106 protein-coding genes and 6 tRNA genes (2 of these 112 only partly in view) are annotated in these 115,343 nt (G+C 51.3%); 40 read left to right on the top strand and 72 right to left on the bottom strand.

Translation table 11 applies throughout. The features are described 5' to 3' along the window. The 6 genes from DRI82_RS01310 to fusA form a co-directional block, all read right to left on the bottom strand. A protein-coding gene (locus DRI82_RS01310; protein ID WP_170138656.1) for an FKBP-type peptidyl-prolyl cis-trans isomerase N-terminal domain-containing protein crosses the window boundary here: on the bottom strand, positions 1 to 1,918 show its 5' portion. The gene continues 1,769 nt to the left of window position 1, outside the view; the window shows 1,918 of its 3,687 coding nt (coding positions 1–1,918); the start codon lies at positions 1,916 to 1,918; its stop codon lies beyond the left edge, outside the window. A 43-nt stretch (positions 1,919 to 1,961) separates the two neighbouring features. After that, positions 1,962 to 2,636: an RAD23 family protein gene (locus DRI82_RS01315; protein ID WP_114191700.1), complete on the bottom strand. Its 675-nt coding sequence runs from the start codon at positions 2,634 to 2,636 to the stop codon at positions 1,962 to 1,964. Between the two features lie 509 nt (positions 2,637 to 3,145). After that, positions 3,146 to 4,186 (bottom strand): CobW family GTP-binding protein, encoded by a 1,041-nt coding sequence (locus DRI82_RS01320; RefSeq protein ID WP_114191701.1) that lies wholly within the window; start codon positions 4,184 to 4,186, stop codon positions 3,146 to 3,148. A 48-nt stretch (positions 4,187 to 4,234) separates the two neighbouring features. Continuing rightward, complete coding sequence (locus DRI82_RS01325) at positions 4,235 to 4,432, bottom strand: YbdD/YjiX family protein (protein WP_114191999.1); 198 nt, start codon at positions 4,430 to 4,432, stop codon at positions 4,235 to 4,237. A gap of 76 nt (positions 4,433 to 4,508) precedes the next feature. Then, on the bottom strand, positions 4,509 to 6,611 hold the full coding sequence (gene cstA / locus DRI82_RS01330) for a pyruvate/proton symporter CstA (protein WP_114191702.1): 2,103 nt from the start codon (positions 6,609 to 6,611) through the stop codon (positions 4,509 to 4,511). A gap of 376 nt (positions 6,612 to 6,987) precedes the next feature. Then, the gene (fusA, locus tag DRI82_RS01335) at positions 6,988 to 9,087 is read right to left on the bottom strand and encodes an elongation factor G (RefSeq protein ID WP_114191703.1); all 2,100 of its coding nucleotides are present in this window, start codon (positions 9,085 to 9,087) and stop codon (positions 6,988 to 6,990) included. A 307-nt stretch (positions 9,088 to 9,394) separates the two neighbouring features. On the opposite strand from fusA, the gene DRI82_RS01340 reads away from it, so the two are divergent. From DRI82_RS01340 to DRI82_RS01365, 6 genes are all read left to right on the top strand, one after another. Beyond that, the gene (locus DRI82_RS01340; protein WP_114191704.1) at positions 9,395 to 9,751 is read left to right on the top strand and encodes an ArsR/SmtB family transcription factor; all 357 of its coding nucleotides are present in this window, start codon (positions 9,395 to 9,397) and stop codon (positions 9,749 to 9,751) included. Between the two features lie 663 nt (positions 9,752 to 10,414). Next, complete coding sequence (locus tag DRI82_RS01345) at positions 10,415 to 10,984, top strand: fimbrial protein (protein ID WP_114191705.1); 570 nt, start codon at positions 10,415 to 10,417, stop codon at positions 10,982 to 10,984. Between the two features lie 208 nt (positions 10,985 to 11,192). Beyond that, positions 11,193 to 13,667, top strand: a complete 2,475-nt coding sequence (locus tag DRI82_RS01350) for a fimbria/pilus outer membrane usher protein (protein ID WP_245956746.1) — start codon at positions 11,193 to 11,195, stop codon at positions 13,665 to 13,667. A gap of 44 nt (positions 13,668 to 13,711) precedes the next feature. Continuing rightward, positions 13,712 to 14,452, top strand: a complete 741-nt coding sequence (locus DRI82_RS01355; RefSeq protein WP_114191707.1) for a fimbrial biogenesis chaperone — start codon at positions 13,712 to 13,714, stop codon at positions 14,450 to 14,452. Between the two features lie 81 nt (positions 14,453 to 14,533). Beyond that, positions 14,534 to 15,508 carry a fimbrial protein gene (locus tag DRI82_RS01360; RefSeq protein WP_114191708.1) on the top strand — a complete coding sequence of 325 codons (975 nt, stop codon included), beginning with the start codon at positions 14,534 to 14,536 and terminating at the stop codon, positions 15,506 to 15,508. Between the two features lie 116 nt (positions 15,509 to 15,624). Further along, positions 15,625 to 15,903 (top strand): helix-turn-helix domain-containing protein, encoded by a 279-nt coding sequence (locus DRI82_RS01365; protein ID WP_245956747.1) that lies wholly within the window; start codon positions 15,625 to 15,627, stop codon positions 15,901 to 15,903. A gap of 22 nt (positions 15,904 to 15,925) precedes the next feature. On the opposite strand, the gene DRI82_RS01370 is transcribed toward DRI82_RS01365, so the two are convergent. The 3 genes from DRI82_RS01370 to ompC form a co-directional block, all read right to left on the bottom strand. Beyond that, positions 15,926 to 16,471 carry a FidL-like protein gene (locus DRI82_RS01370; RefSeq protein ID WP_114191709.1) on the bottom strand — a complete coding sequence of 182 codons (546 nt, stop codon included), beginning with the start codon at positions 16,469 to 16,471 and terminating at the stop codon, positions 15,926 to 15,928. Then, a complete protein-coding gene (locus DRI82_RS01375; protein WP_114191710.1) occupies positions 16,464 to 17,300 on the bottom strand; it encodes a winged helix-turn-helix domain-containing protein in 837 nt (278 codons plus the stop codon). Before DRI82_RS01375 ends, DRI82_RS01370 begins: the two co-directional genes overlap by 8 nt. Before the next feature lie 531 nt (positions 17,301 to 17,831). Next, on the bottom strand, positions 17,832 to 18,941 hold the full coding sequence (gene ompC, locus DRI82_RS01380) for a porin OmpC (protein ID WP_114191711.1): 1,110 nt from the start codon (positions 18,939 to 18,941) through the stop codon (positions 17,832 to 17,834). 943 nt (positions 18,942 to 19,884) lie between these two features. Between ompC and DRI82_RS01385 the strand changes: the two genes are divergently transcribed. After that, a complete protein-coding gene (locus DRI82_RS01385; RefSeq protein ID WP_114191712.1) occupies positions 19,885 to 20,133 on the top strand; it encodes a hypothetical protein in 249 nt (82 codons plus the stop codon). Positions 20,134 to 20,340: 207 nt separating this feature from the next. Beyond that, the gene (gene iraP, locus DRI82_RS01390; RefSeq protein ID WP_114191713.1) at positions 20,341 to 20,622 is read left to right on the top strand and encodes an anti-adapter protein IraP; all 282 of its coding nucleotides are present in this window, start codon (positions 20,341 to 20,343) and stop codon (positions 20,620 to 20,622) included. 101 nt (positions 20,623 to 20,723) lie between these two features. On the opposite strand, the gene DRI82_RS23730 is transcribed toward iraP, so the two are convergent. The 15 genes from DRI82_RS23730 to hycA all read right to left on the bottom strand — a co-directional run bounded on the left by DRI82_RS23730 (position 20,724) and on the right by hycA (position 34,298). After that, positions 20,724 to 20,906, bottom strand: a complete 183-nt coding sequence (locus DRI82_RS23730) for a hypothetical protein (protein ID WP_157967994.1) — start codon at positions 20,904 to 20,906, stop codon at positions 20,724 to 20,726. Between the two features lie 134 nt (positions 20,907 to 21,040). Next, positions 21,041 to 21,589, bottom strand: a complete 549-nt coding sequence (locus DRI82_RS01395; protein WP_114191714.1) for a GNAT family N-acetyltransferase — start codon at positions 21,587 to 21,589, stop codon at positions 21,041 to 21,043. A gap of 558 nt (positions 21,590 to 22,147) precedes the next feature. Continuing rightward, positions 22,148 to 24,316, bottom strand: coding sequence for a formate dehydrogenase subunit alpha (gene fdhF, locus DRI82_RS01400; RefSeq protein WP_114191715.1), 2,169 nt, complete (start codon positions 24,314 to 24,316; stop codon positions 22,148 to 22,150). Between the two features lie 39 nt (positions 24,317 to 24,355). Next, positions 24,356 to 24,901, bottom strand: a complete 546-nt coding sequence (hydN, locus tag DRI82_RS01405; RefSeq protein WP_114191716.1) for an electron transport protein HydN — start codon at positions 24,899 to 24,901, stop codon at positions 24,356 to 24,358. 330 nt (positions 24,902 to 25,231) lie between these two features. Next, on the bottom strand, positions 25,232 to 25,513 hold the full coding sequence (locus DRI82_RS01410) for a helix-turn-helix domain-containing protein (RefSeq protein ID WP_114191717.1): 282 nt from the start codon (positions 25,511 to 25,513) through the stop codon (positions 25,232 to 25,234). Then, positions 25,510 to 25,824, bottom strand: a complete 315-nt coding sequence (locus DRI82_RS01415) for a type II toxin-antitoxin system RelE/ParE family toxin (protein ID WP_114191718.1) — start codon at positions 25,822 to 25,824, stop codon at positions 25,510 to 25,512. The genes DRI82_RS01410 and DRI82_RS01415 overlap by 4 nt, the downstream gene beginning before the upstream one ends. A 156-nt stretch (positions 25,825 to 25,980) precedes the next feature. Beyond that, positions 25,981 to 26,490 (bottom strand): hydrogenase maturation peptidase HycI, encoded by a 510-nt coding sequence (gene hycI / locus DRI82_RS01420; RefSeq protein ID WP_114192001.1) that lies wholly within the window; start codon positions 26,488 to 26,490, stop codon positions 25,981 to 25,983. A gap of 37 nt (positions 26,491 to 26,527) precedes the next feature. Beyond that, a complete protein-coding gene (locus tag DRI82_RS01425) occupies positions 26,528 to 26,980 on the bottom strand; it encodes a formate hydrogenlyase maturation HycH family protein (protein WP_114191719.1) in 453 nt (150 codons plus the stop codon). Then, positions 26,977 to 27,774: an NADH-quinone oxidoreductase subunit B family protein gene (locus DRI82_RS01430; protein WP_114191720.1), complete on the bottom strand. Its 798-nt coding sequence runs from the start codon at positions 27,772 to 27,774 to the stop codon at positions 26,977 to 26,979. Before DRI82_RS01430 ends, DRI82_RS01425 begins: the two co-directional genes overlap by 4 nt. Continuing rightward, the gene (locus DRI82_RS01435) at positions 27,774 to 28,328 is read right to left on the bottom strand and encodes a formate hydrogenlyase complex iron-sulfur subunit (protein ID WP_114191721.1); all 555 of its coding nucleotides are present in this window, start codon (positions 28,326 to 28,328) and stop codon (positions 27,774 to 27,776) included. The genes DRI82_RS01430 and DRI82_RS01435 overlap by 1 nt, the downstream gene beginning before the upstream one ends. A gap of 75 nt (positions 28,329 to 28,403) precedes the next feature. Next, positions 28,404 to 30,107, bottom strand: a complete 1,704-nt coding sequence (locus DRI82_RS01440) for a hydrogenase large subunit (RefSeq protein WP_114192002.1) — start codon at positions 30,105 to 30,107, stop codon at positions 28,404 to 28,406. An 88-nt stretch (positions 30,108 to 30,195) separates the two neighbouring features. Next, positions 30,196 to 31,119 carry a respiratory chain complex I subunit 1 family protein gene (locus DRI82_RS01445; RefSeq protein ID WP_114192003.1) on the bottom strand — a complete coding sequence of 308 codons (924 nt, stop codon included), beginning with the start codon at positions 31,117 to 31,119 and terminating at the stop codon, positions 30,196 to 30,198. Positions 31,120 to 31,190: 71 nt separating this feature from the next. Further along, positions 31,191 to 33,101, bottom strand: coding sequence for a proton-conducting transporter transmembrane domain-containing protein (locus DRI82_RS01450; RefSeq protein ID WP_114191722.1), 1,911 nt, complete (start codon positions 33,099 to 33,101; stop codon positions 31,191 to 31,193). Continuing rightward, positions 33,098 to 33,718, bottom strand: coding sequence for a 4Fe-4S dicluster domain-containing protein (locus tag DRI82_RS01455; protein WP_114191723.1), 621 nt, complete (start codon positions 33,716 to 33,718; stop codon positions 33,098 to 33,100). Before DRI82_RS01455 ends, DRI82_RS01450 begins: the two co-directional genes overlap by 4 nt. Before the next feature lie 91 nt (positions 33,719 to 33,809). After that, entirely contained in the window at positions 33,810 to 34,298 is a 489-nt protein-coding gene (gene hycA / locus DRI82_RS01460; RefSeq protein ID WP_342768526.1) for a formate hydrogenlyase regulator HycA, read from the bottom strand. Between the two features lie 461 nt (positions 34,299 to 34,759). Here hycA and hypA point away from each other — a divergent pair, with 461 nt between their 5' ends. From hypA to cspE, 4 genes are all read left to right on the top strand, one after another. Continuing rightward, positions 34,760 to 35,104, top strand: coding sequence for a hydrogenase maturation nickel metallochaperone HypA (gene hypA / locus DRI82_RS01465; RefSeq protein ID WP_114191725.1), 345 nt, complete (start codon positions 34,760 to 34,762; stop codon positions 35,102 to 35,104). 17 nt (positions 35,105 to 35,121) lie between these two features. After that, the gene (hypC, locus tag DRI82_RS01470; RefSeq protein WP_114191726.1) at positions 35,122 to 35,403 is read left to right on the top strand and encodes a HypC/HybG/HupF family hydrogenase formation chaperone; all 282 of its coding nucleotides are present in this window, start codon (positions 35,122 to 35,124) and stop codon (positions 35,401 to 35,403) included. 162 nt (positions 35,404 to 35,565) lie between these two features. Beyond that, positions 35,566 to 37,662: a formate hydrogenlyase transcriptional activator FlhA gene (gene flhA / locus DRI82_RS01475; RefSeq protein ID WP_114191727.1), complete on the top strand. Its 2,097-nt coding sequence runs from the start codon at positions 35,566 to 35,568 to the stop codon at positions 37,660 to 37,662. 940 nt (positions 37,663 to 38,602) lie between these two features. Next, entirely contained in the window at positions 38,603 to 38,812 is a 210-nt protein-coding gene (gene cspE / locus DRI82_RS01480) for a transcription antiterminator/RNA stability regulator CspE (protein ID WP_114191728.1), read from the top strand. A gap of 426 nt (positions 38,813 to 39,238) precedes the next feature. Here the strand turns inward: cspE and crcB are convergent, their stop codons facing one another. Continuing rightward, the gene (gene crcB, locus DRI82_RS01485; RefSeq protein ID WP_114191729.1) at positions 39,239 to 39,622 is read right to left on the bottom strand and encodes a fluoride efflux transporter CrcB; all 384 of its coding nucleotides are present in this window, start codon (positions 39,620 to 39,622) and stop codon (positions 39,239 to 39,241) included. Between the two features lie 137 nt (positions 39,623 to 39,759). Then, positions 39,760 to 41,088 carry an aminotransferase class I/II-fold pyridoxal phosphate-dependent enzyme gene (locus DRI82_RS01490; protein WP_114191730.1) on the bottom strand — a complete coding sequence of 443 codons (1,329 nt, stop codon included), beginning with the start codon at positions 41,086 to 41,088 and terminating at the stop codon, positions 39,760 to 39,762. A 130-nt stretch (positions 41,089 to 41,218) separates the two neighbouring features. On the opposite strand from DRI82_RS01490, the gene DRI82_RS01495 reads away from it, so the two are divergent. The 6 genes from DRI82_RS01495 (at position 41,219) to tatE (ending at position 46,181) form a co-directional block, all read left to right on the top strand. Next, entirely contained in the window at positions 41,219 to 42,196 is a 978-nt protein-coding gene (locus DRI82_RS01495; protein WP_245956748.1) for a substrate-binding domain-containing protein, read from the top strand. A gap of 38 nt (positions 42,197 to 42,234) precedes the next feature. Further along, on the top strand, positions 42,235 to 43,032 hold the full coding sequence (locus DRI82_RS01500; protein WP_114192004.1) for a deaminated glutathione amidase: 798 nt from the start codon (positions 42,235 to 42,237) through the stop codon (positions 43,030 to 43,032). A gap of 144 nt (positions 43,033 to 43,176) precedes the next feature. Further along, positions 43,177 to 44,076, top strand: coding sequence for an ABC transporter substrate-binding protein (locus DRI82_RS01505; protein WP_114191732.1), 900 nt, complete (start codon positions 43,177 to 43,179; stop codon positions 44,074 to 44,076). Further along, positions 44,073 to 45,056: an amino acid ABC transporter permease gene (locus DRI82_RS01510; RefSeq protein ID WP_114191733.1), complete on the top strand. Its 984-nt coding sequence runs from the start codon at positions 44,073 to 44,075 to the stop codon at positions 45,054 to 45,056. The genes DRI82_RS01505 and DRI82_RS01510 overlap by 4 nt, the downstream gene beginning before the upstream one ends. Beyond that, positions 45,053 to 45,850 (top strand): amino acid ABC transporter ATP-binding protein, encoded by a 798-nt coding sequence (locus tag DRI82_RS01515; protein WP_211317621.1) that lies wholly within the window; start codon positions 45,053 to 45,055, stop codon positions 45,848 to 45,850. Before DRI82_RS01510 ends, DRI82_RS01515 begins: the two co-directional genes overlap by 4 nt. A gap of 130 nt (positions 45,851 to 45,980) precedes the next feature. Further along, positions 45,981 to 46,181 (top strand): twin-arginine translocase subunit TatE, encoded by a 201-nt coding sequence (gene tatE / locus DRI82_RS01520; protein ID WP_114191734.1) that lies wholly within the window; start codon positions 45,981 to 45,983, stop codon positions 46,179 to 46,181. A 127-nt stretch (positions 46,182 to 46,308) separates the two neighbouring features. On the opposite strand, the gene lipA is transcribed toward tatE, so the two are convergent. The 14 genes from lipA to leuS all read right to left on the bottom strand — a co-directional run bounded on the left by lipA (position 46,309) and on the right by leuS (position 61,338). Further along, positions 46,309 to 47,274, bottom strand: coding sequence for a lipoyl synthase (gene lipA, locus DRI82_RS01525; RefSeq protein ID WP_114191735.1), 966 nt, complete (start codon positions 47,272 to 47,274; stop codon positions 46,309 to 46,311). 381 nt (positions 47,275 to 47,655) lie between these two features. Then, the gene (locus DRI82_RS01530; protein ID WP_114191736.1) at positions 47,656 to 48,594 is read right to left on the bottom strand and encodes a YbeF family transcriptional regulator; all 939 of its coding nucleotides are present in this window, start codon (positions 48,592 to 48,594) and stop codon (positions 47,656 to 47,658) included. 170 nt (positions 48,595 to 48,764) lie between these two features. Beyond that, positions 48,765 to 49,436, bottom strand: a complete 672-nt coding sequence (gene lipB, locus DRI82_RS01535) for a lipoyl(octanoyl) transferase LipB (protein ID WP_114191737.1) — start codon at positions 49,434 to 49,436, stop codon at positions 48,765 to 48,767. A 74-nt stretch (positions 49,437 to 49,510) separates the two neighbouring features. Further along, positions 49,511 to 49,774 carry a DUF493 family protein YbeD gene (gene ybeD / locus DRI82_RS01540; protein ID WP_114191738.1) on the bottom strand — a complete coding sequence of 88 codons (264 nt, stop codon included), beginning with the start codon at positions 49,772 to 49,774 and terminating at the stop codon, positions 49,511 to 49,513. A 105-nt stretch (positions 49,775 to 49,879) separates the two neighbouring features. Next, complete coding sequence (gene dacA / locus DRI82_RS01545; protein WP_114191739.1) at positions 49,880 to 51,091, bottom strand: D-alanyl-D-alanine carboxypeptidase DacA; 1,212 nt, start codon at positions 51,089 to 51,091, stop codon at positions 49,880 to 49,882. Positions 51,092 to 51,276: 185 nt separating this feature from the next. Next, on the bottom strand, positions 51,277 to 52,374 hold the full coding sequence (gene rlpA, locus DRI82_RS01550; protein ID WP_114191740.1) for an endolytic peptidoglycan transglycosylase RlpA: 1,098 nt from the start codon (positions 52,372 to 52,374) through the stop codon (positions 51,277 to 51,279). Positions 52,375 to 52,383: 9 nt separating this feature from the next. Continuing rightward, entirely contained in the window at positions 52,384 to 53,496 is a 1,113-nt protein-coding gene (gene mrdB / locus DRI82_RS01555) for a peptidoglycan glycosyltransferase MrdB (protein ID WP_114191741.1), read from the bottom strand. Positions 53,497 to 53,504: 8 nt separating this feature from the next. Then, the gene (gene mrdA, locus DRI82_RS01560; RefSeq protein ID WP_114191742.1) at positions 53,505 to 55,409 is read right to left on the bottom strand and encodes a peptidoglycan DD-transpeptidase MrdA; all 1,905 of its coding nucleotides are present in this window, start codon (positions 55,407 to 55,409) and stop codon (positions 53,505 to 53,507) included. A gap of 41 nt (positions 55,410 to 55,450) precedes the next feature. Beyond that, entirely contained in the window at positions 55,451 to 55,921 is a 471-nt protein-coding gene (gene rlmH, locus DRI82_RS01565; RefSeq protein ID WP_114191743.1) for a 23S rRNA (pseudouridine(1915)-N(3))-methyltransferase RlmH, read from the bottom strand. Between the two features lie 3 nt (positions 55,922 to 55,924). Continuing rightward, positions 55,925 to 56,242: a ribosome silencing factor gene (gene rsfS, locus DRI82_RS01570; RefSeq protein WP_114192006.1), complete on the bottom strand. Its 318-nt coding sequence runs from the start codon at positions 56,240 to 56,242 to the stop codon at positions 55,925 to 55,927. Positions 56,243 to 56,461: 219 nt separating this feature from the next. Beyond that, a complete protein-coding gene (nadD, locus tag DRI82_RS01575; protein ID WP_114191744.1) occupies positions 56,462 to 57,133 on the bottom strand; it encodes a nicotinate-nucleotide adenylyltransferase in 672 nt (223 codons plus the stop codon). 16 nt (positions 57,134 to 57,149) lie between these two features. Next, positions 57,150 to 58,175 carry a DNA polymerase III subunit delta gene (gene holA, locus DRI82_RS01580; protein WP_114191745.1) on the bottom strand — a complete coding sequence of 342 codons (1,026 nt, stop codon included), beginning with the start codon at positions 58,173 to 58,175 and terminating at the stop codon, positions 57,150 to 57,152. Beyond that, positions 58,172 to 58,741: an LPS assembly lipoprotein LptE gene (gene lptE, locus DRI82_RS01585; protein ID WP_114191746.1), complete on the bottom strand. Its 570-nt coding sequence runs from the start codon at positions 58,739 to 58,741 to the stop codon at positions 58,172 to 58,174. Before lptE ends, holA begins: the two co-directional genes overlap by 4 nt. A gap of 14 nt (positions 58,742 to 58,755) precedes the next feature. Further along, positions 58,756 to 61,338 carry a leucine--tRNA ligase gene (gene leuS, locus DRI82_RS01590; protein WP_114191747.1) on the bottom strand — a complete coding sequence of 861 codons (2,583 nt, stop codon included), beginning with the start codon at positions 61,336 to 61,338 and terminating at the stop codon, positions 58,756 to 58,758. Between the two features lie 302 nt (positions 61,339 to 61,640). On the opposite strand from leuS, the gene DRI82_RS01595 reads away from it, so the two are divergent. Next, entirely contained in the window at positions 61,641 to 62,123 is a 483-nt protein-coding gene (locus DRI82_RS01595; RefSeq protein ID WP_114191748.1) for a zinc ribbon-containing protein, read from the top strand. A gap of 150 nt (positions 62,124 to 62,273) precedes the next feature. Here DRI82_RS01595 and DRI82_RS01600 read toward each other — a convergent pair whose 3' ends face one another. The 9 genes from DRI82_RS01600 to miaB all read right to left on the bottom strand — a co-directional run bounded on the left by DRI82_RS01600 (position 62,274) and on the right by miaB (position 71,602). Then, positions 62,274 to 62,999 (bottom strand): amino acid ABC transporter ATP-binding protein, encoded by a 726-nt coding sequence (locus tag DRI82_RS01600; RefSeq protein ID WP_114191749.1) that lies wholly within the window; start codon positions 62,997 to 62,999, stop codon positions 62,274 to 62,276. Next, positions 62,996 to 63,673: a glutamate/aspartate ABC transporter permease GltK gene (gltK, locus tag DRI82_RS01605; protein ID WP_114191750.1), complete on the bottom strand. Its 678-nt coding sequence runs from the start codon at positions 63,671 to 63,673 to the stop codon at positions 62,996 to 62,998. Before gltK ends, DRI82_RS01600 begins: the two co-directional genes overlap by 4 nt. After that, positions 63,673 to 64,413 carry an amino acid ABC transporter permease gene (locus DRI82_RS01610; RefSeq protein ID WP_114191751.1) on the bottom strand — a complete coding sequence of 247 codons (741 nt, stop codon included), beginning with the start codon at positions 64,411 to 64,413 and terminating at the stop codon, positions 63,673 to 63,675. Before DRI82_RS01610 ends, gltK begins: the two co-directional genes overlap by 1 nt. Before the next feature lie 135 nt (positions 64,414 to 64,548). Beyond that, entirely contained in the window at positions 64,549 to 65,481 is a 933-nt protein-coding gene (locus DRI82_RS01615; RefSeq protein WP_114191752.1) for an amino acid ABC transporter substrate-binding protein, read from the bottom strand. A 349-nt stretch (positions 65,482 to 65,830) separates the two neighbouring features. Then, complete coding sequence (gene lnt, locus DRI82_RS01620; protein ID WP_114191753.1) at positions 65,831 to 67,363, bottom strand: apolipoprotein N-acyltransferase; 1,533 nt, start codon at positions 67,361 to 67,363, stop codon at positions 65,831 to 65,833. A gap of 7 nt (positions 67,364 to 67,370) precedes the next feature. Continuing rightward, positions 67,371 to 68,249 (bottom strand): CNNM family magnesium/cobalt transport protein CorC, encoded by an 879-nt coding sequence (corC, locus tag DRI82_RS01625; RefSeq protein ID WP_114191754.1) that lies wholly within the window; start codon positions 68,247 to 68,249, stop codon positions 67,371 to 67,373. 129 nt (positions 68,250 to 68,378) lie between these two features. Further along, positions 68,379 to 68,852: an rRNA maturation RNase YbeY gene (gene ybeY, locus DRI82_RS01630; protein ID WP_114191755.1), complete on the bottom strand. Its 474-nt coding sequence runs from the start codon at positions 68,850 to 68,852 to the stop codon at positions 68,379 to 68,381. After that, the gene (locus DRI82_RS01635) at positions 68,849 to 69,904 is read right to left on the bottom strand and encodes a PhoH family protein (RefSeq protein WP_114191756.1); all 1,056 of its coding nucleotides are present in this window, start codon (positions 69,902 to 69,904) and stop codon (positions 68,849 to 68,851) included. The genes ybeY and DRI82_RS01635 overlap by 4 nt, the downstream gene beginning before the upstream one ends. A gap of 273 nt (positions 69,905 to 70,177) precedes the next feature. After that, a complete protein-coding gene (gene miaB, locus DRI82_RS01640) occupies positions 70,178 to 71,602 on the bottom strand; it encodes a tRNA (N6-isopentenyl adenosine(37)-C2)-methylthiotransferase MiaB (protein ID WP_114191757.1) in 1,425 nt (474 codons plus the stop codon). Positions 71,603 to 71,777: 175 nt separating this feature from the next. Between miaB and ubiF the strand changes: the two genes are divergently transcribed. Further along, positions 71,778 to 72,959, top strand: a complete 1,182-nt coding sequence (ubiF, locus tag DRI82_RS01645) for a 3-demethoxyubiquinol 3-hydroxylase (protein WP_114191758.1) — start codon at positions 71,778 to 71,780, stop codon at positions 72,957 to 72,959. Positions 72,960 to 73,131: 172 nt separating this feature from the next. On the opposite strand, the gene DRI82_RS01650 is transcribed toward ubiF, so the two are convergent. From DRI82_RS01650 to nagB, 11 genes are all read right to left on the bottom strand, one after another. Then, positions 73,132 to 73,205 (bottom strand) — tRNA-Gln (locus DRI82_RS01650). A gap of 5 nt (positions 73,206 to 73,210) precedes the next feature. Next, positions 73,211 to 73,287: transfer RNA gene (locus DRI82_RS01655), tRNA-Met, on the bottom strand. A 38-nt stretch (positions 73,288 to 73,325) separates the two neighbouring features. Beyond that, positions 73,326 to 73,400, bottom strand: a tRNA-Gln gene (locus tag DRI82_RS01660). Between the two features lie 48 nt (positions 73,401 to 73,448). After that, positions 73,449 to 73,523: transfer RNA gene (locus DRI82_RS01665), tRNA-Gln, on the bottom strand. Positions 73,524 to 73,548: 25 nt separating this feature from the next. Next, positions 73,549 to 73,633: transfer RNA gene (locus tag DRI82_RS01670), tRNA-Leu, on the bottom strand. A 7-nt stretch (positions 73,634 to 73,640) separates the two neighbouring features. Beyond that, positions 73,641 to 73,717 (bottom strand) — tRNA-Met (locus tag DRI82_RS01675). A 218-nt stretch (positions 73,718 to 73,935) separates the two neighbouring features. Continuing rightward, positions 73,936 to 75,600: an asparagine synthase B gene (gene asnB, locus DRI82_RS01680; RefSeq protein ID WP_114191759.1), complete on the bottom strand. Its 1,665-nt coding sequence runs from the start codon at positions 75,598 to 75,600 to the stop codon at positions 73,936 to 73,938. Between the two features lie 383 nt (positions 75,601 to 75,983). Next, positions 75,984 to 76,736, bottom strand: coding sequence for an HAD-IIA family hydrolase (locus DRI82_RS01685; protein WP_114191760.1), 753 nt, complete (start codon positions 76,734 to 76,736; stop codon positions 75,984 to 75,986). 17 nt (positions 76,737 to 76,753) lie between these two features. Next, positions 76,754 to 77,974, bottom strand: a complete 1,221-nt coding sequence (nagC, locus tag DRI82_RS01690) for a DNA-binding transcriptional regulator NagC (protein WP_114191761.1) — start codon at positions 77,972 to 77,974, stop codon at positions 76,754 to 76,756. A 22-nt stretch (positions 77,975 to 77,996) separates the two neighbouring features. After that, the gene (gene nagA / locus DRI82_RS01695; protein WP_114191762.1) at positions 77,997 to 79,136 is read right to left on the bottom strand and encodes an N-acetylglucosamine-6-phosphate deacetylase; all 1,140 of its coding nucleotides are present in this window, start codon (positions 79,134 to 79,136) and stop codon (positions 77,997 to 77,999) included. Between the two features lie 27 nt (positions 79,137 to 79,163). Beyond that, a complete protein-coding gene (gene nagB / locus DRI82_RS01700; RefSeq protein WP_114191763.1) occupies positions 79,164 to 79,964 on the bottom strand; it encodes a glucosamine-6-phosphate deaminase in 801 nt (266 codons plus the stop codon). 452 nt (positions 79,965 to 80,416) lie between these two features. Here nagB and nagE point away from each other — a divergent pair, with 452 nt between their 5' ends. Together nagE and glnS are read left to right on the top strand one after the other, a co-directional pair. Next, positions 80,417 to 82,474: an N-acetylglucosamine-specific PTS transporter subunit IIBC gene (gene nagE / locus DRI82_RS01705; RefSeq protein ID WP_114192007.1), complete on the top strand. Its 2,058-nt coding sequence runs from the start codon at positions 80,417 to 80,419 to the stop codon at positions 82,472 to 82,474. 169 nt (positions 82,475 to 82,643) lie between these two features. Further along, positions 82,644 to 84,314 (top strand): glutamine--tRNA ligase, encoded by a 1,671-nt coding sequence (glnS, locus tag DRI82_RS01710; RefSeq protein ID WP_114191764.1) that lies wholly within the window; start codon positions 82,644 to 82,646, stop codon positions 84,312 to 84,314. A 167-nt stretch (positions 84,315 to 84,481) separates the two neighbouring features. On the opposite strand, the gene fur is transcribed toward glnS, so the two are convergent. The 4 genes from fur to ybfF form a co-directional block, all read right to left on the bottom strand. Then, the gene (gene fur, locus DRI82_RS01715) at positions 84,482 to 84,928 is read right to left on the bottom strand and encodes a ferric iron uptake transcriptional regulator (protein WP_114191765.1); all 447 of its coding nucleotides are present in this window, start codon (positions 84,926 to 84,928) and stop codon (positions 84,482 to 84,484) included. Between the two features lie 311 nt (positions 84,929 to 85,239). Continuing rightward, positions 85,240 to 85,767, bottom strand: coding sequence for a flavodoxin FldA (gene fldA / locus DRI82_RS01720; protein WP_114191766.1), 528 nt, complete (start codon positions 85,765 to 85,767; stop codon positions 85,240 to 85,242). Between the two features lie 406 nt (positions 85,768 to 86,173). After that, positions 86,174 to 86,461 carry a LexA regulated protein gene (gene ybfE, locus DRI82_RS01725; RefSeq protein ID WP_114191767.1) on the bottom strand — a complete coding sequence of 96 codons (288 nt, stop codon included), beginning with the start codon at positions 86,459 to 86,461 and terminating at the stop codon, positions 86,174 to 86,176. A 291-nt stretch (positions 86,462 to 86,752) separates the two neighbouring features. Beyond that, entirely contained in the window at positions 86,753 to 87,532 is a 780-nt protein-coding gene (gene ybfF / locus DRI82_RS01730) for an esterase (RefSeq protein WP_170138661.1), read from the bottom strand. Positions 87,533 to 87,739: 207 nt separating this feature from the next. Between ybfF and seqA the strand changes: the two genes are divergently transcribed. The 3 genes from seqA to DRI82_RS01745 all read left to right on the top strand — a co-directional run bounded on the left by seqA (position 87,740) and on the right by DRI82_RS01745 (position 90,801). Next, positions 87,740 to 88,285 (top strand): replication initiation negative regulator SeqA, encoded by a 546-nt coding sequence (gene seqA / locus DRI82_RS01735; RefSeq protein ID WP_114191768.1) that lies wholly within the window; start codon positions 87,740 to 87,742, stop codon positions 88,283 to 88,285. A gap of 22 nt (positions 88,286 to 88,307) precedes the next feature. Further along, on the top strand, positions 88,308 to 89,951 hold the full coding sequence (gene pgm, locus DRI82_RS01740; protein ID WP_114191769.1) for a phosphoglucomutase (alpha-D-glucose-1,6-bisphosphate-dependent): 1,644 nt from the start codon (positions 88,308 to 88,310) through the stop codon (positions 89,949 to 89,951). Between the two features lie 157 nt (positions 89,952 to 90,108). Next, entirely contained in the window at positions 90,109 to 90,801 is a 693-nt protein-coding gene (locus DRI82_RS01745; protein ID WP_114191770.1) for a PadR family transcriptional regulator, read from the top strand. A 13-nt stretch (positions 90,802 to 90,814) separates the two neighbouring features. On the opposite strand, the gene kdpE is transcribed toward DRI82_RS01745, so the two are convergent. From kdpE to kdpF, 6 genes are read right to left on the bottom strand one after another with little or no spacing between them, the layout of a single operon-like run. Further along, a complete protein-coding gene (kdpE, locus tag DRI82_RS01750; protein ID WP_114191771.1) occupies positions 90,815 to 91,504 on the bottom strand; it encodes a two-component system response regulator KdpE in 690 nt (229 codons plus the stop codon). After that, positions 91,501 to 94,194, bottom strand: a complete 2,694-nt coding sequence (gene kdpD, locus DRI82_RS01755; RefSeq protein WP_114191772.1) for a two-component system sensor histidine kinase KdpD — start codon at positions 94,192 to 94,194, stop codon at positions 91,501 to 91,503. The genes kdpE and kdpD overlap by 4 nt, the downstream gene beginning before the upstream one ends. Positions 94,195 to 94,212: 18 nt before the next feature. Beyond that, positions 94,213 to 94,785, bottom strand: a complete 573-nt coding sequence (gene kdpC / locus DRI82_RS01760) for a potassium-transporting ATPase subunit KdpC (protein ID WP_114191773.1) — start codon at positions 94,783 to 94,785, stop codon at positions 94,213 to 94,215. A 17-nt stretch (positions 94,786 to 94,802) separates the two neighbouring features. After that, positions 94,803 to 96,869: a potassium-transporting ATPase subunit KdpB gene (gene kdpB, locus DRI82_RS01765; RefSeq protein ID WP_114191774.1), complete on the bottom strand. Its 2,067-nt coding sequence runs from the start codon at positions 96,867 to 96,869 to the stop codon at positions 94,803 to 94,805. Between the two features lie 23 nt (positions 96,870 to 96,892). Beyond that, complete coding sequence (kdpA, locus tag DRI82_RS01770; RefSeq protein WP_114191775.1) at positions 96,893 to 98,581, bottom strand: potassium-transporting ATPase subunit KdpA; 1,689 nt, start codon at positions 98,579 to 98,581, stop codon at positions 96,893 to 96,895. After that, positions 98,582 to 98,671 carry a K(+)-transporting ATPase subunit F gene (gene kdpF, locus DRI82_RS01775; RefSeq protein ID WP_114191776.1) on the bottom strand — a complete coding sequence of 30 codons (90 nt, stop codon included), beginning with the start codon at positions 98,669 to 98,671 and terminating at the stop codon, positions 98,582 to 98,584. It lies immediately after the preceding gene. Positions 98,672 to 98,997: 326 nt separating this feature from the next. Between kdpF and DRI82_RS01780 the strand changes: the two genes are divergently transcribed. From DRI82_RS01780 to DRI82_RS01800, 5 genes are all read left to right on the top strand, one after another. After that, complete coding sequence (locus DRI82_RS01780) at positions 98,998 to 99,204, top strand: YbfA family protein (RefSeq protein ID WP_114191777.1); 207 nt, start codon at positions 98,998 to 99,000, stop codon at positions 99,202 to 99,204. A gap of 156 nt (positions 99,205 to 99,360) precedes the next feature. Next, positions 99,361 to 100,314 (top strand): YbgA family protein, encoded by a 954-nt coding sequence (locus tag DRI82_RS01785; RefSeq protein ID WP_114191778.1) that lies wholly within the window; start codon positions 99,361 to 99,363, stop codon positions 100,312 to 100,314. A gap of 55 nt (positions 100,315 to 100,369) precedes the next feature. Continuing rightward, positions 100,370 to 101,815: a deoxyribodipyrimidine photo-lyase gene (phrB, locus tag DRI82_RS01790; RefSeq protein ID WP_114191779.1), complete on the top strand. Its 1,446-nt coding sequence runs from the start codon at positions 100,370 to 100,372 to the stop codon at positions 101,813 to 101,815. Between the two features lie 26 nt (positions 101,816 to 101,841). Beyond that, entirely contained in the window at positions 101,842 to 102,822 is a 981-nt protein-coding gene (locus DRI82_RS01795; protein ID WP_114191780.1) for an MBL fold metallo-hydrolase, read from the top strand. A 55-nt stretch (positions 102,823 to 102,877) separates the two neighbouring features. Then, positions 102,878 to 103,621, top strand: a complete 744-nt coding sequence (locus tag DRI82_RS01800; RefSeq protein ID WP_114191781.1) for a type 2 GTP cyclohydrolase I — start codon at positions 102,878 to 102,880, stop codon at positions 103,619 to 103,621. A gap of 6 nt (positions 103,622 to 103,627) precedes the next feature. Here DRI82_RS01800 and DRI82_RS01805 read toward each other — a convergent pair whose 3' ends face one another. Then, positions 103,628 to 105,088: an MFS transporter gene (locus DRI82_RS01805; protein WP_114191782.1), complete on the bottom strand. Its 1,461-nt coding sequence runs from the start codon at positions 105,086 to 105,088 to the stop codon at positions 103,628 to 103,630. 294 nt (positions 105,089 to 105,382) lie between these two features. On the opposite strand from DRI82_RS01805, the gene pxpB reads away from it, so the two are divergent. The 5 genes from pxpB to nei are packed head-to-tail and all read left to right on the top strand — an operon-like array spanning position 105,383 to position 109,234. Continuing rightward, positions 105,383 to 106,039, top strand: coding sequence for a 5-oxoprolinase subunit PxpB (pxpB, locus tag DRI82_RS01810; protein WP_114191783.1), 657 nt, complete (start codon positions 105,383 to 105,385; stop codon positions 106,037 to 106,039). Beyond that, a complete protein-coding gene (gene pxpC, locus DRI82_RS01815) occupies positions 106,033 to 106,962 on the top strand; it encodes a 5-oxoprolinase subunit PxpC (RefSeq protein ID WP_114191784.1) in 930 nt (309 codons plus the stop codon). Before pxpB ends, pxpC begins: the two co-directional genes overlap by 7 nt. After that, positions 106,952 to 107,689 (top strand): 5-oxoprolinase subunit PxpA, encoded by a 738-nt coding sequence (gene pxpA, locus DRI82_RS01820; protein WP_114191785.1) that lies wholly within the window; start codon positions 106,952 to 106,954, stop codon positions 107,687 to 107,689. The genes pxpC and pxpA overlap by 11 nt, the downstream gene beginning before the upstream one ends. Before the next feature lie 54 nt (positions 107,690 to 107,743). Continuing rightward, positions 107,744 to 108,394, top strand: a complete 651-nt coding sequence (pcp, locus tag DRI82_RS01825; RefSeq protein ID WP_114191786.1) for a pyroglutamyl-peptidase I — start codon at positions 107,744 to 107,746, stop codon at positions 108,392 to 108,394. 48 nt (positions 108,395 to 108,442) lie between these two features. Then, complete coding sequence (gene nei, locus DRI82_RS01830) at positions 108,443 to 109,234, top strand: endonuclease VIII (RefSeq protein WP_114191787.1); 792 nt, start codon at positions 108,443 to 108,445, stop codon at positions 109,232 to 109,234. A gap of 55 nt (positions 109,235 to 109,289) precedes the next feature. Here the strand turns inward: nei and DRI82_RS01835 are convergent, their stop codons facing one another. Further along, the gene (locus DRI82_RS01835) at positions 109,290 to 110,576 is read right to left on the bottom strand and encodes a citrate synthase (protein WP_114191788.1); all 1,287 of its coding nucleotides are present in this window, start codon (positions 110,574 to 110,576) and stop codon (positions 109,290 to 109,292) included. Positions 110,577 to 111,244: 668 nt separating this feature from the next. On the opposite strand from DRI82_RS01835, the gene sdhC reads away from it, so the two are divergent. From sdhC to sucA, 5 genes are all read left to right on the top strand, one after another. Further along, positions 111,245 to 111,622, top strand: coding sequence for a succinate dehydrogenase cytochrome b556 subunit (sdhC, locus tag DRI82_RS01840; protein WP_114191789.1), 378 nt, complete (start codon positions 111,245 to 111,247; stop codon positions 111,620 to 111,622). Beyond that, the gene (sdhD, locus tag DRI82_RS01845) at positions 111,616 to 111,963 is read left to right on the top strand and encodes a succinate dehydrogenase membrane anchor subunit (protein ID WP_114191790.1); all 348 of its coding nucleotides are present in this window, start codon (positions 111,616 to 111,618) and stop codon (positions 111,961 to 111,963) included. Before sdhC ends, sdhD begins: the two co-directional genes overlap by 7 nt. Beyond that, complete coding sequence (gene sdhA, locus DRI82_RS01850) at positions 111,964 to 113,730, top strand: succinate dehydrogenase flavoprotein subunit (RefSeq protein ID WP_114191791.1); 1,767 nt, start codon at positions 111,964 to 111,966, stop codon at positions 113,728 to 113,730. A 62-nt stretch (positions 113,731 to 113,792) separates the two neighbouring features. Next, positions 113,793 to 114,509 carry a succinate dehydrogenase iron-sulfur subunit gene (locus tag DRI82_RS01855; protein ID WP_114191792.1) on the top strand — a complete coding sequence of 239 codons (717 nt, stop codon included), beginning with the start codon at positions 113,793 to 113,795 and terminating at the stop codon, positions 114,507 to 114,509. 273 nt (positions 114,510 to 114,782) lie between these two features. Next, a protein-coding gene (sucA, locus tag DRI82_RS01860; RefSeq protein WP_114191793.1) for a 2-oxoglutarate dehydrogenase E1 component crosses the window boundary here: on the top strand, positions 114,783 to 115,343 show its beginning. Its footprint extends 2,247 nt past the window's final position; the window shows 561 of its 2,808 coding nt (coding positions 1–561); it begins with the start codon at positions 114,783 to 114,785; its stop codon lies beyond the right edge, outside the window.

The raw sequence follows: 115,343 nt of genomic DNA on the forward strand, positions 1-115,343 counted from the left end.
CGGCCTGCGCCTGCATGGCTTTGGCGTTCTTCTCTGCATCAGAGAGCTTTTGCTGCAAGTCAGTGATTTGTGCGGTCAGTGTCTGCTTTTCAGCGTCTTTGGCTTTGACGGCGCTATCGGTCTTGGCTTGCAGCTCGGCACTGGCTTTCTCGGCGATAGCGAGTTGCAGTTTCAGCGCATCGAGCTGCTTCGCCATCTCTTTGCTGCCGCTGTCGGCGTCTTTCATCAGCGCGGCGATCTGGGTCGCAGCCTCTTTGCTCTTGCCGTCGGCCTGCGCCTGTATGGTTTTGGCATTCTTCTCAGCCTCGCTGAGCTTCTGCTTGAGTTCGGTGATCTGCGCGGTCAGCGTCTGCTTTTCAGTATTGTTGGCTTTGGCGGTGGCATCGGTTTTAGCTTGCAGCTCGGTGCTGGCTTTTTCGGCGGTGACGAGTTGCGATTTCAGCGCATCGAGCTGCTTCGCCATCTCTTTGCTGCCGCTGTCGGCATCTTCCATCAGCGCGGCGATCTGGGTCGCAGCCTCTTTGCTCTTGCCGTCAGCCTGCGCCTGCATGGCTTTGGCGTTCTTGTCAGCCTCGGAGAGCTTTTGCTGCAAGTCGGTGATTTGTGCGGTCAGCGTCTGCTTTTCAGTATTGTTGGCTTTGGCGGTGGCATCGGTTTTAGCTTGCAGCTCGGTGCTGGCTTTTTCGGCGGTGACGAGTTGCGATTTCAGCGCATCGAGCTGCTTCGCCATCTCTTTGCTGCCGGCGTCGGCATCTTTCATCAGCGCGGCGATCTGAGCCGCGGCCTCTTTGCTCTTGCCGTCGGCCTGCGCCTGCATGGCTTTGGCGTTCTTCTCTGCATCAGAGAGCTTTTGCTGCAAGTCGGTGATCTGTGCGGTCAGCGTCTGCTTCTCAGCGTCGTTGGCTTTGACGGTGGCATCGGTCTTGGCTTGCTGATCGGCACTGGCTTTCTCGGCAGCCGCCAGTTGCAGTTTCAGCGCATCGAGCTGTTTTGCCATTTCTTTGCTGCCGCTGTCGGCATCTTTCATCAGCGCGGCGATCTGGGTTGCGGCCTCTTTGCTCTTGCCGTCGGCCTGCGCCTGCATGGCTTTGGCGTTCTTCTCTGCATCAGAGAGCTTTTGCTGCAAGTCGGTGATCTGTGCGGTCAGCGTCTGCTTCTCAGCGTCGTTGGCTTTGACGGTGGCATCGGTCTTGGCTTGCTGATCGGCACTGGCTTTCTCGGCGGTGACGAGTTGCAGTTTCAGTTCATCGAGTTGCTTCAGCAACTGATCGCTTTCGCCAGTGGCATTGGCAGTCAGTGCGTTAATATCTGCTTGCCGCTGCTCGTTGAGCTTATTAGCCTCAGCAAGTTGCTGCGTTAAATTATTAATCTGCGCGGTTAGTTGAGTTTGAATATCGGTTGATGTTTTATCAACACCAGAAGGTTTCTTAATATTTTCCCAAGCGGAGCGAACTCCTTCACTTATTTGCTCACCCGCCTGGCGCAAATTACCTGACGCCTGACGCTTTTGCGCTTCGGAAAGTTCCTGCTTTAATTTTGTAATTTGTGTAGATAATTGCTGAAGAGATTCTTGATAGGATTTAGCCTGAGCTTCTGCGCTACTCTTTTGCTGCTGTGCCGCTCTCTGTGCTTTTGCCAGTTGCTCTTTAAGTTGAGTCGTATCACTTGAAGAACGTACATTACTCCGCGCGGATGATTGCGGTGGCTGAGAAGATTCTGAGTTACGTCGGATCTCATAATTAGCCGCAGGAATATCTAATTGACCAATAGTTCCAAAAAGGGCATCGTGCCTTTGCTGTAGAATATCGGAGAGTCCCGATAGGGACTCCGATTCATTATTTGAAATGGTTTCAGCGGATAAAACGCTGTTACCGAATAGCAGCATAGCAATAGCTAAGGCCAATGTCCCTCGGTTCATACCTGATCTCCTGCGGCTCAACATCAACATCCCTGTTTAAAAATCAACTTTTCTCAATACGTTCCAAGAGCGAGCGAGTCAGGTCTACTCTGATATCATTACAGGTTCTGGCAATTCGATACTGGAACGCAGAGTCGAGGATATTTGTCATCTCGCTATTCATGTTGCCCCGTACCTTTATGTAATTTTTCGCTTCTACCAGTAAATGGTTCAGCTCTGCGTTGCGAGTTACAAATTTGGCTTCTTTGATCTGCTGCAAGGCTTTCAACTCTTTGAGGCAGGGCCCCAACGTTGCGTCATATTCTTCAGGGGTACCAGGAGTATTTGAATTCATCAACGCGGGAGAAGGCACGGCTTGGCTGCTGACTGTCTGGGCTTGCTGCGCATCGGGAGACGATGACTGCGTCATTGGGGCTGGTTGTGTAACCGAAGCCGGTCTCGTTGCCGATTTTTGCGCGGCAGACTGTTGATTAGCGTTCTGACATCCCATTAAGGACAGGGATAGAGTAACAAGCACTATACTTTTTTTCATTGTTGCAACACTCCAGAAACACTCGTCTTGAATATTTTTTGAATTTTCTAAAGGAAAAAATACGTTAAGAGAGAGGTTACCGGTTGACGCAACTTTAATGGCTTTCACCATAGTGTGATTGATATCACGGCCTTTCCGGACTACACAATCCCTATGTAAACTAAACGGCCGCAATAATTGTTTCATTTTGCTGGAATCATTGTTACGGACGCTATTAATCTAAATGAAATCTCAGCCACAACCTCCTAAAATTACTCACTTTTCAGTAAATAAAATTTTAAGAGTGCCTGGTGAGAGCCCAGTAGAACGCTTATGTTACTGTTTTTTTAGTTAAAAGGTAAGAGTAATGCCGGATTTTCAACTAAAAATAATCTTAATTAAAGTCATCGAATGCAGGCGTTTATGGCTGGGACTTCATTTTATGGAGCGAAAGGGAAAGTCAAATAAGAACCCATGAGAGGCAATGTAAGGTATATCTGAGTATCAATCGTTATTTAATAGACTTTTCTTTAAGAATTACCTGATATAACGAGAAATATCTTACCTCAATTGAGTGGCAAATTCATTATCAGCTCAGCAGACGTGGAGAGGAAATATCTTAAGCGGTTGTGGAAAGCGCTTTTCTAATAATGCTGAACCTGAATGGGCTGGCGCAATGACAACCCATTGGTGACGTAACGCTTATGCGCTAAGGATTAACTTACGGGATCTGCGGATGCGGCGATAAATCCTTCCCGTAATGACGCGATCGGCAAGTAACGGCCAATGATCACCAGACGTGACTGGGCCGGTTTATTCTCCTCCCATTCTGAGCCGTAATCGAAACCCACCACTTTATGGATGCCCTGAACGATCAGGCGCTGCGGATTGCCTTCGATAGCCAGCACGCCTTTATATCGGAGCATATCGTTGCCGTACTGTTCGACAATGCTCTCCATAAACGCGCCAATTTTTTTCAAGTCCAGTTTACCTGCCTCAAAAACATGGGCCTGGATGTCATCATTCCAGGATTGTGTCGCTTGTTGTGGTGCCAGACGGAAAGCCTGAAACTTCATCGGCTGAGGTTCGGCAGCGCGAATCACATGGAATCCCTGGGTGACGCCAATGTCGTCATTGAGTTCGAACGCATGAATATCTAGCCACAGCGAAGGCGGGCATTCCCCCTGCACGATCTCAAAAATTTCGGCCTTGTTGTTGATTTGATGGATGCGTTGAATGGCTTGCTCTTTCAGCGAATCATCGACCCGATCCGTTTTGGTCAGCAGTATTCGGTCGGCAAAGCCGATTTGTGCAGCGGCCACGCGGTGTTCATCGAGCTGACGTTGAATATGCTCGCAGTCCGCGAGGATGATGACGGCATCAAGGTGCATCGCGTCACGCAGTCGTTCATCGACAAAAAAGGTTTGAATAATCGGTGAGGGATCGGCCAGACCGGTGGTCTCAACGATCAGTCGATCAAATTTCAAGACACCCTGTTCGCGTTTATCGAGCATTTCATGCAGCGCTGCGGTGAATTCCCCACGCACGCTACAGCAAACGCAACCATTACTTAACTCCACAACATTGACGTTTTCCCCACCCCGCAGCAAATCTCCGTCAATGCTGACAGCACCAAATTCATTTTCCAAAATGGCAATAGGCTGGTTGTCGTTATGGGCGAGAAGGTAATTAATCAACGTCGTTTTGCCTGAGCCCAAAAATCCACTCAGGATTGTAACCGGTACAGCATCATTCATTGTGCATTCTCAAAGGTTAAGGGCGCCCATTCAGGTATTGCCCGCGCGTTAGCAGCAGCGCGCACCGCCTTTGCCGCCGTAGCGCGCATCCTGGCGTTCGCGGAAGAATTCTTCATACGTCATCGGTGTTTGCTCAGGGTGCGTCAACCGCACGTGCTGAACATAATTATCATAATCAGGCACACCGACCATCAATTTGGCGGTCTGCCCAAGGTATTTACCTGCTTTGGCAAGAGCATCAAACATTTTACCACCCCATTGAATGTGAAAGACTGATGGGCTGGAACCCATCAGTCTCCTTATTCTTAGTATAACGCCAGAATCAATGCGCTGTTTTGGTGTTGCTTACAATTTCCTGATAATTTTCCGGCATCAGCTCATACGGTGTTTCATTGGCCGTTGGTTTGTCGGTTTTCAGTGACGCAAGCGCGGTTTTTATTGAGAAGAACGCAATAACCACCACAACCACCATAAAGAACATGGTCAGACCCGCATCAAGCCGATTGTTGAATACCAACTGTGCCAACTGGGATTCAGTGTACTGAGGAGGAATATTACCACTGTCAATCATTGCCTGGAACCTATTGGCAACGGCCAGGAAGCCCACTCTGGCATCTTCGCTGAACGATTTTTGCCAGCCGGCAGTCAAGGTACACACCAGCAACCACGAGGTAGGTACCAAGGCTACCCATGCGTAACGCTGTCTTTTCATCTTGAACAGAACAACGGCACACAGTGACAACGCCATCGCTGCCAGCATCTGGTTGGCGATACCAAACAGTGGCCACAGGGTATTAATTCCACCCAACGGATCCACCACGCCCTGATGCAGGAAATATCCCCACGCCATTACGCATAGCGCAGTTGCAATGAGGTTGGCTGGCAAAGAGTCAGTTTTCTTCATCGACGGTGCGAACACACCCAGCAGATCCTGCAGCATAAAGCGTGCTGCTCGGGTACCCGCATCAACGGCGGTCAGGATAAACAGTGCTTCAAACAGGATTGCAAAGTGATACCAGAAAGAGATCTCCATCAGGCCACCCAGCGCCCCGTGCAGAATATAGGCCATCCCTACAGCCAGCGTAGGTGCACCGCCCGCACGTGAGATAATGCTCTGCTCGCCGACCTCATTGGCGATCGTTTGCAGGGTTTCAGGTGTTACCTGGAAGCCCCAGCCGCTGACTACGGAAGCTGCGGAAGCCACCACATCAACGGTGCCTGCCGGTGCCAGAACTGCCAGCGGACTGTTCATGGCAAAGTATACGCCTGGATCAATTACGCAGGCCGCAACCAGCGCCATGATGGCAACGAAAGATTCCATCAGCATGCCGCCATAACCGATAAAGCGAGCCTGATTTTCGTTGGCCAGCATTTTCGGCGTCGTCCCGGAGGCGATCAGCGCGTGGAAACCAGAGACGGCACCACAGGCGATGGTGATGAACAGGAACGGGAACAGATTACCAGTCCAGACAGGACCAGTACCGTCAACGAACTTGGTCAGCGCAGGCATTTCCAGCATAGGCCGAACGACCAGAATACCGATTGCCAGACCGACTATCGTGCCGATTTTCAGGAAGGTAGAGAGATAATCACGCGGTGCCAACAGCAGCCATACAGGCAACACGGCAGCGACAAAACCATAGCCGACCAGGATCCAGGTCAACTGCACACCGGTGAAATCAAAATAAGGTGCCATGGCTGGATTTTCGGCCACCCATCCGCCAGAGATGATGGCGAAAATCAGGAAGACCAGCCCGATAATGGACACCTCACCGATGCGACCAGGACGGATATAGCGGGTATAGATTCCCATAAACAGCGCCAGCGGAATGGTAAAGGCGACGGTATAGGTTCCCCATGGGCTATGGGTGAGGGCTTTTACGACGATCATTGCCAGAACGGCCAGAATGATCACCATAATCATAAAGCAGGCAATCAGGGCAATGACCCCAGCGGTATTTCCCATCTCATCTTTGACCAGCTCACCCAGTGAACGGCCATCGCGACGGGTCGAGACGAACAGCACCATAAAGTCCTGCACAGCCCCTGCAAATACTACCCCTGCCAACAACCACAGCATGCCAGGCAGATAACCCATTTGCGCGGCCAGTACCGGCCCGACGAGCGGCCCCGCCCCAGCAATTGCCGCAAAGTGGTGACCAAAGAGGACTTTCTTGTCGGTAGGGACGTAGTCGAGGCCATCGTTATGACGTATTGCGGGTGTCATACGCGTGGAGTCGACGGAAAGAACGCGTTCCGCAATAAAGAGAGCGTAATAGCGATAGGCGATCAGATAGACGCAGACCGCAGCAACGACTATCCACAATGCGTTGATTCGTTCACCACGGTTTAGCGCAATGTACCCGAGGGCAAATGCACCCACGATTGCCAGTACTATCCATATTGCGTGTTTTTTTATATTCATGAGTATGAGTCCAACATTATTATTACAACCAGAGGTGTTTTACGTTTCACGTTAAAAACATATCAACTCTATATTGGTAATGTTGCTTATGCAGAGTCCTCATGGCATCTAATTGTTCAGATTGATACGTGGATCACTCGAATTGTAATAAATCATGTATTTCCTGCGCTTTTCCTGTGCGCTTTCTACGGCTTATCCGCCATTGCGTAAGGTTATTGAAAGCCGTTGTCGCTGTGAAAAAGGGTACATTTCCGTTATATCATATTACGGATTATTCTTAGGGTCAGAGCAATTCCGTTTGGCAAGAACAGTGCTGATTGAGATAAGAATGCGGTCAGGCGAAATTGCCTGACCGCACTGTTTTCAGGAGAGTTTACTAACCGCGGGATGCAACAATGGCATCAGCCACATTGCGCGGAGCCTCGGCATAATGCTTGAACTCCATGGTATACGTGGCTCGGCCCTGCGACATCGATCGCAACGTGGTGGAATAGCCGAACATTTCTGATAACGGCACTTCCGCCCTGATGGCCTTGCCGCCACCGATCATTTCTTCCATGCCCTGCACCATACCGCGGCGCGAAGAGAGATCGCCCATCACATTACCGGCATACTCTTCCGGCGTTTCAACTTCAACGCTCATCACCGGTTCAAGGATGACAGGACTGGCTTTTCTCGCGGCTTCTTTGAAACCAAAAATTGCCGCCATTTTAAACGCCAGTTCGGACGAATCGACTTCATGGTACGAGCCAAACGTCAGCGTAACTTTGACATCGACCACCGGATAACCGGCCAGGACACCGTTGTTTTGCGCCTCGATGACCCCTTTCTCTACCGCGCCGATAAATTCACGTGGTACAACCCCGCCTTTGGTGGCGTCAACAAAAGAGCAACCGGTGCCTGCGGGCTGCGGTTCCAGAGTAAAGACGACGTGGCCATATTGGCCTTTCCCTCCAGACTGACGGACAAATTTGCCCTCAACATCCGTGACTTTTTGTCGCACCGTTTCCCGATAGGTGACCTGCGGTTTACCAATATTGGCTTCTACACCGAACTCGCGTTTCATACGATCCACGATAATTTCCAGATGCAGTTCCCCCATCCCGGAGATGATCGTTTGTCCCGATTCTTCATCCGTGTGGATACGGAACGAAGGATCTTCAGAGGCCAGACGTTGCAGGGCGATGCCCATTTTCTCCTGATCGGCCTGAGTCTTGGGTTCGATCGCCTGAGAGATAACCGGTTCCGGAAACTCCATTTTAACCAGTGTCAGCACGGCGTTAGGGTCGCACAGGGTTTCACCGGTGGTCACTTCCTTAAGGCCGACACAGGCCGCGATATCACCTGCACGAATCTCATCAACCTCGATGCGCGTATTGGCGTGCATCTGCACAATACGCCCAATGCGCTCTTTCTTGCCGCGAATCGGGTTATACACGCTGTCACCTTTACTCAAAACACCCGAGTACACGCGAACAAACGTCAGTTGCCCCACATAGGGATCCGTCATCAGTTTGAACGCCAGCGCGGAAAACTTCTCGCTGTCGTCAGCGTGGCGAACCACTTCATTGCCTTTCTCATCTGTACCGATCACCGGCGGAATATCCAGCGGGGATGGCATGAGTTCGATGACGGCGTCCAGCATGCGCTGTACCCCTTTGTTTTTAAAGGCACTGCCACATAGCATGGGCTGGATCTCGCCAGCAATGGTGCGGATGCGCAAGCCGAGGGTAATTTCGTCTTCGCTGAGCTCGCTGCCTTCAAGGTACTTGTTCATCAACTCTTCATTGGCTTCCGCAGCGGCGGAAATCATTTTCTCGCGCCATTCATTGGCTTGCGTGAGCAGATCCGCTGGGACAGCTTCATAGGAAAACTTCATCCCCTGGGATTCCTCATCCCACAGGATGGCTCTCATTTTCCGTAAATCCACGACGCCAACAAAATGATCTTCACTGCCAATCGGGATAACGATCGGGACTGGATTGGCCTTGAGGCGATCGATCATCATCTGGCGAACGCGGAAAAAGTCAGCGCCGGGGCGATCCATCTTATTGACGAAAGCCAGACGCGGAACACCGTATTTATTGGCTTGACGCCAGACCGTCTCGGATTGTGGCTGTACGCCACCGACCGAGTCATACACCATGACTGCGCCGTCAAGTACCCGCATGGAACGTTCGACTTCGATAGTAAAATCGACGTGCCCTGGGGTATCGATAATATTGATCCGATGCTGGGGATAGGTGTGATCCATACCGCGCCAGAAACAGGTCACCGCAGCAGACGTAATGGTAATGCCACGCTCCTGTTCCTGAGCCATCCAATCGGTCGTCGTCGCACCGTCATGCACCTCACCTAGCTTGTGACTCACGCCGGTATAAAAGAGGATGCGCTCGGTGGTCGTGGTTTTACCGGCGTCGATGTGTGCGGAGATACCGATATTTCGATAGCGTTCAATGGGAGTTTTGCGTGCCATATAACGTCCTTACAAGATGATGGCTACTTCATGATCCTCCCATGGAAATATGACTTCTATTTTTTCCACGGAAGGTTGTTGTTCGCGACCAGTATAGTACAATTGTACGAGTATACACGAACAATTTTTGTTTAAGGAAAAATGCAATCCTGGGCCTGTGGTCGAGTCAAGGTTCTGCGGCACGTTCAGCGTTGCATCAGAATTGGAGTTTAGGCTATATTTCTGCGCCGGAATGTGTCCGGTCAATGTGGCACAAGGAAAAGCGCTACCTTGGATTCGCGTCAACTATCAAAAAAACAGGAGCGTTATGGCAGCCCATCACCCTGAAAGAGAACAGATTCGTCTGGAACATGTGCTGACAGCACTGGGGAATCCTTTGCGTCTGGCAGTTGTGCGCAAGTTGGCCAGGGGAGGAGAACACGCCAGTGGAACACTGGTTCATGGGCTCTCGAAATCGACATTAACCCATCATTGGCGGGTATTGCGGGAAAGTGGCGTAATCTGGCAACGACCTGATGGACGTGAAAATTTATTGTCGTTACGCCGTGACGATATTGACGCGCGCTTTCCTGGGTTGTTGGAGGTTTTACTTAATGCCGTTGAGAATGACACCACCACCAGCGAAGCGACGGCAAAGCATTTGCCCGAACAGAGGGATCAATAAAACAAGGTAACGACTGAACGTTTTCTCATGTTTATTTTGGGGCAGTTTTATCTGCCCAGCGCGCCTGCTTAATGAAAAGCTTCACATCAATACGCCTCACGCCAATAATCCCTCAAATTCTTGCGATGATTAACTCGCCTATCAAAATAAACAAAAGATTCAATAAAAAATAATTATCCTGCGTAACTGAGGATTATTCACTCCTGATTTCCCGGCATTTTGGCAGCAGAAAATACTGTCTGTTTGCAGGAAGAGTGTTGCCTGTTTTCATTATTTCTTGTGTTCTGCCATAAAATCACCTTGTATTTATCACTTTATGTTTTAACTTAGGGTAAGTTATGTTTATTTTATGTTAAAAAAATCTTAACTCATTGATGAGTATGGATCTTAAAGTTAGAAGACTATGAAATTTAATATTAATAGTATTCACGTAGACGTTAATAATCCTTGTTAAAGGGCGTTAATGGTAATAATTTTAGAATTTAGTTCTTAATATTATCATTTCTCAATTTATTATTCCGTATAAAGACAAATATCAGTATATTGATCTGACAAGAGAGGTGGGCTCTCTTCGGCAATACACACAATTGATCGCAACTGCATTGGTCGAAAATGCATTAGTTGAAAATGAATGTATGACCGCAACTATTTCAAGGACTAACCATGTTTAATACCAAGAAGAATGTTCTTATTATCGCTATGTCAGCATTTATGTCTGCTTCAGCGTTTGCCGATACACCAGTAGGTGCTGACCAGGGTTCAGGCCGAATTCATTTCACCGGAACTATCATTAATGCCCCTTGTTCCGTGGCACCTGGGGATGAAGATATCAACGTCGATATGGGTCAGATAGCGAATAAGGTCCTTGAGACCGGCAATAAATATTCTCAAAACGTAAATTATACCATTCATCTGCAAGATTGTGATTTGGCCTCACAGACCGCGGGTGATGTGGAATATCCGGCAATGTCGAAAGTGGCCGTGACTTTTGGCGGTACAGCAGACAGCAGTGTCTCTGAATTGGTCGCTAACACCGGCAGTGCAAGAGGTGCTGCTATTCGTTTGATCGATGCCAATGGTGATTTACTGAAAGTGGGTGACTCATCCAAAGATATCAATCTGGTTACGGGTAATAATGAGCTGGTTTTTGCCGCTCGCGTTGAAGCCAATAACCAGGCGGTTTCTACCGGTACTATCGTTTCCCAAGCTACTTACGCACTGAACTATAAATAAATTTTCAGATTCAATGCTATTTAATACCCCTGATAATCACTGTTAACGCCAATGTGGCTTCATATATGAAGGGTATTGGGGGAGGAAACTCCCCTTACTCTGGCATGCTCAATAACACTCCCAGGCATTATTCAAAGCTGAGTTCTGGATTACTTTTAAAAAATAAAAAAGTGATTTTACCATGTATTTTACATTGAATGGGATCTCAATGATTTTTAAGCTGGCACGGTTGGTTATCTTAGCAGCTGCTGGAGTTGTTATCTCTCCGGGGAGTCAGGCAATCGAATTCAACGTGAATATCATCGATGCCAACGATCGCGAAAACATTGATCTTTCACGATTTGAAGTGGCGAACTATATTCTGCCCGGAGAGTATCTTCTGGACGTCGTGGTGAATGGCCATGTGCTACCTGAACAGAGTCTAATAAAATTCTTAGCCACGGAAAATGAAAAGAACAGTAGGGTGTGCCTTACGCCTTTATTAGTCGATCAGTTCGATTTGATTGAGGAATTTCGTTCATCGTTGACTGCGTGGCACGGCAACGAATGTCTCTCGCTGGATCAAGAGCCTGAGATTACTGCGCGATACGATCAGGAGAAACAAACCCTGACGATGACGATACCTCAGGCGTGGCTTAATTACCGCGACCAGAATTGGGTTCCACCTTCACAATGGGACGACGGTGTACCCGGTTTTTTATTGGATTATAATTTGCTAGGCAGCAAATTTGTTCCGGAGCAGGGCGCACGCTCAACCAATTTCAGCAGCTACGGAACCACCGGTATCAATATAGGCGCGTGGCGAGTACGCGGGGATTACCAATATACCAACAGCCATTCGTCGGAAGGGCCAGTGAGTGACCAGTTTACCTGGTCGCAATTCTACCTTTATCGAGCGTTGCCCGCATTGGGTGCAAAGTTAAGTGGTGGGCAAACCTACTTTAACTCGGACATTTTTGATTCATTCCGCTTTGTCGGGGTGTCGCTTAACAGCGATCAGCGCATGTTGCCGCCGTCACTGCGTGGTTACGCGCCACAGGTTACCGGGATAGCGAGAACCAATGCGCGAATCATTATCAGTCAAAACAGCCGGATTATTTATCAGGCCAACGTGCCGCCGGGGCCGTTTGTTATCCAGGATCTGAGCGAGGCTGTACAGGGCGCACTCGATGTTCGTATTGAAGAGGAAAATGGCAGCGTGACCTCTTTTCAGGTCAGTACGGCGACAATTCCTTTCCTGACGCGAAAAGGTGCTATTCGGTTTAAAACCGCGATGGGCAAACCGACGATTGGGCGAAATAATCACGCAATCGATCCTGCTTTCTACAGCGGGGAGCTTTCCTGGGGTGTGCTGAATAACCTGTCGCTATACGGCGGTGCGATCGCGACCAATGGTGACTATCAGGCGCAAGCGCTGGGTTTGGGGCAAAACTTGCAGGATTTTGGTGCCATATCTTTCGACGTTACGCGCTCTGCTGCGACGTTGCTGCACCAAAACAGACAGACGGGATATAGCTATCGCGCAAATTACGCCAAACGTTTTGATTCCACAGGGAGTCAGATTACCTTCGCTGGATACCGTTTTTCAGAGAGAACGTTTATGTCGTTGAATCAGTTTCTCGACAAAACCAGCGGGAATACCTACTCAAGAGATGATAAGCAAACTTACACCATCACGGCGAATCAGTACTTACCCTGGCCGGATATTACGCTCTACCTGTCAGCCACACACAAAGTGTATTGGAATGACACATCGACAAATAATTACAGCATGTCGGTAAGCAAGATATTTGATATCGGCCAATTAAGAGGGATCGCGGCAACATTGTCTGCCAGCAAACTGAAATACCGCTATCAGGATGAGAATCAGATGTTTCTCTCCTTCAGTTTACCCCTCTCTACGGGGCAGCAGATCAGTTATGACGCACAGAATAATTCAACCGGTGGTTTCAGCCAGACAGTCTCTTATTACAATAGCCAGGACATGAATAACAGTTGGCGGGTAAGTGCGGGAGGCAGTAGCCCGGATATACAGCAAGGGAATGGGGTATTTCGCGGTAATTATCAGCATAACTCGCCGTATGGGCAATTGGGCCTGAATGGCAGCGTCAAGAATAATGACTATCGCTCAACCAGCGCCAACTGGTACGGCTCATTTACTGCAACGCCTTATGGGGCAGCATTACACCAGAGCAGTGTCGGTAATGAACCAAGAATGATGTTGGCTGCGGGGGTGAAAGGAATACCGGTGAATAACGGTTCAGGAATCACCAACGATTACGGTATTACCGTCGTTAATGGCGTGTCCAGTTATCAGACGTCGGACGTTCGGATTGATGTCAATAATCTCCCTGAGGATGTCGAGGTTTACAGCTCGGTTGTCAGTAAAACCCTGACCGAAGGTGCGATTGGTTACCGCAAGATTCGCGCTATAAAGGGCCAGCAATTGATGGCGATTATCCGGTTAACGGATGGGAGCTATCCACCACTTGGGGCTGCCGTAATGGATGACAGTACGGGAGTTGAAGCCGGATTAATTGGCGACGGTGGATTGACCTATCTGGCAGGTATTTCAGCAGAGAAAAATCTGACAGTACGCTGGGGAGATAATACGCAATGCCATATTAGCGTACCCGATAACCATTCGCTTTTATCCGGTCAGGTTCTATTGCCATGCCAATAATATCAGGCGTCATAAGTACAAAGTTTTATTATGGGAAAGAAAAAATGAAACAGGGAAACCCCTCTTTACTCTTTGCAATACTGATTTTTACCGTGGTGTTATGCAGCAATGCCTTTGCGGCGATTAATCTGGATAGAACACGGGTGATATTTGGCAGTAATGATAAGTCAGTCAGCGTCACACTCGAAAATCAGAGCAAGAGTTTGCCTTATTTGGCACAAGTGTGGATTGAGGATGCCAAAGGGGAAAAAATTACCCGTCCGCTGGTGGCACTGCCGCCGATGCAGCGTATTGATTCAGGTCAAAAGAGTCAGGTGAGGATCCTGCAACTGCCGGACACGGCGGCATTACCGAAAGATCGCGAGTCGCTGTTTTATTTCAATGTCAGAGAAGTTCCGCCGAAGAGCGATCTGGCCAATGTTATGCAGGTCGCCATTCAAAGCCGGGTAAAACTCTTTTTCCGACCGACTGCCATTGCACCGAAGCAAGGGGATATCTGGCAGGAAAAGATAGCGATAACGACGCAAGTTGGGGCGGTGAAAATAACTAATCCGACACCCTTTTATATCACCCTCGGCTACTTGAGTAAGGACAACGGTGGCAATTTCCCTGGTTTTGATAGCGCGATGATTGCCCCATTCGCCAGCGAAACGATTAGCACCGGAGGCTATAGCGGTGAGCGGTACAGTATCGGCTATATGGATGACTACGGCGGTTTGCAGGTCAATGAATATCAGTGCCGAAGCAGTCAATGTGAATTGATTAAAACCAGAAAGACCAGATAAAAGCGGGAGGGGCATGAGGCTAAAGCAACAATTGCGCCTATTGGGATAGGCTCTAAGCCCGATTTTTAATCAGGATAAAAAATGCATATTCAAAGAAAAAGGTGTTCTCTGCGCCAAATAACGCTATTTCTCAGCCTCTTATTTATGAGCCGGATTGTCTGGGCTCTGGACTGCGTTGAACAGGGAACGGGTTTAGTTAATATGCCGCCAATAACTGTCGGTCAACTTGCGATACCATCAAATGTTCCTGTAGGGACAAAAATATGGGAATCCAATGATATCAGTATGACCGCGTATTGCGATAATGTCCTCGGCACCATAACCGATGTCGTCCATTTTTACTTCAACCCAAAATCCCAATCCTTAGGTTATGGGCTTAAGCTTGGTGTGAGTTATAACGGCCAGGATCTCGAGGAGAACGCACAGCGTTTGAGTACCGGCAGCAGTCCAATTGTCAGAGGGCAGAATGTCACTGTTCCTGTCTCTTTTCGACTTTATATAAAGTTGGATGGTAACGCCCCCTCCAATGGTAACTATGTTGGGGACGATCAATTCACTGTATTCCAACTTGATGGGAGTCGTGGTCTGAATCAATCCGGCAATGCAAGAAACGTAAAATACACACTTTCAGGACTCAAAGGGATACGATTTCTGGCCTGTGGTTCGGATCTACAGGTCTACCCTGAGTCGCAAATAGTCGATTTCTCCAGTATCCAGAAAAATAGATTAAGTGAAGGTTCTGGCGTCAGTTTACCTTTTTCAATTAAAGCAATAAAACAGGGTTGCACGGACAATTTTTCCCTTCAAGCCGAGTTTTCCTCCCCCAGTCCGTTGATTGGTGATAACGCCATCGACCTGCAAAATGGGGCGAAACTAATGTTATACAATGATTTGCAACAGGCTATTCGATTTGAACACTACGATAACTTTGCAGAATTAAACAACGTCAACGAAGTGACTAAAGAGTTTACGGCAACACTAAGTGCGATCCCCGGCAGGGAAATAACCCTTGGTCAGTTTGATGCATCAGTCATTGTGAAAATTAATTACTATTAACTAAAGGGATATTATGACAGGAAGATCAGAAACCCAGGGGTGATTAAAACACTTCCCGATCTGTATTTGAAATAAGGCAAACCTGGCGTAAATGGGTTGGCAAAGGTGGGACAATAATGGAATTCATGAAGAATGCCAGATTGCGGGCAAAAGCACTGGAAGATCCCCAAGTTCATTATGATGCTCAAGAACCTGTAGAAGATATTGAACTGGAAGATATGCTGCAAAGAATGCGGGAAGAAGCGGGATTAAGTCAGGCTGATGTAGCGAAAAGATTGGGAGTGACGCCGCCAGCGGTTAATCGTCTCGAAAAGAGACCGGCACATGCCAGTTTCCGGACCTTGAAACGCTATGCCTTGGCATGTGGTTTTAATTTTTACTTTTATTATAAATAACCGCCCGGTACTTTGGTTCATTTCAAAAGATATAACGATAAACACACATCACAACAGGTGATTGATTATTGGCTATCAAAATCGTGTTTTTGGTGTATTTGTTAATAACGAGAGTATCCCTGTGACCGAGGACGAAGAGGCTGTTAAACATGACAAGACTTGCCAGAACTTTATCAATGTTATCTACACCATCAATATCAATTCGTTTACTGGTAAACGTATAAGTATGTTGTTCTCTACTCTCTACTTTATAATTAAAGTAGACATTCCTTTGGATGGTTTTTTTGTCTATTGTTTCATCCATTTCATTATATAAGGTTGCTGTGCCGCTTATTGAATAGAGAATTTTATTGGCGTCTAAAAATGAAAAGTAAATGGTTGCGTTCATTGTAACCCGCTTGTCGTTATAGATGCCTTCGACAAGCATATTACCGCGGCAGCCATAGTTATAAGCAAGATCATTACTGCTGGTTTTTGCAGAAAATATTGTATGGATAGCATATGCTATCAACATTATTGTACCCAGGATAAGAGGGAGTAATATAGCCGCTGCCTTTACTTTAATCATCGAATTTCCTGTTGTTACTATAATAGCTTACGCATAATTCTATATTGTGGCTATTGCCAACCTCACATTTGGCCATGAATTCTCTTGAAGAGCCGGTATCAATGGGTGAAAGAAGGGATTCGGTGTGAAATACGATAATATCATTACCTTGACAGCTTACCTTCTTTTTGTCTATGAAGGATTTGGCCGACTCGATGAATTTCTGCTCACTGTGTACGGGAATCGGGTTTGATGAATACACATTGCACTCTCCAAGCGTTGCAACAAAAAGATTGTTTGAGATATGCTGACGATCGAATTTTATAATTATCAGGGAGGAGAGTAAAGATAATATCAGGCAGCCAAGCACATAGATAATTAACGGGAATTTTAAAAATCCAATGTCTTTTTTGTTTAACGTAACATCAGCAGATTCCGCGAATTTTACAGTATCGAGAGTATTTTCAACCGGAGGTAAAGGAGGGGAGAGTGGTTTTTCCAGTATGTCTGGTTCGCAGTGGATTTTTACGTCGATCTCTTTTTTGAGAAGAAATCCAACTTTAGGGACAGTGACAATGAGTTCCGAAGTAATACCCAGGCTGGAAATCACTTTTCTCAGTTTACTGATGCAATGATTAAGATTGTTGTTGCTTGAAATTAAACCATAATCATCCCAGACCTTTTGAAAAAGAGTTTCCCGCATGACGACAATACCCTGCTGCTCAATGAGTAATGCCAAAATACGACGAGCTGGATTAGAGATGACAACTTTCTCTTCGCTATTATCCCGTATAACGAGCGTATTTTCATCCGTATTGAAGAGTATATGATTTTCAATTACATAAATCATCCATTAGCCGTCCTTATCTTTCCTGCAATGCATTTCCTACTATTCAAAAAATAGTATGCAGTCAACATACTTTGTCTCTTTTCTCGCCTCTTTTTCTGAAGGCTTTGTGTCAGTATAAACTGATTCGATTATAAAAAAGAAATTCTTGTAAGTTTATTCTTAATCCAATAAATATTTATTCAGAGCGAAGCAGGCGTTAAATGCGGAATATTGAATGGAGCGAAGAAGGGTTTCCGCTTACATTTTTTATCGTCTGTCATGAGGAGTTTTGTCTATTTATTAAGCGCATATAGGTCAAATAGCGACCATTTTATGAGATTAATCGCCGGTTTGCGAAGCAGGGCAATGCGGAGAATATCCCTTGTTGCTGGTTTTTTTGGGGCAGGGGAGTTTTTCCGGGCCAGAAGGTTTTGGAGGAACGCCGTTACGTGATCCTATGGGGATAGAAGAACGCTACTGGTTTAAGACGAGGAATGAAAACTGGCAGTAAAACGGGCCAGAAGATTCTGGCCCGTCATCAGGGAATCACAATCAGAACTGGTAGACCAGACCGGTAGCAACAATGTTGTCGGTGCTGGTGCCGCTAGCGCGGGTAAAGTCATTTTTGTCCAACAGATTGATTTTGTAGTCAACGTAGGTGGACATGTTTTTGTTGAAGTAGTAAGACGTGCCGATATCCAGATATTTCACGACCTTCTGCGTACCGTAGTTAGCGACGTTTTTTGCTTCAGATTGTACGTAGGCAATGGACGGGCGCAGGCCGAAATCGAATTGGTACTGTGCAACGACTTCCAGATTCTGTGCTTTATCGGCAAAACCATAAATTTCACTGGTTTTGTTGCCGATGCGGTTAGCGTTGTAGCTCTGGGTATACATTGCTGCCAGATAGACATTGTTCGCGTCATATTTCAGACCGGCGCTATATGCCTCTGCGTTGCTTCCGCGGCCCAGAATAGCGGCATTGTTGGCACCATTTTGCTCACTGGTACGCTTGGAAGAGAAGTAAGCACCCGCTGCGCTCACGCCATAACCCAAGTCGTAAGTGGCAGACATACCGTAGCCATCACCGTTTTGTGCCTGAACATCGCGGCCATTGTTGGTTTCTGTGGCACTGCCGTTTTTGCCCTGATACTGGACAGCCACATTCAGGCCATCGACCAGACCAAAGAAATCGCTATTGCGGTAGGTCAATAAGCCGTTGCTGCGCTGGAACAGGAAGTTGTCAGCGCCATAGGTATCACCACCGAACTCTGGCAGAACGTCAGTCCAGGAAGAGACGTCGTACATTACGCCGTAGTTACGACCATAATCCAGTGAACCGTAGTTGGCGAATTTCAAACCAGCGAAACCGACACGGGTAAAGTTATTGTTGGCTTCGTTTTCAGCCTGATTCAGATTTGCCTGATATTCCCACTCGCCGTAACCGGTCAACTGATCGCTGATTTGGGTTTCACCACGCAGGCCAAAACGCATGTAAGACTGATCGCCATCAACATTCTTATCACTTGAGAAATAGTGAAGGCCGTCAACTTTACCGAACAAATCCAACTTGTTACCGTCTTTATTGTAAATTTCAGCAGCGCCTGCTGAGGTTGCCATCAGTAAAGCCGGGACTGCCAGAGAAAGTACGCGAAGTTTCATTATCAATATCCTCGTTAAGATTAAATTTTTCATAACTATTAGAATTTTTTAACAGCGTTTGGCATAAGCACTCTAAAATTCTTGATTACGTAAGCCCAACGCTGCTGGGGGTGAAAAATAAAACATTTAGGAAAGGTTGGGCAAGGGAAATATCCAGCAATAAAGTTTCGTTTAAATTCCGTTTAGGAAAAGCTTCTTTATGAAGTAAACTTCTGAATTAAACAAACATCTCTATAAAATATTATTTGTTTTTTTATTTTCTGCGTGACCACGCATGCGCGCAATACCATGTTTTGTTTTTTATTTATTGGTTGTTTTTCAGCGCGTTATGCGGGGTTTGTTTGCCTGAGGCTGAGGTGTTATTTAAATGTAGAGTGATGGCTGCTGAAATTAAATTACCAATGTAATAGCTCATTTAGACTATGTTTAATAATCATGTGGTAGAGCATCTGTAATATTCCCCACATCGATTTTCATTGGCTGGGAAATTAAAACCGCGGTATAAATCAGTGCACAAAGAAGTGAGTGGATAACCCTTTACGTACAATACTCCTCATGACTACCATGGATGTAATTCATCGTATTTGAGAGCTCTGTATCTAAACCAGTAGCCACCTCGTAAAAAAGCGATTGCATAGATCACCCTCGAAGACATGTAATGGCCTGTAAGCAGAACAGCGATCATTGCCTGACTGAATGGTGAATTCGCAGTGCTATCGATTTTTAACCACACTGCTGCGGGTACTGATTTTTGGTAAAGAACCTTTCGCCCTGCTTTACATCCGGTTTTTCTATTATTGCTCATGATTGCAGCAATTAACTGTTACTAATCAACCACCCGCGTATATTTACCCTATTTTCATTACTGGTAAATGACCTTTGCCTCATTTGGTGATAAAATATACACCCTTCGTTTCACAATGGCTTTAAAATCGAGGACATCATGGATACCGTCACTGGCAAAATCATCAAAACCCCTAAACGTGTGAAAAACGACGCAGGTCGTGCAATGGTGGTAGCAACTATTCAGGTTGAAACCCAAAAGCGCAGCGCTTACCCAATGCGTGTCATTGGCTTTGATCTGCAGGCGCTTGAGTTGATGTTGTGCCACTATGGCCAGCGTCTGACCGTTAGCGGTTCCACGCAATACAGTCAGGGTTATGAGATGACCGCCGTTCAAATCGGTGCCTGATCTTCAGTTCCGAAAATTCTTTTATCTTTACCTTTAAATCGTGTCAGAACCACTCGCCGGGCTTTTTGCCCGGGTTCTGCTCGGGTTGGGCTTTCTGATAAATACCGGGCTTTCTGTATTTTTTATCCGCAAACACCTGCTGGCTCACTATTGCATTGCCTGAATTAATGATAGGTTGATTATTATCAATCAGGTTGCAGGGTCTATATGAAAAATCTAGTCGCAGATTTGCTGATAAAACTCTCCAGGATTGAAGTGGATGCGAAAGATCTGACTGCTCAGGTAGAAGCGCAGGCGTTGGTTATTGCTGGCATCATTTTGGTTCTCGATAAAGAACTGGCGGATAATGTGTCCAGCACCATCAATAATGCCATTGTTTCTGCTGTAGATGAGTCATCTGAAGACATCATGACGTCGGATGTTGAGCTTCTGCACGAACACATAGATCGTTTGTTTTCTTTGCCTCGCATCGTGGAAAAAAACACCTGATTCTCTGCCGCCTCGATGTCCTGCATTGGGGCGGCAAAGTGTTCCATAACGACTTCACGGTGGGTACGGCTTAGGTAACGAAAAATAAATGCAATTCGCCATCAAGGTTTATGCCGGTTCTCTGCCCTGACTTCTGTCAGTTCGCTGAGCGGGTGCATGGAAATACCGCTGCCTCCCCAGTCAACCATTGCCCAGGGATGTCGCTCTTTAGAAATTAGCGAGACCACTCGCCCGGTAATTTCACCTGTCGCGTGTTTGACCAACGAATTGATAGTAATCGCCATGTTTACCTCTGCTTGATTTGCATAACAAGGCTTTCTCAATAGCCTGCAATTACGAAATATCCTACGTCAGTCCCGGCAAGAAAAATTAACATACTGCAATATTTTGTCGATGTGGCGTCCCCTTTCTTTTGAATCTACGCTTGTTGCCAGTCAGATGCCAGAATTCCAAAATAGGAAATATCTTCAAGATGTCCCTTGATGTTCAGGTGCTGACGACGCTCTCCCTCAAACTGCATTCCACAGTTAATCATCACGTTGGCTGAGGCTTTATTTTTGCTCAGGCAGTGGCCGTCAACCCGATTGAGTTCAAGGGAGGTAAAGGCATGATTAATCATGACCATAACGGCTTCGCAGCAATAACCCTGTTGCCAAAAGTCTGTTCCCAACCAATAACCCAACTCTGCTCGGCGATGAAAAGAGGAGATGTCTGAAAGGCTGACTGCACCAATTAAAGTTTGGCACTCTTTGAGTTCTATCGCCAATGCCAACAAACGGCATTCCCTGTAAGCCTGTTGATGGCTGGCAATCCAGCGTGCGGCCAAACCATTCGGATAAGGGTGGGGTATGCGTGCTGTCATGCTGGATACCACCCGATTACCAGCCAGCAATTCTACACGCGGCGCATCCGCAGTGTTGAAAGGTCTCAGGGTCAGTCTGGATGTTTGTAATATAGGCATGCTCATAGTTGTAGGTATCCTTACTCATAGCTAATGAGACGTGTCTCGGGTTGAAGCACTATAAATAAATAGCACCGACTTCGAGAAAATAGCAGCGTCACAAAAAATAACAACAGATTGATTACTGTGAGAAAGCTTGAGTATAGGTGTTCAATTGCCGGTTGCCGCAATTTTAAGTTCTGGCAACATGTTTTGTGGTGATAAAAGTGGTGGTGCATGAGTTCTAATCGGGTGGGGGCTTGATATCAGTCGAATACGCTGACGCTATGGCTGGTAAAAGATCGTTGATTCAGACATAGTTTCTTAATCAGACATGGTTTTTTGATCAAACATAGTCTCCCAGGCAGATTCATCTGAGTCACTTTTCTAACGCTGGTGAGCCCTGCGTTTATTACATGCTTACTGAATGGAGAACCTTCGATGTCCTACAGTGTAAAGAGAATTGCCCTCTATACGGTTGCCGCTATCGCTATTCTGGTTGCCGTGGGATGGCTGACCTATACGGTTGTTTATTCAATGGCGCCTTAAAATGAGGCCCCCATTAGGAAGCCTCGGACGATCTCATCATGCCGTGATGGATTTAGCGTCCTCCACGGCGCTACGCAGGCGTGCTTTCATATCACTATAGGATTGCTGGGCATAGTTTTCCGCCCAGCGCTGATCGGCGATCTGCTCCAGTTTTACCGCGCAATATTTGGTTTCTGGCGTTTTGGAGATCGGATCGAGATTTTCCTGCGTCAGTTCATTACATGCGCCAATCCACCATTGATACGTCATGTATACCGCGCCGATATTGATACGCTCGTTAAAGTTGGCACGGCTGATGACTTTGCCTCGGCGTGAACTGACCCAAACCAATTGCTGATCGCGGATACCCAACGCTTCACCATCCTGCGGATGAATCTGCACAAATCCAGGTTCATCGGCCAGGCTTTGCAATGCCGCACAATTACCGGTCATCGAGCGGCAGGAATAGTGGCCGACCTCACGCACGGTGCACAGCACCAGCGGGTAACTGGCATCAGGGGTTTCGGCAGGCGCACGCCATTCGGTGGCGAAAAGCTGGCCCTTGCCGGAAGGGGTGTCGAACTTATTGTCTTTGTACAAATAGGGCGTGCCGGGATGATCAAGCGTTGGGCAAGGCCACTGAATATGGCCCAGCGTGCCCATTTTTTCATAGGTTACGCCATAGAACAGCGGACACAACTCACGCATCTCATTCCAGATCTCTTCGTTATCCTTATAGTGCATCGGATAACCGAGTTCGGTTGCCAACAGACTGATGATTTCCCAGTCACGCTTAACGTCGTATTGGGCTTCAACGGCTTTTTCAAAGCGTTGGAAACCGCGATCTGCGCAGGAGAAGACACCGCCGTGCTCACCCCAGGAGGTTGACGGTAAAATGACGTCGGCCTGCTCGGCGGTTTTGGTCATGAAAATGTCCTGAACCACCACGAACTCCAACTCTTCGAAGGCACCGCGCACCAGGCTCAAATCAGCCTCGGTCTGTAAGGGATCCTCACCCATGATGTAGTAGGCTTTGACTTTGCCTTCATGGACCAGATGCGGGACCTCGGTGATGCGGTAACCAATATCGGGATCCATTTTGTCAGCGTCGATACCCCAGGCTTTGGCGAATTTTGCACGGATAGCAGGATCGGTAACCGATTGGTAGCCGGGAAACTCGTTGGGCAGTACACCCATATCGCAGGCGCCCTGCACGTTATTCTGACCGCGAACCGGGCCGACGCCGACGTTGGCGCGGCCAAGATTGCCGGTCAACAATGCCAGGCTTGCCAGCCCTTTTACTACATCCACAGCCTGGCCAAACTGGGTCACGCCCATACCCCACATGATGGTGGCGGAGGGGGCGCTGGCATAGGTGCGCATTGCCTGACGAATTTGCTGCGCGCTGACGCCTGTCAGATGCTCAACATCTTCCGGTGCATATTTCGCGACCTGCTGGCAGTAAGCGTCGAAACCTTCGGTGTATTTCGATACATAGTCACGATCGTAGAGATTTTCTTCGATCAGTACGTGACCGAAGGCATTCACCAGCGTCATGTTACAACCGTTTTTAATCTGCAAATGCTGATCGGCGATGCGCGCAGTTTCAATGCGGCGTGGATCGCAGACAATAATCTGCGCCCCTTTCTCTTTGGCTTTAATCACCCGGCGGGCGACGATCGGGTGTGAATCGGCGCAGTTATAGCCAAACACCAGCAGGCATTTCGAATTTTCAATATCGCCAATCGAGTTGCTCATCGCCCCATTTCCCAACGCAGTTTGCAGGCCAGCGACGGAAGGGCCATGGCAAACGCGGGCGCAGCAGTCGACATTATTGTTACCGATGACCGCGCGGGCGAATTTCTGCATGACGAAGTTGGTTTCATTGCCGGTACCGCGTGAAGAACCGGTATGCATGATCGAACGCGCACCGTATTTTTGCTTAATCTCTTTCAGGCGGGCTGCGGTGTATTTAATGGCGACGTCCCAACTGACCGCTTCAAATTTCCCCCCCTTTTCACGGCGGATCATTGGTTGGGTCAGGCGCGGGGTCAACAGTTTGGTATCGTTGAGAAAATCCCAGCCATAATAGCCTTTCAGGCACAGTTCTCCCTGATTGGTGACGCCGTTGGCCGCTTCGGCACGGATAATCTTGCCGTTATCGACAACCAGATTCATTTTGCAGCCAGCCCCACAATATGGGCAGACGGTAGTGATTTTTTTCATGTGTTCCACTCCCCTAAAGTACCTTGGGTATTAATAGCGTTAAAACATCAGTGACGAGGTGGTGTCGAGCGCGGCACGACGGCGTTTTTCCGCGTTCATTTCCTGCAACAGGTTGCGATCAACGCAGTGCAACGCATTGGTTGGGCAGGTTTCCATGCAGGCTGGGCCGTTTTCCCGTCCACTGCACAGGTCGCATTTGTGCGCCTCGGCTTTTTCGGTGGTGGACGTCATGACCGCCCCGTTTTGACGAATGACCGGCCGGGTGACGACTTCCATTGCGCCATACGGACAGGCGACGACGCAGGTTTTACAGCCAATGCAGCGCTCCTGCATCACCAACACCATGTCATCCTGGCGGCTGATTGCGCCGTTGGGACAAACGTTGGCGCACGGTGCATCCTCACACTGGCGGCACAGCACGGCGGTACTGACATTGACGCCTTTGATGACATGCAGGCGGGGGGCAAAATTTGCCGAAGTAAGCGCTGAAATATCCTGATCGCTGCTATGGGCCATCACGCATGCGATTTCGCAAGTGCGGCAACCAATGCATTTATTGGGATCAGCGATGATGAACCGGTTCATCATGGTCTCCTGGTTCTTATGTTGTAAGACAGAGGCCGGGTAAGGGGCCTTGCTCAGATTGCATTCCACCTGCAGCTATACATAATCCGTGCCAGTCGTAAGGGTGATTTTTTTATCAAGGGTTACAAAGGGTTGTGGATATAGTAGCGAGTGATGGCTGAGCGGTGACATGGCGACGGTCACCGTCTCGACATGACATCGACACATTTGACGAGTGTCAGGAAGTGGTAGGGTGAGTAAATTCCAGCAAAGTGGGAGCGCTCTGTGTTTCTGATCGGGGAATGAGAGTATTGCAAATAGCCGCCTTCGAGGCGGCTGAAAGAGAGAGGTTTACTGTATGGCGGTTATAGAGAGTCTGGCTCCGCAGGCTGCGGCATAGCGTTCCAATGTCCGCATACTGGCACCGAGAGGATTACCTTCCAGGCGATTAATTGCCGGAGGTTTGATACCTAAGCGTTCAGCTAGCTCGGCCTTGGTAAGTCCGGCTTTTTCCCTCATTTCAAACAAAAGTTGAACCAGTTCCAACTCTTTGTCTGCTTCATCATAAGCTTGTTGTACTTCTGGATTTTGTAGGGCTTTTGCTTTTAATTCGTCAAAAGATACGCTTTTCATTCAGTTAACTCCCGCAAGCGCAAGCGCGCTATTGCTATCTCTTTTGATGGAGTTGCTGGCGTTTTCTTAATAAAAGCCCGCAAAAGGTAAATACGTTCGCCATAAGCATAAGCGTACAACGTTCGGGCTATATCTTTTCCACCAACACGAAGTTCAAATAATCCGCCACCGATGACTTTACTGTGAGGGAGTCGTAAGTTGTTTCCCTCAAATTTTAGACGCTCGATCAATTTGATCATCTGTCCCAGCAATATAGGTGGCAAGCTCAAAATCTCCTGCTCGGCGTCCTCGTGTACAATAACTTCGAACATATCACCTCCCTCAATTGAAGGCGATGCTAACGAGCAGTTAATATTAACGCAATAGTTAATATTAACTTTTAAAGTAAAATTAATCTATATGTGAACGTATTTTATATCAGGAAAATATCCGGTTTTTATCAAGATTTTCTCAACCGTCTGTTGCAGCTATCTACACGTTCCGGCTACACCGACTTCAAGCCGCATAAACCCCCCATCTTCTTGCCAGTTGGGGAGATGCGCGTAGATTTCCGCGACGGCGGTTTTAACTTTTTCGCTCAGCGGGTAGTAGAACGCGACAACATCGGGTTGGATGCCGATGAATGTGACGTCCGGGACATCCTCCCGCAATTGCTGAATCAGCCAGGTGAGCGGCATGTTGTGGGTGGTCATGATAAACATCTCCGCAATGTCATTTTCATCGACAACGCGGATCTCACCAACCGGGAGCCCCATTTCAGTGGCATCGACAATCACCAGCCGCTGGGGCCGGAGTTCGCGGATAAAACCGATATCATTCTCCGGTGCAGCACCGCCATCAATGACCTCCCAGCCAGCGACGGGATTGGCGGCACACAGCTCGGCCAGCAGCGGGCCAGCACCGTCGTCGCCCATCATGCAGTTTCCCACACACAACAGAACATTCGTCGCGCGGGAGGGCGCTGCGTGCTCAGACATTGCGTACTCAGGCATTTCGTATTTAGACATTCCGTGTTCAGGCATAGTGCCTCCTTACCATCAGATAAATTGCCGGTTCGTTCTCAATACTCTGCAACAGGCCGATCAGCTTCTCGCTCCAGGATTTCTGCTCTTCACTCATGTGCACCATCGATTTCGCCAGTGCGCTGGCCAGCAGATGGGTATGGCTGCTGTCGATGCAGATCTCGCCGAAACGCTGCACGCCTTCCAGTTTTCGCCGCGCCTGACCCCCGGCGGGAAGCAGCTCAATCCACTGCTGGAAGCCATCGAGTGGACACTCCAGTTGCGACTTGAGGCAATCGATCACCCCCAGATGATGACCCATGGCGAGGCTGTAATAGATCACTTCCTGCGCCTTGGCAGGCGTGCGTGCCTGATCTTTTTTCTCCTGAACAAACTTGCGGCTCAACGAGTAAAACACCACCCGATGGAGGGTAATTGGCGGGTAATCTGTCGTGAGTTGGCTCATAAACGCTGCTCCCCCTTGGCGACGTCCAGATAGATCTGCTGCAAATTCCCCACAATTTCACTCAGGCGCAGATCGTTTTGCTGCGCAAGATAATGGGCGATCCGTTCGGTGACGGGCCGTTCTTCGTTTTCTGCGACAATCTGCATAAATCGATCGGCGATTTGGCGGCCATAGCGATAACCCGCCATACGCCGCGCTTCGCGATCCAGTAATACGCGCAACTGTTGTGGAATGGCCGGATGCAGGATCGCGGCACGTTGACCCACCGTTTCATCGTGTTGCTGCCCTTTGATTTTTTGATCAAGCAGGCCGAGCGCCATCGCGAAACCGTAGATAGTGGCTGCGGGCGTAGGCGGGCAACCGGGGATATAGACGTCGACCGGGACGATTTTGTCGGTGCCGCCCCATACGCAATAGAGATCGTGGAAAATCCCGCCGCTATTGCCGCATGCGCCGTAAGAGATACAGATTTTTGGGTCGGGCGCAGATTCCCAGGCGCGGATCGCCGGGATGCGCATGGCACGCGTCATCGCGCCGGTAAACAGCAAAATATCGGCGTGTCTCGGAGAAGGAACAACTTTGATACCGAAGCGTTCTGCATCAAACAGCGGTGAAATAGCGGCAAAAATCTCGATTTCGCAGCCGTTGCAGCCGCCGCAGTCCACGCGGTAGACATAGGCGGATCGGCGAATATCTTTCAGCAGCGTTTTTTTCAGTTGCGCGATGTGCTCATCAACCGTAATCGGTATGGGAAGACCATTCTCGTCACGCGGTCCAATCAGGGTCTGGTTCATTATTGAGCTTCCCTATTTAAATAACGACCAACATCAATGCGGCGGGAGTGGGTCAGATTCTGTTGTTGTTTGCAGGACGGACAGGTTTCAAACTGGGCGCGCCGGGTCTCGGCCTGGGATTCGCTCAAATTGCCACTCTGTTGCAGCAGCGCCATGGCGTAGTCGATCTCTTTCTGCGGCGCGTATGGCTTACCGCATTCGCGGCAGTGACAGATGCTGAAATCGGCGCGCTCATAGAGATCTTCCTTGCGCCATACCGCCAGTTCGAACTCCTGGGATAAACGTATTGCCGTCGTCGGGCAGACCTCTTCGCAGCGGGCGCAAAAAATGCAGCGCCCGAGGAAAAACGACCAGCGGATAGTGCCGTTTTCGCTGTCTGTTGCCATCGTCAGCGCGTTCGACGGGCAGGCGTTGGCACAAGCACCACAAGCAATGCACTGGTGGGGGTCGTAAACCGGTTTCCCCCGGAAATTGGGATCGACGTACAACGGGCTGGCCGGGTACGCCACGGTCTGGTTGCCGGTCTTCAGCACTTTTTTGATCAGTTTAAACATCTGAAAGCTCTCTGTTGTAACGGCGGGAATTCCCCACCTCAACCTAAAACGCCGCTGTATTGACAGCGGGATTCGTTACAGCGGGGAATTTTTCCGCTCTATGCCGTAACGCTCGATCTCTTTATAAGGCACGATAATCTGGCTGCGTTTGCGCACATCAATCACCGTGACCCGGTCGGTACAGGAGTAACAGGGATCGAGACTGCCAATGATCAGCGGGGCATCCGATACCGTGTTACCACGCAGCATGTAGCGCAGTGTTGGCCAGTTGGCGTACGTGGCCGCGCGGCAACGCCAGCGGAACAATTTTTGGTTATCGCCGGTCATGCTCCAATGGATGTCGTCACCGCGTGGCGCCTCGGCAAAACCCAGGGCAAATTTGTGTGGGATATAGGTGAAACCTTCTACCGCGAGCGGGCCGCCGGGCAGGTTTTGCAAGCCAAATTCGATGATATCCAGCGAGTTGAAGACTTCATGAATTCGCACTTTCAGCCGTGAAAATACGTCGCACCCGGTTTCGCTGCACAATTCGACCGGCAAGTGGGCATAACCTGCAAAAGGGTGATCGATACGGGTATCGCGCCGGTGTCCGCTGCCGCGAATCATCGGGCCAACGTTGCTGAAATCGCGAGCCACCTGTGGATCGAGCCGCCCAATGCCGACGCTGCGCTGCTCGGTGTTGGGCGTACCCAGCAGAATATCGACCAGATCGCGCAACTCTGCGCGCATCTCGCCGGAGAGCGCGATAGTCTGCAACATATCCTGTTTGAGGATATCCCGGCGGATGCCGCCAATCAGGTTCAATCCATAGGTTTTGCGCGCACCGGTCAGGATTTCGGCCATTTTCATCGATTTTTCCCGCACGCGGAAAAACTGCATGAATCCGGAGTCGAAGCCGACAAAGTGGCAGGCCAGCCCGAGGTTCAGGAGATGGCTGTGCAGGCGTTCAACTTCCAGCAGCACCGAACGGATCATCTGTGCCCGCGCCGGGACGTCAATACCCAGCGCATTTTCAACTGAAGAGGTGTACGCCACGCTGTGGGTAAACCCGCAGATGCCGCACACCCGGTCCGAGAGGAAAGTGACTTCGTTGTAGCCCATGCGCGTTTCCGCCAGTTTTTCCATACCACGATGGACATAAAACAGGCGGTAATCGGCGTCGATAATATCCTCACCGTCAACGAACAGGCGAAAATGTCCGGGCTCATCAGACGTGATGTGCAGAGGGCCAATCGGCACAATGCTGCTGGCTTTTCCCGACTCATTGAGGAAGGGATAGGTTTCCACATCCGTGGTCGGTGCCGGACGCTGACGATAGTCCATGGCATCTTTTCGCAGCGGAAAGAGATCGTCCGGCCAGTCATCGGGCAGCACCAGCCGACGCTCATCCGGCAATCCTACCGGGCGCAGGCCGTACATATCACGCACTTCCCGCTCGCCCCATACTGCCGCTGGAACACGCGGCGTGACGGAAGGGAATTCCAGTGATATCGGGTCCACTTCTGCCCGCACGGTGATCCAGCATTTGACGCCTTGCTCCATTGACAATACATAATAGAGGGCATAATTACCGCACAGCGTGCGTTCGTCGTTGCCAAAAAGTACTGACAGCCAGCCGCCCTGTTGGTAATAGAGCCACTCAACCACCTCAGGCAGCGCATTCAGTTTAATGGTGACCGTGAGCTGTTCATGGGTCTGCCAACTCTCGTCAAGAATGCTGGACGGAAACTTTTCTTGCAACGCAGCCAGATATTCCGTGCCTACGCGGTCTTTATTCATATCACTCATGACTAACGTCCCCTGAAATAGATCGTCTGAAATAGATCGCCAGAAAAATCGCCGATCGCGTTTATAAGATCCCCAATGCTCATCCGGCCACCAGCCACGACACCAGCGCCAGAAAGGCCAAACCGAAACCGGCCCAGGTGGTGCGGGAGGTTTTGAGGAACCGCAGACGGGCGACGCTGTTTTCAATCAGCGCGACCAGCACAATGGCGACCAGCAGTTTTAGCAGGCAGAGAAGCAGTGCAATAAGCAACGCAACCGGCGTGGCGCTGCTGGCTTGGCCAAACGGAATAAACAGCCCAAGGAACATCTGCAAAACCACCAGTTGTTTCAGGCTCATACCCCATTTCACTATCCCCAGCGCGGCACCGGAATATTCGGTCAGTGGCCCTTCCTGAAGTTCCTGTTCGGCTTCGGCCATATCGAAGGGCAGTTTTCCCATTTCGATGAATGTGGCGAACGCGCAGGCCAATAGCGCCAGCAGCAGGGGGAGCGTTGACGCCAGCGGCCAATGCGCGACGGTGAGACTGATGTTGCCCAGATTGGTTGATCCGGCGATGAGCGCAGCGACCCACAGACCGAGCAGCAGAATTGGCTCAACCAGCACGCCCAACACCGCTTCACGACTGGCACCGATACCGGTAAACGTGCTGCCCGTGTCCAATCCGGCGATGATGAAAAGAAAGCGTCCGACCGCAAACAGATAGATAACGGTGATCAGATCGCCGAGAGCGGGCAGCGGTGAAGCCAGGGTTAAAACCGGCAGGGCAGAAGCAATGATCAACAGACAGCCGATGAGTAAAAACGGCATGCTGCGAAATACCAGCCCGGAGGCTTCCGGCGCGATGGTCTGACGTTTAAGCAGTTTGAAAATATCGCGGTATTCCTGCCCGATGCCTGGCCCCACCCGGCTGTGCATGCGTGCGCGGGCAACGCGGGAAATACCGGCCATCAACGGGGCGAGGGCCAGAAGCAGCAGTGCCTGCACAATCGCCAGGGGCCACATTTGTTCATCAGGCATCGGGCCATGAAACATCTGATCGTAGATAAAGGTAAAAGATGTCATTTCATATCTCCTCAGGCGATAACCACAACCAGCAGTATGGCCAGTTCAATCAGCGCCAGTGGACGGCAAAACGCCGCCAATCTGCCGCTATGCACGCGGCTAATCAGCCACTGCGGTGCCAGCAGCGTGCGCAGACGGTAGAGTGGGGCGAACATCACTTTCAGCGGTTGGGCAAATCCGCTGGCGGTCACCACCATTGCTGTCTCGTGCCCATAGCCGCAGGCCCAGGCATCGCCCCGCACCCGGCGCGGTTGGCGCGCGCCGCGATACAGGCTGACCAACACAATGGGCAACAGCGGCAGGGAGAGCAGCAAGACCGCAATCAGCGGCGGTGAAACCCAGGTGGTAGCCAGTGCGCCGGGGAAGATGACACCATGCGCTGCGCCCGCCAGCGCAGGTGCATTGAGCAGGCTGGCGGCGATATTGGCAATCACCGGAATAATCCACGGGGCGCCGATGCCGCACACCAGGCAAAGCATCGCCAGCAACACCACGCTCAGGGTCATCGGCCAGGGGGCTGGACCTGCGTTAGCTGCGGCAGGTGTGCGGGCCGTACCGAGGAACGTTACGCCGAACACTTTGGCGACGCACATGACGGCCAGTGCGCCAGTGACCGCCAAAGCCACCGCCAGCAATGGACCGAACAGACGGCCAATAAATGCCTCGCCCGCGCTGAAAGAGAACAGGGATTGATAGATCATCCATTCGCTGGCGAAACCATTCAGGGGCGGCAACGCAGCCATGGCAAACAATGCAATCAGCATGGAGATGGCTGTCCAGGGCATCAGCCGTGCCAGACCGCCCATTTTTTCCAGATCCTTGATTCCCGTCTGACGTTCAATCTCACCGGCCCCGAGAAACAGGGCCCCTTTGAACAGACTGTGGTTGAGCAGGTGAAACAGACCGCCAATCAGCGCCAGAGAGGTCAGCAACGGGGCATGCAGCGCCACGCCGACCATCGCTCCGCCGATGCCCAGCAGGATAATGCCGATGTTTTCCAGCGTGTGATAGGCCAGCAGGCGCTTGATATCATGTTCCATCAACGCATACAGGCCACCAATAAAGGCGGTTATTGCCGCCAGCAGCAGCACCAGCAATCCCCACCACAGAGGCGGTGCGCCAAGCAGATCCAGGCCGATCTTGATGATGCCGAAAATGCCGACTTTCATCATGGCGGACGACATCAGCGCAGAGATATGCGCCGGTGCCGAAGAGTGTGCCTGAGGAACCCAACCGTGCAGCGGAATGATCCCCGAGAGAATGCCGAAGCCGCCGAGCGCCAGCAAGAAGGCCACCGACTGGATAACGGGGGAGAAGTGCCAGGCGCGCAATTCGCTGAATTGCATTGTGCCGCTGGCGTGAAACAGCACGGCAAACGCGGCAACCAGCAGCAAGGTACCCACGCGGGAGAACAGGAACTGATTCAGTCCGGCGCGAATACTTTTGGCATCCGCCTGCTGAATAATCAGGAAATAGGCGCACAGCGAGAGGATCTCGATAAGTATCAGCAGGCTGAGGGCGTTATCCGCAACGACGGTCGCCGTCATGGCCGCGACAAAGAGATTGCTCAGGCAGCCAAGGCGACCGCGTCCTTTCGCCGGTAGCCCCAGCAGGGCGGGAAGGGCGTAAAGTCCGCAGAACAATGCGGTCAGTGATAGGGTGATCAGCAACAGCGCATTCAGCGCACTGAACTCGACAGGGAAATGCAGCCAGGTCAGAACGCCGCTCGGGGGCTGTAAAGGAGAAAACAGGATCTGCGTTCCCGCCAGCAGCGCTGCCGCCGCGGCCAGCAGGGTCAGTAAACCAGAAAGCAGCGTACCACTGCGGGTTGCGCCGAACGCCAGGGCCACGAGGGCAGCCAACAGATAACACACCAGCGCAAAACCCAGCAGCGTCAGCGGGCTTGAAATCATCAGATTCATTGCGTTTCTTGCTCCTTGTGAACGGTGGGGGCGGAGATAAATGGCAAGTCCGCGTGCAGCGCGTCCATGGCGTTTTGGCGTTTATGCTCGCTGGCGCGCTGTGAACTTTCTGCTGTGACCAGCATCAACGCATTGGTCGGGCAGGTTCTGACACAGGCTGGGCCGTCGTCGTTGAAAAGGCATAAATCGCATTTCACTGCGACGGCACGAATACCTGGAATGCAGTCAAGAAACGGGCTGACAGCGGCGGGCGGCAGCGGTGCTGGTAGCGCGAGTGGGGTATTGCAATGCTGCGGAATGGCCAGGGGGCGACTGCCGCTGAAGGTCACTGCGCCGAATGGGCAAGCGATGCCACACAGTTTGCAACTGACACAGAGGCTTTCGTTCAGCACGATGGCATCGTCCTGATGGGTAATGGCATTGACCGGACACACCTGCGCACAGGGGGCATCTTCACATTGGTGGCACATACCGGGTGCGGAATCCCAGGCGTTGCGCATGACGCGCAAGCGCGGCTCACTTTGCAAACCCTGCGCCTGATGTTCGGCGGAACAGGCCGCAACACAGGTGTTACAGCCAATACACAGCCTGGGATCCGCAATAACAAAGCGGTTCATGGAAACTCCTCGGCGTTTCGTCATTTTTGACGAAATCGGCAAAAAAAATGACATTTCGACAGTGAACGTCAGAAAAAATGAAATAAACGGCCTACAGCATCGAGCCGTTTTTGCTATTAATCATTATTTTTTTCAGACCTTCGTTAATTGGATGATTGTCTTGCAAGGAGTCAAATAAGGACTGGTAAACAATATCGATTTTATTTAAATAGTGATTAAGAACGGCATCGAGATCGTTATTATCAATATCCCCATCGATTTTGCCGTTTTCGTCCAGTAGCGCGTGGGCAAAGGTCATAAACCGTGGTTCTTCCAGCGGGGAGGACAAGTTAATGCGGTAGTTGATGTCCTGGCTGTAAAAATCATCACTCAGTTGGATACTGACGGTGAAGTAATTGAACAGCAGGAAGCGGATGTCATGCTCGTGACCGTAGGTAAATTCATGATTCAATTTCTTTTTCGAGGTCGTTACGGCCTTGACCAGACTGTTCTGGTAGGTCATCCACTGCGACATCAGGCGCGCATTTTTTTTCGCTATATAGTCAGCTTTTTCGGTCAATTCACTGATTGTGGTCATCATTATTTTCCATTCTGGTGTTACCAGGGTTCGGCTCTGTCAGTGACGAACCTCGTGTGCGCCACCCCTGGTATAAGGGCGTCGCTGTTTTTTATAGGGCATAAAGCGTGCCAGAATGGAGAAGTAATTTTTTATCGATAAATTTCAATGAATAACGAATTTTTCCAGGATTTAATCTCTTGCAGGTGGCTGCGAGAAAGGTGACGGTGACGAGCCTTTTCGTCAATTTTGACGGCGACAGGGTGACGGTTTTTTCCGGCTTCCCAGCAACCAGAATATTTTCATTCCCACAGGGACGCTTATATTTTCCGTTATCAAGCAGTACGCCGTTATTTTAATAAACAGAGAGACAGAGAAATAAAAACGGGCGGTTTTTTATTGGCGGAATAATTGATGGATGGCACTCTATTTGCAATGGCACTCTATTTGCATAATACCGCTATCAATTACTGCGGAGTGAGCGCATGCATGAAATTACGTTATGCCAAAATGCACTGGATATTATGCAGCAGCAAGCAGCCCGTCACGGCGCGCGACGCATTACTGCGGTCTGGCTGGAAATCGGCGCTTTCTCCTGCGTTGAATTGGAGGCGTTGACCTTTTGTTTCGAACTGGTCTGCCGCGGCACGCTGGCACAAGGCTGCGAATTGCACGTTGAACAGCAGTCCGCAGAGAGTTGGTGTTATGGCTGTCAGCAGGCAATTACCCTGCTCAGTTCGCGGGTGGTTCAGTGCCCAGAATGCGGCAGCAGAAATCTGCGGCTGGTGGCCGACGAAGGCATGCAGATAAAGCGTCTGGAAATAGAGTAACTCAGAGAGGAGTTGTTATGTGTATAGGCATTCCCGGACAAATAGTTGCACTGGATAATGACGATCCCCAGCGCGCCTGGGTGGATGTTTGCGGTGTGCAGCGCGAAGTGAATATCGCATTGGTGCTCAATCCGCAGGCCCACGCGGCGTCGATGATCGGGCGATGGGTGTTGGTACATGTGGGATTTGCCATGAGCCTGCTCGATGAAAACGAGGCGCAGGAAACTCTCTCTGCGCTGCAAGCCATGCAGGAAGTCGAGCCCGACGTGGCACTTTTTCTGCAAGGCGAAAAGACGTGACAAGGCGAAAATAGTTGATCCTGCGTGGGGAGGCGCGAACGAGAAAAGCGTAGACTTCTCCCCGTCATTATTCAAGCAGCAGGTGCGTTGCCGTTATACCTACCGCAGGCGGCGGTAAAACCAGCCGCAACTTTTTCATTTGCTCAAGTTGAGTGGGGAACAATGCCGTATAACCCGATCAGCAACCTCGGACAGCAGGGGTTTTCAGAACTCACCCGGATTCTATTAACGCAGCAGGAAATCCCGGCCTTGCTGCGCAGCATGAAGTCGGAACTGTTCAATAGCGGATTAGCCGATGACATCAACCTTATTCTCTTCCACCCGCGTCAGGGGCGAGTCTGTTTTCACGGTCTCGACGAACAGCATCAGATCATTAATTACGAAGACGAAACCATTCTGGCAAACGGGCCGGTGCAACTTCTGCAAAGCAATTCGGCACCGCAGGTTTATCCCCGGGCCATGTTTACCAGCCGTTTCCCACACCTTGAAGCGCTGGGGCTGTACCCGGAATTTGAGCATTACTGCCTGTTGCCACTGATCACGCCACACGGTCTGGTCGGTGGGTGTGAGTTGTTGCGACGTGGTACCGAGCCTTTTACTTCCCAGTGCCTGACGGCACTGCAACAGCGTGCAGAAATTCTGGCACTGGCAGTCGAACATGTACAACAACATCAGGGGCAGCGGCAAACGGTGGTGCGACTGCGTCATGAGCGTGATGACTATCGGGTGTTGGTGGATGTCACCAATGCCGTGTTATCCAAACTCGATCTTGACGACCTGATCGGTGAGATATCCAAAGAGATCCATAAATTCTTTGGGATTGCAGCGATCAGCATTGTGCTCAGTCCGAGCCATAAAGATTCGATCACTATTTATTCGACCCACTATTTCAATGATGAAGAGCCAGAGCGCGAGCAATATACTGCCGCCCTGGCCGGTACGCTGACTGAAAAAGTCATGACCAGCGGCGAAATGCTGTTGGTTAATTTGCTGCATTCAGCCGGTCTTGCCCCTTATGAACAGCGGTTGTTCACACTGTGGCAAAAGAAAATCCAGACGCTGTGCGTTATCCCGCTGAGTTTTGGCAATAAGCGGCTCGGCGTCCTCAAGCTGGCGCAGTGCCAGCCCGATAATTTTACGTCCGCCAACTTGCGGGTATTGCAGCAGATCGCCGAGCGTATCGCGATTGCCGTGGATAACGCGCTGGCGTATCAGGAGATCAACCGGCTGAAGGAGACGCTGGTGCATGAGAATCTCTATCTCACGGAGCAGATTAACGGCAAAGGGGCCGATTTCGGCGAAATTGTTGGCCGCAGCAGGGTGATGTCCTCCGTGTTAAAGCAGGTGGAGGTAGTGGCAAAAAGCGATTGTACCGTGCTGATTCTGGGTGAAACGGGTACCGGCAAAGAGCTGATTGCGCGGGCCATCCATAATCTCAGCGATCGGGTGAGTCAGCGCATGGTGAAAATGAACTGTGCAGCCATGCCCGCCGGATTGCTTGAAAGCGATCTGTTTGGTCATGAGAAAGGCTCATTCACCGGGGCGACGGCGCAGAGAATGGGGCGCTTTGAACTGGCACACAACGGGTCGCTGTTTCTCGACGAAGTCGGTGATATTCCGCTTGAGCTGCAACCCAAACTGCTGCGCGTGTTGCAGGAGCGCGAGTTTGAGCGCGTAGGAGGCAATAAACTCATTTCGGTAGATGTCAGGTTAATCGCCGCAACAAACCGAAATTTGAAGCAAATGGTCGACGATCGTGAGTTCCGCAGCGATCTCTATTATCGGCTGAACGTTTTCCCGATCGTTATTCCTCCGCTGCGTGAACGCCCTGAAGATATCCCGCAACTGGTGAAATTTTTCACTTACAAAATCGCCAAACGCATGAATCGCACTATCGACAGTATCCCAGCCGAAACGCTGCGTCTGTTGAGCCAATTGCCGTGGCCGGGTAACGTGCGTGAACTGGAAAATGTGATCGAACGGGCGGTGTTGTTGACGCGGGGAACGGTACTGACGCTGGAACTCCCCGAGTTGCAATACCATCTTTCGCCTTTCGCCAAAGAGGGAATGGACAGCGTTTTCCAACGCGCGCCGGTGCGCCCTGATGCGCTTAACGATGATGAATCGGAGTATCAGCGGATTGTCCGCGTCCTGCGGGAAACCAATGGCGTGGTGGCAGGACCGAAAGGGGCGGCGCAACGTCTGGGGTTGAAGCGCACGACGTTGCTTTCGCGGATGAAAAAGTTGGGGATACGGTGAGCGGGGCGGGGAACGTGCAGTCGTCATGGATTATTTTGTCGATAGAAGTCATAAAATAGTCCTTAAAAGAATAAACTTTTGCCAATATGAGACTAATACCAAAATTTCATATTGAAATACCAAGATTATATAAAGAAAGAAATTTCACTACTCATTTCAAGGTTATTGCCTCAACTGCACGAGATCAGCAAAACCGCTGTGGCCGCCCAGAATAATATGCATCCGGTAAAAATCATAAACCACACGGCTCGGTTACTTAAGGAAAAACGCTGACCAGATTGCGCTGATTTGAACATGTTTATTTTATCCTTCTAGTAGATTTAGTTATATTTTTATGGTCAATGTTTAAATGTTATTGATGTTGATGGCTTTATAAGTGAGTGATTTTTTTAAATTCCGCACCCAACTTCTTGAATAAGAAGAAATAATGACAAAAGTAAAAATATTGAATTTTTTGTTATTTATCATGCGCGTGCAATTGATTTTATATCATTGAAAACTATAATGTTATTGTCTTATTCTGTCTAAAAATATACCGTTATTTTATATTTATTGCAGGTGTGAAAATCTGCACGTCAGTATCAAAATCGGGTGTAATAAAGTCAATCAGGCTTTATTTAAGCAAAAAATTTCTTTTGATGTAATAAAGAGTCCGTTTTTGTATTAATTTAATTGCAACATGCATGATTCTTAATTGGCATGTTTTTTGATCAAAACAGTTTTTGGGCAACCTGCGAGTGATATCACCGATGCCTGCAACTCTGAGGTTTGGGGAGGACGTGGGAAGAGCCTTTACCGGGCAGACAGTGCGCCGACGATGAGAGTTTTTTGCGACTTTACTCTCTTATTGTGAACTCGCATCTGGACAAATCGTTAATCTATTGCTGTACTGTATTTGACACACATTTTGTGTCCAACATTCACGTTAAAGGTAAGTTAGATGTCTAAGATTAAAGGTAGCGTTAAGTGGTTTAATGAGTCGAAAGGCTTTGGCTTCATTACTCCAGAAGATGGTAGCAAAGATGTATTCGTTCACTTCTCTGCCATCACTAGCAATGGTTTCAAAACTCTTGCTGAAGGCCAGCGTGTAGAATTTGAAATCACGAGCGGTGCCAAAGGCCCATCTGCAGCTAACGTTATCGCAATTTAATTGATTAGCCGATTTCTTGAAAACCCGCCTCCGGCGGGTTTTTTTATGCCAGAAACAAACCGATCGGATTGAGGAAAACGACAAGGCGAACATGCATTGAGATCGGTCAGAGCCGCATTATTCGCGAGTCTGACGCTCACTGCCCGTGGCGAGGGCAGCAGTTCCAGCGGTCAATTGATCTTACTTAGGGGTACAGCCTGCTCAGAGATACAGATAGCTCTTGAGGAACAGGGTGACGACTATCAGGCAAAAAATTATTGTCAGATATTCGACCAGCGTTTTGGGTAGGGTAAACATAATCGACGTCCATACTTTAAGATCAGATTTATGGTGTCGATTATCCAGAGCCAACATTAAGATAACATTAAGAACCTACCCCATAGATTCTTTTACTTGCCATTTTGCGCCTGGGTAGTGCGCAGGCGTTCAGTGACTGTTGGCCCATGAGACAATCATGAATGCCAGCAGGGTCATCAGCACGGATCCCACCACATTCAACAGGATATTCAATCCTGCATCCGCCAGACGACCATCCTGTAACTGATAGACGACTTCCAGCGAAAAAGTGGAAAATGTGGTTAACCCACCGCAAAAACCGGTGGTCAGCAGCAGTTTCCACAGCGGATCCAGATTTGCCATGCGGCTGAACACGGCGATGCCCAACCCTATGATAAATGCCCCGACCAGATTGACGGTCAGCGTACCCAGCGGCAGAACCGGCGTAATCCCATTGAGCTTCATACTGACATACCAGCGCGCTACGCTGCCCAGGCCACCACCAATAAATACGGCCAGAAGTATTGCAAACATAAATAACCTTTCGTGAAAAGAGGGGGTTGGCACGGAAAGAATAAGGCATGACGCTACGACCTTACACCGGCTTTCGTCATATTTGTAGGACGAAGATGAATCGGGTGGCGATAAATTCATACTCAGCCATAAAGCGCCTACCCATAAACCAGGGCCAGGGCATCCGCAACAAAATCCACCTTGTCTGCCGTGAGCTGGCTGGTACTGATGCGGATATGTTGCCCCGGACGAATACGACACCCCTCACCAGGCAATACCGCAATACCACGAGCGGCCAGGGTGACCAGGGCAAATTGCTCCGAGGGAACGCCGAGCCAAATACTCAGGCCATCATGCAGGGGAACATCAATACCGCGAATAGCCAGTGCGGTGACCAGATCTTGCCTGCGTTTGGCGTAAATGCGTCTGGCTTCGCCGAGCCCCTGCTGAGTTTGGGGATCGGTCAGTAACCACGCCAGGGTATGCTGCAACAGGCGGCTGCTCCAGCCTGCACCAAAATTCCGGAATGACTGGATTTGCTTGATCATTTCCCGCGTACCCGACACCACGCCCAACCGTAAATCCGGGCCGTAAGACTTCGAATAGGATCGCACATGCACCGTTCTGTCCGGGAATTCGCTACCAAGACTGACTGCTGGCCAGGCCGATAAATCACCCAGGCCATCGTCTTCAATGATCAGCGTTTGCTGGTCGCGCAACAGGGCGGTTAATTGCCGAACACGCATGGGCGTAATGGTGTGACCGCAGTGCGAATGGGTTCGGGGCTGATAAATAAAGGCACTGGGATTCTGGCGCAGTGCGGCGTGTAATGCATCCGGAAGGGGGCCCTGTTCGTCGCAGGGGACAGGCAACACGTCGGCACCAATATGATCGAGAATATCCAGCAGGCGTGAAGCCGTTGGATCTTCAATCGCTACGCGTGTGCCGGGCATAATCAAGGTTTGCATAATCAGACTCATGCCGTCAAAACCGCCATCGGCGGCCAGAAAAGCATCAGCCTGATAGGGCCAGGTCAGTTTTACCGCCTCTTCCAGCACGGGCATAATCGGCTCGCGTAAATAGCTGTTCAGATGGTGCGTTTCTGTCGCACTGATCAATGCCGCTTTCAGGTCGGGTAATAACAAGGGATCCGGCGCGGAGAGCACTAAATCGGCGGTAATATGTTCGCCAAAATTACCAATTTGTTCAAAACGCACCGGGCGGGGCGAAACTTTATCGCCGCAGACCCACACACCGGTACGGCCACGCCCGGCGATCACCTTCTGTTTTTTCAGTTGACTCCATGCCGCAGACACTGTCGCCGGGCTGACGCCCAGAGCCTGTGCCAGCTCTCTTACCGCAGGTAAATGCATGCCAATCTCGATCGTTCCGGCACGAATCAAGGCGGCAGTGTCAATCGCGATACCGCGTTTTGTCCGATCCTGTAACCGTTCCGCCAGCCATTGCGCAGCGAGATCTGTAGCCATAAGAAGAACCTTTGTTCAGTAACAAAGTTTGCATTGTACATATAATTATAAACAATTAGTATCAGGAATAGGCAGGAAGTGACTATTAAATAACCACACAACACATCGACCATAAATCTTGCTGTAAGGGGTGAAGGACGTGACAACCACGATCAGACTGGCAGTGCGGGATTGGGACTATTTTACGCCATTGGCCTTGGGCGACGTAAAACCCGCAGGATTCAATATTGAAGTCCACCGTGTGGGTACGTTGGTGGACGATCTGGCGACCAGCAGTATGTTTCAGGCAGGGGAAGTGTCATTCAGTCGTTATGCCCAGAGCTGCGCACGCGGTGATTACTCATTGCTGGGATTACCCCATTTCTTGATGCGTGGTTTTCGCCAGCGTTGCATTATTACCACGGAACACAACCCGATCACCGAGTTGGCTGGGCTGGCTGGAAAACGCATTGGCCTCACGGGCTGGCAAGATTCGGGCAATACCTGGACCCGCGCATTGCTGCGCGAGGTTGGTGTAAATACCGACGACGCATTTTGGTACGTTGGCCGGTTAACCGAAGACCATCCGATCGTCGATCGTTTAGGGGGATTTGGCCGTCCAGGGCGGATTGAGGCGGCACCTGGCGAACGGCCACTGATGACGCTCCTGCAGCAGGGTGAATTGGATGCCGTGTTCACACCGTTCATGCCGGTAGGATTCTTTAAACGAGACTCGGGCTTGCGCCAGTTGCAACCGGATTTCCGCCAGGCCGAGATCGACTATTTCGATCGGGTGGGATATATACCCGGAATGCATGTGTTGGGAATTCAACCTGCCATCGCTGAACAATATCCCTGGTTACCACAAGCATTGAGTGAAGTTATTGATAAATCGTGGCGTGTCTGGATGGATAAGCGCGAGAAATATGCCGATACGACACCCTGGTTATTGGACGATATCCGACGCACCGTTCGCGACCTGCCTGATAACTGGAACGACAATGGACTGGCGGCCAACGAAAAAATGATTTCTGATTTTGCCCATGAACTCTACGTTCAGGGAATAACCGCACATTGCCTCACGACTGCCGAACTGTTTCCCTTCGCGCACAACGGTGAGAGGAGCTGAACATGCCAGAAAAACTTTCTACTTCGCAGAAAACAACGATAAAAGTTGCATTGGGGCAATTTGCCGTCGCCCGTGATTGGCAAACCAACGCCGAGACCTGTCTGGCATTAATGGCCCGTGCCCATGAGGCGTCGGTCGATCTGTTGGTTCTGCCCGAAGGTATTCTGGCCCGCGATATTGCCGATCCCGATCTGGTCCTGAAAGCGGCTCAGCCACTGGATGGCCCTTTCGTTACCCAATTGCTGGCTGCCAGCAAAGGCCAAGCATTGACGGTGATGATGAGTGTGCATACGCCAGCCAGTGAAGGGCGGGTGTGGAATGTACTCATCGCCATTCGCGACGGAAAAATCCTCGCCGAGTACCGCAAACTGCATTTATACGATGCGTTCTCGATGCAGGAATCCAAAAATGTGACGCCAGGAAATGAAATTCCGCCGTTGGTGGACGTCGCCGGATTCAAGGTCGGGTTGATGACCTGCTATGACATTCGCTTCCCGGAACTGGCCCGTCGTCTGGTGCTGGACGGTGCCGAGGTTTTGGTGCTGCCTGCCGCCTGGGTAAAAGGCCCGTTGAAAGAAGCCCATTGGGAGGTTTTGGTGACAGCGCGTGCGTTGGAGAACACCACCTATGTGGTTGCCGTCGGTGAATGCGGGGAGCGCAATATCGGCAACAGTATGGTGGTCGATCCGTTGGGTGTCGCGATCGCCCGCGCGGCTGAAGCACCGGCGTTGGTCTTTGCAGAATTGGACAAAACCCGATTGCGTCATGCGCGCCAGGTTTTGCCAGTGCTTGAAAATCGCTGCTTTGGTACCCCCCAATTGCGTAGCGATAAATAATCAGCAATAGGCAGTACCCCGGGATTTTTTGTATTCACTTGCACCAACGCCAGGCTTTGTTTTTTTGTATCGCTTTGCACCAACATCGAGCTTTATTCAAAACCTATGGAAATTAACGACTGAAGGTAAACAGAGGAAATGGAGATGATAACTAAACGTTTATTTCGGCTCGCTGTTTTGGCCGGTGCACTGTGTTCAGCAACCAGTTTTGCCGTAGAGAATGTCACTATTGCACAGCAAAAAATGGATCCGGCGCTGCATGCACTTCTTCCCGCCGAGATTCAAAAATCCGGTGTCATGACGTCAGTCAATAATGGTTCATTCCCACCCTATGAACTGGTCTCCAGCACCAACTCCCTGGACGGGGCGAGCGCGGACCTGGCCAAGGCAATGGGCGAGTTGCTGGGCGTCACGGTTCACCACGCATCAGTCAGTGGTTTGCCAGGATTGCTGAGTGGCATTCAGTCAGGCCGCTATCAGTTGGGGATTGGGCCGATTGGTGATTTCCCTGAGCGTGAAGCGAAGAATGACTTCATTGATTTTGTGCAGGAGTTTGTGGTCTTTGCCGTTCATGCGGGCAATCCACAAAAAATTAACGGCCTCGACGATACGTGCGGCAAACGCATCGCCGTTATGGCCGGGGGCTCGGCAGAACAGGTGATTCGCAAACAATCCGCTGCATGTACAGAGCAAGGGAAAGCCGCAGTTACCATCCAATCCTACACCGACCAACCTACCTCTATTTTGGCCGTGCGCTCCAACCGCTCCGATGCTTTCTTTTCATCGCAGGCACCGCTGACCTATTTCGTTGCACAGACCAATGGTCAACTTGAGCTGGCAGGTACCGGTCAACGCAATGGTTTTGGCGATCTCTATCAGGGAACCGTCGTGCCGAAAGATTCGCAACTCGGTAAGGCCGTACTTGCGGCTTATCAGGCGCTGTTTGACAACGGGACGTACGCGATCATCATGAAAAAATGGGGGCTCGAAGGCAATATGCTCAAGGCTCCAGGGCGCAATCTGGCGGGGGCACAGGCTAAATGAGTGAAAAACCGTATAGTGCGAAACCAGAAACCAGGGACGACTATACGCTGGATCCACACCGTAATGTTGAAGTGGCACACGCGCCCCGCAGGCTGGGGCGTTGGTTAAGCTGGATTATTGTGCTGTTGATTACAGCCGATGTGTTGTGGGTGGTAGCGACCAACAAGAATTTTGAATGGCACGTGGTGGGGCAGTGGTTCACCGCCGCCTCAGTGATGAAAGGCTTGGGGGTCACACTCGGGTTGACCGTTGTCTCGATGCTGATCGGGGTTGCGATTGGCTTGCTGCTGGCCGTTGCCCGCCTGTCGGACAGCGCATTGTTGCGCGGGATGTCGGGTATCTACATCTGGTTCTTCCGCGGTACGCCGCTGCTGGTACAACTGATTTTTTGGTACAACATGTCCACGCTGTTTCCCCGGGTCGTGCTCGGTATTCCTTTTGGACCCGAACTTGCGTCGTGGAATACCAACGATCTGATTACGCCGCTCACTGCCGCTATCGCCGGACTTGCCCTGAATGAAGCGGCCTATATGGCTGAAATTATCCGTGGCGGGCTGTTATCGGTGGACAATGGTCAAGTGGAGACCACCCAGGCGTTTGGCATGACGCGAGCCCGCGCACTCCGCCGGATTATCATTCCGCAGGCGATGCGTTCGATTATCCCGCCAACGGGCAATCAGTTAATCAGCATGATTAAAGCGACGTCGCTGGTCAGCGTCATCGCGATGGGTGACCTGCTCTATTCCGTGCAGGCGGTGTATAACCAGACATTTGAAGTCGTCCCGATGCTGATGGTGGCGGTCATCTGGTATCTGCTGATCACGTCGGTGCTTAATGTGGGGCAATCGGCTATCGAGCGTTATTACTCTCGTGGATCGCGACGCTCTGCCTCGGCAACTAAACGTCGTTTGCCTGCCGATAATGAAAAAACGATACCTATAATCAATCGCCCGGATTCCGATCAGCGAGGTGACGTATGAGTAAAGCCAAGCTCATGGCAGCAGATGCTGGGGCCGTGCCTCTGGTGATCGCCCGTAATGTGCATAAAAGTTACGGTGACAATGAAGTGTTAAAAGGGATTGATCTTGAGGTCAAGCCCAGCGAAGTGGTAGTGATTTTGGGACCCTCTGGCTCAGGGAAATCGACTTTCTTGCGCTGTATCAACCATTTGGAAGATATGGATCGTGGCTATATTTTGGTTAATGGCGAACAGATTGGCTATCAATTGCGGGGCACGGAACTACACCGGCTTTCTGCCCGCGCGATTGCCCGTCAGCGTCGTGATATTGGGATGGTGTTCCAGCAATTCAATCTTTATCCGCATCTGACCGTTCTGCAAAATATTATTGAAGCGCCTATCGGCGTGCATAAGCAGAGTCGGCATGAGGCGATCAAATATGCCCATGAACTGCTGGAAAAAGTAGGATTGAGCGATAAGGCAGATGCTTACCCGCGCCACCTTTCCGGTGGTCAGCAACAACGTGTTGCAATTGCCCGTGCGCTGGCCGTGAAACCTAAGCTAATGTTATTCGATGAGCCCACGTCGGCGCTTGATCCCGAATTGGTCGGCGAGGTCTTGTCTACCATGCGCGATCTGGCTGCTCAGGGACTGACGATGATCGTGGTAACCCATGAGATTGGGTTCGCACGCGAAGCTGCGGATCGGGTGGTATTTATGGATCGCGGCTATGTCGTCGAACAAGGTGCGCCGGAAGATGTGCTGGTCAATCCGCAACATCCACGAACCCGCGCTTTCCTCAGTCGTTTTATTTAACGTTTCTGTTCAGGAAGAACGATATTACTCTGTTACACATTGTAATTGAGTTACCGTTAATAATGTCCGTAAATGCATTATCGTTTCTTTCGCTGATGTCATCGGCAACGTGTTAAATAAGAAGGTATGTATGGAAGGTATCAGTATTACTAAACTGTTGGTGGTTGCGGTATTGATCGTGCTGTTGTTTGGCACCAGCAAACTCCGTACTCTGGGTGCGGATTTAGGCTCTGCACTGAAAGGCTTTAAAAAGGCCATGAGTGACGACAACACAGCGGCAAAAACCACGGCTGACGATGAAACCCCTCCGCGCGTAGAAAAGAAAGACTAAAGAGAGCCGCGCAGCAAATAAAAAACGGATGCTCATGGAAACATCCGTTTTTTGTGTTTTCGTCGCTAACTTGTAACCGGGTGTGAACACCATTTCTCCGCCCGGATGACGCCCGAACGGTCGTGCATCACTTGACTTCCATACCCTTTGCCTGCAAATCGGCATGGTAAGACGAGCGAACAAAAGGTCCACACGCTGCATGGGTAAAGCCCATCGCCATCGCTTCACCCTTCATTTCGTCGAATTCTGCCGGACTGACGTAGCGTTGAACAGGCAGATGGTGGCGGCTTGGCTGTAAATATTGCCCCAACGTCAGCATTGTCACGCCATGGCGACGCAGGTCGCGCATCACTTCCACGATCTCTGCATTGGTTTCACCCAAACCTACCATCAAACCGGACTTGGTCGGGATCTCTGGATGCGCTTCTTTAAAACGCTCCAGCAATTTCAACGACCATTCATAGTTGGCACCGGGGCGAACCTGACGATATACGCGCGGTACGTTTTCCAGGTTATGGTTAAAAACGTCGGGAGGTGTCGCGGTAAGAATATCCAGCGCGCGATCCATACGGCCACGGAAATCAGGGACCAGCGTCTCAATTTTAATCGTCGGACTTTTCTCCCGGATGGCGGCAATACAATCAGCGAAGTGTTGGGCTCCGCCATCACGCAGGTCATCACGGTCAACCGAGGTGATCACGACGTAACGCAACGCCATGTCGGCGATGGTCTGCGCCAGCTTTGCTGGTTCGTGAGCATCGGGTGCCACCGGGCGGCCGTGGGCCACATCGCAGAATGGGCAGCGGCGGGTACAGATTGCGCCGAGAATCATAAAAGTGGCGGTGCCGTGGTTGAAACACTCTGACAGGTTGGGGCAGGACGCTTCCTCACACACGGAATGCAGTCCATTTTTACGCATAGCGGCCTTGATACCCTGTATCCTGCTGGAATCCGCAGGGAGTTTAATCTTCATCCACTCGGGTTTGCGTAATATTTCCTGCCGTTCGGTGACCACAGTCTTCACCGGGATCAGCGCCATTTTATCCGCATCGCGGTATTTGACGCCGCGTTCCATCTGAATCGGTTTACTCATAATCGTGCAGGTTCCAGGTTCGAATCTCTTAACGCGAGATTTTCATGAAAATCAAAGGATTTCAGCAGTCATTCAAAATTTTTTGAAAATTATCCAAAAATTATAACACCTGTCACATCTGCATTCAGCCCCTGGTTAACGAATGAACCTGATTTTGTGTCATATTTTAAGCGGGAAAGGGCACAAATGAGGTCGCTTTAGGCGTCAAAACAATATTAAATACTTGATAATTATCAATTTAAATAGAAATTTGCAGGTATGGTAAATTGTTGGCGTGATGTTAGCGAGAAGTGTCTTTTTATGCGGTGCAGTAAAAAAGGCAGAGCATCAATTTTTTTGCGGGTGGAATCGGCCCCCGTAGGGGCGGCTTAGCTTTTTTTGCTATGCAAAGGGGGGTTGAGTTTCTGGGCTCAACGATTCGCAAATGGCAGAAATGAGGGACATGAGCGTTTTGTCTTTTTTGACCGCTTTGTTGTAGTGCAAAATGACATCAAAATCTTCTAAGGGATACGCTGTTTCAAGCCTTTTAATATTAAAGGCACTGCCAAACAGGTTATACATTTCAAGGGGAATATACGCGATGAGATCGCTGGTGCTTACCATTCCAATAATATTAAATACATTATGAGTGGTGAATGTGATATTTCTCGTAATGATCTGTTCATCGATTTCGAAGATTTTTCTTTTCACCATCGGATCGTCTATTAACAGATGCGCATATTTTTCTTCACGGGATTGCTCAACGCTCAGATGCTTATCCAGACGCGGGTGATCGGTACGGCATATAGCAATGATTTTATTAGTGAATAATTTAACGGAAGCAATTGATTTGTTATAGATCGGGTTAACATCAATGATGATGTCGGCCTTGAATTGGCTCAGCATCTCCTCGTTGTCACCCATAGGAATATGGAGCAGCGTATAGTTTTCATTGATCTTGAGTAACTCTTTATAGATAGATGGAAAAGTCAGTAACGCAATATGCGGGCGACAACAGACCGTGAGAAAGCGTTTGTTTTCACTGTTCCGACTGAAATCCAGTCCGGTAATGATCGAGCCCAACCCCTTGCTGATATGGCTGTGCAAGTTCTCCGCATAGCTGGTAGGTGTGATTCCCTGGCCTGAGCGAATAAAAAGCGGATCGGGGAATGTGTTGCGTAATTTCTGGATCGATTGGCTGACTGAAGAGGGTGTAAGGTTCAATGCCTTGGCTGCATTGACAATCCCTTTGTTGAGATAAACCGCCTCGAAAACAGTCAATAAATTAAGATCAATATTTCTTAATTTATTGAGATTTGCAGCGATATTATTTTCGTCCATAAAGTTTTCTCTTGATAGCACGAACGTTATTTAATCGGAGTCTGATCGGGACCTACTGATAAAACGAGTACGCTAATCTTAACGCCGCCTAACTATAACTGAAAGTGAAGCCAACGCATTTTTTATTTTGAGAGAACGTTATATATAAAGAAAGTTCCATCGAATGCAAATTAAACATAATCTGCTGCCGACCAAGACTTTAAATCAATATGTCCATAACCGGACAATTCGGTAAACGTGCGCAGCAATATGGGCTGGACGTCAGTAAGCGTTGTTCCCGGCTTCTGGGCACTGACTTGCGTCATTTGCATTCCGGCATAGCCACAGGGATTGATGCGTAGGAAAGGGGCGAGATCCATCGCGACATTGAGAGCAAGACCGTGAAATGAACAACCTTTACGGATGCGCAGCCCCAACGAACAGATTTTCTCCTCACCAACGTAGACACCAGGGGCGTCAGGGCGGGCATGGGCATCAATATCGAGATGAGCCAGCGTATCAACGACGGTCTGTTCAATGCAGGTTACCAACTGACGCACGCCCATTTTATTGCGCTTCAGATCAAGCATGATATACATCACCTGCTGGCCCGGTCCGTGGTAAGTCACTTGTCCACCGCGGTCGCTCTGAACCACGGGAATGTCGCCGGGCATCAATACATGCTCAGCTTTTCCGGCCTGGCCTTGGGTAAATACCGGGGAGTGCTCGACCATCCAGATTTCATCAGGGGTGTCGTGTGTACGGCGATCGGTGAAGTTGTGCATTGCCTGTGAAACAGGCTGGTAGGGCTGGAGACCCAACTGGCGCAAAATGATATGAGTTTGTGACAAAGTGGTTATCATCAGTTTGTGACATCATTGCACCAGTATAACCAGTGAAGTTACGGGTCACCAGCAGTTACGCGATTAACGGGTGTTTACAGCACCATACGAACAATCTCAATATTACCCAGCTCGTCATACAGCGTTTCGACCTGATCGATATGGGTCGCGGTAATGGTGATGGAGACTGAGTGATAGTTGCCTTTGCTGCTCGGTTTCACCTGAGGTGAATAATCGCCCGGAGCATGGCGCTGCACCACTTCAATCACCTGGTCAACCAGCTCGGGCTGTGCCAAACCCATAACTTTATAGGTAAAGGTACAGGGGAATTCGAGCAGTTCGTTCAGCTTGGTTTTCATGTGTGCTCCAGAGTTATGGCGTTCGATAGCATAAATTATAACTCCCGCCGGGGCAGGAGTTATATTTAATAAATGGGGGCATTCCCGTCTTTTTCAAGGCTCGCTTTAACCGAACCAGTGATGGAACATCAACTTGATATAGTCAACGATGCGGCTAAAGAAACCGCCTTCCTTGACTTCAGTCATGACCACCAGCGGACGCTGATCGATGGTTTTGCCGTCCAGTTGGAAGTTGATGGAGCCAACCACCTGATTTTTAGCCAGTGGTGCATGGATTTCCGGATTGGTCAGCACGTAGCTGGCCTTCAGGTCTTTCATGCGTCCGCGTGGAATAGTCAGGTAAACGTCTTTATCCACACCCAACTGCACGCGATCGGTATCGCCGAACCAAACGGGTTCGGACGCAAATTCTTTACCCACTTTCAAAGGTGACACGGTTTCAAAGAAACGGAAACCCCAGGTCAGCAGTTTTTTGCTTTCTGTTTCACGGCCTTTATAGGTGTGACCACCCAGTACCGCCGAGATCAGACGCATCTGACCTTCGGTCGCTGACGCAACCAGATTGTAGCCAGCGGCATCGGTATGACCGGTTTTGATGCCATCCACGTTCAGGCTGGTATCCCACAGCAGACCATTGCGGTTGGTCTGGCGGATCTTGTTGAACGTAAAATCTTTTTCTTTATAGGTCGCATACTCGTCCGGGACATCACGAATCAGCGCCTGACCAATCAACGCCATATCACGTGCCGAACTGAACTGGCCATCCGCATCCAGACCATGAACCGTTTCGAAATGGGTATTCTGCAGACCCAACGCGTTGACGTAGTTGTTCATCAGCCCAACAAACGCGTCCTGACTGCCAGCAACGTAATCTGCCATGGCGACACAGGCATCGTTGCCTGATTGCAGAATAATACCGCGGTTCAGTTCGGAAACCGGTACACGATCGCCAGGTTTCAGGAACATCAGCGAGGAGCCTCTGAACGCCGGATTACCGGTCGCCCAGGCATCTTTACCGACGGTAACGATGTCATTTGGGGTGATTTTTCCTGCTTTGATCGACTGGCCGATAACATAACTGGTCATCATCTTGGTCAGGCTGGCAGGGTTGCGGCGGGCGTCGGCATTCATTTCAGCCAACACTTTACCGGAGTTGTAATCGATCAGGATGTACGCTTCCGCATCTATCTGCGGGACACCTGGGATCATGGTTTTTAGGTTGACATCATCGGCGTGAGCCACTGAGGCAGCGCTTAGCGCAATAACAGTGCCGAGCGTAAAGCTCTTGAGTAAACGGGAAGTAGTTACAAGTTTCATGATCGGGACAACAACATCCGTAAGAGTTAGTGAAAAACGTGCCACACTATAGCAGATGAGAGATCCACAGGCATCAGACATTCCGGGGACTTATGGGCGTTTACACAGTTTTACCTGGTCAAAACAGGGGGAAACTTTGGGTAATACGCCCATTCGCAGAGGGGAATATCGTCGCGGGTGAATACTTACATTCCACCTTGTGCAGCGGTAATAAATGATTGCTGCTGGGCTTCTGACGCCAAACGCTGCTGTAATGCGGCGGCTTGCTGGCGAGTACTGAACGGACCCAACTGGACACGGTAAACATTGCCAGACGCATTCACTTTGCCTGGCACACCGAAACGTTGGCTCAGGCTTTGCTGCCAGCTCTGCGCGCGTTGTGCATCGCTCAATGCACCGACTTGCACCACATAGGCACCGCCGGTTGCGGCAGAGGCGACGGGTGCAGCCATTGGCGCACTGGCAACCACCGGCGCACTCACTGGCGCGACCGGTTCATCGTTCTCCAGAATACCGCGTGGTACGGCGGTAGGCGCTTGCAGGAAGCCGCCGCTGGAACCTGTTGAAGACGTTACAGCAGTGTTTGGCATGCTATTGCCCGTGCTCAGGCTCTGATTGTCGATAGGGCGCACGTCGGCGGCGTTGGTATCAGGTTGCATGGTTTGCACCGGGGTGCCCATGCTGTTCGCGCCGAGTTCCGGGCGAGACGGCAGTGCGTAACTCTGTTTGGCTACGGTGGTGCCAATGGTGCCCGGGCCTGACATCGAACCATCAGGTGCCACGCTGATAAAATCGACTTTAACTTTGGTGTTGTTAGACAGGTTCAGCCTTTCAGCCGCTGCACGCGAGAGATCGATAATGCGGCCTGAGGTGTAAGGGCCACGATCGTTCACACGAACCACCAATTGACGACCATTGCTTAAATTGGTCACCCGCACATAACTGGGAATCGGTAGGGTAGGGTGAGCGGCAGTCAGTGCGTTGGGATCAAACACTTCACCAATGGCGGTGGTATTGCCGTTGGCTTCCTCTCCGTACCAGGTCGCAAGACCCGTTTGCGAGAAGTTTTGTGGGTTTTTCTCAATGCTGTAGCTTTTGCCGTTGACGGTATAATCCTGGTTGGTACCAGGGTTGTAAGGCTCGTAACGTGGCTCAGCCCCGCCAATTTCGACGACCGGTCCGTTGTAGGCAGGCTGTGGAACTTCCTGCTGCTGTTGCGTTTCTGTGGTACAGGCGTTCAAAAACAGCCCGATGATGCCGACCCAAAGCCACTCCTTACGCATTGCTCACCTCTATAAATTTTTGGATAACATTTTTCGATGAGTATGTATCGACATCACGATACCAAACCCGGCCATCAGGACGATTAACGCCGATCCCCCGTAACTAACCAAAGGCAAAGGTACGCCAACCACCGGCAAAATTCCACTTACCATGCCGATGTTCACAAAGACATAAACGAATAATATCAACATCAGCCCACCGGCCATAACGCGGCCAAAGGTGGTTTGCGCATGGGCGGCAATCACCAGTCCGCGCATGATCAGACAGAGATAGAGGGCCAGCAGGATCAACACCCCCACCAATCCAAGCTCTTCGGCCAGGACGGCAAAAATAAAGTCAGTGTGGCGTTCGGGCAAAAACTCCAACTGGGACTGGGTACCGTGCAGCCAGCCCTTACCGGACAAACCCCCAGAACCGATGGCGATTTTTGACTGGATGATATGGTAGCCAGCACCCAGTGGATCGGTTTCCGGGTCAAGCAGCATCATGACCCGATCGCGCTGGTAATCATGCATCAGGAAAAACCAGAGTATCGGGATGAAGGCGGCAACCAGCAGGGCAGCCACGGCGATCAGTTTCCAACTCATTCCTGACAGAAACAGCACAAACAGACCGGACGCGGCGATAAGAATTGATGTACCGAGATCGGGTTGTGCGGCGACCAGCAACGTTGGCAGGAATATCAGAATCAGCGCAATACCAGTATTTTTTAACGACGGCGGGCAGACATCGCGATTCATAAAGCGGGCAACCATCAGCGGCACAGCGATTTTGGCAATTTCCGAGGGTTGGAAGCGCACGATGCCCAGATCCAGCCAACGCTGCGCCCCTTTACTTATCTGACCGAAAGCATCGACCAGCACCAGCAAAATGACACAGACAAAATAGAGATAGGGAGCCCAGCTTTCATAGACGCGTGGCGGTATCTGAGCCATAACCAGCATGATTACCAGACCCATCAGGATCTGGCCAATCTTGCGTTCCATCATATCCGGATCCTGGCCGCTGGCGCTCCATATGACGAAGGCGCTGTAGGCCAGCAGCCCCAGAATTATCAGCAAAAACGGGAAATCAATGTGGAGCTTGACCCAGAATGATCCCTTTTGTTGGCTCTCAGTCATGGTTTACCTTAATCACCTTCTGTTCCGGGCGGCAGAGGCGCAGCGTCCGGCAACACAGTATTGTTATCGCCCAGTAAAATATGGTCGAGGATCTGGCGGGTGATGGTCCCTACCGCCGGGCCTGCGCCGCCGTTCTCCAAAATGACCACCACGGCAACCGTGGGTTTGTCATAAGGCGCGAATGCTGTCATCAGTTTATGGTCACGCAGGCGTTCCGCAATTTTATGGGCGTTGTAGGTCTCGTTTTCTTTCAGGCCAAATACCTGCGCTGTCCCGGATTTTGCCGCCGCTTTGTAAGGCGCATCGGTAAAACTTTTGCGCGCCGTGCCATTCGGACGGTTGGCGACGCCATACATCCCGTCTTTCGCCAACTCCCAGTAACCGGAATGGATATCACCGATGTGGGTGGTCTCTTCCTGCACATACGGCATCTGCTTGCCATCTACCTTGGTGCTCAGCATCAGGTGCGGTGTTTTCACCACGCCATCATTGATCAACGTCATCAACGCCTTGATCATCTGGACCGGGGTTGCTGTCCAGTAACCCTGGCCGATACCGACGGGAATGGTGTCGCCCTGATACCAGGGTTTTTTATAGCGCTTGAATTTCCAGTCGCGGTTCGGCATGTTTCCTGACCGCTCTTCGGAGAGATCGATGCCCGAATAGTGGCCGTAACCAAATTTCCCCATCCACTCGGAGAGGCGATCAATACCCATGTCGTAGGCGACCTGATAGAAGAAGGTATCCGCGGACTCTTCCAGCGATTTTGTTAAATTCAACCGGCCATGACCCCATTTCTTCCAGTCGCGGAAGCGTTTTTCCGACCCAGGCAGTTGCCACCAGCCTGGATCGAAGAGCGTCGTATTGCGGGTGATTACGCCAGCGGTCAGCGCGGAAACGGCAATATAAGGTTTCACCGTAGAGGCGGGTGGGTAGATCCCCTGCGTTGCGCGGTTAATCAGCGGACGGTTTTCATCATTGAGCAGCGCACGGTAATCGGTGCCGGAAATTCCATCCACGAACAGATTTGGGTCGTAACTCGGGTTTGAAACCAGCGCACGTATACCGCCGTCACGCGGATCGGTGACGATAACGGCGGAGCGGCTGCCTTCCAGTAACTTTTCGATATACTGCTGCAAATGCAGATCGAGGGTCAGGTAGATGTCTTTACCTGCTTGCGGGGGTTGTTCATGCAACTGCCGGATCACCCGGCCACGGTTGTTGACTTCCACCTCTTCATAGCCGGTTTTACCGTGCAGAACATTTTCGTAGTAACGTTCAATACCCAGTTTCCCTATATCATGGGTCGCGGCATAGTTTGCCAGAATCCCATCTTTATCGAGGCGCTCCACATCACGATCGTTGATTTTCGAGACATAGCCGATTACGTGGGTCAGGGCAGAACCATAGGGATAATAACGACGCTGATAGCCTTTGACTTCCACGCCGGGGAAATGGAATTGATTGACAGCAAAACGTGCGACCTGAACTTCTGTCAGGGCCGTTTTTACCGGAATTGAGGTAAAGCGACGCGATCGTTTGCGCTCTTTCTCAAAATTGACAATATCTTCATCAGTGAGATCAACCACGGGCTTGAGCTGTTGCAGGATAGCATTCAGGTCGTCGACCTTTTCCGGCACCAACTCCAGCTGATAGATAGTGCGGTTGAGCGCCAGCGGAATGCCGTTGCGATCGTAGATAATGCCGCGGCTGGGCGCGATGGGCACCAGCTTGATACGGTTTTCATTTGAGCGTGTGCGATAATCCTCAAAACGTACAATCTGTATGTTATAGAGGTTAGCCACCAGTATACCGCTGAGTAATAGAATGCCAACGAACGCCACCAGAGCACGGCGCACGAACAGGGCAGACTCCGCGGTATAGTCGCGAAAAGGGTTACGATCTATTTTCATCCCGCTACTTTAGTTTCACTCTGCTCACAATCACCGACCGGTTATTCCCGGTGGTAAGGATGATTTGTGGTTATACTCCACGCGCGATAGAGGCTTTCAGCCACTAAAACCCGCACTAAAGGATGAGGCAAGGTCAACGGGGAGAGCGACCAACTCTGCTCTGCTGCCGCTTTACAGGCGGGCGATAGCCCTTCAGGCCCACCAATTAACAGGCTGACATCGCGGCCATCCTGTTTCCAACGTTCAAGCTGCTGCGCCAGCACTGGCGTTTCCCACGGCGTGCCGGGGATATCCAGTGTGACGATACGATTACCTTTACCGAGCGCGGCAAGCATTTGCTCACCTTCTTTCTCCAGAATCCGCTTTATATCGGCATTTTTACCGCGTTTTCCCGCTGGGATTTCTACCAGCTCAAACGGCATATCTTTCGGAAAGCGGCGCAGGTAATCCGTAAAGCCCGTCTGCACCCAGTCTGGCATTTTGGTGCCAACGGCCACCAGTTGCAGTTTCACGGTTTAACTCCAGAGCTTTTCGAGTTCGTACAGCGCGCGGCTTTCTTCCTGCATCACATGCACAATGACTTCGCCCAGATCAACGACGACCCAGTCAGAATCATTAATTCCTTTCACACTCATGGTATCCATACCTGCCGCTTTGGCTTCTTCAACGACGTGTCCGGCAATGGACAGGACGTGACGGCTGGACGTACCGGTACAGATGATCATGCAGTCGGTAATACTGGATTTGCCTACGACATCCAACGCAATGATGTCCTGGCCTTTCAAATCATCAATTTTATCAATGACAAAATCTTGGAGCTCTTTACCTTGCAAAGGTTCCCCCTCGGGTCTATTCAACGCATAACGGATCAGTAGTGCACCACCCCAACGCCAGGCGTGGGAGTGACTGCTCACTCATGCCGCAATAATTATCTCATGGGCAGGCTGTCACAGGACTATCGAATATGTTTCAAAAATCAACAAGTTGAATGATATGGAAACGGTCTTTAGCGGACATCCGAAATGTAAGCGGCGCAGTATAGCATGTGCTATCTACTCGCGATATAAACCCTGTGAGTGGATGTAACGCTGCACTGCAGGCGGCAGTAAATCATCACAGGCTTCGCCGCTGTGTAAACGGCGACGGATATCCGTTGCAGATATTTCTGATAATGGGGTATCTGCAATATAAATCATCCCATGAGCCTGCATTTTCAATTTTTTCGGTTCATCCACCCGATGGTTATTCAGCCATTGCTGCAACTCTTCGGTTTCCATTTCATTACTGTAACCTGGCCGCGCAAGAACCAGCAGATGGCAAACACCCAGCAAATCCTGCCAGCGATGCCATTTATGTAACGTCAGCAATGAATCCTGCCCAATAATAAACGCCAGAGGAACGGCAGCGCCATATTCTTTACGTAACGTTTCAAGAGTCTCAATGGTGTAGGACGGCGAATCGTGCTTTAATTCACGATTATCGATAGAAAACAAAGGATTGCCTGCAATTGCCAACTCTACCATCTTCAGGCGTTGCAGTGGGTTGGCTTTCGGTTGCGGCCGGTGTGGCGGCACATTATTTGGCAGCAGAGTCACTCTATCCAGACCCACTTGCCGGGCGAGTACTTCAACGGGCCGCAGATGACCATAATGAATAGGATCAAAGGTGCCGCCAAATAGCGCAAACAGCGCCTTCTCAGGGCATGAGGTCAGTGTTTCGGCCATCAGTTTTACCTTCGTATCAATAAAAACCAGTGGGTAGGGGTTTGCCGCATACAAGCATAGACAGACTTTCCAACTCAGGCCATATCGACTGGCCGTAATCCTGCTTCAAGGTGATCTCCATCCGGGTTAACAGATGGATAGCTTGCTGTAGCTGGGGAAGCGTCAGGCGCTGGAGAGCCTGGGTAATTAACGTGCGGCGGTTTTGCCACACTTTATGTTGATCAAACAGCGCCCGCAGAGGTTGGTGATCCATCTGACGTTTCAGCGTCAGCAGCAGCAACAGTTCTCGCTGCAACGTTCGCAGCAAAATCACCGGTTCGCTGTCTTCCTGTTGTAATTGCTGGAGGATATGCCACGCACGTTTGCTTTTACCCGCCATAAGCGCGTCCAGCCAGTGATACGGGGTAAAGTGGGCGGCATCATTGACTGCCTGTTCCACGCGGGGCAGGGTCAGTTTTCCGTCAGGGTAGAGCAGCGACAGCCGTTCCAATGCCTGCGCGAGCGCCAGCAGATTACCTTCATAGCAATAGCACAACAGCTGATTTGCCTGATCGTCGAGCGTCAGTTTCATATTGCTGGCGCGTTGTGAAACCCAGCGGGGCAATTGTGCCTGTTCCGGTGTCTGACAGGTGACAAACACACCCTGCGGACTGAGTGCTTTAAACCAGGCACTGTTTTCCTGCGCTTTGGTCAATTTGACGGCACGCATAATCAGCAGGATATCGGGATGCAGCAGCGTGGCCAGTTTGGCCAATTGTTCACCCATCGGTGCCGGTGGGCCGTTGTCGGGCAGGATCAGCAGCAATGTTTGCCGGGTAGCAAACAGGCTCATGGCCTGGCAGATACTGAAAATGGCGTCCCAGTCAGTATGGAGATCCACATTGAAACTGTAGTGTTCGCTGAATTCATGCTGTTGGGCGATGGCGCGGATATGGTCCTGGCTCTCTTGCAAGAGAAGGGGATCATTTCCACATAATAGATAACAAGCGCGCAGCCCCTCATGGAGCTGCGCGACAAGTTGTTCGGGATAAAGGCGGATCATTGCGCGGTGGCACTAACCGGTGTGGCGTTCGCCGCAACGGCAGCCTGATCTTCTTTCATCCTTGTTTCTTCTGCAGCGTGAACCGACAACAATCTGCGTACCAGTTGTTGCGCAGCCTGCTGACGCATTTCTTGCAGAATAATGTCTTGCTCGGCATCTTTCGCCAAGGCAGTCAGCGGGTTATCGAAGAATGAACGGAATACCCGGACATTAATCGGATAAAGATCGCGGCCTGGCAAAAGAACCTGGGCATTGACCTGCATCACCATCTGGAACTCGGCCGTTTTACCGTCCTGGAAGATAGAGACGGTATCTCTGCTGTCGCTGGAGCTGACGATGCGCAAAGACGGTAAATCCTGACGTTTGGCATCCCGCGAGACGGTCACATTGCTCAGACGCAGTTGTTCACGCACAGCCCGCGTAAGCGGGCCATAAGGATCATAGCTGTCGAGCAACAACGTTTGTAGTTCTTCGGGCACTTGGGTCGTCCCGCGAAGATGAAAACCGCAGCCGGAAGTGACCAAGACGGCCACGCCAAGCAACAGCATCAAAATACGATGTCGCACAACTCCTCCTTGTCTCAACCTACCACCAGGTTGAGCAGTTTGCCGGGAACATAGATTACTTTGCGAACGGTAACCCCATCCAGATATTTGGCGACCAGATGTTCCTGGCCCGCACGTTCACGAACCTGTTCTTCAGAAGCATCGGCAGCCATGGTGATTTTACCACGAACCTTGCCATTAACCTGCACGACGATCAGTTTGGAATCCTCAACCATCGCTTTTTCATCGGCAACTGGCCATGGCGCAGTATCGATATCGCCTTCGCCACCGAGCGCCTGCCACAAATCGAAGCAAACGTGTGGTGTGAACGGATACAGCATCCGCACGACGGCCAGCAAGGCTTCCTGCAACAAGGCACGATCCTGCTCACTCTCTTGCGGCATACGGCCCAGCTTGTTCATCAGTTCCATCACAGCGGCAATGGCGGTGTTGAAGGTCTGGCGACGGCCAATGTCGTCGGTCACTTTCGCGATGGTTTTGTGCAGATCGCGACGCAGATCTTTTTGCGCCTCGGTCAGTGTTTCAACGTCCAACGCAGAGGCGGCACCTTTTTCAGTATGCTCAAAGGCCAGTTTCCAGACGCGCTTCAGGAAACGGTTTGCACCTTCCACACCCGACTCCTGCCACTCAAGCGTCATTTCAGCCGGTGAGGCAAACATCATGAACAGACGTACGGTGTCAGCACCGTATTTTTCAACCATTACCTGCGGGTCGATACCGTTGTTCTTGGATTTGGACATTTTGCTCATGCCAGCATAGACCAACTCACGACCCTGCGGATCGAAGGCTTTGACAATGCGGCCTTTTTCATCGCGTTCTACCGTGGCATCCACAGGTGAAACCCAAATACGCTCGCCGTTGTCCCCGCTGTAATAGAAGGCATCAGCCAGAACCATGCCCTGGCACAGCAGGCGTTTGGCAGGTTCGTCCGAGTCGACCAGACCCGCATCACGCATCAGCTTATGGAAGAAGCGGAAATACATCAGGTGCATGATGGCGTGTTCGATCCCACCAACATACTGATCAACCGGCAGCCAGTAGTTGGCAGCCGCAGGATCCAGCATACCCTGATCGTATTGCGGGCAGGTATAACGTGCGTAGTACCAGGACGATTCCATAAAGGTATCGAAAGTATCGGTTTCACGCAGCGCAGGCTGACCGTTGACTGTGGTTTTCGCCCACTCGGGATCGGCCTTGATTGGACTGGTAATACCGTCCATGACGACGTTTTCTGGCAAGATCACCGGTAATTGATCTGCTGGTGCAGGAATCACGGTACCGTCTTCCAACGTCAGCATCGGAATCGGTGCGCCCCAGTAACGCTGGCGCGAGACGCCCCAGTCGCGCAGGCGATAGTTCACTTTGCGCTGGCCAACACCCAGACTGACCAGTTTATCGGCGATAGCGTTGAAACCGGCCTGATAATCCAAACCGTCAAATTCGCCGGAATTGAACAGGGTGCCTTTTTCGGTCATCGCTTGCTGGCTCAGATCGGGCTCAGAACCGTCAGCAGCCAAAATCACCGGTTGAATCGGCAGGCTATATTTCTTGGCAAATTCCCAGTCGCGCTGATCGTGACCCGGAACCGCCATGACTGCGCCAGTACCGTAATCCATCAGTACAAAGTTGGCGACCCAGATAGCGACTTTTTCACCGGACAAAGGATGGATGGCAAAAATGCCGGTATCCATGCCTTTTTTCTCCATGGTAGCCATTTCGGCTTCGGCCACCTTGGTATTGCGGCATTCAGCAATGAAATCTGCCAGCGCAGGATTGCTTGCCGACGCCTGCAAAGACAATGGATGACCGGCAGCCACGGCCACATACGTCACACCCAAAAAGGTGTCAGGACGGGTGGTATAGACCGACAGTTTCTCTTCACTGTCTTGCACGTCGAACGTAATTTCGACCCCTTCAGAACGACCAATCCAGTTGCGCTGCATGGTTTTGACCTGCTCAGGCCAGCTTTCCAGCGTGTCAAGATCGTTGAGCAACTGATCGGCATAGTCAGTGATTTTAATGAACCACTGAGGAATTTCTTTACGCTCGACTTTGGTATCACAACGCCAGCAGCAACCGTCAATAACCTGCTCGTTAGCCAGAACAGTCAGATCGTGTGGGCACCAGTTCACTGCGGAGGTCTTTTTGTAGACCATGCCTTTTTCGTAAAGCTTGGTGAAGAACCATTGTTCCCAACGATAGTAGTCAGGTTGACAGGTGGCGATCTCACGGCTCCAGTCGTAGCCAAAACCCAGCAGTTTGAGCTGGTTTTTCATGTACTCGATGTTTTCGTAAGTCCAGGGTGCCGGTGCGGTATTGTTTTTGACCGCAGCCCCTTCAGCCGGAAGACCAAAGGCATCCCAGCCAATCGGTTGCAGGACGTTTTTACCCAGCATGCGCTGATAGCGCGAGATCACATCGCCGATAGTGTAGTTACGAACGTGACCCATATGTAGGCGGCCAGAAGGATAAGGCAACATGGAGAGGCAGTAATACTTCTCTTTGCTTGCATCTTCAGTAACCTTGAAAGTTTGCTTCTCTTGCCAGTGAAGCTGAACGTTTGACTCTATGTCTTCGGGACGGTATTGCTCTTGCATGGCGGCCGATGGTCCTATGGTGAAAAACAGCTACGCCTGTAGCTTCATCTGTTTCATATAAAGAGATCCGCATAGCATAGCTGATAAGCGGCAGGCGCAACAACACCAAGCGCCAGACAGAGGTGTTTTTCTCATGCTTTAAAACGAAAATTGCCGGGCAGCCCGCGAAGACAGAACAATCACCGAGGCACATCAGTGATTTACGACTAAAATATAAAGAGGGTGTTCACGTCTTGAGGAAACACCAGAAGTAGAGTGAGCGAGGAAGCTGGATAATCACGTCAGTTCATTGAGGGGAAATTATGAACAAAGTTGCGCAGTATTACCGTGAGTTGGTGACATCACTGACTGAACGATTAAAGAATGGCGAACGTGATATCGATGAGTTGGTCCGGGGAGCTGAAGCACGGCTCAATACCCAGGGCGATCTCAGCAGTGCCGAAGTCGATCAAATTACTCTGGCGATTCGCCGCGATTTGGAAGAATTTGCCCGTAGTTATGGCGAGAGTCAGAATGAGGTAACAGACAGCGTCTTCATGCGGGTGATTAAAGAGAGCCTATGGCAAGAGCTGGCGGATATCACTGATAAAACCCAGCTTGAATGGCGTGAAGTGTTTAAGGATGTCAGCCACCACGGCGTTTATCATAGTGGTGAAGTGGTTGGGCTGGGGAATCTGGTATGCGAGAAGTGCCATTACCATCTGGCGTTTTATACGCCGGAGGTGCTGCCACTCTGTCCGAAATGCAGTCATGACCAGTTTGCCCGTCGTCCGTTCGAACCTTGATGCCATCTGGAAGGCTCAGGTGTTTAACGGCGTGTCGTTGTTGTTATTGATAAATTGACAGTTGATGAACTAACGGCTGATGAAATAACTGGTGAATAACGGTTGTTTATAAAAAATGCGCCCCTCGGTGATGAGGGGCGATAGATAGAATCAGTGCAGGATTTTCGCCAGGAAATCCCTAGCACGCTCGGATTCAGGATTGTTGAAGAAGTCATCTTTCTTGCGGTCTTCAACAATTTTCCCTTCGTCCATAAAGATCACCCGGTGAGCCACTTTACGGGCAAAGCCCATTTCATGGGTAACCACCATCATGGTCATCCCTTCTTGCGCCAATTCGACCATGACGTCCAACACTTCGTTGATCATTTCCGGATCAAGCGCCGAAGTCGGTTCGTCAAACAGCATGGCAATCGGGTCCATACACAATGCACGCGCAATCGCCACACGCTGTTGTTGTCCACCTGAGAGTTGACCAGGGAATTTGTTGGCGTGGGCTGACAGACCTACGCGTTCGAGCAATTTCACCGCTTTTTCACGCGCTTCGGCTTTATCACGCTTCAGTACTTTCACCTGCGCCAGCGTCAGATTTTCAATGATCGACAGGTGAGGGAACAGCTCAAAGTGCTGAAATACCATACCCACTTTCGACCGCAACTGCGCCAGATTGGTATGTTTGTCATTCACCTGAATGCCATTGACAGAAATCTCGCCTTTCTGGATCGGCTCGAGGCCGTTAACGGTTTTGATCAATGTGGACTTGCCTGAGCCAGACGGCCCACAGACCACAACGACTTCGCCTTTTTTCACTTCAGTGCTGCAATCAGTCAGTACCTGGAAATGGCCATACCATTTAGAGACGTTTTTTACGGAGATCATGAAACAGTCCTTTTCTTCAAATAGCTGACCAGCATTGAGGCAGCGAAACTGACAACAAAATAGACAAATCCGGCAAACAACACCATCTCGACCTGTGTTCCATCACGCTCACCAATGGTGGTAGCAGTCCGGAAAAAGTCGGCGAGGCTGAGGACATAAACCAGCGATGTATCCTGGAAAAGTACAATACCCTGGGTAAGCAGCAGCGGCACCATGGCGCGGAAGGCCTGCGGCAAAATGACCAGCTTCATCGACTGCCAGTGTGTCATGCCCAACGCCAGTGCGGCACCCGACTGCCCGCGTGACACGCTGATGATACCTGCACGGATGATTTCTGAATAATATGCGGCTTCAAACAGGGAAAAAGCAACCATCGCCGAAATCAGGCGGATATCGGTTTTAGGGGATAATCCCAGAACTTTCTGTAACAGGCTTGGCACCACCAGATAAAACCACAGCAGTACCATCACCAGTGGAATGGAGCGGAACAGGTTGACATAAATAGTGGCAAACCAACTCAGTGGTTTGAATGAGGAGATACGCATCACCGCCAGCAGTGTTCCCCAGAGGATCCCGAAGATGATAGCTGTCACCGTGATTTTCAGCGTTATCCAAAAGCCTTGTATCAGGTAGGGCAGGCTAGGGACGATAGAACTCCAGTCAAATTCGTACATCATTTACTCCCTGAGGTGCCCGGCAGACGGACCTTGCGCTCGACCAATTGCATAATCAGCATAATGACGGCGTTGATGGCAACGTAAGCCAGGGTAATCGCAGTGAAGGATTCATAGGCGTGAGCGGAATAGTCAAGCAATTTCCCTGCCTGCGCGGCCATATCAACCAGGCCGATAGTTGACGCGATAGCGGAGTTCTTGACCAGGTTCAGCATCTCGGACGTCATCGGCGGCACAATGACCCGATACGCATTCGGCAGCAGCACGTAGCGGTAAGTTTGCGGCAAGGTCAGGCCCATCGCCAGCCCGGCACCTCGTTGACCGCTCGGCAATGACTGGATCGCGGCGCGAACCTGCTCGCACACGCGGGCGGCAGTAAACAACCCAAGACACATCATTGATGAGAGAAAAAACTGAATATTCGGATCGAGTTCAGCCTTGAACCACGTCCCCAGATCGGCGGGCAATAATTCGGGAACGACCAAATACCAGGTGAAGAATTGCACAATCAATGGAACGTTACGGAAAAGCTCGACGTAACAGGTTCCAAGGGAAGAAAGGAAGCGATTAGGAACGGTGCGGAGAATACCGAACAGCGAACCAACAAAAAAAGCGATGATCCAGGCGCAGATTGATAGCGCAATGGTGACCTGGAAACCGGACCAAATCCAACCAAGATAGGTGGTGTTGCCGAAAGGGGCAGGCTGCAAAAAGATGCCCCAATTCCAATCTATTGACATAAAAAACTCCATAAAGCGGACAATGCACTGCCTTGCAGAGTGATGACCAGCCTTGTCATTAAAAGGTGTTGCTTGCAAAAAAATGGGGGGTGGGGAACGGCCACCCCCGCATTCTGTCTGTCATTTATTGTGATTCTAGTTTACGGCTTTATCGTTTGGTGCTTTGAACAGCGCTTTCATGGCTTCGGACAATTCGAAATTCATGTTGAGATTTTTTGGTGGAATAGGTTGTTGGAACCATTTTTCAAACCATTTGGCCGCTTCGCCAGAGGTTTGCACTGTAGCGATGGTGTCATCAACCAGTTTCTTGAATTTAGGATCGTCTTTACGCATCATGCAACCGTAGGCCTCTTTGGACTGCGGTGTACCGACGATTTCCCACTGATCCGGTTTCTTCGCTTTGGCGCGTTCGCCAGCCAGCAAGGCATCATCCATCATAAAGGCTACGGCACGACCGCTTTCCAGAGTACGGAAAGAGTCACCGTGGTCTTTGGCGCTGATGATGCGCATGTTCATTTTTTTCTCTTCGTTGAGCTTATTGAGCAAGACTTCAGAGGTTGTGCCCGACGTTACGACCACGGCTTTGTCTTGCAGGTCAGCAAAGTCTTTGATTGGAGAACCTTTCTTGACCAGCAGACGGGTACCAACGATGAAGATCGTGTTGGAGAATGAGGCTTGCTTCTGACGCTCAAGGTTATTGGTGGTAGAACCACACTCAAAATCGAACGTCCCGTTCTGTAACAATGGGATACGGTTTTGTGAGGTGATAGGCAATAACTTCACTTGCAGATTGGGTTCACCCAGCTCTTTCTTGATCGCTTCAACAATCAGGTTTGAATAGTCTTGAGAATAACCCACCACTTTCTGCTGATTATCGTAATAGGAGAAAGGGACAGATGATTCGCGATGACCTACAACAATGACACCGTTGTCCTTGATTTTTTTCAATGTATCAGTCTGTTCGGCTTGCTTCTTCTGGGCATCGGCGGTTTGTTCTTCCGCATAGGCAACGCTGCTTGCGGCGATACTCGCCACTAACAACGATAATGCCACTTTGCGCATTTGCATGATCCAACTCCTTGCTGTTGTTTTGGCGCCGTGAATTTAGCGTCTGGTTAACGGATAAAAAGCGTAATTCATCAGGCTTGCGTAAATATTTTAGTCGGGCTTACTGTTAGAAAATAGCTTAATGTAAAATAAATGAAACAAAAACGTTTCTTTTTTGAGACGAGACCCGCACCAAAAGTAAGCAATAAAACCTATATGCACCAAAAAGGTGCGGGCAACGATCGCTAATTGTGCAAGAACACGTCAAAACGTCAGTAAAAGTCACTGACGGATTATTTCTGAGTAATATCAAGCAAGGAGCATGCCAGAAGAGGTCAGCCCTGCGGGCGCAGGGCTGAAGAAAGACCGGTCAGCGACGTTGGCGACGAGTGAAAAGTAGTGCAGAAATACCGACTGCCAGCGCAATAATCCACATCGGTAAACCACCGAAACGGGCATAAGGCGTTATACCCGTGGTTGGGGTCACGCTGACTTCCAACACCTGACGGGTGAACTGCGGGATCTGTTTGATTATCTGACCATTTGCATCAACCGCGGCTGTGATGCCGTTATTGGTGCTGCGCAGCAGGGGGCGACCCAATTCAACGGCGCGCATACGCGCTATCTGAAAATGTTGCCAGGGACCGATGGAATGGCCAAACCAGGCATCATTGGAAACGGTAAGCAGGAAATTGGTCTCAGGACGGAAGTTATCGCGTACCTGCTGGCCGAGAATGATCTCGTAGCAGATTGCCGCCGTCAGGTTCATTCCCGCCACACGCAGCGGCGACTGAACATAATTTCCGCGACTGAACGAGGACATTGGCAGGTCAAAGAACGGGGCCAGCGGACGCAGCAGGTTTTCGAGCGGCACGAACTCGCCAAAGGGCACCAGATGATGCTTGTTGTAACGGTTGCTGCCAGGATAGCGATACGGCTCTTCCTCGCCGAGCACAATTACGCTATTGAAGAAGCGCATGCCCATGCTGGTACGTCGTGCGTCAACAATGCCAGTGACCAGACTACTGTGGTTGGCCCGCATCAGATCGTCCATCATGACAAGGAAACCCTGCTGATCGGTCTCGATGTCAGGAATCGCCGACTCTGGCCAGATGATGAGTGGTGCTCTGCCCATGAACGGGCGGGATTCATCAAGGTAAGTTTGCAGCGTCGAGATGAGTTGCTGGGGATCCCACTTCATTGATTGCTCAATGTTTCCCTGCACCATGGCGACGTTGATTGCCTTGTCAGGCTGTGGTGTAAACCACTGTACCTGACGCAATGGCCACGGTAACAGCAACATGGCCAGCGCAACGACTGCAGGCACGACTTTACGCTGATTCACGGCATAGACCAGCAGGCCGCTGAGAGAGACCAACACGAAAGTGATGGCATCCACACCCAGAATCGGCGCAAGCCCTCTCAAGGGGCCGTCGATTTGGCTGTAACCCACTTGCAGCCAGGGAAATCCGGTCAGCACCCAGCCACGCAGGAATTCGGTTGCCTGCCACAATACCGGTGCTGCCAGCGCCAGCCGCCACCAACTGGTTTTAGGGAAAAACCGCGCCAGCAGACTCGCAAACAGCAGGGTATACAACGATAAATAGGCCGCCAATAGCACAACCAGGAATACGTTGATCGCCATAGGCATACCGCCAAACTCGGAGATACTGACGTAGACCCAGTTTATTCCGACCCCGAAATAGCCCATTCCCCAACAGAAACCAATCCAGGCGGCCTGGCCGGGCCGACGGTTCAATGTGAGCGCGAGCAGGCCGAATAGCGTCACAATGGCGGCAGGCCAAAAATCATAGGGGGAAAAAGCGAGGGTGCCGATTGCACCAAAGAGTAGCGCCAGCAGGCTACGAACCCGCTGGCGTTGCAGTAAAGAGGCTATAGCCATGAAGTATTTATTCTTCCAGTATCGGTTGCGGCGCGTCGTCCGGAATTTTTACATGAACCTGGATGATACGTCGACTGTCTGCCATAGCAACTTTAAATAAGTAACCTTCGATTTCAATGGTTTCGCCACGCGCGGGCAAGTGCCCAAACGCCTGCATCACCAAGCCGCCAATGGTATCGACCTCTTCATCGCTGAAATGGGTCTTGAAAGCGTCATTGAAATCTTCAATAGGTGCCAGCGCACGAACGGTGTAGGTATGGCGACTGAGCTGACGCACATCGCGATCTTCTTCGTCATCATATTCGTCTTCAATTTCGCCGACGATCAATTCAAGGATATCCTCGATTGTCACCAGGCCGGAAACGCCACCAAACTCATCGATCACAATCGCCATATGATAACGTTGGGAGCGGAACTCCTTCAGCATCCGGTCGACACGTTTACTCTCAGGAACCACAACGGCCGTACGCAGCACCTTATCAATACTGAAGGGTTCAGACGCTGTGCGCATGAAAGGCAGCAGATCCTTGGCCATCAGAATACCTTCGATATGGTCTTTATCTTCGCTGATCACCGGGAAACGGGAGTGCGCAGACTCAATGATCACATCCAGACACTCTTCCAGAGGCTGGTTACGTTTTAGGGTGACCATTTGCGAACGGGGGATCATGATGTCGCGAACGCGCTGCTCGGCGATATCCATCACGCCTTCCAGCATGTCACGGGTATCGGGATCGATCAGATCGTTTTGTTCGGAATCACGGATCAACTCGACCAAATCACCACGGTTTTTAGGTTCACCGTGAAAAAGCTGGCTGAGAATGAGAGAGAAAAAGCCCTTCTTGGGACTGGGGCTGTCATTGCTTTGTGAATGGTCGTCGCTCATGGCGGTCTGGTTAATGTTACTCATGTTGGTGGTGGTTATAATAGTCAGTTGTTTCAGAGAGCTCTTCCCGAGGGTCAGAAGGGAATCTGATCCGTGGATATGAAAAGCGCTGGGGAGAATCAACTAACGTTAGATGTCTTCTTTTTCAGAGAGATACGGATCCGGATAGCCCAGACTTTGCATGATCTCGGTTTCAAGAGACTCCATTTCTTCGGCTTCTTCATCGAGAATATGATCATACCCTAGCAGATGAAGGCTACCGTGAACAACCATATGCGCCCAATGTGCCAGCAACGCTTTATCCTGTTCAACGGCTTCCTGCTCGACAACCTGTCGGCAGATGATCAGATCGCCCAAAAGAGGCATCTCCATACCTGGAGGGGCCTCAAAGGGAAATGACAGCACATTGGTGGGTTTGTCTTTGCCGCGATAGGTATGATTCAGTTCATGGCTCTCCGCTTCATCAACGATACGGATAGTCACCTCTGAAACTTCCTGGAATTGCGGCAGCACAACGTCCAGCCAGCGACGGAAGTCAGCTTCCGCTGGCAACCCGTCACTGCTTTCGCAGGCAATCTGTAGATCCAGAATGACCTCGCTCATTGCGCCTCCTGCTGTGATACCGCCAGAGCGTCGCGTTTACGCTGCTCGGCAACGTCATCTTTACGTTTTTGCTCGGCGGCTTCCCACGTTTCATAGGCGACCACAATGCGGGCAACCACCGGATGGCGTACCACGTCTTCGCTCTGAAAGAAGTTGAAGCTCAGTTCTTCCACATCTGACAATACTTCAATGGCATGACGCAGGCCGGACTTGAGATTGCGTGGCAAGTCGATTTGGGTAACGTCACCGGTAATGACCGCTTTGGAGTTGAAACCAATACGTGTCAGGAACATTTTCATCTGCTCGATGGTGGTGTTCTGGCTCTCATCCAGGATGATGAAGGCGTCATTGAGCGTGCGGCCGCGCATATAGGCCAGTGGAGCCACCTCAATCACGTTACGTTCGATCAGCTTCTCAACACGTTCAAAGCCCAACATTTCAAACAGGGCGTCATAAAGCGGGCGCAGGTAAGGATCGACTTTCTGGCTGAGATCGCCCGGCAGGAAGCCGAGTTTTTCGCCAGCTTCTACCGCAGGACGGGTGAGCAGGATCCTGCGGACGTCCTGGCGCTCCAGCGCATCCACCGCCGCCGCGACGGCCAGATAGGTTTTACCGGTACCGGCAGGGCCAATACCAAAGGTGATGTCATGGTCGAGAATGTTGGCGATGTACTGTGCCTGATTTGGGGTACGTGGCTTCACCATGCCGCGTTTGGTGCGGATAGTGACGGCCTTGCCAAAGTCAGGGATGCTCTCGGCGTTTTGCTCCAGCACGCGACTCTCTTTAATCGCCAGGTGAATCTGTTCGGGATCGATATCCTGAGTTTCACCTCGCATGGGCGCGGTATCGACATACAGATGGCGCAAAATATCGACGGCGGCATTCACGATCAGATTTTTGCCAACCAGTTTGAATTGATTGTCACGGCGATTGATTTCAATACCCAACCGGCGTTCAAGTTGTTTGATGTTGTCATCAAACGGGCCACACAGACTTAGCAAGCGCTTGTTGTCCGCAGGCTCTAGCAGAATTTCTCGTGTTACGACGCTCAATCTATTCCTCTAGGTCACACAGGGCCTGGTTAATGTCTCGGGGATGTCTTACCGTTTTTTACCAACGGTACAGAGTAATCATACATGCCATTCGCTGATTCTTCATGGTGTCCGCGAACCAGAGAGCGTACTTGTTATCTATATGCGGCATGAATCGACAATTTAAATGGCTGACAGCACATTCAGCTAAATTTTTATGAGATGCATCACAAGGATTGCAGAAAAATAAAGGGCGCTTCAAGCGCCCTCTGATGCTGCAGTACGCGGCGTCAATCAGGGTTGGTAAATACCAACACCGATCTCATTCTCTTTGCGCGTACGGGCGATGACGGACTCTGGCGATTCGTGCGAGCGTAAATCCATTTGATCTTCAGTACGGACAACAACGCCGCGCAGCGAGTTCGTATAGACATCAACAATTTCGACGTCAACGAATCTGCCAATCATATCCGGCGTGCCCTCAAAGTTCACAACGCGGTTATGCTCAGTGCGGCCCGACAGTTCCATTACACTCTTGCGGGAGGTGCCTTCCACCAGAATGCGCTGGACGGTGCCCTGCATGCGGCGGCTGAATTGCATGGCTTGCTGGGTGATGCGCTCTTGCAGGATATGCAAACGCTGCTTTTTCTCCTCTTCGCTGACATCATCCACCATGTCAGCCGCAGGCGTACCGGGACGGGCGGAATAGATAAAGCTGTAGCTCATGTCAAAATTGACGTCAGCAATCAACTTCATGGTCTGCTCAAAGTCCTGCTGGGTTTCACCCGGGAAGCCAATGATAAAATCAGAGCTGATTTGAATGCCGGGACGAGCCTGATGCAACTTGCGGATAATCGCTTTGTATTCCAGTGCAGTATGTGACCGTTTCATCATGGTCAGTACGCGGTCTGAACCACTTTGTACCGGCAGGTGCAGGAAGCTCACCAATTCCGGCGTATCGCGATACACTTCGATGATATCGTCGGTAAACTCGATAGGGTGGCTGGTGGTGAAACGCAGACGGTCAATCCCGTCAATCGCGGCAACCAGACGCAGCAGTTCGGCAAAGCTACAGATGCTGCCATCAAAATTCAGCCCACGGTAAGCATTAACGTTCTGCCCCAGCAGATTCACCTCACGAACGCCCTGCGCCGCCAGTTGGGCAATCTCAAACAGGATGTCATCACTTGGACGACTGACTTCTTCGCCGCGCGTGTAAGGTACAACGCAGAAGCTGCAATATTTGTTGCAGCCTTCCATGATGGAGACAAACGCGGTCGGGCCTTCTGCCTTGGGTTCCGGCAGACGGTCAAATTTTTCAATTTCCGGGAAACTGATATCAACGATTGGGCTGCGGGTGCCTTTTACGTGATTAATCATTTCTGGCAGACGATGCAGTGTCTGCGGTCCAAAGATCACATCAACATAGTGCGCGCGCTGGCGGATATGTTCCCCTTCCTGAGAAGCGACGCAACCACCCACACCAATGATCAAATCCGGATTGGCTTCTTTCAGCGCTCTCCAACGGCCCAGTTGGTGGAAGACTTTCTCCTGCGCCTTCTCACGGATTGAACAGGTATTCAGTAACAGAATATCCGCCTCTTCGGCAATATCTGTCAGCTCATAACCATGAGTACTTTCCAGTAGGTCAGCCATCTTGGATGAATCGTATTCATTCATCTGACAGCCCCAGGTTTTAATATGCAGTTTTTTTGTCATCGCCTAGCCATTACTCAGTGCAGGAAGAAGAGCTTTAACATTTAGCTCGTTGCAGGGGGCGTATTGTAATCGTTCGCTGCTGTTGTGACCAGCACGCCGAATCGCTTACGGCCTGATGCTAACAGAAAAATCCGGTACACTTCGCTAAGTGATCATTTAATTGAGTGTAGCCAAGATGAATAATTCAGCGAAGCACAGTGATGTGGTGGTGGTCGGTGGGGGCATGGTCGGTGCCGCTGCCGCGTTGGGGCTGGCCAGGAGAGGCTGGACTGTGGCGGTGTTGGAGCATGAAGCGCCCGCCGCTTTCGACGCCAGCAGTCCACCTGATTTACGCATATCGGCCATTGGCTGCACGTCGGTAAAGTTGTTGCAGGAACTGGGTGCGTGGCAGGGTGTTGCACAGAGGCGGCTGGCACCCTATCGGCGACTGGAAACCTGGGAGAAGCCGGGCTCGGACGTGATATTCGATGCGCAATCACTCGGGTTGCCTGAACTGGGTTTTATGGTTGAAAACCGGGTATTGCAACTGGCGCTGTGGGAACAGATAGAACAGCAGGCTGCCATCGCGCTCTACTGTCCCGACTCGTTGAAAAGTATGCAGCGCAATGAAAACGGCTGGCAGATCTTGACGGACAACGGTATGACGCTGTCGACGTCGCTGATCATTGCTGCCGATGGCGCCAACTCCCAGGTGCGTAAACTGGCCGGAATAGGTATCAGCGGCTGGCAATATCGCCAATCCTGCATGCTGATCGGGGTGGAAACCGAATTTGCCGATCAGGATGTGACCTGGCAGCAATTTTTCCCTTCCGGACCCCGCGCTTTTTTACCGCTGTTTGGTCGTTGGGCCTCGTTGGTGTGGTATGACAGCCCACAGCGTATTCGCTACCTTAAGTCGTTGCCAATGGCACAACTGACCGAAGAGATTCATCGGGCGTTTCCTGCCCGGCTGGGGAAGGTACGTGCAGTCTCCGCTGGGGCCTTCCCGCTGGTTCGACGCCACGCACGGCACTATGTACAGGATGGACTGGCGCTGGTTGGCGATGCGGCCCATACCATCAATCCATTAGCGGGGCAGGGAGTGAATCTGGGATATCGCGACGTTGAGGCGTTGCTGGACGTGCTGGGAAGTGCACGGGATAACGGAGAAGCCTGGCATACGCAACAGATTCTGCTGCGTTACCAGCACCGTCGCCGCACGGATAATCTGCTGATGCAAAGCGGGATGGATCTGTTTTACAAGGCATTCAGCAACGAACTCCCACCGGTGATGATGGCACGCAATCTGGCGCTGATGGCCGCACAGCGCGCAGGAAAATTGAAGGAATATGCTCTGCGCTACGCGTTGGGCCTGTAACTATTCGCGCTCTGGCGCAGCTATTCTGTGCCAGGGCCTGCATGATCAGTAACGCGTTATGCCGGGTTGGCTATTCTTTGATGTGAGCTTACAAACGCGTGAAAATATTGATAAGAAAAAGGGGCGAAACCTTGCGATTTCGCCCCTAATCTTGCTGTTTTACCAGCCTGTATGGCTGGGGTACCAGGATTCGAACCTGGGATGCCGGAATCAGAATCCGGTGCCTTACCGCTTGGCGATACCCCAAAAGATGGTGGCTACGACGGGAATCGAACCTGTGACCCCAGCATTATGAGTGCTGTGCTCTAACCAGCTGAGCTACGTAGCCAAATTATACTTAAAAATCAATACTAATCAAGCGTTGCGTGGCTGGGGTACCAGGATTCGAACCTGGGAATGCTGGTATCAAAAACCAGTGCCTTACCGCTTGGCGATACCCCAACTGTACTACAAACAACCCTTGCCTCAGCGTTTCTTCCAAAGAAGAAATGGCTGGGGTACCAGGATTCGAACCTGGGAATGCTGGTATCAAAAACCAGTGCCTTACCGCTTGGCGATACCCCATCCGCTGCAATGCCGTGAACGGAAATGGTGCGGGAGGCGAGACTTGAACTCGCACACCTTGCGGCGCCAGAACCTAAATCTGGTGCGTCTACCAATTTCGCCACTCCCGCAAAAAGATGGTGGCTACGACGGGAATCGAACCTGTGACCCCAGCATTATGAGTGCTGTGCTCTAACCAGCTGAGCTACGTAGCCATCTTTTTTCGCGTTACCTTCGTCGGCGTTGCGGGGCGCATTATGCGTATATGGCCGATTTGCGTCAACAAGTTTTTTCCCGAAAAACTCTATCTGACGTCTGTTTGTGTGGCTTGTGAACAGTCTGGCGATAAAAGCGGCAAAAACAGCGATTAATCACTGAAATGGCCTATAAAAAAGCGGGCCATAACGACCCGCTGCAAGAACTTACAACATGATTATTTATAGGCGGATTGGTGCACCCCAACGGCGCGTCCAGAGGGGTCATCCATCTTTTTGAAAGATTCATCCCACTCAATGGCTTTCGCTGACGAGCAGGCAACAGACGGGCCACCCGGTACACATTCTGCGGCGCTTGGCAGAGGGAACAACTCTTCAAAAATCACGCGGTACAGATAGCCTTCTTTCGACGATGGCGTGTTGTACGGGAAACGGAAATGTGCGGTTTCGAGCTGTTGGTCTGTGACCTGCTCTGCAGCCATCGCTTTCAGTGAGTCAATCCAGCTGTAGCCGACACCGTCAGAGAACTGCTCTTTTTGGCGCCAGGCGACGCTGTGCGGCAGATAGGATTCGAAGCATTCACGCAGAACGTGTTTCTCCATCTTCCCGTTGCCACACATTTTATCCTGCGGGTTAATGCGCATCGCGACGTCGAGAAAGTTTTTATCCAGGAACGGTACGCGGGCTTCAACGCCCCAGGCGGACATTGCCTTGTTGGCGCGGGCGCAATCATACATGTGCAGTGCCAGCAGTTTGCGTACGGTTTCCTCATGCAATTCTTTGGCATTCGGGGCCTTATGGAAATACAGATAGCCGCCAAACACTTCGTCCGAACCTTCACCAGAAAGCACCATTTTGATGCCCATCGCTTTGATTTTACGCGACATCAGATACATCGGCGTTGATGCACGGATGGTGGTGACGTCATACGTTTCAATGTGATAAATCACGTCGCGGATGGCATCCAGACCTTCCTGTACGGTGAAGTGAATTTCGTGGTGTACCGTTCCAAGATGCTCAGCCACTTCTTTTGCGGCGCGAAGGTCAGGAGACCCTTCCAGCCCAACGGCAAAGGAGTGGAGTTGTGGCCACCAGGCTTCGCTACGGTTGTCATCTTCTACGCGACGGGCAGCAAATTTCTTGGTAATGGCAGAAATAACGGAAGAGTCGAGACCACCCGACAGCAGCACGCCGTAAGGGACGTCTGACATCAGATGACTTTTCACCGCCTCTTCGAGCGCGTTTGCCAGCTCTTTTTTGTCGGTGACGTTGTCTTTGACATTGTTAAAGTCGAACCAGTCGCGGTGATAATATTCACGGATCACGCCTTCCTGACTCCACAGATAACTGCCAGCCGGGAATTCCTTGATGGTACGGCATACTGGCACCAGCGCTTTCATTTCTGAAGCGACAAACAGGTTGCCGTGTTCGTCATGGCCCATATACAGCGGAATGATACCGAGATGATCACGACCAATCAGATAGGCCTCTTTCTCGGTGTCATAAAGGACAAAAGCAAACATGCCTTGCAGATCGTCTAGGAACTCAATGCCTTTCTCCTGATACAGGGCAAGAATGACTTCGCAGTCAGAACCGGTCTGGAACTCATAGCGATCGCCTAATTCCTGACGCAGAGCCTGATGGTTGTAGATTTCACCGTTGACCGCCAGAACGTTGGTGTGCGCGGCGTTGTACAGCGGTTGGGCACCATTATTCACGTCAACAATCGACAGACGCTCATGTGACAAAATGGCTTTATCGCTGGCAAACACGCCAGACCAGTCCGGGCCGCGATGACGCATCAGGCGTGACATTTCCAACGCTTTTTTACGCAGCTCAACAGGATCGGTCTTAATATCAAGCACACCGAAAATAGAACACATATCTCTTTCTCCTAACGACTTTTCAGGCGGTAATGTTGTTGTGTTTTGTTCGTTGTAAGGCAACGTTGCCGATTCATCATCTCTGGCTCGACTTCGCTGCATTGCTGATTAAGAAAATGCGACAAATGCCATAAGCTATGCAAGCATTTTAGCGCTTCCTTGAAAAATAGTCTGTTGACCTGCTTGAATCTTTGATGGTTTGTCAGTTTTGGCCTGAAAATTTTGAAGAATATTCAATTTTTTACCGTTTGGCGGCAGCCGGCATAAAAATGAGCGCTTTGGTCTTTTTGGTGTAATAAAAAGTGTTGGGGTATTAAAAAAATCGATGCACTAAAAACAGCCTGGCGCGTGACCAGACTGTATTCAGGAAGTAGGGAGGGGGATTAAATGATGTTGATGTCTGCGACCGACGGGAAAATGTAGGTAGGGCGGAAAGGCATCTCTTCGATATCGTTGATGGTCGATACCCCTGACAGAACCAGAATGGTTTCGAGCCCGGCCTGAAAGCCCGCCAAAATATCGGTACGCAGATTATCGCCGACAATCACCGTCTCTTCAGAATGCCCCTGCATTCTGTTCAGTGCAGAACGGATGATCCACGGGCTCGGTTTGCCGACATAAAAGGGCTTGCGACCCGTAATTTTTTCGATCGGCGCACACAAGGCTCCGCAGGCTGGGGCAAAACCATGGCCGTGATAGTCAGGATTGGTGGCAATGAAGCGGGCTCCGTTGGCAACAAAATAGGCCGCCTTATGCATCATATCCCAGTTATACGAGCGTGTTTCCCCGACGATCACGAAATCAGGGTTGATATCCGTAATCGTGAAACCCGCTTTATACAACTCATGAATTAATGCGCCTTCACCCACCACATAGGCTTTCTTGCCTTCCTGACGCCGCAGGAAGTCGGCAGTCGCCATGGCTGAGGTGAAAAAGGCGCTATCCGGCACATCAAGCCCGGCTGCGCTAAAGCGGTTGGCGAGATCCTGGGCTGTCTGAGACGGATAGTTGGTAAGGATCACCAGCGGCATTCCTTGTTCCTGAACGCGCGACAGGAAAACATCAGCGCCAGGAATGGCGGTATTGTCGTGCAACAGCACGCCGTCAATGTCACAAATAACGTTTTTGATAGTCATTATTCTGGTTACTCATCTCAGGATTCAAGCAGTCGTTGCAGTAATACACCGTTGAGCATTGCGCGTTTTGCCAAAGCAAAGGCACCAATCGCTGAACGATGATTAAGTTCAGAAGTGACCACTGGCAGGTTTTTGCGGAAATCTTTCAATACCTGGGTGTTAATGCAACTCTGGATTGCGGGTAACAGCACTTTTTCGGCTTCGGTTATTTCACCGGCAATCACCACTTTTTGCGGATTGAACAGGTTGATCGCGATGGCTACTGCTTTGCCGAGATAACGCCCAACGTTTTCAAGCACTTCATTGGCCAACAGATCGCCTTTGTTGGCCGCTTTGCAAATAGCGTGAATGCTACAGTCTTCCAGCGTCATTTTACTCGGATAACCCTGGGTCAACAGGTGACGCACCCGGTTCTCGATGGCCGCATTGGCTGCCACTGTCTCCAGGCAACCAAAGTTGCCACAATGGCAGCGTTCGCCAAGCGGATCGATCTGGATATGCCCGATTTCACCCACGTTGCCGTTACTGCCAAGAAAAATCTGGCCGTTGACGATAATGCCTGCACCTGTGCCGCGATGCAAACGAACCAAAATGGAGTCCGCACAGTCGCGTGTTGCACCAAAATAGTGCTCAGCCAGCGCCAGACTGCGAATATCATGACCAACAAAGCTGGTAACCGAGAATTTTTTCTGCAGTTTTTCGACCAGTTTCCAGTTGCTGACGCTGATATGCGGCATGTATTTCACCATTCCGCGCTGGGGATCCACCAAACCAGGGAGGATAACCGAAATGGCGATAAGCTCGCGGATTTTACGCTGGTAATTTTCGATAAACGAGGTAATGGCGGCAAACAGGGCGACTTCAAGGGTCTCCTGGGTGCGTTCTGGCAAAGGGTAATGCTCCTCGCCAAGCGATCTGCCGCTCATATCGTACAGGGTAATGGTGGCGTCATGACGCCCAAGCCGGATGGCAACGGTATGGAAATTGCGGGTTTCACTCACAATGGAGATGGCACGGCGACCCCCCGTGGAGGCTTGTTGATCGACTTCTTTGATCAACCCGCGCTCCAGGAGTTGGCGAGTAATTTTCGTGACGCTGGCAGGTGCCAACTGGCTCAATTCGGCGATTTGAATACGCGAAATGGGACCTTGCTGATCAATCAACCGATACACTGCCGCACCATTCAACTGCTTTACCAGATCGATATTACCTATTTGTGCCTGTGCGCCAGTGCTCATTGATAAAATTACTCGCTCATAATCAAACTTCGTTGCCGTTAACGATAGTTTTCGTGATGTGATAATCGCGGCTGAAGGCGGTCAGGTTAGCAATTTTTCCGACTTCAATGCTGCCCAACTGCTTGTCCACACCGATCGCACGCGCGGCATACAATGTTGCCATTCGCAGTGCTTCATCCAGGGGGATACCGACATGTTCGACGCTGTTCTGTACGGCTTCTATCATGGTCAGTGCAGATCCGCTCAGGGTTCCATTCTCGTCCACACAGAGTCCGTCGCGATAGTATATTGTTTTACCAGCAAAAATGAACTGTTCAATATTGGCACCCGCTGGCGCGGTGGCATCGGTGACCAGAACCAGTTTCTCACCTTTAAGCCGTTTGGCATTACGGATGCTGGCCCACGCAACGTGATGACCGTCAGCAATCACCCCGGTATAAAGCTCAGGCGTATCGAAAATAGCGCCCATCAGACCGGGTTCACGGCCAGTAATGTGCGGCATGGCATTGTACAGGTGGGTCGCAAAGCTGATCCCTGCGGCAAACCCTTTGCGTGCCTGTTCGTAGGTGGCATTGGAGTGCCCGGCAGACACCACGATACCCGCTTGGGACAGTTGGCGAATGGTGTTTTCGTCGACCCTTTCTGGTGCCAGGGTAACTTTGGTAATAACATCTGCGTTTTCACACAGATAGTCGATCATAGCCGCGTCTGGTTTACGGATAAACGCAGGATTGTGGGTGCCTTTCTTCTGCGGGCTGAGATACGGCCCTTCGAGATGCAATCCCAATGCCTGGTGACGATGTTTGGCAAGGTAGCTGCGCATCACACTGATGCCATGCTTCATGTAATCATCGCTACAGGTGATGAGTGTCGGCAGGTAGCTGGTACAGCCGGATTTCTCGTTGGCTTTCTGCATGATTTCAAGCGTTTGCTCAGAAATGGCTTCAAGCGAATCGTTAAACTGTACACCGCCACAGCCGTTAAGCTGCACATCAATAAATCCGGGAGCCAGGATAGCACCGCCCAGATCGCGGGTTTCGATTCCCGCAGGCAGTTCAGCCACAGGACAGATTCTTTCGATCAGATCGTCTGCAATCACCACAGCATGATCGTCCAGCACATCGTGACCGGTATAAATACGACCGTGAATTAAAGCGTACATCTTGGCCCCCTGATACAGATTACAAAATTACAGATTCTTCATATTTTCCGCTTCTAACTCGCGGAAATACTTCACTGTTTTGACTTTCAATTCCATGGTTGACGGTTCGTCACACACCATGACGGCTTTGGCATGCAACTGCAGGCAACTGATGGTCCACATGTGGTTGATATTGCCTTCAACAGCGGCTTGCAGCGCCTGCGCCTTGGCATGACCGGTAACCAGAATCATCACTTCTTCCGCATCCAGTAGCGTACCCACGCCGACGGTCAGCGCATATTTAGGCACTTGCGTGGCATCGCCACCGAAGAACCGTGAGTTGGCGATACGGGTTTCTTCGGTCAACGTTTTGATCCGGGTACGGGAAGAGAGCGAAGAGGCCGGTTCGTTGAACGCAATGTGACCGTCATTGCCCACGCCGCCCATGAACAGGTGGATTTTGCCGTAGGATTTGATTTTTTCTTCGTACTGACGACATTCGGCATCGATATCCGGTGCATTACCGTTCAGCAGATTGATATTTTCCTGGGGGATATCGACATGATCGAAGAAGTTATGGTACATGAAGGTGTGATAGCTCTCAGGATGTTCCTGTGGCAGACCCACATATTCGTCCATGTTAAAAGTAACCACATTCTTGAAGCTTACCTGGCCTGCTTTATGCATGCTGATAAGATGTTTGTAGGCTTCAAGGGGTGTACCACCCGTTGGCAGGCCGAGAACAAAAGGGCGATCGGCGGTAGGATTAAACGCATTGATGCGGTTAACGATGTGGCGAGCTGCCCATTTGCCGACTTCGGCAGTGGTTTTCAGTGGAATAAGTCTCATCATACACCTCTAGGCTTTAGGAACTGGAATATACTATACCCTAAATCATATGCATTGCAGGAAGGCGACAAGCCCTGCAACCCCCCAGGAACATAGATTGCTATGCGATTGGGGTTTACGGACGCGGTCAACGCACCTGCAGCTTGAAGGGTATATAACGTGCTCTGAAATGTTCCCTAAGGGTAACTCACGTTTTCAGGCCACGTAACGACACAGCGCCGTTTTGATTTTTTTAATCATAAAATAAGTTTTGTGTTCTGGCTAGCAGATTGCCTTGGTTAGAGTGATTTTTGGTGATAAATGTCACAAAAAATGAGCTTTTAATTTGCGATACGAAATAATTTTTTTACACTCCGCATAGCAGTCGATGTGAACAGTTTTTAAAAAGGTAGTGAACAATGTTCGTAAACTACTTAAAAAAAATGTCCGTCTCAGGACACAAAGGGGGAAAGGTGAATATTCTTAGTTACTTGCAAAAAGTGGGCCGGGCCTTGATGGTCCCGGTAGCTGTACTGCCCGCCGCAGCTATTCTGATGGGTATAGGATATTGGATCGACCCAGATAGCTGGGGGGCTGGTAACGCGCTGGCAGCACTGTTTTTGAAATCTGGTGGCGCTATCATAGATCATATGTCAGTGCTGTTTGCCATTGGTGTTGCCTATGGTATGTCTAAAGACAAAGACGGCGCGGCAGCGTTAACCGGCTTTGTTGGTTTTCTGGTGCTCACGACGTTGTGTTCACCCGCTGCGGTTTCCATGATCCAAAAAATTCCACTTGATCAGGTTCCTGCTGCCTTTGGTAAAATCGAGAACCAGTTTGTGGGTATTCTGGTCGGTATTATTTCCGCCGAACTCTATAACCGTTTCAGTCATGTAGAACTGCCAAAGGCGCTGTCTTTCTTCAGCGGCCGTCGTCTGGTGCCGATCCTGACCTCCTTCCTGATGATCGTTGTTGCTTTCATCATGATGTATATCTGGCCTCTGATTTATAACGCACTGGTCTCCTTTGGTGAATATATTCAGCAAATGGGTTCTGTTGGCGCGGGTATCTACGCCTTCTTCAACCGTCTGCTGATCCCCGTCGGCCTGCATCACGCCCTGAACTCCGTGTTCTGGTTTGACGTGGCCGGTATCAACGACATCCCTAACTTCCTGGGTGGTCAACAATCCATTGAAGCCGGGAAAGCGGTAGTCGGTATCACTGGTCGTTATCAGGCGGGTTTCTTCCCTATCATGATGTTTGGTCTGCCGGGTGCGGCACTGGCCATTTACCACTGCGCCCGTCCTGAGAATAAAGCGAAAGTGGCGGGTATCATGATTGCCGCTGCGTTTGCTGCTTTCTTCACCGGTATCACCGAACCGTTGGAATTCTCCTTCATGTTCGTGGCACCTGTACTGTATGTCATCCATGCGTTACTGACCGGTCTCTCCGTTTTCATCGCGGCGAGCATGCACTGGATTGCCGGTTTCGGCTTCAGTGCGGGGCTGGTGGATATGGTGCTCTCCTCGCGTAACCCGCTGGCGACCCATTGGTACATGCTGATTCTGCAAGGTCTGGTGTTCTTCGTTATTTACTATGTGGTGTTCCGTTACACCATCAAAAGATTCAACCTGCTGACTCCAGGACGTGAACTGGCAACAGCCGGTGACGAATCCGACGGTTATGATGTTGATCTGGACAAAAACCAGCAGAGCACCGGTTCTGAAACGGAAATTCTCGCTCGCCGCTATATCGGCGCGATCGGGGGGTCTGAAAACCTGACCGGTATCGATGCCTGTATCACCCGCCTGCGTCTCAACGTCAAAGATTCTGCACTGGTCAATGACGGTCTGGCCAAGCATCTGGGCGCATCTGGCATTATCCGCCTGAACAAACAGAGTGTGCAGGTTATTGTGGGTACGCGTGCCGAACTGATTGCCAGCGCCATGCGTAGCGTAATGGCAAATGGTCCGGTCGCTGCCGTCGCAGCACACGCTCCAGCAGCCACAGCGACTCCGGTTGCTGCCGCCGCGGCAAAACCGCAGGCAGTGCCTAACAGCGTCAAGGCGGCTACCGAGACTCTGGTTTCGCCTATTACCGGTGAAGTGGTGGCGTTGGATCAGGTTCCTGACGAAGCTTTCGCCAGTAAAGCGGTCGGTGATGGTGTTGCCATTCGGCCAACCGATAAAATCGTTGTCGCACCGGCCAGCGGCACGCTGATTAAAATCTTCAACACCAATCACGCCTTCTGTCTGGAAACAGCCTCTGGCGCGGAGATTGTGGTGCATATGGGGATTGATACCGTCGCACTGGGTGGCAAGGGCTTCAAACGTCTGGCCGAAGAAGGGGCGACCGTCACGGCGGGTCAGCCAGTTCTGGAGCTGGATCTTGAATACCTGAACGCCAATGCCCGCTCAATGCTGAGTCCGGTGGTGGTGAGCAATATCGATGAGTATGCCGGTCTGTCGGCATTGACGTCGGGTCAGGTTGTCGCGGGTCAAACCAAATTGTTTGAAATCCAAGGCAAGTAATATCTCGATCTGACGTTACGTCATCAGAGCGGGGGGAGAGCGATCTCCTCCCGTTTTTTTATTTTGAAGAAGAGACCGCGTTTTTTATGCAACAAACGGTTGTGTCCCGGCGTGGCTTGTTGGAACATAAGCGGTTAACAGCCGTGCTTTCGCGTAGAGGAATAGAAAGATGAGTGAGGCAGAAGCCCGCCCAACCAATTTTATCCGTCAGATCATTGATGAAGATCTGGCTTCAGGGAAACATTCGTCAGTACAGACCCGTTTCCCACCTGAACCTAACGGTTATCTGCATATTGGTCATGCCAAATCGATCTGCCTGAATTTCGGCATCGCCCAGGATTACCAAGGTCAATGCAATCTGCGTTTTGATGACACCAACCCTGTAAAAGAAGACATCGAATACGTAGAGTCGATCAAGTATGACGTTCAGTGGCTGGGTTTTGAATGGAGCGGTAATGTCCGCTACTCTTCTGACTATTTCGATCAGTTACACAACTATGCCGTGGAATTGATTGGCAAAGGCCTGGCTTATGTCGATGAATTGTCACCTGAGCAGATCCGCGAATACCGTGGCACGTTGACGTCTGCCGGTACCAACAGCCCGTACCGCGATCGTGGCGTGGAAGAGAATCTGGCGCTGTTTGCAAAAATGCGTAACGGTGAATTTGCTGAAGGTAGTGCCTGCCTGCGTGCCAGGATCGATATGGCGTCGCCTTTTATGGTGATGCGCGATCCGGTGCTGTATCGCATTAAATTTGCCGATCATCATCAGACTGGCAACAAATGGTGCATCTATCCGATGTACGATTTTACCCACTGCATTTCCGATGCGTTGGAAGGCATCACCCATTCCCTCTGTACGCTGGAGTTCCAGGACAACCGCCGCCTGTATGATTGGGTGCTGGATAACATCACCATTCCTTGCCACCCGCGTCAGTATGAGTTCTCTCGCCTCAATCTCGAGTACTCCATCATGTCCAAGCGCAAGCTGAACCTGCTGGTGACTGACAAGATTGTTGAGGGTTGGGACGATCCACGTATGCCGACCATTTCTGGCCTGCGTCGCCGTGGTTACAGCGCTGCCGCTATCCGTGAATTCTGCCGCCGTATTGGTGTGACCAAACAGTCGAACAACGTTGAAATGGGTTCGCTTGAGTCCTGTATCCGTGACGAACTGAATGAGCATGCGCCGCGCGCCATGGCCGTGATCAATCCGGTAAAAGTGATTATTGAAAACCTGCCAGAGAATGAAGTTCAGCAGGTCGCCATGCCAAATCACCCGAACAAACCGGAAATGGGCAGCCGCGACGTGCCGTTCAGCCGTGAAATCTATATCGATCAGGCTGACTTCCGTGAAGAAGCCAACAAGCAGTACAAGCGTTTGGTTTTGGGCAAGGAAGTTCGTCTGCGCAATGCGTATGTGATCAAGGCGGAACGCGTTGAGAAAGACGCAGACGGCGCGATTGTGACGATCTTCTGTTCTTATGATCCTGAGACCTTGCACAAAGATCCTGCTGATGGCCGCAAGGTTAAAGGCGTCATCCATTGGGTGTCCGCCAGCCACGCGCTGCCTGCAACGTTCCGGTTGTATGATCGCCTGTTCAATGTGGCGAATCCGGGTCTGGCAGATGATTTCCTGACGACGATCAACAGCGAGTCATTGACGCTTGCTGAAGGTTTTGTTGAGCCGAGTCTGGCTGATGCAAAAGCCGAGTTTGCTTACCAGTTCGAGCGGGAAGGGTATTTCTGCGCAGACAGCCGTTACTCCAGCCAGGAGAAACTGGTGTTTAACCGCACTGTTGGTTTGCGTGATACCTGGACAGCCAAAGAAAACGCGTAACGCCTCTTCAACAGTCTACAAGGCTCCGCGTGCGGGGCCTTTTTTGTTTCTCATAGCCGCTCTTTATTGAGCAAATTCATCATAGGGAGGAAAAGCAGGCCGAATCGCAGGCATAAAAAAACCGCGATAAAGCGGTTCCTTTACGGTTCAGGCAATTATTTTTGCCATCATTTCATATCGTGAAGGGTATCGTCTTCGCGGCAATCACCGGTTTCACAATGACCATAGAGATAGAGGCTGTGGTTAGTCAGTTTGATACCATGCGCCTTGGCGATTTCACGCTGACGTAACTCGATGGATTCATCTCTGAATTCAATGACTTTACCGCAATCAAGGCAGATCAGATGATCATGATGATGTTGTTGCGTCAGTTCGAAGACAGATTTTCCGCCCTCGAAATTATGGCGCGTCACAATACCCGCGTCATCAAATTGGTTCAGAACGCGATACACTGTCGCCAGGCCAATTTCTTCGCCCATATCGATCAGTTTTTTGTACAGATCTTCCGCACTGACGTGGTGGCATTCCGGATCTTGCAAAACTTCCAGGATTTTGAGTCGCGGAAGCGTGACTTTCAGGCCGGCCTTCTTCAATGCGGTGTTGTTGTCAGTCATGCGGATTCAGTCCTGTTACTATGCTAAACAAGTGGAGGCTTATAGCCTATGACATCGGTCGGCACAAAAAATATGATTGCGTCTCATTATAGAACTGTGTGCTAAAAATGAAAACCACTGGTTGTTAACAAAGATATTTTTGCGCTCGAAGCATGTCAATACATGCAACTTGTTGATGGATGGGAAAAACAATTAGCGTAAGTTTACCCTGTTCTGGCTTAAAGTTACAAATTTGTAGCTACTTATTTATATAATAGGTGTAAACAATGGCCTGAAAGGATGAGAAAAGCCCCTTTCAGGCCAAAACAGATTTATCCGATGATTTCTGCCAGACTCAATTCCTGAGAGATCTGCTTGACCCACGCCTCAACGCGCTCGTTGGTCAATTCAGGCTGACGGTCTTCATCAATCGCGAGACCGATAAAGTGATCGTCATCCGCCAGACCTTTGGAGGCTTCGAAATGATAGCCTTTGGTTGGCCAGTGACCGACTATTGTCGCACCGTTCGGCTCAATGATGTCACGTACGGTCCCCATCGCGTCGCAGAAGTACTCAGCATAATCTTCCTGATCACCGCAACCGAACAGCGCAACCAGTTTACCGTTGAATTCGATCTCTTCCAGGGTAGGGAAAAAGTCATCCCAGTCACATTGCGCTTCACCGTAATACCAGGTTGGAATGCCGATCAGCAGAATATCAAATTTCTCAAGATCTTCTTTGCTGCTCTTCGCAATATCATGCACTTCCGCAACGTCTTTACCCAATTGCTTCTGGATCATTTTGGCGATGTTTTCAGTGTTACCTGTATCGGATCCGAAGAAGATACCCACTACGGCCATATGCTTTCTAACCTCTTGTTCTAAATGGAAAAGCCTGAATGTGGCTGGCGTTGATTGCGCTGATATCAGCAAACTCTCTGCCAGGATAAAATAGAGCCTGATCCTGAAAGCCACAGTCAGATATGGGGACATATTCTATCGGGTGTAATTGATAAGTGTTATCGCCTTTGTGTGCTGGTGGCATTTTTACCATCAAAGACAGTCACTTCTTTCAACCCAGTTCATTGGGCAATTCTTCTGATTATCATCTTGCCAGATGACGTACTTTTTGTGGGGGATGTACTTTTTATTGGTGACATACTTTCGATGGGCGACGTAAAGGCGTCGCCAGAGACATGATAGGTACATAAGAAGGGATAACAGGCGCCTGGCCGCAGGAGTTGATGCAGCATCAGCTTCCCGGCGGTCAGGACGTTTCCTGGTGATCTGTCAGTTGTGCCAACAGCATTTGTTCAATCAATTCACTGCGACTGATGTTTTGCTCTTCAGCCAGCCTGTTGAGTGCATCAACTGCGTCCGCATTGATTTTCAATTCTACTCGCCGTAAACCACGAACTTTATCGCGTCGAAGTTGATTGCGCTTATTAATCCTAAGCTGCTCATCGCGTGATAATGGATTGGTTTTCGGGCGCCCCGGACGGCGTTCATCTGCGAACAGATCAAGCGTCGTGCGATCCGTTTGTTCTTTGGCCATAGGTAGCGATACAACTAGGGAATGTACATCGGAAGGTGCGAAGATCACCCCTTCGGACGGCTCGGTTAATACACGTCGGGTCAATAAACCCTAACCCAATTCGCCCCGCACAGTGCCAATATCTGCAACTGCGATGGCGGCAAAAATTATAGCGCGCAATCATACCCCAGCAGGCTTGGCGTCGACAATCCTTAACTGAGCTGTTGGTAAAGTAATTATCCTTGGCGACCAAAGAAACTGGCCAGAAATACTGGCCCGTACTTTTATGGCAACGCGATATGGCAATGCGGGTTATACCGGGTCGATAAAACGGTGAATGGCCCTCAGCACCGCTTCGGGTTTCTCCGCATGCACCCAATGGCCACTGCCAGCCACGACGTGAGCGCGAGCCTGGGGGAATTGGCGGGCAATATCCCCGCGGAATTTATCCTGAATATAGGGGGAGAGTTCCCCACGGATAAACAGGGCCGGATGCGGCCAGGCCGGGACTTTCTGCCAGCCAACGATATTTTCATACTGATCGAGCAATACCGGCACGTTGAAGCGCCATTCTCCCTCATGGAAGGATTTCAGCAGGAATTGGATCACGCCTTCTTCAGCTAGAGACTCGCGCATCAGTGCGGCGGCCGCAGAGCGTTGGGTCAGACCGGCTTCAGTGACGGCATTAATGGCCGCAAAGATCTTGTCGTGGCGTCGAAGTGCGTAATCGACCGGTGCAACGTCAATCGATACCAGCTTTTCAATACGCTCTGGTGCAATGGCCGTGAGCGCCATAGCCGCTTTTCCGCCCATGGAATGCCCGATCACCAGCGCTTTGCCGATATCGAGATCGTCAAACAGTTCCAACAAATCCTGCGCCATGGCAGGATAGTTCATTTCGGTGGAACGGGGTGACAAACCATGGTTACGCAAATCAACCTGCAAAACAGGGTGGTCAGGTTTCAGGTCACGCGCCAGCACCCCCAGGTTATCGAGGTTACCAAAAAGTCCATGAATCAGGACAGCGGGCAGGGCATCAGCAGGAGATTGGTCGGATTGTAAGCGATAGTTCAATTTCATGGCGAAGTTCATACTGAGAGGGAATCCCATTAGGTTATCATGACGACAGAAAAAATGGGCTTCCCTGGGGATGGAAGAATTGACAGAGTGGCTCAGGTCACCAACTATAGAGATAAATCTGTTTTATTATGTCGCAGAGTAATGATCCTGTTCGTGGCCGGGTTTAAACTTGTATAATCCTCACGATTCAATTGAGTAGAATAACTGTACTGGATAACGATGAAAACTATTGAGGTTGACGAAGAACTTTATCGCTACATTGCGAGCCACACGCAGCATATTGGAGAAACCGCGTCGGATATTCTTCGACGTATGTTGAAATTCACTGCCGGGCAACCTGAACGTGCAGCAGCACCTGTCGCTGCCGAACAACGTGCAGAGACTGCAGAAAAATCCGTTGTGGCTGCACGTCCACGCGATCGTGTCCGCGCCATGCGCGAACTGCTGTTGTCAGATGAATACGCTGAACAGACGAAAGCCGTGACTCGATTTATGCTGGTATTGTCAACCCTGTATACCCTTGAGCCACAGGAATTTGCTGCGGCAACCGACTCACTGCATGGACGCACCCGAACTTATTTTGCCGGCGACCAGCAAACCCTACTTCAGAATGGCATCCATACCAAACCGAAACATGTTCCAGGGACGCCATACTGGGTAATTACCAATACCAACACAGGTCGTAAACGCAGTATGGTAGAACACATCATGCTGGCAATGCAGTTCCCGGTGGAACTGACAGACAAAGTTTGCGGCACCATTTAATTCAGCGAAAGGGAGAAGCGCCGTGGCTAATCACCCCCGTGCAGGGCAACCCGCCCAGCAAAGCGATTTGATAAATGTGGCACAGTTGACGTCGCAATATTATGTATTGCAACCTGAACCAGGCAATGCTGCGCATGCGGTTAAATTCGGAACATCAGGACACCGCGGCAGCGCTGAGCGCCAAAGCTTTAATGAAGCGCATATTCTGGCTATTGCCCAGGCAATAGCAGAAGAGCGCCAGAAGCATGGCATCAGTGGCCCTTGCTATGTCGGTAAGGACACGCATGCACTGTCTGAGCCCGCATTTATTTCAGTACTGGAAGTGCTGACAGCCAATGGTGTGGACGTCATTATCCAGGAAGATAATGGTTTTACACCGACTCCCGCTGTTTCCCACGCTATTTTGACGTACAACCGCCAAGGTGGCGCGCAGGCTGACGGTATCGTGATCACGCCGTCGCATAACCCACCAGAAGATGGTGGCATCAAGTACAATCCGCCAAATGGTGGCCCGGCAGATACCAACCTGACGTCTGTTATCGAGAAGCGTGCCAACGACCTGCTGACTGAAAAGTTGGCGGGTGTTAAACGCCAAACGCTGGATCAAGCCCGTCAGGGCGGCCATCTGCATGAGCAGGATCTGGTTCAACCCTACGTTGAAGGCTTGACCGAAATTATCGACATGCCTGCCATTCAACGCGCGGGTCTGAAACTCGGTGTTGATCCGCTGGGCGGTTCGGGTATTGCTTACTGGCAGCGTATCGCCGAGCACTACAAACTCGACCTGACGCTGGTGAATGACTCCATCGACCAGACGTTCCGTTTCATGCATCTGGATCACGACGGCATCATCCGTATGGATTGCTCGTCTGAATCCGCCATGGCCGGTCTGCTGGCACTGCGCGACAAGTTTGATCTGGCGTTTGCCAACGATCCTGACTATGACCGCCACGGCATCGTTACCCCGAAAGGGCTGATGAATCCGAACCACTATCTGGCCGTTGCCATTAATTATCTGTTCCAGCATCGCCCACAGTGGGGCGCTGATGTGGCCGTCGGTAAAACGCTGGTGTCGAGTGCGATGATCGACAGAGTGGTTGCCGATCTGGGCCGCAAATTGGTGGAAGTGCCGGTTGGCTTCAAATGGTTCGTTGACGGACTGTTCGATGGCAGCTTCGGTTTTGGTGGCGAAGAGAGTGCCGGGGCTTCTTTCCTGCGCTTTGACGGCACGCCGTGGTCGACCGATAAAGACGGTATCATCATGTGCTTGCTGGCTGCAGAAATCACCGCTGTCACGGGCAGTAATCCGCAGGCTCACTATGACAAGCTGGCAGAACGTTTTGGTGCGCCAAGCTACAACCGCATTCAGGCTCCGGCCACCCATGCGCAAAAAGCGGCACTGGCAAAACTCTCTCCTGAGCAGGTCAAGGCCGATACGCTGGCCGGTGACAAAATCACCGCTCGCCTGACAGCGGCACCGGGTAACGGTGCGTCTATCGGTGGCCTGAAAGTGATGACGGACAATGGCTGGTTTGCAGCACGTCCGTCGGGTACCGAAGAGGCTTACAAAATCTATTGTGAGAGCTTCCTGGGTGCCGAACACCGCGAAAAGATCGAACGCGAAGCAGTAGAAATTGTCAGTGAAGTTCTGGCCAACGCCAAATAACCTCGCCGATATAAAAATTAAAGCGCTGTATTTACAGCGCTTTTTTTACGCCTGTCGGAAAGCGAATCCATTGTGAAAAATCCTCTTGATCATTTAGATATATCGATCTAAATTAGATATATCGAAGTTGTTTCGATATATCTAAAGAGGAAGAGTTATGTTTAATCATTTGAAATTTGGTCATCGTCGCGGCGAATGTCGTCATGATGAAGAAGAGCATCGTCACCACGGTGGCGGAAGGCTGCATCGCGGTGGACATCATCATCAGGGTGCTGATGGGGAAGGGCGCGGACGGGGCCGTGGGCCAGGGCGGGGGCGCGGAGAAAGAATGCATCGCCTGTTTGAGCACGGCGATCTGCGGATGGTGCTTTTGGCGCTGGTCGCGAAAAAGCCGAGCCACGGCTATGAGCTAATCAAGGCGATTGAAGAGGCATCATCAGGTTTGTACGTACCGAGCCCTGGGGTGATCTATCCAACGCTGACCCTGCTGGAAGAGCAGGATTTCCTGACCCCTGCCGCGACCGGAAATGGCCGGAAAAGTTACCAGATCACCGATGCCGGAAAGGCTGAGTTGCAACAGCACCAGGAGATGGTCGATATCATTTTTGCCCGTCTGGCGCAGAGTCGTGGTCAACACCACCGCGAAGGCAATCTGGCGGAAGGTATTGCCGATGTCATGAATCGGCTCAGACATGTGCTGCGCGGTAATATGATGCGTGCGGATGTGAACCCGGAACAGGTTGCGCGTATCAATGCAGTCTTGCTGACGGCGGTGGAAGCTATCGAAAAAGAATTTCAGTCCGATGAGCAAAATGCAGCACCGGATGCGTCTGAACAAGATAAAAACTGATGCCCGGTTATCGTTACGGTAAAAAGCGGTAACCCACGCCGGTTTCCGTCAACAGATGACGCGGGCGTGCGGGATCAATTTCCAGCTTTTGCCGTAAATGGCCCATGTAGATGCGAAGATAATGGCTGTGTTCGACGTAGTTCGGTCCCCAGACGTGGCTAAGTAACTGACGCTGGGTGATCACTTTACCGCTGTTGGCCAGCAGTTCAGCCAGCAGACGGAATTCTGTCGGGGTGAGGTGCAAGTCTTCGCCATTGCGCAAGACACACCGGTTAATCAGATCGACCGTAATTTCAGAAAACGTGATAACAGGGCTTTCCTGATTGGTACTGGCATGGCGTCGCAGCGAAACCCGCACCCGTGCCAGTAACTCACCTACGCCAAAAGGCTTACTCAAAAAGTCATCGGCTCCAGCGTCCAGCGCAGCTATTTTGTCTTCTTCGCCAGTTCGCGCCGAGAGCACAATCACCGGAATGGCACTCCAGTGGCGCAGATCGCGGATATAGTCCAGCCCATCGCCGTCTGGCAGACCCAGATCGAGAATAATCAAATCCGGCTTGCGGGTTCCGGCTTCAATCAAACCCCGTTGCAGTGTGTCACTCTCATAAACGCGCCAGCCTTCGCCCTCCAATGCGGCGCGGACAAAACGACGGATCTCTTTTTCATCTTCAACAATCAGAATATGGGGGGGCGATGTAGTCACAGTTCCTCGTCAATCTCGTTGTCAAATTCTGGCGGCGTTTCCAGCGGTAATGAAAAATGAAAATGTGCGCCGCCGTCTGGCCCATTCTCGGCCCAGATGCGGCCGCCATGAACGTCAATAATGGCACGGCAAATGGCTAATCCCAAGCCCACGCCGGGAATAGCCGACTCTTTATTTCCTCGGGCGAACTTGTCGAATATCCGGTGTTCCTCGCCGTTGAACACGCCGGGGCCGTTATCCCAGATTTCGACGTTCAGCAACGCGCCCTCTGCTCTGGCACGGATGCCCAACGTTGCCTGCGCGCCCGCATATTTGTGGGCATTTTCCAGTAAGTTGATGAGCACGCGCTCTATCAGGCTGGCATCACAGTGAATCAGCGGCAAGTCAGCCGGTAGATCAATGTCGATATGATGTGAACTGAGGGTGGTTTCCAGCATGCGCAAGGCGCTGCCCGCGATCTCCTCCAGTGACTGCCACTCCTTGCGCAGATTGAATCCACCGGATTGGATCCGCGCCATGTCGAGCAGATTATTCACCAAACGGGTGGTACTTAAAACCTGCTGACGAATCTGATTGGCTTGCGGTGCATGGGGCGAACCTGCCGCTGCCAAATCCAGCGTGAGAATTTCCGCCTGGCCGAACAGCACCGTCAACGGTGTGCGCAAATCGTGCGATAACGCCGCCAGCAGTGAGTTGCGCAACTGCTCACGCTCGGCATCCAACCTGGCGCTTTCGGCACTGGCTGAAAGATGCAACCGCTCCAACGCATTGGCGATCAATACCGTAAAGGTCTGCAACAGGCGCTGCTGTTCTGGCACCATTAACTGACGGATATTGGCTGGTTCAATCACCAGTAAACCAAAGGTTTGCTGCTGTGTGGATAGTGGCAGCAGTTGATAGGGCACGCCGGGCAGCGTGTCGGTTCCCGCGCCAGCAGGTGCCTGTTTGTCAAAGCTCCAGCGGGCTATCGCTTCATCCACCATCATTCCCTCATCGCCGCTCGCTACCGATTGCAGACTGCCGTCCTCCTGTGGCAGCAGGATGGCTGTTTTGGCGTGGAAACTGGAGGAGAGGAAATGCCGGCTGGTGTGGGCGACATCATCGCGGCTCAACGCCTGACTCAAACCTTTCGAGAGCTCATAAAGATGTCGCGCACGCTGTTCGCGGTAGCGGGCTATACGCGCCTGATAACGCACACCTGCGGTCAGATTACCAATCAGAATCCCGACGATCAGCATGACGCCGAAGGTCACCAGATATTGCACATCAGTCACCGCCAGCGATCCTCTAGGCTGGACGAAGAACAGATCAAAGCTGGCGACGTTAAGGATGGCCGCCAGCACCGACGGCCAACGACCATAGAACAGGGCGACGATAACCACACCGAGCAGGAAAACCATCACCAGATTGGCCTGGTCAAAGCCTGGGATCAGCCACAGCGAGAGTAACGTCGTCAGTGCGCAGAGGCCAATGGCAACGGCACATCCGCGCAACTGCATCTTCCATTTCTCGGTGAAGGCGCGACCATCGGCTTCCCTCGGGGCAGGCGGTGGGGGATCGTTTTCGAGAGCCACGATCACCAAATCGATATCCGGCCCGAGATGTGCCAGACGATCGGCGAAACTGGTGCGCAATTTCCAGGGCCTTTCATGACGACGGCCAATCATCACTTTGCCCAGATTGTGTTCGCGGGCGTAGCGCAGAATGGCTCTTTCTTCATTCTGTTCAGACAGCGTCGCGGTTTCCGCCCCCAGATCCTGCGCCAGTTTCAAGGCCCGCAAAATGGCGCGACGCTGCTCTTCCGGCAGTCGGTGCAGGCGCGGTGTTTCAACATAAACGGCGTGCCAGACGCAGCCGAGGCGCGCTGCCAACCGGGCGGCAACGCGAACCAGTTTTTCGTTGCCGCTGCCGTGCCCGATGCAGAGCAAAATTGCGTCTCGGGTGTGCCAGACGCGCTCTCTGCCCTGAGTATCGCGAAAAGCACGCATCTGATCGTCAACGCGATCTGCTGTTCTCCTCAGCGCCAGTTCACGCAGGGCGATGAGATTTCCCTTGCGGAAAAAATGTTCGATGGCCCGCTCGGCCTGACCGGGAATATAGACTTTGCCCTCTTTTAACCGTTGGCGAAGATCGTCTGGCGGCAAATCGACCAGCACCACTTCACTGGCCTCGTCGAACATGTGATCGGGAAGGGTTTCACGCACACGAACACCGGTGACGCCGCCGACTACATCATTAAGGCTTTCCAGATGCTGCACATTTACGGTGGTGAGTACGTCGATCCCGGCATCCAGCAGCTCTTCCACATCCTGCCAGCGCTTGGGGTGCCGCGAACCGGCGGCATTGCTGTGCGCCAGTTCATCCATCAGGATTAACGCCGGATGCCGCGCGAGGGCGGCATCCAGATCAAACTCACGCACCTGGCGACCACGGTGCTGAATCCGTTTCAATGGCAGGAGAGGCAAACCCGTCAACAGGGCTTCGGTTTCCTGACGGCCATGGGTTTCGACCACCCCAATCAGCACGTCCAGCCCTTGTGCCCGCAGGCGTTGGGCTTCCTGCAACATGGCATAGGTTTTCCCTACCCCGGCGCAGGCACCAAAGAATACTTTTAACTGACCGCGCGGTTTTTCATTTGCCAGCGCCAGCAAGCTGTCCGGATCGGGACGTTGCTGTTCCTCATCCACCATGATTCATCCTTAAGGCTGTCAGGGCTGGCTTTCGTCGAGCGCCCGGTTCAGCAGCAGCACATTCACTACCGGCTCACCGAAGAAATCTGGCATCGGTTTGACGGTATTCTCATCAATCAATTTCTGCACCTGCGAGAGCGGAAGTCCACGCTGGCTGGCGATACGGGGTGCCTGCCACTGCGCCGCCTCAGGTGAAATCTGCGGGTCAAGACCGCTGCCCGACGCCGTGACCAAATCCACTGGCACCGTGGCGGAACTTTGCCCATTGGCAGCGCGAAGTGCCGCAATGCGCTCGGCGATCGCCTGATCCAACGCCGGGTTGGTGATAGCCAGATTACTGCCACCTGATGCTAACGCATTATAGGGCGTTCCGCTGGTGGCGGAAGGCCGGCCCCAAAAATAGTCTGGGCGGGTAAATTGCTGGCCGATCAGCGCCGAGCCGACGGGTTTGCCCGCCACAGAAATAATTGAACCCGCGGCTTTATTCGCGAACAGCAGTTGCGACAGGCCAGTGGTCAGCAACGGGTAGGCAATGCCGGTAATCAGCGTTAGCAGGATCATCAGCACCAGAGAGGGACGTATATAAGACATAGCAGATTTCCTTAACGTTAGCCGATACTTAACAGCGTGAGGATCACATCAATCAATTTGATTCCGGCAAAGGGCACCAGTAATCCCCCGAGACCGTAGATCCACAAATTACGACGCAACAGTGCCGCAGCGCTCATCGGCTTATAGCTCACACCTTGTAATGCGAGGGGGATCAGAAACACAATCACCAACGCATTGAAGATAACCGCAGACATAATGGCCGATGCCGGTGAATGCAGATGCATCACATTCAGCGCATTCAGTTGCGGATAGGTCGCCGCAAACGCTGCCGGAATGATGGCAAAATATTTGGCGACATCATTGGCGATACTGAACGTGGTCAGCGATCCCCGGGTCATCAGCATCTGTTTGCCAATGTGCACCACTTCAATAAGTTTGGTCGGATTTGAGTCGAGATCGACCATGTTCCCGGCTTCTTTGGCTGCCTGTGTTCCCGAGTTCATGGCGACTGCCACATCGGCCTGAGCCAGCGCCGGAGCATCATTGGTGCCGTCACCGGTCATGGCGACCAGGCGCCCTTCGCCCTGATACTGGCGGATCAGCGCCAGTTTGGCTTCCGGCGTGGCCTCGGCCAGAAAATCGTCCACCCCGGCTTCCGCAGCAATGGCGGCTGCGGTCAGACGGTTGTCGCCGGTGATCATCACCGTTTTGATACCCATTTTGCGCAGTTCGGCAAAACGCTCTTTGATCCCACCTTTCACAATATCTTTCAGTTCTACAACACCGAGCACTTTCACCCCATCAACCACTACCAGCGGGGTGCCGCCTTTTCGCGCCACGGTTTCCACCATTTCGTCAACGGCGCGTGGGAACTGGCCCTGATTGGATTCCACATGACGTTGAATTGCATCCACGGCACCTTTGCGGATACTGCGATCCTGCACATTTACACCGCTCATCCGGGTTTGTGCGGAGAAGGGCACGAACGTGGCGTTGAGCGAATGCAGATCGCGTTCGCGCAGATTGAAACGCTGCTTGGCCAGAACGACAATACTGCGGCCTTCCGGCGTTTCATCCGCCAGTGAAGAAAGCTGCGCGGCGTCCGCCAGTTCCTGTTCTGTTACACCCGGTACCGGTAAAAATTGTGACGCCTGACGGTTGCCGAGAGTGATCGTGCCGGTCTTGTCCAGCAGGAGCACATCAACATCCCCTGCGGCTTCAACGGCACGGCCACTGGTGGCAATCACGTTGGCTCCCAGCATCCGGCTCATCCCTGCCACACCAATGGCCGAGAGCAATCCGCCGATAGTGGTTGGGATCAGGCAAACCAGCAGCGCGACCAGCACGGTGATGGTCACCGGCGATCCGGCGTGGCTGGCTTGCACGCTGAAATAGGAAAACGGGTAAAGCGTCGCCGTTGCCAGTAAAAACACAATCGTCAGTGCAACCAACAAAATCGTCAGCGCCACTTCATTGGGGGTTTTGCGACGTTTGGCCCCTTCGACCATGGCGATCATGCGATCGAGAAAGGTTTCGCCCGGATTCACGCTGCACTGCACCACCAGCCAATCTGACAAGACGCGGGTGCCGCCAGTGACGGAGGAGAAGTCACCACCCGATTCGCGGATGACCGGCGCGGATTCACCGGTAATGGCACTTTCATCCACCGAGGCTCCGCCCTCCAACACTTCGCCGTCGCAGGGAACGGTATCCCCGGCTTCAATCAGTACCCAGTCGCCCTTGCGCAATGTATCGGCAGAGACTTTCTCTGTTTTTGCGTCATGTTTAGGGTCGGACAATTTTTTTGCCCAACTGGTTTTCTTCACACCTTTCAGGCTTTCTGCCTGTGCCTTGCTGCGTCCTTCGGCCAGCGCTTCGGCGAAGTTGGCGAATAACACCGTGAACCAGAGCCACAGTGAAACACCACCCGTAAAACCGGCATCACCATGAGTCTGACCGGCGAGGATCGCCAACCAGATCACCGTGGTCAAAATGCTGCCAAGATAAACCACAAACATCACCGGATTACGCCACTGGATGCGCGGATTCAGTTTTTTAACCGCATCCAGCAGGGCGATACGGACCAGTCGGGGTTCAAACAGTGCGCGTTGCTTGCGTGTCATACTCTTTCTCTCTCTCCACAGCATCAGTGAGCTAACCAGACTTGCAGATGTTCGGCGACCGGCCCCAGCGCCAGCGCCGGAATAAAGGTCAACGCACCCACCAGCAATACCGTGCCGACCAATAACCCGATGAACAGCGGGCCACTGGTTGGCAGGGTGCCATTTCCTGCTGACTGACGTTTCTTCGCTGCCAGCGAACCGGCGATAGCCATGACGGGAACGATCACACCAAAGCGCCCGACGAACATCGCTATCGCCAGCAGCATGTTGTAGAACGGCGTATTGACGCTGAGCCCACCAAAGGCGCTACCGTTGTTGTTGGCCGCCGAGGAGACGGCGTACAGCACTTCACTGAAACCATGTGCGCCAGGGTTAAGGATCCCCGCGCGGCCTGACTCGGTGGCTAGTGCCAACGCAGTACCCAGCAAGACCAGCGTCGGGGTGACCAAAATCGCCAGCGCCGTCATTTTCATGTCGAACACATCGATTTTTTTACCGAGATATTCTGGAGTGCGGCCAATCATCAGACCGGCAATGAATACCGTCAGCAACACGAACAGCAGCATGCCGTACAGACCAGAGCCCACGCCGCCGAACACCACTTCACCAATCTGCATCAGCCACATTGGCACCATGCCACCCATGGCGGTGAAAGAGTCGTGCATGGCGTTGACTGCACCGCACGAGGCGGCAGTAGTAATTACTGCAAACAGGCTGGTGGAGAGAATCCCGAAGCGTGACTCCTTGCCTTCCATATTGATGTTGCTGTCAGCACCCAAGGGCATCAGGTGCGGATTTCCCGCCTGTTCGGCGTACATCACCACCCCAACAGCGACGACAAAAATCAGCGTCATCGCCCAAAGCAGTGCATGCCCCTGACGGTCATCGCCCACAGCCTGACCGAACGAGAAACACAGGGCACAGGGGATCAGGAAGATCGCCAGCATCTGCACGAAGTTGCTGAGCGCCGTCGGGTTCTCAAAGGGATGCGCCGAGTTGGCGCCAAAGAAACCGCCCCCGTTGGTACCGAGCATTTTTATCGCTTCCTGCGATGCCACGGGCCCCATCGGCAGGATCTGTTCGCTGCCCTCAAGCGTGATCACATGTTGGTATGGCGCGAAGTTCTGCAATACGCCCTGACTGATCATCACCAACGCAATCACCAGCGCCAAAGGCACCAGCACATAGAGTGTGATGCGCAATAAATCTACCCAGGCGTTACCGACCGTACTGGACGAGCGGCGGGCGAAAGCACGAATCAGCGCAAACGCCACGGCGATCCCGGTCGCGGCAGACAGGAAATTCTGCACGCTCAAACCAACCATCTGGCTGAGATAGCTTAGGGTGTTTTCGCCGCTGTAGGCTTGCCAGTTGGTATTGGTGACAAAACTGACGGCGGTATTCATCGCCAGATCCCAACTCATACCTGGCATATGTTGCGGATTGAGCGGTAACGATCCCTGGGTCATCAACAGGACCATCAGCAAAATCAGGCCCAGCAGATTAAAGATGAGGATCGCCAGCGTGTATTGCCACCAGTTCATCTCCTCATTTTTTACCTGCGCACAACGCCAAACACCTTGCTCAAATTTTTGCAACGCAGGATAAGGCTCACCCTCAATCAGGCGCGCCAGAAAGCTGCCCAGCGGTTTTGCCAGTACCATCAATATCAGTAGATACGTCGCGATAAGCAGGAACCCGGATGCTGCCATTTAAAACTCCTCCGCATTCAGCAGGGCATAAACCAGATAGGCCAGCAGCAACAGAACCAGCAGCGCACTCAAAATAACGCTGAAACTCACGATCCACCTCCACAGGTGATTTTTTTGATAGCGCCAGAATAGGAAACGGCAGGAAAAGATAGTGATAAAAAAGCAGGGAGGGGTGTAAAGAAAGTATAAAAATAACCTTAATTTAACTATTGATAAGTTTGTTTTTAACTTTTATGTAACTCACTTACGGGGTTTTTAGGAATTCGTGCACTTTTTCGACGCTTATGTGGTCGGATGAGTAGTAAAATTACACAAAATGCGGTAAAGTTTTGCTCAGTTTCCGATTGGTTCTGCTCGGTGCACCCGATGCCATTGTGAAAATTTTATTGTTAAGACCTATTTTAAGGAGGATCTCAATGAACGTTTATACCGCTTTCCCCAGGCACCGGATTCTTCTGCGTCGCTGCGTTGCCATGATTGTGGGTGTACTGGCATTGCCAGTGATGTTATTCCGCAGCGATCGCGCGCGCTTTTACAGCTATTTACACCGTGTCTGGTCGAAAACCAGTGACAAACCGGTATGGCTTGCCCAATCAGAATTGGGTGCACAGGAATTTTATTGATCCCTGTTGCTGAATAAGAGTTCTGCCCGCATTAAAATGGAAAAACCCCGATCTGCTGATTGGGGTTTTTCATTTTTAGCTTTCAACCACAGACCGCCATCAACGGTGTAATGTCATCTACACTTTTAAGATGCCAAGCAATGTCAGGAGTTGCCAATGAGTGACCAAATTCCAGTGGGAATCAGTGCCTGTCTGCTCGGGGACAACGTGCGTTTTGATGGCGGCCATAAACGTCTGGCGTTTGCGGTTGAACAACTGGCACCGTATGTGCGTTTTGAAGCTGTTTGCCCGGAAATGGCGATTGGCTTACCGACGCCGAGACCCGCACTGCGTCTGGTAAAAGGAGCCGGTGAGGTGATGCTGCGCCATAGCAATGACGCCACGATCGACGTGACTCAGGCGATGCAGCAGTTCTCTGAAAAGAAAATCGCCGCTTTGAATCATCTGTGCGGTTACATCGTCTGCGCCAAATCGCCCAGTTGTGGCATGGAGCGGGTGAGGGTTTATAGCGAAAAAGGCGACAGTGCGCGCAAAAGTGGGGTTGGTCTGTTTACCGCAGAACTGCTCAGGCAAATGCCCTGGCTACCGGTGGAAGAGGATGGCCGCCTGACCGATCCCATGCTGCGTGAGAATTTTGTCGAGCGGGTATTCGCACTTTATGAACTCAATATGTTGTGGAAAAAAGGGCTGACCCGTGGCCGGTTGATGGCGTTTCACAGCCGTTATAAATTGTCGCTGCTGGCGCATTCGCAGCCTGAATACCGCGAATTGGGCCGTTTCGTGGCGGCGATGGATACCTGGGATTCCCTGGAGGATTTCGCGGTTGAATACCGCAGTCGTCTTATGACATTGCTGACCCATAAAACGACGCGCCGTAATCACACCAATGTGTTAATGCATGTGCAGGGGTATTTTCGTCGTCAACTCAGTTCCCCACAGCGCCAGGAATTGACACAACTGATCGACCGCTACCGGCAGGGTATTCAGCCGTTGCTGGCGCCCATCACGCTACTGAAGCATTACATGGCTGAATATCCGGACAGTTATCTGGCCGAACAGCGCTACTTTGAACCTTACCCGGAAGCGCTGCGCTTGCGTTATGGTCACTAGCTGCCCGCTGTCGTGCAGTAATCCCCAAGTATGAAGGGTATATAAGGATATTTTTATGACCACGCATCTGGTCTGGTTCCGAAACGATCTGCGAGTAACTGATAACCGTGCACTTTCCGCCGCCTGTGAGCAAATCGATGCTGATGTAAAAGCGGTATTTATCGCCACACCTCAGCAATGGCAGGCTCACGGGATGGCACCGCGTCAGGCGGCTTTTATCTATCAGAACTTGCAGGCATTACAGTCGGCGCTGGCGGAACGGGGTATAGAACTCCATTACCATCAGTGTGACGACTTCGGACAAAGCGTCGACTGGTTGGCTGATTTTTGTCAGCAACAGCAGGTCGATCGCCTTTTCTATAATCGCCAGTATGAAATTAATGAGCGTCTGCGTGATGATGCGCTTGAAAAGGCCCTCACAGGGCAGGTGATTTGCCAGAGTTTTGATGACAGCTTGCTGCTACCGCCGGGGAGTGTAAGAACCGGCAGCGGTGAGATGTACAAAGTCTATACGCCATTTCGCAAGGCGTTCTTGCAGCGATTGACGGAGTCAGACAGCCGTTCGCTTCCCGCCCCGAGAAAGCGTTCTGCACAGGGCGTCACCCGGTATCCGCTGACGCCTTTTGCTATGCCGCAGGCTACGGTTGACGAAATGTTCCCGGCGGGTGAGGAGGCTGCCTTGGCGCAATTGCGCAGCTTCTGCCGCGAGCGGGTGCAGGATTATCTGACGCAACGCGATCTCCCCGCCATTGATGGCACCAGCAAGATTTCGCCTTATCTGGCGGTGGGCGTGCTTTCTCCCCGGCAGTGTTTCAATCGCCTGCGCACCGAGTGCCCAGACGTGTTGGACAAAAGCGACGGCGGCGCATTCGGTTGGCTCAATGAATTGATATGGCGCGAGTTTTATCGCCACCTATTGGTCGCCTGGCCACGTTTGTGCAAACACCAGCCGTTCGTTGACTGGACGCAAAATGTTCGCTGGCGTGATATTCCCGGTGCGTTGCACGCGTGGCAGGAAGGGAAAACCGGCTATCCGATTGTTGATGCAGCTATGCGTCAACTGAATAAAACTGGTTGGATGCATAATCGGCTGCGCATGATTGTGGCCAGTTTTTTGGTAAAAGATCTGCTTATCGACTGGCGAGCGGGTGAGCGGTATTTCATGGCGCAATTGCTGGATGGCGATCTGGCGGCGAATAATGGTGGCTGGCAGTGGGCGGCGTCCACGGGCACTGACGCGGCACCGTATTTCCGCATTTTCAATCCTACCACGCAAGGCGAGCGGTTCGATCCGCAGGGACGTTTTATCCGCCAATGGTTGCCGGAACTGGCCGATGTACCAGAAAGTGACATTCATCAACCCCATAGGTGGGCGGAGCGCCAGCAGCGCGTGCTAGACTATCCCTCCCCGCTGGTGGATCACTCGCAGGCGCGTAAAGAAACATTGGCAGCATTTGAGGCGGCAAAAAGCCACGCTCACTCTGCATTCGGCGAGGGATAAATGGTTTTACAGCAAGGAGCTGGGTAATGATTAAGAATGTTCTGGCGTTATTACTGGCCGGTTACTCAGCAGTGAGCTGGGCCGGATTTGATGTGGTTGCTCTCGGCGTCAATGGTGGCGTGGTCGAAGGGAATCTGACGTCATATCTGATTCGCAGCGATGAGGATACCCGCTATGTGGCGCTGGATGCAGGCTCGGTGCTGCCCGGTATCGCCAAGGGGTTGGAGAAGGGCAGTTTCCCTCAGGTGACTGAACAGGTGGCTGCACCCTGGACGCAGCAGGGGTACATTTTCCGTGAGCTGATTTCCACCTATTTTATCAGCCACGCGCATCTGGATCATTTGGCGGGGTTGGTTATCGCCTCCACGGAAGACAGCAAGAAAACGATCTACACCACCGAAGATGCGGTGGGTACGCTGAGAGCGCACTATTTTAACTGGAAAACCTGGCCCAATTTCAGTGATTCTGGCAATGGCACGCGGCTTGGCACCTATCGCCTCAACGCTCCCCGGCCTGGGCAAAGCTTTACGCTGGGGGTCACCCGTCTGCGGGCGACGGTCTATCCTCTCAGCCACGACAGCTCTTCCTCTGCGATGTTGCTGATCAATCAGGGCAATGAATATTTCGCCTACTTCGGAGATACCGGCCCGGACGCGGTTGAAAAGTCTAAAAATCTTGACGCTATCTGGCGAGCGCTGGGACCGTTGATTGAGAAAAAACAATTGAAGGGCATGATTATAGAAACTTCTTATCCCGACGGTGTGGCCGATAATCAACTCTATGGTCATCTGACACCCACATGGTTATTGAAGGAATTGAAAAATCTGGAAAAATACAGCGGTGGGGAGACGTCGCTGAACGCGCTGCCGATAGTGATCAGCCATATCAAGCCGTCGTTGAAAGCCGGTGTTGATGCCCATGCGCTGGTAGAAAAACAGCTGAATGAAGGCAATCAGTTGGGTGTTAAATTTATCTTTATGCAACAGGGTGATCGCCAGCAATTTTGATGGCGAAGGCTGATGAATTTACTGAACAGAAAATTTTTATTATGGGAACAACGTCATGCTGAATCTTGAACTGGAAAACCTGATTAATCAGAAATTGAGCGTCGGCGACTTTCAGGACTATGCGCCGAACGGTTTACAGGTTGAAGGTCGTCAGCAAGTGCAGCGCATTGTGACGGGTGTGACGGCGTGTCAGGCTTTATTGGATGCGGCTGTTGAGCATCAGGCCGATGCCATTGTGGTTCATCACGGATATTTCTGGAAGAGTGAACCTGCCGCGGTGCGTGGTATGAAACGCAATCGGTTGAAAACTCTGTTGTGTAATGACATCAATCTGTATGGCTACCATCTGCCGCTGGATGCGCATCCGGTTTTGGGAAATAACGCGCAACTGGCGCAGAAACTATCCATTGATGTTCAAGGGGAAGTGATGCCGCTGGTGCCCTTTGGCATGTTGGATACACCGCTCAGTGGCGATCAATTGCGTGAACGTATTGAAACCCGATTAGGTCGTGCGGTGTTGCATAGCAGCATCGGTGCGCCTGCGCAGATTCGCCGGGTCGCCTGGTGTACCGGCGGTGGACAGGGTTTTATCGAGCAGGCAGCGGAATTTGGCGTCGATGCATTCATTAGTGGGGAAGTCTCAGAACAGACCATCCATATCGCCCGCGAGATGGGACTGCACTTTTTTGCTGCCGGACACCATGCGACTGAACGCTATGGCGTAAAAGCGCTCGGTGAATGGCTCTCCACCGAGCATCGTCTTGATGTGATGTTTATTGATATCGACAATCCTGCATAAAAGCCGTTAACGCGGTGGCTTGGCGGCGGGAATGTTTTCGTCGCCAGCGTTCTCATCTTTCATAATCTCAAACGCCCGTTGCAAACCCGTATCGATCTGCGGATCCGCACCCTGCGGTGGGAACTTGCTGGGCTGCTCTTCATTCATGGCTGCCGCCGCATGACTCTCCATGGCCTGCGCCTCTTGCTCTTCAGACAATTCAGGTGCGGGCATTTTGTCATGGATCATTTGTTCGTCAAAGGTCGGGTTCAGCGCGGGTGATAGCGGCGAACTCACCAGACTGTCCGGCATGGCAATGTGTGGCAACGGTGCATCAATGGCCAATTGCGGTTCGGCTTCTTCGGCACGGGTGCGGCTCAACGCGACAATCAGCGCGCCACAGATCGCGAAGAACGCGTAAAGGATATTTCCACCGAGCGGTTGTATCAGCGCGCCTACTGCCAATGGGCCGATACAGGCCCCGACGCCGAATGCCATCAACAAACAGGCCGACAATGAAACTCGCCTCTCGGGCTCGATCATGTCATTGGCGAGCGCCACCACCAGGGGATAGAGCGTGAACTGCATCAGGCTGACGACGAAACCAATTCCCAGCAGCAGCGGAAATGAGATATGTGGCAACAGGGCCAGGGGCAAGGCCGTTACGGTCAGCAATAACGCATTAATCTGCATCAGTCGGTTACGGTTATAGCGGTCAGAAAGCCAACTCAGGGGGAATTGCGCCAACAGCCCGGCAAAAATAGCCAGTGCCATGAACAGACCGGTTTGCTGGGTAGTGAATTCCTGTTGGCTGGTATAGACCGGTGCCATGCCGTAAAAAGATCCCACAACCATACCAATGACCAGCGTGATGCCCAGGATCTTGGGGATCGCATTGATGAAGAATTTCAGCTCCATGGGAGCAGGCGACATATGCCCGGCGTTGGTGCGGGTAGTGAGAGCGATGGGCACCAGACACAGCGCAAAGCAGGTGGCGATGAGTATTAACGTATTAATGCCCAATCCGTCTTGTAAAATCAGAACAATCTGACCCAGTGACATCCCCAGATAGGATGCAACCATATAAAATCCAAATACCACCCCGCGCTGATTGGGTTTTGATTGGTCATTCAACCAGCTTTCGAGCACCATGTACTGGCACATCATGCACAGGCCAATAATCAATCGCAGTATCACCCAGACGGAGATGAGTTCGGTCAGACCATGGCCGAGGACGGCAGCCGTGATGATGCCAGAGCAGGATACATAGGCGCGGATATGACCAACGCGGGCAATCAGGAAATGGCCAATCTTACCGCCGATCACCAACCCGATGTAGTTGGCCGCAATGATGGCTCCGATCATGGCACCAGTGACGTTATTGGCGTTTAATCGAAGGGAAATGTAGGTGGTGAGCAGACCGGAGCCCAGCAACATCAGTAAGGTGGTAGTGTAGAGTGGAAAGAATACACCAAGAGTCTTTTTCACTGCCTCTCCCTGAGTGGATGATTCACTGAATCATAATGCCAATGACATTGATACTAGCAGTTGAGGTCTGGAGGGGAAACCTTACGAGGCGTAAGGGCGAGAGTCAGTATGGGGCAGCAAGTTGACATTGCTGTATTAATTCGCGCATAACTACTCGAATTATTTAGGATAAAGCTGCGGTCAGTGACTCGGCCCAGCCATGGGTCCCACGTCGATGGAGCCGTTGCCTGCTGCCTCGCTGCATCTCCAGGTACTTGGGTATATAATTAATATTCTGAATATGAGGAATAAAAAGTGCAACGAGCACGATGTTACCTGTTAGGGGAAAGTGCAGTGGTGCTTGAACTGGAACCTCCGGTTACGCTGGAAAGTCAGCAGCGAATTTGGGGTCTGACCGCTCGCCTGAAAGATTATCCAGAAGTACGAGAAGCCATTCCTGGCATGAATAATCTGACCATAATACTCAACAATCCTCAGTCGGCGATTCTGGATGCCATTGAGCATTTGCAGAAATGGTGGGAAGAGAGTGAATCCCTCATTCTGGAATCACGCAATGTCGATATCCCCGTGGTGTATGGCGGAGTCAAGGGGCCGGATTTGGACGTCGTTGCCCAACACTGCGGCCTCACAGGGAAACAGGTGGTTGAGAGCCACGCCTCTGCTGATTATGTTGTCTATTTCCTCGGGTTTCAGCCGGGCTTCCCCTATCTGGGCGGCATGCCTGAAATCCTGTCCACACCACGTCGCGGCGATCCCCGACTGCGGGTTCCTGCCGGTTCTGTCGGCATCGCGGGGGCGCAAACGGGCATCTATCCATTGACAACGCCCGGCGGCTGGCAAGTCATCGGCCACACCTCTTCCGTGTTGTTTGATCCGCGCCGCGCGTCGCCAACGCTGCTGCGTCCGGGCGATCACGTGCGCTTTATCCCGCAGAAGGAGGGTGTATGCTGAAAATCATTCGCGCAGGCATCCATACGACGGTGCAGGATGAAGGGCGTTCCGGCTACCGCTCACTCGGCGTCAGCCAGAGCGGTGCTCTTGACCTCCCTGCACTGAAAATGGCCAATATGCTGGTTGCCAACGATGAAGGTGCCGCTGCACTGGAAATAACGCTCGGGCAGTTTGTCGCGACCTTTACCCAATCGGCATGGATTGCCCTCACCGGTACTGGCTGCGACGCGGAGCTGGACGGCAAACGCCTGTGGACCGGCTGGCGTTATCCCGTCAAGGCCGGTCAGCAATTGAAATTGAAAACGCCAAAACGGGGAATGCGTAGCTATCTGGCGATTTCGGGCGGCATTAAAGTCCCTGAAGTGTTGGGTTCGTACAGTACCGATCTCAAGGCGCATTTTGGTGGCTTTGAGGGGCGGCCCTTGAGAGATGGTGATGTGTTATCCATCGGCAAGGCGAGTCGGCTGCCGCGTCAATCGTCGGGTGTGAAACAATTGCTGTTCGGAAACCGTATACGTGCTTTGCCAGGACCCGAGTATCAGGAATTTATCCAGGAGTCGCGGGATACTTTCTGGAAAACGCCGTGGCATATCAGCCCACAAAGTAATCGTATGGGATACCGCTTGTTGGGCACGGCACTGCAACGATCCACGACGCGGGATATGTTGTCACATGGATTATTGCCGGGCGTGGTGCAGGTGCCAGGCAATGGTCAGCCGATTGTATTGCTGGCTGATGCACAGACTACGGGCGGATACCCACGCATTGCCTGCGTGATCGAAGCCGATCTCTATAATTTGGCGCAAATTCGTCTTGGCGAGCCGGTGCACTTTATCAAGTGCACCCTCGAAGAGGCACAGCATGCCAAACTTGAGCAGGATCGTTTTCTGTCACAGGTTGCCCGGGGGTTGGATGATCGTTGATCTCAACGCCGATCTGGGGGAGGGCGGTCACCATGACCAGGCACTTTTGCAACTCGTCAGTTCGGCGAACATTGCCTGCGGTTTCCATGCGGGTGATGCCCAGACGATGCGCCAGTCGGTTATCTGGGCCAGGCAATACGGTGTCGCCATTGGCGCACATCCGAGCTTTCCCGATCGGCAAAACTTTGGCCGCACAGCGATGCAATTGCCGCCTGAAACAGTTTTTGCCCAGGTGGTCTATCAGTTGGGTGCGTTGGCTGCCATTGCACACGCCGAAGGGGCGGAAATGGTGCATGTCAAACCGCACGGCATGCTGTACAACCAGGCGGCAAAGGATGCGGTACTGGCTGATGCGATTGCCCGTGCGGTGCTGGCCGTCAATCCGCGTTTACGATTGGTCGGGCTGGCCGGGAGTGAACTGATCCTTGCAGGACGGCGCTACGGACTGGCGACGCGTCAGGAGGTATTTGCCGATCGCCGCTATCTGGCTGACGGCACGCTGGTGCCGCGCAGTGATCCAGATGCGTTGATTGAAACCGCACAACTGGCACTGGCACAAACGCTGGATATGGTATTGCGTCATCAGGTGAAAACCCGTGAAGGGTCGTTTACCGCAGTGAAAGCCGATACGATTTGTTTGCATGGTGACGGAGAGCATGCGCTGGCGTTTGCCAGTCGGCTACGTGAAAGTTTTAAGCAGCAGAATATTATCGTCAGCGCGAACTGAATTCACGCCTGCCTCCCGCGTCGAGGATAGGGTTGATTTATTTAAGGAGTTTTGATGCAAACTGTATTGGTTACTGGTTTTGAGCCTTTTGTTGGCGAACGTATCAATTCTTCCTGGGAAGTAGTAAAGCAACTCAATGATTTGCAATTGGGGCGTATTAGGATTGTCGCGCGTCAGCTTCCCTGCGTTTTCTATCGCTCACTTGAACAGCTCAATGCCGCGATTGATGAACTGAACCCCGTATTGATTCTGGCGGTGGGGCAGGCCGGGGGGCGTACGGATATCAGCCTTGAGCGGGTGGCGATTAATAATGATGATGCGCAAACCCCCGATAGCGAAGGCAATCAACCGATTGATCTACCGATTATTGCTGGCGCTCCGGCTGCTTACTTTACCCGTTTGCCGGTGAAGGCGATGATCTCAGGATTGCGTGATGCCGGGATCCCGGTTTCTGTATCACAAACTGCTGGAACCTCTGTGGGCAATCACCTGATGTACGGATTATTGCATCGGCTGGCGCAAGCAGAGATGAGCGCGGTAAAAGGCGGGTTTATTCATATTCCCTATCTCCCGGAACAGGCAGCAGAACATCCTGGCAGTCCAAGTATGTGTACGCACACTGTCCTGACTGCTCTGGAGTTGGCGATCGCGATCGCGATGAACACTGACCCGGATCTGACGGGCAGCGCGGATGCCACGCACTGATCGCAATGTATTCGATGGATGGTTCAAGCAATAAAGTAGGTAAATGAGATGCCTGAAGGACCCGAGATCCGCCGTGCGGCAGACAAATTGGTCGATGCCGTGGTGGGAACGCCGTTGACCCGGGTTTGGTTTGCATTCCTGGAGTTACAACATTATCAGGCGCAATTGGTTGGCTCGACGATCGAGTCGATTGATACCCGCGGTAAAGCCTTGCTGACCCATTTCTCCTGTGGGTTGAGTATGTATAGCCATAACCAACTGTATGGCGTCTGGCGAGTCGTTGAGGCGGGTGCAGAACCCGACAGTAAACGCTCACTGCGAGTCAGGCTGGAGACGCAAGAGCGCGCCATTTTGCTTTACAGCGCCTCAGACATTGAGATCTGGCCGAGTGGGACGATCGCGGAACATCCCTTTTTACAACGGATTGGCCCCGATGTGTTGGATGAAAATCTGACGGTGACAGAGGTGAAAGCGCGCTTGTTGTCGCCGCGTTTTTATCGTCGGCAACTTTCGGGGATGTTGCTCGACCAGGCATTTCTGGCAGGATTGGGTAACTATCTGCGGGCGGAAATATTGTGGCAGGCCAAACTGGCTCCTCAGCATAAGCCACAGGATCTCGATCCGCTTAAGTTGGAGGTGCTGGCAAACGCATTGCTGGATGTTGCGCGTCTGTCTTACTCAACGCGAGGCGTGGTGAATGAAAATCACCATCACGGTGCGCTGTTCCGTTTCAAGGTTTTTGGTCGGACTGGTTTACCCTGTGAACGCTGCGGGGAGCCGATTGTTAAAACGTCACTTTCATCCCGTCCGTTCTTCTGGTGCCCGTGCTGCCAGATTTAGCCGTAAAAAAAACCGGAGCCTGGGCTCCGGTTTGCTTTTCAACAGGCTGAAACGGTTACTCTCTGTCCAGCTTTGAAGTGAAGTCACGCTTGTCATAGCCCGTATAAAGCTGGCGTGGACGAGCGATCTTGATGCCATCGGCATGCATTTCGTTCCAGTGGGCAATCCAGCCTACGGTACGTGCCATCGCAAAAATCACGGTGAACATCGTAGATGGAATACCCATTGCTTTCAAAATGATACCGGAATAGAAATCAACGTTCGGATAGAGTTTCTTCTCGATGAAGTACGGGTCGTTCAGGGCAATATGCTCAAGCTCCATCGCGACTTCCAGCAGATCGTCTTTCATGCCCAGTTCTTTCAGCACTTCATGACAGGTATCACGCATGACAGTGGCGCGCGGGTCATAGTTTTTATAAACACGGTGACCGAAGCCCATCAGGCGGAAAGCGTCATTCTTGTCTTTGGCACGGCGGATAAATTCCGGAATGTGTTCAACAGAACTGATTTCCTCAAGCATTTTCAGGCAGGCTTCATTGGCACCACCGTGAGCCGGTCCCCACAGCGAGGCAATGCCTGCCGCGATACAGGCGAACGGGTTGGCACCCGAAGAGCCTGCGGTACGCACGGTTGATGTCGATGCGTTCTGCTCATGATCGGCGTGCAGGATCAGAATACGATCCATGGCGCGTTCCAGAATCGGATTCACCACATATTCTTCACATGGGGTAGAGAACATCATATGCAGGAAGTTGCCCGCATAGGAGAGGTCATTGCGTGGGTAAACAAAGGGTTGACCCAATGAATACTTGTAACACATCGCTGCCACTGTCGGCATTTTGGATAGCAGGCGGTACGCGGCGATTTCACGATGACGCTCAATGTTCACATCCAATGAGTCGTGATAGAAGGCAGCCAGTGCGCCAGTAACACCACACAGAACCGCCATAGGGTGCGAATCACGGCGGAAACCGTGGAACAGACGGGTAATCTGTTCGTGGATCATGGTGTGACGGGTAACAATCTGCTTGAAGTTTTCGTACTCTTCTTTGGTAGGTGCTTCACCGTAAAGAAGAATATAACTGACCTCCAGGAAAGTGGAGTGTTCGGCCAGTTGGTCGATGGGGAAACCACGGTGCAGCAACACACCTTCGTCGCCATCAATGTAGGTAATTTTGGATTCGCAGGATGCGGTAGAGGTAAAGCCCGGGTCGAACGTGAACAAGCCTTTTGAGCCAAGACTACGGATATCAACTTCGTCCTGGCCAAGCGTGCCTGATAGCACGTCCAGTTCAATCGATGTTCCGTCCTCTAGGGATAGCGTCGCTTTCTTGTCAGCCATTTTACAGTCTCCTTAGCGCCTTATTATAAAAACCTGTAACAACCGAAATGCCGGTGGATGCCAAATGGGCGCTCGCCGTACTGTGCCAGCCTGGACTCTGTTTTGGGGAAAAAGGGTACAGAGCGCATATCATGTGTAACAAATGGGCCATGATAAACAAGCGGCGTTTCTAAGTTGCCGTCAATTCAATGTTGTTAACGATTCAATAGATCATTTGTATTCTGTTAATCATTACCCATGACATATGCGGATTTTTACACACTACACTTTTGCATAACTCTGCTGTACAGGGAAGTGTATCTGCTCTTCTTTAGCGCATCATAGGACAGAATTCATGCCTATTTGTAACGGAAATGTTGATCTATTGTCAAATTAGATAATAAATATTATACGATATGTGAAATTCGTGATGCGAATCACTGTTTCGCGCAAATGTGACCAAACATTTTGTATGGGAATTGTAAAAGGAATGTGAACATCCTATACTGCCGCCAGGTCTCCGGGTAACCCTGAAGTAGGAGCACCCAGCGTTAATATAGAACGCGCCGTTTAAGCACATTGGATGTTGTTGTTTGAGCGCGTGACGTGAAGGGTTTCGGCTCTTAACGCTGTCTGATCCCCGCCCAGGCCGGAGGAAGTAAAATAATAAGAGCTGTGTGGGCTAAAACGTGAAAAAACAAAGACCTGTCAACCTGGATCTGCAAACGATTCAGTTTCCCGTTACTGCGATAGCGTCCATTTTACATCGAGTCTCAGGCGTAATCACCTTCGTGGCCGTGGGTATCCTCCTCTGGTTGCTTGGATTGTCTCTCTCCTCCCCGGAGGGCTTCATTCAGGCTGCCGCCATAATGAATAGCTTCATTGTCAAATTCATTTTCTGGGGGATTCTCACTGCATTGGCCTATCACATTTGCGGTGGCATTCGCCATTTGTTAATGGATTTTGGCTATATCGAAGAGAGTTTGGCTGCCGGTACCCGTTCTGCGCAAGTGGCAATCGGTCTGACCGTCGTGCTGTCAATCCTGTCTGGAGTCCTCGTATGGTAAGCAATGTTTCTGCATTGGGACGCAATGGCGTACACGATTGGTTACTGCTTCGTGCTTCCGCTATCGTTATCACCCTGTATGTCATCTACATCCTTGGCTTTGTTATCATAGCCCAGGATATTACCTATGAAGTCTGGCGCGGTTTCTTCGCTTCCTCCATTACCAAAGTATTTACACTGCTGACGCTGCTCTCGATTCTGGTTCACGCCTGGATCGGTATGTGGCAGGTATTAACGGACTATATAAAACCTCTTGCGATCAGATTGGTGCTGCAACTGGCCATCGTTGTCACGCTGCTGGTCTATTTATTGTACGGAACAATCGTAGTGTGGGGAGCATAAATGAAACTGCCAGTCAGAGAGTTCGATGCAGTCGTCGTTGGTGCGGGCGGTGCAGGCATGCGCGCAGCACTGCAAATTTCACAAATGGGGCTGTCTTGCGCCCTGTTATCCAAAGTATTTCCAACCCGTTCCCATACCGTATCTGCGCAAGGTGGCATCACCGTTGCCCTGGGTAATACCCATGAAGATAACTGGGAATGGCATATGTATGACACGGTGAAAGGTTCCGATTACATCGGTGACCAGGACGCCATTGAATATATGTGTAAAACCGGCCCGGAAGCGGTGCTGGAGCTGGAGCACATGGGGTTGCCGTTCTCCCGTCTTGATGACGGCAGAATTTACCAGCGTCCATTTGGCGGCCAGTCGAGAAACTTCGGCGGTGAGCAGGCGGCGCGTACTGCAGCTGCGGCTGACCGTACCGGCCACGCTCTGCTGCACACCCTGTACCAACAGAACCTGAAAAACCACACTACGATATTCTCCGAATGGTATGCCCTGGATCTGGTGAAAAACCAGGACGGCGCAATCGTCGGCTGTACGGCAATCTGTATTGAAACCGGTGAAGTGGTCTACTTCAAAGCCAAGGCCACCGTGCTGGCGACCGGCGGTGCTGGCCGTATTTATCAGTCCACCACTAACGCCCATATCAATACCGGTGACGGCGTGGGTATGGCTCTGCGTGCGGGGGTGCCGGTTCAGGACATGGAAATGTGGCAATTCCACCCGACCGGTATTGCCGGTGCCGGGGTTCTGGTGACCGAAGGGTGTCGCGGTGAAGGCGGCTATTTGCTGAATAAAGATGGCGAGCGCTTTATGGAACGTTATGCGCCGAATGCGAAAGATCTCGCCGGTCGTGACGTTGTTGCCCGTTCTATCATGATTGAAATCCGCGAAGGCCGTGGTTGCGACGGTCCGTGGGGGCCACACGCCAAGCTTAAACTGGATCACTTGGGTAAAGATGTTCTGGAATCCCGTCTGCCGGGTATTCTTGAGTTGTCGCGTACTTTTGCCCACGTCGATCCGGTGAAAGAACCGATCCCGGTTATTCCAACCTGTCATTACATGATGGGCGGTATCCCGACCAAAGTGACCGGTCAGGCCATCACAGTGAATGAGAAGGGCGAAGACGTCGTCATCCCTGGATTGTTTGCCGTGGGTGAAATCGCCTGCGTATCCGTTCACGGCGCCAACCGCCTTGGCGGTAACTCGCTGCTGGATCTGGTGGTCTTTGGCCGTGCTGCCGGTATGCATTTGCAGGAGTCCTTGCTTGAGCAGGGCACCAGCCGCGACGCCAGTGAATCGGATGTCGAAGCCTCGCTGGATCGCATGAACCGTTGGAACAACACCCGCTCAGGTGAAGATCCGGTTGAAATCCGTAAGGCGCTTCAAGCCTGCATGCAGAATAACTTCTCGGTCTTCCGTGAAGGCGATGCGATGGCGAAAGGTCTGGAAGAGCTGAAGGTGATCCGTGAACGTCTGAAGAATGCCCGTCTTGATGATACTTCCAGCGAATTCAACACCCAGCGTGTCGAATGCCTGGAATTGGAAAATCTGATGGAAACTGCGTTCTCCACGGCGGTATCAGCAAATTATCGTACTGAGAGCCGTGGCGCACACAGCCGTTTCGACTATCCTGATCGCGACGATGCCAACTGGCTGTGTCACTCATTATATCTGCCGCAAACTGAGAGCATGACTCGCCGTGAGGTGAACATGCAGCCGAAGCTACGCGAGGCGTTCCCGCCGAAAGTGCGTTCTTACTAGTTGCGTTGTGAAAACAGTCGCTTAGTGAAAGCGACGCGCTGACAGTTGCGGAGGAGCAGGTTATGAAACTCGAATTTTCAATTTATCGCTACAACCCGGACGTCGATGACGTGCCCTATATGAAGGACTATCAGCTCGAGGCGAAAGATGGCCGCGATATGATGTTGCTGGATGCGCTGATTCTGCTTAAAGAACAAGATCCTACCCTGGCTTTCCGTCGTTCTTGCCGTGAAGGCGTCTGCGGTTCGGACGGCCTGAACATGAATGGTAAAAATGGCCTGGCCTGTATCACACCGATTTCTGCGTTGCGTCATGGCAGCAAGAAAATTGTGATTCGTCCTTTGCCCGGATTGCCCGTTGTCCGTGATTTGGTTGTGGACATGGGCCAGTTCTATAAGCAGTATGAGAAGATAAAGCCTTACCTATTGAATAATGGACAGAATCCTCCGGCGCGTGAACACTTGCAGTTGCCGGACGAGCGGGCAAAACTGGATGGTCTGTACGAGTGTATTCTTTGTGCATGCTGCTCAACGTCATGTCCGTCTTTCTGGTGGAACCCTGACAAGTTCGTGGGTCCGGCCGGTTTGCTGGCAGCTTACCGCTTCCTGATCGACAGTCGCGATACCGAAACACAAGCGCGGCTGGACGATCTGGATGACGCTTTCAGTGTATTCCGGTGCCACAGCATCATGAACTGTGTCAGTGTCTGTCCTAAGGGTCTTAATCCGACCAAAGCGATTGGACACATCAAATCCATGCTGTTACAGCGTGGTGCCTGAGTAGACGATTTCCCGGCAACGTTATGTTGCCGGGAAATATAACGCCAGGGAGTCTTTAAAAGCTGTTTTATGTGTGTTGTCATAGGGTTGTATAGATGTCACATCACGCTAAACCGGTTTTTAAAGGTTCCTTGCAGGAGCCATACGCTCCAGACAGAACGTATCTACGAGTACGTCGAGTGAACTGTTTTAACGGCAAAACGTTTCATACGGTGAATTACCTAAAATGTTAACCACGGCGAAAACTGAAGCTTTAAAGCTTAAGGGATCATGATGCAGAACGGCGCAATGAAGGCCTGGCTGGATTCCTCCTATCTGGCGGGCGCGAACCAGTCCTACATAGAGCAGCTCTATGAAGACTACTTAACCGATCCGGGCTCCGTTGAAGATAGCTGGCGTTCAATTTTTCAGCAGTTACCAACAGCGGGCGTTAAACCCGATCAGCTCCATTCCAAAACGCGAGACTACTTCCGCCGGTTGGCGAAAGACACATCACGTTATAATTCCGCAATAAATGATCCGGAAACTGATGCCAAGCAAGTCAAGGTGTTGCAGTTAATCAACGCCTTCCGCTTCCGCGGCCATCAGAATGCCAATCTCGATCCCCTCGGCTTGTGGAAACAGGAAGAGGTCTCGGATCTCGATCCTGCATTCCATAATCTCACCGAAGCCGACTTCCAGGAAAGTTTCAACGTCGGGTCTTTCGCCATTGGCAAAGACACGATGAAACTCAGCGACCTGTATAAAGCGCTTAAGCAGACTTACTGCGGCTCGATTGGTGCGGAATATATGCATATCACCAATACGGATGAAAAACGCTGGATTCAGCAGCGC

The sequence above is a fragment of the Edaphovirga cremea genome (assembly GCF_003332275.1).
In the GTDB taxonomy this organism is placed as follows: domain Bacteria; phylum Pseudomonadota; class Gammaproteobacteria; order Enterobacterales; family Enterobacteriaceae; genus Edaphovirga; species Edaphovirga cremea.

Bases quoted from the DNA above. Each gene is read 5' to 3' on its own strand.
- ompC (WP_114191711.1), bottom strand. From the start codon at position 18,941: ATGAAACTTCGCGTACTTTCTCTGGCAGTCCCGGCTTTACTGATGGCA.
- DRI82_RS01855 (WP_114191792.1), top strand. From the start codon at position 113,793: ATGAAACTCGAATTTTCAATTTATCGCTACAACCCGGACGTCGATGAC.
- leuS (WP_114191747.1), bottom strand. From the start codon at position 61,338: ATGCAAGAGCAATACCGTCCCGAAGACATAGAGTCAAACGTTCAGCTT.
- sdhD (WP_114191790.1), top strand. From the start codon at position 111,616: ATGGTAAGCAATGTTTCTGCATTGGGACGCAATGGCGTACACGATTGG.
- kdpB (WP_114191774.1), bottom strand. From the start codon at position 96,869: ATGACACGCAAGCAACGCGCACTGTTTGAACCCCGACTGGTCCGTATC.
- DRI82_RS01800 (WP_114191781.1), top strand. From the start codon at position 102,878: ATGCTGAATCTTGAACTGGAAAACCTGATTAATCAGAAATTGAGCGTC.
- DRI82_RS01600 (WP_114191749.1), bottom strand. From the start codon at position 62,999: ATGATCTCCGTAAAAAACGTCTCTAAATGGTATGGCCATTTCCAGGTA.
- crcB (WP_114191729.1), bottom strand. From the start codon at position 39,622: ATGTTTGCAATACTTCTGGCCGTATTTATTGGTGGTGGCCTGGGCAGC.
- corC (WP_114191754.1), bottom strand. From the start codon at position 68,249: ATGAGCGACGACCATTCACAAAGCAATGACAGCCCCAGTCCCAAGAAG.
- dacA (WP_114191739.1), bottom strand. From the start codon at position 51,091: ATGAAACTTGTAACTACTTCCCGTTTACTCAAGAGCTTTACGCTCGGC.
- flhA (WP_114191727.1), top strand. From the start codon at position 35,566: ATGCCGTATAACCCGATCAGCAACCTCGGACAGCAGGGGTTTTCAGAA.
- ybeD (WP_114191738.1), bottom strand. From the start codon at position 49,774: ATGAAAACCAAGCTGAACGAACTGCTCGAATTCCCCTGTACCTTTACC.
- DRI82_RS01795 (WP_114191780.1), top strand. From the start codon at position 101,842: ATGATTAAGAATGTTCTGGCGTTATTACTGGCCGGTTACTCAGCAGTG.
- DRI82_RS01375 (WP_114191710.1), bottom strand. From the start codon at position 17,300: ATGATTTATGTAATTGAAAATCATATACTCTTCAATACGGATGAAAAT.
- DRI82_RS01440 (WP_114192002.1), bottom strand. From the start codon at position 30,107: ATGAATAAAGACCGCGTAGGCACGGAATATCTGGCTGCGTTGCAAGAA.
- miaB (WP_114191757.1), bottom strand. From the start codon at position 71,602: ATGACAAAAAAACTGCATATTAAAACCTGGGGCTGTCAGATGAATGAA.
- DRI82_RS01510 (WP_114191733.1), top strand. From the start codon at position 44,073: ATGAGTGAAAAACCGTATAGTGCGAAACCAGAAACCAGGGACGACTAT.
- lipB (WP_114191737.1), bottom strand. From the start codon at position 49,436: ATGATAACCACTTTGTCACAAACTCATATCATTTTGCGCCAGTTGGGT.
- DRI82_RS01515 (WP_211317621.1), top strand. From the start codon at position 45,053: ATGAGTAAAGCCAAGCTCATGGCAGCAGATGCTGGGGCCGTGCCTCTG.
- DRI82_RS01345 (WP_114191705.1), top strand. From the start codon at position 10,415: ATGTTTAATACCAAGAAGAATGTTCTTATTATCGCTATGTCAGCATTT.
- DRI82_RS01430 (WP_114191720.1), bottom strand. From the start codon at position 27,774: ATGAACCAGACCCTGATTGGACCGCGTGACGAGAATGGTCTTCCCATA.
- hypA (WP_114191725.1), top strand. From the start codon at position 34,760: ATGCATGAAATTACGTTATGCCAAAATGCACTGGATATTATGCAGCAG.
- cspE (WP_114191728.1), top strand. From the start codon at position 38,603: ATGTCTAAGATTAAAGGTAGCGTTAAGTGGTTTAATGAGTCGAAAGGC.
- DRI82_RS01490 (WP_114191730.1), bottom strand. From the start codon at position 41,088: ATGGCTACAGATCTCGCTGCGCAATGGCTGGCGGAACGGTTACAGGAT.
- fldA (WP_114191766.1), bottom strand. From the start codon at position 85,767: ATGGCCGTAGTGGGTATCTTCTTCGGATCCGATACAGGTAACACTGAA.
- gltK (WP_114191750.1), bottom strand. From the start codon at position 63,673: ATGTACGAATTTGACTGGAGTTCTATCGTCCCTAGCCTGCCCTACCTG.
- tatE (WP_114191734.1), top strand. From the start codon at position 45,981: ATGGAAGGTATCAGTATTACTAAACTGTTGGTGGTTGCGGTATTGATC.
- DRI82_RS01365 (WP_245956747.1), top strand. From the start codon at position 15,625: ATGGAATTCATGAAGAATGCCAGATTGCGGGCAAAAGCACTGGAAGAT.
- pxpA (WP_114191785.1), top strand. From the start codon at position 106,952: ATGATCGTTGATCTCAACGCCGATCTGGGGGAGGGCGGTCACCATGAC.
- DRI82_RS23730 (WP_157967994.1), bottom strand. From the start codon at position 20,906: ATGGCGATTACTATCAATTCGTTGGTCAAACACGCGACAGGTGAAATT.
- ybeY (WP_114191755.1), bottom strand. From the start codon at position 68,852: ATGAGCGAGGTCATTCTGGATCTACAGATTGCCTGCGAAAGCAGTGAC.
- DRI82_RS01410 (WP_114191717.1), bottom strand. From the start codon at position 25,513: ATGAAAAGCGTATCTTTTGACGAATTAAAAGCAAAAGCCCTACAAAAT.
- DRI82_RS01595 (WP_114191748.1), top strand. From the start codon at position 61,641: ATGAACAAAGTTGCGCAGTATTACCGTGAGTTGGTGACATCACTGACT.
- ybfF (WP_170138661.1), bottom strand. From the start codon at position 87,532: ATGAACTTCGCCATGAAATTGAACTATCGCTTACAATCCGACCAATCT.
- cstA (WP_114191702.1), bottom strand. From the start codon at position 6,611: ATGAATATAAAAAAACACGCAATATGGATAGTACTGGCAATCGTGGGT.
- DRI82_RS01360 (WP_114191708.1), top strand. From the start codon at position 14,534: ATGCATATTCAAAGAAAAAGGTGTTCTCTGCGCCAAATAACGCTATTT.
- kdpD (WP_114191772.1), bottom strand. From the start codon at position 94,194: ATGGTGGATGAGGAACAGCAACGTCCCGATCCGGACAGCTTGCTGGCG.
- DRI82_RS01435 (WP_114191721.1), bottom strand. From the start codon at position 28,328: ATGTTTAAACTGATCAAAAAAGTGCTGAAGACCGGCAACCAGACCGTG.
- DRI82_RS01320 (WP_114191701.1), bottom strand. From the start codon at position 4,186: ATGAATGATGCTGTACCGGTTACAATCCTGAGTGGATTTTTGGGCTCA.
- DRI82_RS01530 (WP_114191736.1), bottom strand. From the start codon at position 48,594: ATGGACGAAAATAATATCGCTGCAAATCTCAATAAATTAAGAAATATT.
- DRI82_RS01615 (WP_114191752.1), bottom strand. From the start codon at position 65,481: ATGCAAATGCGCAAAGTGGCATTATCGTTGTTAGTGGCGAGTATCGCC.
- kdpA (WP_114191775.1), bottom strand. From the start codon at position 98,581: ATGGCAGCATCCGGGTTCCTGCTTATCGCGACGTATCTACTGATATTG.
- DRI82_RS01835 (WP_114191788.1), bottom strand. From the start codon at position 110,576: ATGGCTGACAAGAAAGCGACGCTATCCCTAGAGGACGGAACATCGATT.
- DRI82_RS01355 (WP_114191707.1), top strand. From the start codon at position 13,712: ATGAAACAGGGAAACCCCTCTTTACTCTTTGCAATACTGATTTTTACC.
- DRI82_RS01350 (WP_245956746.1), top strand. From the start codon at position 11,193: ATGATTTTTAAGCTGGCACGGTTGGTTATCTTAGCAGCTGCTGGAGTT.
- DRI82_RS01415 (WP_114191718.1), bottom strand. From the start codon at position 25,824: ATGTTCGAAGTTATTGTACACGAGGACGCCGAGCAGGAGATTTTGAGC.
- DRI82_RS01780 (WP_114191777.1), top strand. From the start codon at position 98,998: ATGAACGTTTATACCGCTTTCCCCAGGCACCGGATTCTTCTGCGTCGC.
- hypC (WP_114191726.1), top strand. From the start codon at position 35,122: ATGTGTATAGGCATTCCCGGACAAATAGTTGCACTGGATAATGACGAT.
- nagC (WP_114191761.1), bottom strand. From the start codon at position 77,974: ATGAGCACTGGCGCACAGGCACAAATAGGTAATATCGATCTGGTAAAG.
- ybfE (WP_114191767.1), bottom strand. From the start codon at position 86,461: ATGGCCAAAGAACAAACGGATCGCACGACGCTTGATCTGTTCGCAGAT.
- hycA (WP_342768526.1), bottom strand. From the start codon at position 34,298: ATGATGACCACAATCAGTGAATTGACCGAAAAAGCTGACTATATAGCG.
- kdpC (WP_114191773.1), bottom strand. From the start codon at position 94,785: ATGTCTTATATACGTCCCTCTCTGGTGCTGATGATCCTGCTAACGCTG.
- fusA (WP_114191703.1), bottom strand. From the start codon at position 9,087: ATGGCACGCAAAACTCCCATTGAACGCTATCGAAATATCGGTATCTCC.
- DRI82_RS01455 (WP_114191723.1), bottom strand. From the start codon at position 33,718: ATGAACCGCTTTGTTATTGCGGATCCCAGGCTGTGTATTGGCTGTAAC.
- holA (WP_114191745.1), bottom strand. From the start codon at position 58,175: ATGATCCGCCTTTATCCCGAACAACTTGTCGCGCAGCTCCATGAGGGG.
- DRI82_RS01325 (WP_114191999.1), bottom strand. From the start codon at position 4,432: ATGTTTGATGCTCTTGCCAAAGCAGGTAAATACCTTGGGCAGACCGCC.
- DRI82_RS01450 (WP_114191722.1), bottom strand. From the start codon at position 33,101: ATGAATCTGATGATTTCAAGCCCGCTGACGCTGCTGGGTTTTGCGCTG.
- glnS (WP_114191764.1), top strand. From the start codon at position 82,644: ATGAGTGAGGCAGAAGCCCGCCCAACCAATTTTATCCGTCAGATCATT.
- lnt (WP_114191753.1), bottom strand. From the start codon at position 67,363: ATGGCTATAGCCTCTTTACTGCAACGCCAGCGGGTTCGTAGCCTGCTG.
- DRI82_RS01385 (WP_114191712.1), top strand. From the start codon at position 19,885: ATGGATACCGTCACTGGCAAAATCATCAAAACCCCTAAACGTGTGAAA.
- DRI82_RS01785 (WP_114191778.1), top strand. From the start codon at position 99,361: ATGAGTGACCAAATTCCAGTGGGAATCAGTGCCTGTCTGCTCGGGGAC.
- lipA (WP_114191735.1), bottom strand. From the start codon at position 47,274: ATGAGTAAACCGATTCAGATGGAACGCGGCGTCAAATACCGCGATGCG.
- DRI82_RS01610 (WP_114191751.1), bottom strand. From the start codon at position 64,413: ATGTCAATAGATTGGAATTGGGGCATCTTTTTGCAGCCTGCCCCTTTC.
- asnB (WP_114191759.1), bottom strand. From the start codon at position 75,600: ATGTGTTCTATTTTCGGTGTGCTTGATATTAAGACCGATCCTGTTGAG.
- DRI82_RS01505 (WP_114191732.1), top strand. From the start codon at position 43,177: ATGATAACTAAACGTTTATTTCGGCTCGCTGTTTTGGCCGGTGCACTG.
- DRI82_RS01745 (WP_114191770.1), top strand. From the start codon at position 90,109: ATGTTTAATCATTTGAAATTTGGTCATCGTCGCGGCGAATGTCGTCAT.
- hydN (WP_114191716.1), bottom strand. From the start codon at position 24,901: ATGAACCGGTTCATCATCGCTGATCCCAATAAATGCATTGGTTGCCGC.
- pxpC (WP_114191784.1), top strand. From the start codon at position 106,033: ATGCTGAAAATCATTCGCGCAGGCATCCATACGACGGTGCAGGATGAA.
- DRI82_RS01315 (WP_114191700.1), bottom strand. From the start codon at position 2,636: ATGAAACAATTATTGCGGCCGTTTAGTTTACATAGGGATTGTGTAGTC.
- DRI82_RS01370 (WP_114191709.1), bottom strand. From the start codon at position 16,471: ATGATTAAAGTAAAGGCAGCGGCTATATTACTCCCTCTTATCCTGGGT.
- hycI (WP_114192001.1), bottom strand. From the start codon at position 26,490: ATGTCTGAGCACGCAGCGCCCTCCCGCGCGACGAATGTTCTGTTGTGT.
- nei (WP_114191787.1), top strand. From the start codon at position 108,443: ATGCCTGAAGGACCCGAGATCCGCCGTGCGGCAGACAAATTGGTCGAT.
- iraP (WP_114191713.1), top strand. From the start codon at position 20,341: ATGAAAAATCTAGTCGCAGATTTGCTGATAAAACTCTCCAGGATTGAA.
- ubiF (WP_114191758.1), top strand. From the start codon at position 71,778: ATGAATAATTCAGCGAAGCACAGTGATGTGGTGGTGGTCGGTGGGGGC.
- mrdB (WP_114191741.1), bottom strand. From the start codon at position 53,496: ATGACTGAGAGCCAACAAAAGGGATCATTCTGGGTCAAGCTCCACATT.
- rlpA (WP_114191740.1), bottom strand. From the start codon at position 52,374: ATGCGTAAGGAGTGGCTTTGGGTCGGCATCATCGGGCTGTTTTTGAAC.
- nagB (WP_114191763.1), bottom strand. From the start codon at position 79,964: ATGAGACTTATTCCACTGAAAACCACTGCCGAAGTCGGCAAATGGGCA.
- mrdA (WP_114191742.1), bottom strand. From the start codon at position 55,409: ATGAAAATAGATCGTAACCCTTTTCGCGACTATACCGCGGAGTCTGCC.
- seqA (WP_114191768.1), top strand. From the start codon at position 87,740: ATGAAAACTATTGAGGTTGACGAAGAACTTTATCGCTACATTGCGAGC.
- pcp (WP_114191786.1), top strand. From the start codon at position 107,744: ATGCAAACTGTATTGGTTACTGGTTTTGAGCCTTTTGTTGGCGAACGT.
- nadD (WP_114191744.1), bottom strand. From the start codon at position 57,133: ATGGCCGAAACACTGACCTCATGCCCTGAGAAGGCGCTGTTTGCGCTA.
- nagA (WP_114191762.1), bottom strand. From the start codon at position 79,136: ATGTACGCTTTAATTCACGGTCGTATTTATACCGGTCACGATGTGCTG.
- fdhF (WP_114191715.1), bottom strand. From the start codon at position 24,316: ATGAAAAAAATCACTACCGTCTGCCCATATTGTGGGGCTGGCTGCAAA.
- DRI82_RS01445 (WP_114192003.1), bottom strand. From the start codon at position 31,119: ATGTGGCCCCTGGCGATTGTGCAGGCACTGCTGCTTCTGGCCCTCGCC.
- phrB (WP_114191779.1), top strand. From the start codon at position 100,370: ATGACCACGCATCTGGTCTGGTTCCGAAACGATCTGCGAGTAACTGAT.
- DRI82_RS01340 (WP_114191704.1), top strand. From the start codon at position 9,395: ATGGCAGCCCATCACCCTGAAAGAGAACAGATTCGTCTGGAACATGTG.
- DRI82_RS01425 (WP_114191719.1), bottom strand. From the start codon at position 26,980: ATGAGCCAACTCACGACAGATTACCCGCCAATTACCCTCCATCGGGTG.
- DRI82_RS01395 (WP_114191714.1), bottom strand. From the start codon at position 21,589: ATGAGCATGCCTATATTACAAACATCCAGACTGACCCTGAGACCTTTC.
- fur (WP_114191765.1), bottom strand. From the start codon at position 84,928: ATGACTGACAACAACACCGCATTGAAGAAGGCCGGCCTGAAAGTCACG.
- DRI82_RS01685 (WP_114191760.1), bottom strand. From the start codon at position 76,736: ATGACTATCAAAAACGTTATTTGTGACATTGACGGCGTGCTGTTGCAC.
- sdhA (WP_114191791.1), top strand. From the start codon at position 111,964: ATGAAACTGCCAGTCAGAGAGTTCGATGCAGTCGTCGTTGGTGCGGGC.